At 62.4% G+C, this 115,343-nt stretch carries 98 protein-coding genes, 14 tRNA genes, 1 pseudogene and 1 riboswitch (1 of these 114 only partly in view); of the genes and pseudogenes, 38 read left to right on the top strand and 75 right to left on the bottom strand.

The window, feature by feature from the left end; translation table 11 throughout:
- The first annotated feature begins 245 nt into the window (after positions 1-245).
- On the top strand, positions 246-1,445 hold the full coding sequence (gene gltS, locus CK910_RS10220; protein WP_042866683.1) for a sodium/glutamate symporter: 1,200 nt from the start codon (positions 246-248) through the stop codon (positions 1,443-1,445).
- 239 nt (positions 1,446-1,684) lie between these two features.
- Here the strand turns inward: gltS and CK910_RS10215 are convergent, their stop codons facing one another.
- Positions 1,685-3,556, bottom strand: a complete 1,872-nt coding sequence (locus tag CK910_RS10215; protein ID WP_098982718.1) for a methyl-accepting chemotaxis protein — start codon at positions 3,554-3,556, stop codon at positions 1,685-1,687.
- 252 nt (positions 3,557-3,808) lie between these two features.
- Between CK910_RS10215 and prfB the strand changes: the two genes are divergently transcribed.
- Together prfB and lysS are read left to right on the top strand one after the other, a co-directional pair.
- A protein-coding gene (gene prfB, locus CK910_RS10210) for a peptide chain release factor 2 (RefSeq protein WP_098982715.1) occupies positions 3,809-4,907 on the top strand; the annotation gives its coding sequence in 2 pieces (ribosomal slippage) (positions 3,809-3,883 and positions 3,885-4,907; 1,098 coding nt in all).
- 23 nt (positions 4,908-4,930) lie between these two features.
- Entirely contained in the window at positions 4,931-6,469 is a 1,539-nt protein-coding gene (gene lysS / locus CK910_RS10205) for a lysine--tRNA ligase (protein WP_042866684.1), read from the top strand.
- Between the two features lie 120 nt (positions 6,470-6,589).
- Here the strand turns inward: lysS and CK910_RS10200 are convergent, their stop codons facing one another.
- On the bottom strand, positions 6,590-7,396 hold the full coding sequence (locus tag CK910_RS10200) for a PhzF family phenazine biosynthesis protein (protein WP_098982712.1): 807 nt from the start codon (positions 7,394-7,396) through the stop codon (positions 6,590-6,592).
- 198 nt (positions 7,397-7,594) lie between these two features.
- Here CK910_RS10200 and CK910_RS10195 point away from each other — a divergent pair, with 198 nt between their 5' ends.
- From CK910_RS10195 to CK910_RS10185, 3 genes are read left to right on the top strand one after another with little or no spacing between them, the layout of a single operon-like run.
- Positions 7,595-9,385, top strand: coding sequence for an assimilatory sulfite reductase (NADPH) flavoprotein subunit (locus tag CK910_RS10195; RefSeq protein WP_172955288.1), 1,791 nt, complete (start codon positions 7,595-7,597; stop codon positions 9,383-9,385).
- On the top strand, positions 9,385-11,097 hold the full coding sequence (gene cysI, locus CK910_RS10190) for an assimilatory sulfite reductase (NADPH) hemoprotein subunit (RefSeq protein WP_098982708.1): 1,713 nt from the start codon (positions 9,385-9,387) through the stop codon (positions 11,095-11,097). The genes CK910_RS10195 and cysI overlap by 1 nt, the downstream gene beginning before the upstream one ends.
- On the top strand, positions 11,087-11,905 hold the full coding sequence (locus CK910_RS10185) for a phosphoadenylyl-sulfate reductase (RefSeq protein WP_098982705.1): 819 nt from the start codon (positions 11,087-11,089) through the stop codon (positions 11,903-11,905). The genes cysI and CK910_RS10185 overlap by 11 nt, the downstream gene beginning before the upstream one ends.
- 125 nt (positions 11,906-12,030) lie before the next feature.
- Here CK910_RS10185 and proX read toward each other — a convergent pair whose 3' ends face one another.
- From proX to CK910_RS10150, 7 genes are all read right to left on the bottom strand, one after another.
- Positions 12,031-13,026, bottom strand: a complete 996-nt coding sequence (gene proX / locus CK910_RS10180; RefSeq protein WP_098982703.1) for a glycine betaine/L-proline ABC transporter substrate-binding protein ProX — start codon at positions 13,024-13,026, stop codon at positions 12,031-12,033.
- Positions 13,023-14,174, bottom strand: coding sequence for a glycine betaine/L-proline ABC transporter permease ProW (gene proW, locus CK910_RS10175; RefSeq protein ID WP_043140069.1), 1,152 nt, complete (start codon positions 14,172-14,174; stop codon positions 13,023-13,025). The genes proX and proW overlap by 4 nt, the downstream gene beginning before the upstream one ends.
- On the bottom strand, positions 14,171-15,367 hold the full coding sequence (gene proV, locus CK910_RS10170) for a glycine betaine/L-proline ABC transporter ATP-binding protein ProV (protein ID WP_043556197.1): 1,197 nt from the start codon (positions 15,365-15,367) through the stop codon (positions 14,171-14,173). The genes proW and proV overlap by 4 nt, the downstream gene beginning before the upstream one ends.
- A 489-nt stretch (positions 15,368-15,856) precedes the next feature.
- Positions 15,857-16,351, bottom strand: coding sequence for a type 3 dihydrofolate reductase (gene folA / locus CK910_RS10165; protein ID WP_043556198.1), 495 nt, complete (start codon positions 16,349-16,351; stop codon positions 15,857-15,859).
- Between the two features lie 24 nt (positions 16,352-16,375).
- On the bottom strand, positions 16,376-16,843 hold the full coding sequence (locus CK910_RS10160) for a threonine/serine exporter family protein (protein WP_098982700.1): 468 nt from the start codon (positions 16,841-16,843) through the stop codon (positions 16,376-16,378).
- A gap of 106 nt (positions 16,844-16,949) precedes the next feature.
- Positions 16,950-17,747: a threonine/serine exporter family protein gene (locus tag CK910_RS10155; protein WP_052159096.1), complete on the bottom strand. Its 798-nt coding sequence runs from the start codon at positions 17,745-17,747 to the stop codon at positions 16,950-16,952.
- Between the two features lie 234 nt (positions 17,748-17,981).
- Entirely contained in the window at positions 17,982-18,323 is a 342-nt protein-coding gene (locus CK910_RS10150; protein ID WP_043140058.1) for a DUF3135 domain-containing protein, read from the bottom strand.
- A 410-nt stretch (positions 18,324-18,733) separates the two neighbouring features.
- Between CK910_RS10150 and mog the strand changes: the two genes are divergently transcribed.
- On the top strand, positions 18,734-19,264 hold the full coding sequence (gene mog, locus CK910_RS10145; protein ID WP_098982697.1) for a molybdopterin adenylyltransferase: 531 nt from the start codon (positions 18,734-18,736) through the stop codon (positions 19,262-19,264).
- 47 nt (positions 19,265-19,311) lie between these two features.
- Here the strand turns inward: mog and CK910_RS10140 are convergent, their stop codons facing one another.
- The 18 genes from CK910_RS10140 to CK910_RS10055 all read right to left on the bottom strand — a co-directional run bounded on the left by CK910_RS10140 (position 19,312) and on the right by CK910_RS10055 (position 35,220).
- Positions 19,312-19,728 (bottom strand): DUF2541 family protein, encoded by a 417-nt coding sequence (locus CK910_RS10140; protein ID WP_098982695.1) that lies wholly within the window; start codon positions 19,726-19,728, stop codon positions 19,312-19,314.
- A gap of 90 nt (positions 19,729-19,818) precedes the next feature.
- Positions 19,819-21,045: a beta-ketoacyl-ACP synthase gene (locus CK910_RS10135; protein WP_098982692.1), complete on the bottom strand. Its 1,227-nt coding sequence runs from the start codon at positions 21,043-21,045 to the stop codon at positions 19,819-19,821.
- 91 nt (positions 21,046-21,136) lie between these two features.
- Complete coding sequence (locus CK910_RS10130) at positions 21,137-21,862, bottom strand: 3-ketoacyl-ACP reductase FabG2 (RefSeq protein ID WP_043140049.1); 726 nt, start codon at positions 21,860-21,862, stop codon at positions 21,137-21,139.
- Complete coding sequence (locus tag CK910_RS10125; protein ID WP_098982689.1) at positions 21,859-22,332, bottom strand: ApeP family dehydratase; 474 nt, start codon at positions 22,330-22,332, stop codon at positions 21,859-21,861. The genes CK910_RS10130 and CK910_RS10125 overlap by 4 nt, the downstream gene beginning before the upstream one ends.
- Complete coding sequence (locus CK910_RS10120; RefSeq protein WP_098982686.1) at positions 22,329-23,510, bottom strand: beta-ketoacyl-[acyl-carrier-protein] synthase family protein; 1,182 nt, start codon at positions 23,508-23,510, stop codon at positions 22,329-22,331. Before CK910_RS10120 ends, CK910_RS10125 begins: the two co-directional genes overlap by 4 nt.
- Positions 23,507-24,064 (bottom strand): DUF3261 domain-containing protein, encoded by a 558-nt coding sequence (locus CK910_RS10115; protein ID WP_098982683.1) that lies wholly within the window; start codon positions 24,062-24,064, stop codon positions 23,507-23,509. The genes CK910_RS10120 and CK910_RS10115 overlap by 4 nt, the downstream gene beginning before the upstream one ends.
- Positions 24,061-26,421 (bottom strand): MMPL family transporter, encoded by a 2,361-nt coding sequence (locus CK910_RS10110; protein WP_098982680.1) that lies wholly within the window; start codon positions 26,419-26,421, stop codon positions 24,061-24,063. Before CK910_RS10110 ends, CK910_RS10115 begins: the two co-directional genes overlap by 4 nt.
- A gap of 50 nt (positions 26,422-26,471) precedes the next feature.
- A complete protein-coding gene (locus tag CK910_RS10105; RefSeq protein ID WP_098982677.1) occupies positions 26,472-27,086 on the bottom strand; it encodes an outer membrane lipoprotein carrier protein LolA in 615 nt (204 codons plus the stop codon).
- Positions 27,083-27,508, bottom strand: coding sequence for an acyl-CoA thioesterase (locus CK910_RS10100; RefSeq protein ID WP_010633047.1), 426 nt, complete (start codon positions 27,506-27,508; stop codon positions 27,083-27,085). Before CK910_RS10100 ends, CK910_RS10105 begins: the two co-directional genes overlap by 4 nt.
- Positions 27,509-27,649: 141 nt before the next feature.
- Positions 27,650-29,212 (bottom strand): HAL/PAL/TAL family ammonia-lyase, encoded by a 1,563-nt coding sequence (locus CK910_RS10095; RefSeq protein WP_098982675.1) that lies wholly within the window; start codon positions 29,210-29,212, stop codon positions 27,650-27,652.
- On the bottom strand, positions 29,199-30,902 hold the full coding sequence (locus tag CK910_RS10090) for a glycosyltransferase family 2 protein (protein ID WP_098982672.1): 1,704 nt from the start codon (positions 30,900-30,902) through the stop codon (positions 29,199-29,201). The genes CK910_RS10095 and CK910_RS10090 overlap by 14 nt, the downstream gene beginning before the upstream one ends.
- Positions 30,899-31,270: an ApeI family dehydratase gene (locus CK910_RS10085; protein ID WP_098982670.1), complete on the bottom strand. Its 372-nt coding sequence runs from the start codon at positions 31,268-31,270 to the stop codon at positions 30,899-30,901. The genes CK910_RS10090 and CK910_RS10085 overlap by 4 nt, the downstream gene beginning before the upstream one ends.
- The gene (locus CK910_RS10080) at positions 31,254-32,624 is read right to left on the bottom strand and encodes an AMP-binding protein (protein ID WP_098982668.1); all 1,371 of its coding nucleotides are present in this window, start codon (positions 32,622-32,624) and stop codon (positions 31,254-31,256) included. Before CK910_RS10080 ends, CK910_RS10085 begins: the two co-directional genes overlap by 17 nt.
- Entirely contained in the window at positions 32,621-33,208 is a 588-nt protein-coding gene (locus CK910_RS10075) for a hypothetical protein (RefSeq protein WP_169047518.1), read from the bottom strand. Before CK910_RS10075 ends, CK910_RS10080 begins: the two co-directional genes overlap by 4 nt.
- 19 nt (positions 33,209-33,227) lie before the next feature.
- A complete protein-coding gene (locus CK910_RS10070) occupies positions 33,228-33,476 on the bottom strand; it encodes an acyl carrier protein (protein WP_043138192.1) in 249 nt (82 codons plus the stop codon).
- A gap of 3 nt (positions 33,477-33,479) precedes the next feature.
- Positions 33,480-33,746 carry a phosphopantetheine-binding protein gene (locus CK910_RS10065; protein ID WP_043138189.1) on the bottom strand — a complete coding sequence of 89 codons (267 nt, stop codon included), beginning with the start codon at positions 33,744-33,746 and terminating at the stop codon, positions 33,480-33,482.
- Between the two features lie 17 nt (positions 33,747-33,763).
- Entirely contained in the window at positions 33,764-34,522 is a 759-nt protein-coding gene (locus tag CK910_RS10060) for a lysophospholipid acyltransferase family protein (protein WP_098982661.1), read from the bottom strand.
- Positions 34,507-35,220: a beta-ketoacyl synthase chain length factor gene (locus CK910_RS10055; protein WP_098982658.1), complete on the bottom strand. Its 714-nt coding sequence runs from the start codon at positions 35,218-35,220 to the stop codon at positions 34,507-34,509. The genes CK910_RS10060 and CK910_RS10055 overlap by 16 nt, the downstream gene beginning before the upstream one ends.
- 250 nt (positions 35,221-35,470) lie before the next feature.
- On the opposite strand from CK910_RS10055, the gene CK910_RS10050 reads away from it, so the two are divergent.
- Genes CK910_RS10050 through CK910_RS10040 form a run of 3 tightly spaced genes read left to right on the top strand, consistent with a single transcriptional unit; the run spans position 35,471 to position 37,220 of the window.
- The gene (locus tag CK910_RS10050) at positions 35,471-35,863 is read left to right on the top strand and encodes a hypothetical protein (protein ID WP_043138183.1); all 393 of its coding nucleotides are present in this window, start codon (positions 35,471-35,473) and stop codon (positions 35,861-35,863) included.
- Positions 35,864-35,881: 18 nt separating this feature from the next.
- On the top strand, positions 35,882-36,958 hold the full coding sequence (locus CK910_RS10045) for a methyltransferase (RefSeq protein ID WP_098982656.1): 1,077 nt from the start codon (positions 35,882-35,884) through the stop codon (positions 36,956-36,958).
- A 46-nt stretch (positions 36,959-37,004) separates the two neighbouring features.
- Positions 37,005-37,220, top strand: coding sequence for a hypothetical protein (locus tag CK910_RS10040; RefSeq protein WP_043138177.1), 216 nt, complete (start codon positions 37,005-37,007; stop codon positions 37,218-37,220).
- Positions 37,221-37,257: 37 nt separating this feature from the next.
- Here CK910_RS10040 and CK910_RS10035 read toward each other — a convergent pair whose 3' ends face one another.
- Both CK910_RS10035 and CK910_RS10030 read right to left on the bottom strand, forming a co-directional pair.
- Positions 37,258-38,013, bottom strand: a complete 756-nt coding sequence (locus CK910_RS10035) for a DNA/RNA non-specific endonuclease (RefSeq protein WP_098982653.1) — start codon at positions 38,011-38,013, stop codon at positions 37,258-37,260.
- 249 nt (positions 38,014-38,262) lie between these two features.
- A complete protein-coding gene (locus tag CK910_RS10030; protein ID WP_098982650.1) occupies positions 38,263-39,240 on the bottom strand; it encodes a cytochrome-c peroxidase in 978 nt (325 codons plus the stop codon).
- A gap of 449 nt (positions 39,241-39,689) precedes the next feature.
- On the opposite strand from CK910_RS10030, the gene CK910_RS10025 reads away from it, so the two are divergent.
- A complete protein-coding gene (locus CK910_RS10025) occupies positions 39,690-40,415 on the top strand; it encodes a carbonic anhydrase (RefSeq protein WP_098982648.1) in 726 nt (241 codons plus the stop codon).
- A 259-nt stretch (positions 40,416-40,674) separates the two neighbouring features.
- Here the strand turns inward: CK910_RS10025 and CK910_RS10020 are convergent, their stop codons facing one another.
- The 10 genes from CK910_RS10020 to CK910_RS09975 form a co-directional block, all read right to left on the bottom strand.
- Entirely contained in the window at positions 40,675-41,583 is a 909-nt protein-coding gene (locus CK910_RS10020; protein WP_098982646.1) for a pseudouridine-5'-phosphate glycosidase, read from the bottom strand.
- Positions 41,577-42,668 (bottom strand): PfkB family carbohydrate kinase, encoded by a 1,092-nt coding sequence (locus tag CK910_RS10015; RefSeq protein WP_043161981.1) that lies wholly within the window; start codon positions 42,666-42,668, stop codon positions 41,577-41,579. The genes CK910_RS10020 and CK910_RS10015 overlap by 7 nt, the downstream gene beginning before the upstream one ends.
- Positions 42,669-42,813: 145 nt before the next feature.
- Positions 42,814-43,236: a nitrite reductase small subunit NirD gene (gene nirD, locus CK910_RS10010; RefSeq protein WP_098982643.1), complete on the bottom strand. Its 423-nt coding sequence runs from the start codon at positions 43,234-43,236 to the stop codon at positions 42,814-42,816.
- Positions 43,233-45,818 (bottom strand): nitrite reductase large subunit NirB, encoded by a 2,586-nt coding sequence (gene nirB / locus CK910_RS10005; protein WP_098982641.1) that lies wholly within the window; start codon positions 45,816-45,818, stop codon positions 43,233-43,235. The genes nirD and nirB overlap by 4 nt, the downstream gene beginning before the upstream one ends.
- A gap of 26 nt (positions 45,819-45,844) precedes the next feature.
- Complete coding sequence (locus CK910_RS10000) at positions 45,845-46,666, bottom strand: ABC transporter ATP-binding protein (protein ID WP_098982638.1); 822 nt, start codon at positions 46,664-46,666, stop codon at positions 45,845-45,847.
- A gap of 107 nt (positions 46,667-46,773) precedes the next feature.
- Positions 46,774-47,703 (bottom strand): ABC transporter permease, encoded by a 930-nt coding sequence (locus CK910_RS09995; protein WP_098982635.1) that lies wholly within the window; start codon positions 47,701-47,703, stop codon positions 46,774-46,776.
- Positions 47,704-47,717: 14 nt separating this feature from the next.
- Positions 47,718-49,076, bottom strand: coding sequence for a CmpA/NrtA family ABC transporter substrate-binding protein (locus tag CK910_RS09990; protein WP_172955287.1), 1,359 nt, complete (start codon positions 49,074-49,076; stop codon positions 47,718-47,720).
- A gap of 300 nt (positions 49,077-49,376) precedes the next feature.
- Positions 49,377-49,961, bottom strand: a complete 585-nt coding sequence (locus tag CK910_RS09985) for an ANTAR domain-containing response regulator (protein ID WP_098982632.1) — start codon at positions 49,959-49,961, stop codon at positions 49,377-49,379.
- A gap of 139 nt (positions 49,962-50,100) precedes the next feature.
- Positions 50,101-50,859, bottom strand: a complete 759-nt coding sequence (gene cobA / locus CK910_RS09980; protein WP_098982629.1) for a uroporphyrinogen-III C-methyltransferase — start codon at positions 50,857-50,859, stop codon at positions 50,101-50,103.
- A gap of 169 nt (positions 50,860-51,028) precedes the next feature.
- Complete coding sequence (locus tag CK910_RS09975) at positions 51,029-53,665, bottom strand: nitrate reductase (RefSeq protein WP_098982626.1); 2,637 nt, start codon at positions 53,663-53,665, stop codon at positions 51,029-51,031.
- 352 nt (positions 53,666-54,017) lie between these two features.
- Between CK910_RS09975 and CK910_RS09970 the strand changes: the two genes are divergently transcribed.
- On the top strand, positions 54,018-54,533 hold the full coding sequence (locus CK910_RS09970; protein WP_098982624.1) for an RNA methyltransferase: 516 nt from the start codon (positions 54,018-54,020) through the stop codon (positions 54,531-54,533).
- A 350-nt stretch (positions 54,534-54,883) separates the two neighbouring features.
- Here CK910_RS09970 and CK910_RS09960 read toward each other — a convergent pair whose 3' ends face one another.
- Positions 54,884-55,621: a hypothetical protein gene (locus tag CK910_RS09960; protein ID WP_098982618.1), complete on the bottom strand. Its 738-nt coding sequence runs from the start codon at positions 55,619-55,621 to the stop codon at positions 54,884-54,886.
- Between the two features lie 208 nt (positions 55,622-55,829).
- On the opposite strand from CK910_RS09960, the gene CK910_RS09955 reads away from it, so the two are divergent.
- On the top strand, positions 55,830-56,258 hold the full coding sequence (locus tag CK910_RS09955; RefSeq protein ID WP_043138135.1) for a universal stress protein: 429 nt from the start codon (positions 55,830-55,832) through the stop codon (positions 56,256-56,258).
- A 77-nt stretch (positions 56,259-56,335) separates the two neighbouring features.
- Here the strand turns inward: CK910_RS09955 and CK910_RS09950 are convergent, their stop codons facing one another.
- The 6 genes from CK910_RS09950 to gpt all read right to left on the bottom strand — a co-directional run bounded on the left by CK910_RS09950 (position 56,336) and on the right by gpt (position 62,091).
- Positions 56,336-56,971, bottom strand: a complete 636-nt coding sequence (locus CK910_RS09950) for a murein L,D-transpeptidase catalytic domain family protein (RefSeq protein WP_043138133.1) — start codon at positions 56,969-56,971, stop codon at positions 56,336-56,338.
- Between the two features lie 156 nt (positions 56,972-57,127).
- Complete coding sequence (locus CK910_RS09945) at positions 57,128-58,381, bottom strand: glutamate-5-semialdehyde dehydrogenase (protein WP_098982616.1); 1,254 nt, start codon at positions 58,379-58,381, stop codon at positions 57,128-57,130.
- Positions 58,382-58,468: 87 nt separating this feature from the next.
- Positions 58,469-59,572: a glutamate 5-kinase gene (gene proB, locus CK910_RS09940; RefSeq protein ID WP_098982613.1), complete on the bottom strand. Its 1,104-nt coding sequence runs from the start codon at positions 59,570-59,572 to the stop codon at positions 58,469-58,471.
- A 208-nt stretch (positions 59,573-59,780) separates the two neighbouring features.
- Entirely contained in the window at positions 59,781-60,173 is a 393-nt protein-coding gene (gene crl / locus CK910_RS09935) for a sigma factor-binding protein Crl (RefSeq protein ID WP_043138124.1), read from the bottom strand.
- A gap of 62 nt (positions 60,174-60,235) precedes the next feature.
- Entirely contained in the window at positions 60,236-61,504 is a 1,269-nt protein-coding gene (frsA, locus tag CK910_RS09930) for an esterase FrsA (protein ID WP_043138123.1), read from the bottom strand.
- Between the two features lie 119 nt (positions 61,505-61,623).
- Positions 61,624-62,091 carry a xanthine phosphoribosyltransferase gene (gene gpt / locus CK910_RS09925; protein ID WP_042866764.1) on the bottom strand — a complete coding sequence of 156 codons (468 nt, stop codon included), beginning with the start codon at positions 62,089-62,091 and terminating at the stop codon, positions 61,624-61,626.
- A 928-nt stretch (positions 62,092-63,019) separates the two neighbouring features.
- Here gpt and CK910_RS09910 point away from each other — a divergent pair.
- Positions 63,020-64,471, top strand: a complete 1,452-nt coding sequence (locus tag CK910_RS09910; RefSeq protein WP_098982608.1) for an aminoacyl-histidine dipeptidase — start codon at positions 63,020-63,022, stop codon at positions 64,469-64,471.
- A 674-nt stretch (positions 64,472-65,145) separates the two neighbouring features.
- On the opposite strand, the gene CK910_RS09900 is transcribed toward CK910_RS09910, so the two are convergent.
- The 5 genes from CK910_RS09900 to CK910_RS09880 form a co-directional block, all read right to left on the bottom strand.
- Complete coding sequence (locus CK910_RS09900; protein ID WP_098982605.1) at positions 65,146-66,147, bottom strand: ABC transporter ATP-binding protein; 1,002 nt, start codon at positions 66,145-66,147, stop codon at positions 65,146-65,148.
- Entirely contained in the window at positions 66,144-67,202 is a 1,059-nt protein-coding gene (locus CK910_RS09895) for an ABC transporter ATP-binding protein (protein ID WP_098982603.1), read from the bottom strand. Before CK910_RS09895 ends, CK910_RS09900 begins: the two co-directional genes overlap by 4 nt.
- Before the next feature lie 25 nt (positions 67,203-67,227).
- Positions 67,228-69,045, bottom strand: coding sequence for an extracellular solute-binding protein (locus tag CK910_RS09890; protein WP_098982600.1), 1,818 nt, complete (start codon positions 69,043-69,045; stop codon positions 67,228-67,230).
- A gap of 82 nt (positions 69,046-69,127) precedes the next feature.
- Positions 69,128-70,171, bottom strand: a complete 1,044-nt coding sequence (locus CK910_RS09885) for an ABC transporter permease (RefSeq protein ID WP_172955286.1) — start codon at positions 70,169-70,171, stop codon at positions 69,128-69,130.
- A 103-nt stretch (positions 70,172-70,274) separates the two neighbouring features.
- Complete coding sequence (locus CK910_RS09880) at positions 70,275-71,300, bottom strand: ABC transporter permease subunit (protein WP_098982595.1); 1,026 nt, start codon at positions 71,298-71,300, stop codon at positions 70,275-70,277.
- 733 nt (positions 71,301-72,033) lie between these two features.
- Here CK910_RS09880 and CK910_RS09875 point away from each other — a divergent pair.
- The 7 genes from CK910_RS09875 (at position 72,034) to CK910_RS09845 (ending at position 79,745) form a co-directional block, all read left to right on the top strand.
- A complete protein-coding gene (locus CK910_RS09875; protein WP_098982593.1) occupies positions 72,034-74,589 on the top strand; it encodes a TonB-dependent receptor in 2,556 nt (851 codons plus the stop codon).
- A 109-nt stretch (positions 74,590-74,698) separates the two neighbouring features.
- Positions 74,699-75,463 (top strand): DUF3450 domain-containing protein, encoded by a 765-nt coding sequence (locus CK910_RS09870; protein WP_098982590.1) that lies wholly within the window; start codon positions 74,699-74,701, stop codon positions 75,461-75,463.
- Positions 75,460-76,833, top strand: a complete 1,374-nt coding sequence (locus CK910_RS09865) for a MotA/TolQ/ExbB proton channel family protein (protein ID WP_043138097.1) — start codon at positions 75,460-75,462, stop codon at positions 76,831-76,833. Before CK910_RS09870 ends, CK910_RS09865 begins: the two co-directional genes overlap by 4 nt.
- Before the next feature lie 10 nt (positions 76,834-76,843).
- On the top strand, positions 76,844-77,371 hold the full coding sequence (locus CK910_RS09860) for a MotA/TolQ/ExbB proton channel family protein (protein WP_098982588.1): 528 nt from the start codon (positions 76,844-76,846) through the stop codon (positions 77,369-77,371).
- Between the two features lie 67 nt (positions 77,372-77,438).
- Positions 77,439-77,846, top strand: coding sequence for an ExbD/TolR family protein (locus CK910_RS09855; protein WP_010633018.1), 408 nt, complete (start codon positions 77,439-77,441; stop codon positions 77,844-77,846).
- Between the two features lie 16 nt (positions 77,847-77,862).
- Positions 77,863-78,498, top strand: a complete 636-nt coding sequence (locus tag CK910_RS09850; RefSeq protein ID WP_043138091.1) for an energy transducer TonB — start codon at positions 77,863-77,865, stop codon at positions 78,496-78,498.
- A gap of 11 nt (positions 78,499-78,509) precedes the next feature.
- Complete coding sequence (locus tag CK910_RS09845; protein WP_098982586.1) at positions 78,510-79,745, top strand: tetratricopeptide repeat protein; 1,236 nt, start codon at positions 78,510-78,512, stop codon at positions 79,743-79,745.
- 324 nt (positions 79,746-80,069) lie between these two features.
- Here CK910_RS09845 and CK910_RS09840 read toward each other — a convergent pair whose 3' ends face one another.
- Positions 80,070-83,105, bottom strand: a complete 3,036-nt coding sequence (locus CK910_RS09840) for a glycosyl hydrolase family 18 protein (RefSeq protein ID WP_441296863.1) — start codon at positions 83,103-83,105, stop codon at positions 80,070-80,072.
- A gap of 116 nt (positions 83,106-83,221) precedes the next feature.
- Positions 83,222-83,307, bottom strand: a riboswitch (cyclic di-GMP riboswitch).
- Positions 83,308-83,602: 295 nt separating this feature from the next.
- On the opposite strand from CK910_RS09840, the gene CK910_RS09835 reads away from it, so the two are divergent.
- Positions 83,603-85,762, top strand: a complete 2,160-nt coding sequence (locus CK910_RS09835; RefSeq protein ID WP_098982583.1) for an ExeM/NucH family extracellular endonuclease — start codon at positions 83,603-83,605, stop codon at positions 85,760-85,762.
- A 138-nt stretch (positions 85,763-85,900) separates the two neighbouring features.
- Here CK910_RS09835 and CK910_RS09830 read toward each other — a convergent pair.
- The 7 genes and pseudogenes from CK910_RS09830 to gltX form a co-directional block, all read right to left on the bottom strand.
- Positions 85,901-85,976 (bottom strand) — tRNA-Ala (locus CK910_RS09830).
- A gap of 48 nt (positions 85,977-86,024) precedes the next feature.
- Positions 86,025-86,100 (bottom strand) — tRNA-Ala (locus tag CK910_RS09825).
- A 72-nt stretch (positions 86,101-86,172) separates the two neighbouring features.
- Positions 86,173-86,248, bottom strand: a tRNA-Ala gene (locus CK910_RS09820).
- A 64-nt stretch (positions 86,249-86,312) separates the two neighbouring features.
- Positions 86,313-86,388 (bottom strand) — tRNA-Ala (locus tag CK910_RS09815).
- A gap of 28 nt (positions 86,389-86,416) precedes the next feature.
- A tRNA-Ala gene (locus CK910_RS09810) sits at positions 86,417-86,492 on the bottom strand.
- 237 nt (positions 86,493-86,729) lie between these two features.
- A pseudogene (locus CK910_RS24325) lies at positions 86,730-86,865 on the bottom strand (glutamyl-tRNA synthetase); the annotation flags it as partial.
- Between the two features lie 11 nt (positions 86,866-86,876).
- A complete protein-coding gene (gene gltX / locus CK910_RS09800) occupies positions 86,877-88,292 on the bottom strand; it encodes a glutamate--tRNA ligase (protein ID WP_098982580.1) in 1,416 nt (471 codons plus the stop codon).
- 274 nt (positions 88,293-88,566) lie between these two features.
- On the opposite strand from gltX, the gene CK910_RS09795 reads away from it, so the two are divergent.
- The 3 genes from CK910_RS09795 to CK910_RS09785 all read left to right on the top strand — a co-directional run bounded on the left by CK910_RS09795 (position 88,567) and on the right by CK910_RS09785 (position 91,906).
- Entirely contained in the window at positions 88,567-90,669 is a 2,103-nt protein-coding gene (locus CK910_RS09795; RefSeq protein ID WP_043556256.1) for a methyl-accepting chemotaxis protein, read from the top strand.
- Positions 90,670-90,768: 99 nt separating this feature from the next.
- The gene (locus CK910_RS09790; RefSeq protein WP_098982577.1) at positions 90,769-91,425 is read left to right on the top strand and encodes a LysM-like peptidoglycan-binding domain-containing protein; all 657 of its coding nucleotides are present in this window, start codon (positions 90,769-90,771) and stop codon (positions 91,423-91,425) included.
- 271 nt (positions 91,426-91,696) lie between these two features.
- Positions 91,697-91,906 (top strand): cold-shock protein, encoded by a 210-nt coding sequence (locus CK910_RS09785; protein WP_005327092.1) that lies wholly within the window; start codon positions 91,697-91,699, stop codon positions 91,904-91,906.
- 482 nt (positions 91,907-92,388) lie between these two features.
- Here the strand turns inward: CK910_RS09785 and CK910_RS09780 are convergent.
- The 8 genes from CK910_RS09780 to orn all read right to left on the bottom strand — a co-directional run bounded on the left by CK910_RS09780 (position 92,389) and on the right by orn (position 93,847).
- A tRNA-Gly gene (locus CK910_RS09780) sits at positions 92,389-92,464 on the bottom strand.
- Positions 92,465-92,489: 25 nt separating this feature from the next.
- Positions 92,490-92,565: transfer RNA gene (locus CK910_RS09775), tRNA-Gly, on the bottom strand.
- Positions 92,566-92,590: 25 nt separating this feature from the next.
- Positions 92,591-92,666 (bottom strand) — tRNA-Gly (locus tag CK910_RS09770).
- A 35-nt stretch (positions 92,667-92,701) separates the two neighbouring features.
- Positions 92,702-92,777 (bottom strand) — tRNA-Gly (locus CK910_RS09765).
- A 36-nt stretch (positions 92,778-92,813) separates the two neighbouring features.
- Positions 92,814-92,889 (bottom strand) — tRNA-Gly (locus CK910_RS09760).
- Positions 92,890-92,924: 35 nt separating this feature from the next.
- Positions 92,925-93,000, bottom strand: a tRNA-Gly gene (locus CK910_RS09755).
- A gap of 36 nt (positions 93,001-93,036) precedes the next feature.
- A tRNA-Gly gene (locus CK910_RS09750) sits at positions 93,037-93,112 on the bottom strand.
- A 189-nt stretch (positions 93,113-93,301) separates the two neighbouring features.
- Positions 93,302-93,847, bottom strand: coding sequence for an oligoribonuclease (orn, locus tag CK910_RS09745; protein WP_098982575.1), 546 nt, complete (start codon positions 93,845-93,847; stop codon positions 93,302-93,304).
- A 91-nt stretch (positions 93,848-93,938) separates the two neighbouring features.
- On the opposite strand from orn, the gene rsgA reads away from it, so the two are divergent.
- The 5 genes from rsgA to CK910_RS09720 are packed head-to-tail and all read left to right on the top strand — an operon-like array spanning position 93,939 to position 96,796.
- Positions 93,939-94,973, top strand: coding sequence for a small ribosomal subunit biogenesis GTPase RsgA (rsgA, locus tag CK910_RS09740; protein WP_216640192.1), 1,035 nt, complete (start codon positions 93,939-93,941; stop codon positions 94,971-94,973).
- Between the two features lie 30 nt (positions 94,974-95,003).
- The gene (gene asd, locus CK910_RS09735) at positions 95,004-95,876 is read left to right on the top strand and encodes an archaetidylserine decarboxylase (protein ID WP_098985053.1); all 873 of its coding nucleotides are present in this window, start codon (positions 95,004-95,006) and stop codon (positions 95,874-95,876) included.
- Positions 95,873-96,142, top strand: a complete 270-nt coding sequence (locus CK910_RS09730) for a VF530 family DNA-binding protein (RefSeq protein WP_043556262.1) — start codon at positions 95,873-95,875, stop codon at positions 96,140-96,142. The genes asd and CK910_RS09730 overlap by 4 nt, the downstream gene beginning before the upstream one ends.
- The gene (locus CK910_RS09725) at positions 96,132-96,395 is read left to right on the top strand and encodes a DUF2960 domain-containing protein (protein ID WP_043556263.1); all 264 of its coding nucleotides are present in this window, start codon (positions 96,132-96,134) and stop codon (positions 96,393-96,395) included. Before CK910_RS09730 ends, CK910_RS09725 begins: the two co-directional genes overlap by 11 nt.
- Before the next feature lie 2 nt (positions 96,396-96,397).
- On the top strand, positions 96,398-96,796 hold the full coding sequence (locus CK910_RS09720; RefSeq protein WP_098982569.1) for a hypothetical protein: 399 nt from the start codon (positions 96,398-96,400) through the stop codon (positions 96,794-96,796).
- A 214-nt stretch (positions 96,797-97,010) separates the two neighbouring features.
- Here the strand turns inward: CK910_RS09720 and CK910_RS09715 are convergent, their stop codons facing one another.
- Complete coding sequence (locus CK910_RS09715; RefSeq protein WP_017410927.1) at positions 97,011-97,505, bottom strand: hypothetical protein; 495 nt, start codon at positions 97,503-97,505, stop codon at positions 97,011-97,013.
- A 171-nt stretch (positions 97,506-97,676) separates the two neighbouring features.
- Between CK910_RS09715 and CK910_RS09710 the strand changes: the two genes are divergently transcribed.
- Positions 97,677-99,650 carry a sensor domain-containing protein gene (locus CK910_RS09710; protein ID WP_098982566.1) on the top strand — a complete coding sequence of 658 codons (1,974 nt, stop codon included), beginning with the start codon at positions 97,677-97,679 and terminating at the stop codon, positions 99,648-99,650.
- Between the two features lie 78 nt (positions 99,651-99,728).
- Here CK910_RS09710 and rraB read toward each other — a convergent pair whose 3' ends face one another.
- Entirely contained in the window at positions 99,729-100,076 is a 348-nt protein-coding gene (gene rraB / locus CK910_RS09705) for a ribonuclease E inhibitor RraB (protein WP_080741122.1), read from the bottom strand.
- Positions 100,077-100,528: 452 nt separating this feature from the next.
- On the opposite strand from rraB, the gene CK910_RS09695 reads away from it, so the two are divergent.
- From CK910_RS09695 to CK910_RS09665, 5 genes are all read left to right on the top strand, one after another.
- Positions 100,529-102,775, top strand: coding sequence for an immune inhibitor A domain-containing protein (locus tag CK910_RS09695; RefSeq protein WP_253852857.1), 2,247 nt, complete (start codon positions 100,529-100,531; stop codon positions 102,773-102,775).
- A 196-nt stretch (positions 102,776-102,971) separates the two neighbouring features.
- Positions 102,972-103,047, top strand: a tRNA-Phe gene (locus tag CK910_RS09690).
- A gap of 5 nt (positions 103,048-103,052) precedes the next feature.
- Positions 103,053-103,128, top strand: a tRNA-Asn gene (locus CK910_RS09685).
- A 409-nt stretch (positions 103,129-103,537) separates the two neighbouring features.
- Entirely contained in the window at positions 103,538-104,815 is a 1,278-nt protein-coding gene (locus CK910_RS09670) for an alpha/beta hydrolase (RefSeq protein ID WP_098982556.1), read from the top strand.
- Between the two features lie 101 nt (positions 104,816-104,916).
- A complete protein-coding gene (locus CK910_RS09665; protein WP_098982553.1) occupies positions 104,917-108,477 on the top strand; it encodes an ATP-binding cassette domain-containing protein in 3,561 nt (1,186 codons plus the stop codon).
- Between the two features lie 53 nt (positions 108,478-108,530).
- Here CK910_RS09665 and CK910_RS09660 read toward each other — a convergent pair whose 3' ends face one another.
- The 6 genes from CK910_RS09660 to trmB all read right to left on the bottom strand — a co-directional run bounded on the left by CK910_RS09660 (position 108,531) and on the right by trmB (position 113,587).
- Positions 108,531-108,740, bottom strand: coding sequence for a YgdI/YgdR family lipoprotein (locus CK910_RS09660; protein ID WP_042870938.1), 210 nt, complete (start codon positions 108,738-108,740; stop codon positions 108,531-108,533).
- A gap of 114 nt (positions 108,741-108,854) precedes the next feature.
- Entirely contained in the window at positions 108,855-110,030 is a 1,176-nt protein-coding gene (locus tag CK910_RS09655; RefSeq protein ID WP_098982550.1) for a S8 family peptidase, read from the bottom strand.
- A gap of 116 nt (positions 110,031-110,146) precedes the next feature.
- On the bottom strand, positions 110,147-111,442 hold the full coding sequence (locus CK910_RS09650) for a sulfurtransferase (protein ID WP_098982548.1): 1,296 nt from the start codon (positions 111,440-111,442) through the stop codon (positions 110,147-110,149).
- Between the two features lie 29 nt (positions 111,443-111,471).
- Complete coding sequence (gene glsB / locus CK910_RS09645; RefSeq protein ID WP_172955285.1) at positions 111,472-112,392, bottom strand: glutaminase B; 921 nt, start codon at positions 112,390-112,392, stop codon at positions 111,472-111,474.
- Between the two features lie 117 nt (positions 112,393-112,509).
- Complete coding sequence (locus CK910_RS09640; RefSeq protein WP_042037566.1) at positions 112,510-112,842, bottom strand: YggL family protein; 333 nt, start codon at positions 112,840-112,842, stop codon at positions 112,510-112,512.
- A 31-nt stretch (positions 112,843-112,873) separates the two neighbouring features.
- On the bottom strand, positions 112,874-113,587 hold the full coding sequence (gene trmB / locus CK910_RS09635; RefSeq protein ID WP_098982542.1) for a tRNA (guanosine(46)-N7)-methyltransferase TrmB: 714 nt from the start codon (positions 113,585-113,587) through the stop codon (positions 112,874-112,876).
- Between the two features lie 350 nt (positions 113,588-113,937).
- On the opposite strand from trmB, the gene CK910_RS09630 reads away from it, so the two are divergent.
- Together CK910_RS09630 and CK910_RS09625 are read left to right on the top strand one after the other, a co-directional pair.
- Positions 113,938-115,005, top strand: coding sequence for a M28 family metallopeptidase (locus CK910_RS09630; protein WP_098982540.1), 1,068 nt, complete (start codon positions 113,938-113,940; stop codon positions 115,003-115,005).
- Between the two features lie 216 nt (positions 115,006-115,221).
- Positions 115,222-115,343, top strand: partial view of an aminotransferase-like domain-containing protein gene (locus CK910_RS09625; RefSeq protein ID WP_043556280.1) — the start only. It continues 1,060 nt past the right edge of the window; the window shows 122 of its 1,182 coding nt (coding positions 1-122); it begins with the start codon at positions 115,222-115,224; the stop codon falls past the right edge of the window.

Here is a 115,343-nt window from a genome sequence, read left to right as displayed (position 1 = left end):
ACAAACCTGACCATTAATCTGACAAATCTGGATATAAGCGGTGCTTTTTGCTACTATCCGCCGGATTTTTCATAAATCTCATCTGGATGCCTGATCCGTTCAGGCCCACATCGATCCCATTTTTGCGTGGGACGGGGGCATGTCGCCCCTTCTTTGTTGGCACGTGAGCCACACTGTTTTTATCCCGGCTGAATCTGTGAGTCTTCATCAACGAAAGACACAGCCAATCAACATGGGAGTACTGAATGCTACAACTTGATTCCTACGCCACCCTGGTCGCAGCCACCCTGGTGCTGCTGCTCGGTCGTTTGCTGGTGACCCGAGTCGGGCTGCTGCGAACCTTCAACATCCCCAAACCGGTTGCCGGCGGCCTGGTGGTCGCCCTGGTGCTGCTGCTGCTGCGCTCGACCCTGCAGCTGGAGTTGCAATTCGACACCAGTTTGCAGACCCCGCTGATGCTGGCCTTCTTCGCCTCCATCGGTCTCTCCGCCGATCTCGCCAGCCTCAAGCGCGGCGGCAAGGCGGTGATCACCTTCCTGATGGTGGTGACCGGCCTGCTGCTGGTGCAAAACAGCCTGGGTGTGGGTCTGGCGACCCTGCTCGGTCTGGATCCCCACATGGGGCTGCTGGCCGGCTCCATCACCCTCTCCGGCGGCCACGGCACTGGTGCGGCCTGGAGCGCCACCTTCGCCGAGAAGTACGGGGTGCAATCCGCCGCCGAACTCGCCATCGCCTGTGCCACCTTCGGCCTGGTGCTGGGCGGCCTGATCGGCGGCCCGGTGGCCCGCTATCTGGTCAAGAAGGTGCAGGTGCCCGGTGAAGAGCACAACAAGGATGAGGCGCCCAAGGGCTTCGAGATGCCCGACATGGAACGCCCGCTCACTACCTTCAGCCTGATCGAGACGCTGGCGCTGATCGCCATCAGCCTCAAAGGGGGCGAGCTGCTCTCCGCCTCCCTCAAGGGCGGCGCGCTGGAGCTGCCGATCTTCGTCTGCGTGCTGTTTGTCGGTGTGCTGCTGCGCAACCTGCTGACCCTGTTCAACTGGCATGAGGTGAGCGACCGCGAGGTTTCCCTGCTCGGCAACGTCAGCCTGTCGCTGTTCCTGGCCATGGCGCTGATGAGCCTGAAGCTGTGGGATCTCGCCAGTCTGGCGCTGCCCATCTTCATCCTGCTGGCCGCCCAGACGGTGGCGATGGCGCTCTACGCCATCTTCGTCACCTTCCGGGTCATGGGCAGCAACTATGACGCGGCCGTGCTGGCGGCGGGCCACTGCGGCTTCGGCCTGGGGGCCACCCCGACGGCCATTGCCAACATGCAGGCCATCACCCAGCGCTTCGGCCCGTCCCATCTGGCGTTCCTGGTGGTGCCCATGGTGGGGGCCTTCTTCATCGACATCATCAACGCCATGGTGATCAAGCTGTTTATGGCGCTCCCCTTCCTGTAAACCGCTCGGCCAGACGTGATATGAACAAGAGCCCACCTCATGGTGGGCTCTTTGCTTGCTGGCATCCTGGCTGTGCGGCGCCATCGTCCGTGGGCAACACCACCCAGGCGGCAACAGCAAGCATGGCCAGCCAGCTTTCCCTGTCATGAGACAGCCAGACCGCAGATAACAAAAAGCCCCGCACCAGGGTGCGGGGCTTTGTTCAGGATGGGACGTAGGCGTCCCATCGGCATCATCCCTTACAGGATGAAGGTCGACACCTGCTGGTTCAGGTCGGTGGCACGACCCTTGAGGCTCTGGGCCTGATCCAGATCGCGCATGGCGGCGGCGGTGATCTCGTCACTCACATCCTTGATGGCGGTGGTGTTCTGGGTGATCTCGCCAGTCACCTGGGTCTGCTCCTCGGCGGCGGTGGCGATCTGACCCGCCATGTCGGAGATGAGCGACACGGCCCGGGTGATCTCTTCCAGCGCGGCGGCGGCGGCATCGGCGTCTTTCACGCTGTTGTCGGCCAGCCCCTGGCTGGTCTGCATCAGGCTCACCGCACGGGCCGTGGTCTGTTGCAGCGTCTCTATGGTGGACTGGATCTCCTGGGTGGAGTCCTGGGTACGGCGGGACAGCACCCGCACCTCGTCCGCCACCACGGCGAAACCACGACCCTGTTCACCGGCGCGGGCCGCTTCGATGGCCGCGTTCAGCGCCAGCAGGTTGGTCTGCTCGGCTATGCCCTGGATGGTGGAGAGGATGCCGGAGATGGCCTGGGCGTGACGGCTCAGCTCGCCGATCACCTCGGTCGCCTGCCCCACCTCTTCGGCCAGGCCGTTGATGGACTGGCGAGTCTGGTTCACCAGCATCTTGCCCTGCTCACTGCTCTGGGCGGATTGCTGGGCGGCGGCGGCGGTGTTCTCGGCGTTGCCGGCGATCTCCATGGTGGCGCTCGCCATCTCGGTGACGGCGGTGGCGACCATGGTCACTTCCTGCTGCTGACGCTGCAGCTCGTCCACTGCGGCCTGGTTGGTCACCAGACTGCGCTCGGCATCGGCATTCAGCTCGTTGGCCAGCTTGCGGATGTTGCCGATCAGCTGGTGCTGGCTGCCGACGAAGCGGTTGAAGCTGTTGGCCAGCTGGCCCACTTCGTCGTTGGCGTCGATCTTGATGCGCTGGGTCAAATCGCCGTTACCGTCGGCGATGCGGGCCAGGGCCTGGGAGACCTTGCTGAGCGGGCCGAGCAGCAGACTCACCAGCCAGGAGATGGCGATGATGCTGCCCACCAGCACCAGCAGGGCCAGGCCAAGCTGGGTCATCAGCAGGGAGGAGAGCGGAGCTTCCAGAGTTTCCTTGTCCAGCACCAGCACCAGCTCCCAGTCGGTATCCGGGATATCCACGGCCCACAGCAGCTTGTCACGGCCTTCGTTGTCGAAGTAGGCAGGGATCAGACTGTTGCTGGCCTTGCTCTGTTCGATCAGGGCATTGGTCAGATCGTTGTCGATCTCGGTGGCCGGCTTCATCGCCTTGGCCGCGTCCTTGTACGCGATGACTGTGCCATCCTTGTGCATCATGATGGCGATGCCGTCGGCAGGCAGCTTCATCCGGGTGACGTCTTCCACCAGGGAGGCGATGGAGAGATCACCACCGACCACGCCACCCTGCGCCGGCTGAGCCAGGGTCACCACCATGATGTTGTAGGCCACGTCCAGATAGGGCTTGGTCACGATCAGACCGCCCTTGCTCATGGCTTCCTGATACCAGCCACGGGAGCGCGGGTCATAGCCGTCGCGGTTGATGGAAGGGTCAGAGTCGTTCATCTTGCCGCTGCCCTCACCGAAGTAGGTGAGCTGGAAGCGACCCGAGACTTGCGCCTGTTGCAGGGCGTTGAGGGGGTCGGCACCGGCCTTGCTGCCGAGCGCCTGGATCACGTCGCGACGGGCGGAGAGCCAGTCACTGACACTGGCGGCCTGCTGGCTGCCGAGGCGTTGTACCTGTTCCTGACTGCCTTGCAGCAACAGGGACTTCTGGCTGGTATAGCTCTGCCAGGAGAGCAGCAGGATCACCAATGACAAGGCGATCACCACTGACAACAGTATCTTCTGCTTGAGTGATAGGTTTTTCATCATGATTTCTTCTTATGAGGTCAGGAACAGGATTTCCCAAAAGTGCACAGCACTGCATCGTTGTTAGCGACCCGCCAGGCCGAAACTGAACCTGAAAATGAGTCTGCGGGCGATATTTTCCACCGAGTTGGGGAAAACTGCACCAGAAATTGACTACAGGACGCGCACAAGGACAGGCGACCCTGTTTATTCCTTCCACAATTGGCTAGAATATCCCGTTTTTAAATCACATCGACCCCGAGAGTTTTCACGATGTTTGAAGTCAATCCTGTATTAAACAAGCTTAAGGAGCTGTCTGAGAGGACCGAGCTTCTTAGGGGGTACCTTTGACTATGACGCCAAGAAAGAGCGTCTAGAAGAGGTCAACGCCGAGCTGGAACAGCCGGACGTATGGAATGAGCCGGAGCGCGCACAGGCGCTGGGCAAGGAGCGCGTCACGCTGGAAAACGTGGTGGGCACCATAGACACCCTGACCCAGGGCGCCGAAGACGTCGAAATGCTGGTCAGCCTGGCGGTGGAAGGGGAAGACGAAGAGACCTTCAACGAAGCCGTGGCCGAAGCCGATGTGCTGGAAAGCAAGCTGGTGGATCTGGAATTCCGCCGCATGTTCTCCGGTCAGCACGACGCCTCCGACTGCTACATCGACATCCAGTCCGGCTCCGGTGGTACCGAAGCACAGGATTGGGCCAACATGGTGCTGCGCATGTACCTGCGCTGGGGCGATGCCCACGGTTACAAGCCGGAGCTGATCGAGCTCTCTGACGGCGACGTGGCCGGCATCAAGTCCGCCACCATCAAGTTCACCGGCGAATACGCCTTCGGCTGGCTGCGCACCGAGACCGGCGTCCACCGTCTGGTTCGCAAATCTCCGTTCGATTCCGGTGGCCGCCGCCACACCTCGTTCTGCTCCATCTTCGTTTATCCCGAGATCGATGACGACATCGACATCGAGATCAACCCGGCAGACCTGCGTATCGACGTCTACCGTGCCTCCGGCGCCGGTGGTCAGCACGTCAACCGGACCGAATCCGCGGTACGTATCACCCACATACCGACGGGTGTCGTGGTACAGTGCCAAAACGATCGTTCCCAGCACAAAAACAAAGATCAGTGTATGAAGCAGCTGAAAGCCAAGCTCTACGAGCTGGAAATTCAGAAGCAAAACGCTGAGAAACAAGCCCTCGAAGAGACCAAGTCCGATATCGGCTGGGGCAGCCAGATCCGTTCCTATGTGCTGGATGATGCGCGCATCAAGGATCTACGTACCGGCGTCGAAACCCGCAATACCCAGGCGGTGCTCGACGGCGACCTGGACAAGTTTATCGAAGCTAGCCTGAAGTCAGGCCTGTAAAAAACAGAACAGCAGGAATCACCATGTCTGAACAAACCACAACTCCGGAAGTCGACCACACTCTCGAACTGAACAACGAGATGACGGAGCGTCGTTCCAAGCTGGCCGCCTTGCGTGCCCAGGGCAACCCCTTCCCCAACGACTTCCGTCGTGACAGCCTCTCCGGCGATCTGCACGCCGAGTTTGGCGACAAGAGCGCCGAAGAACTGGTGGCCTTGGGTAAACAGGTGAAGATTGCCGGTCGCATCATGACCCGCCGGATCATGGGCAAGGCGTCCTTCGCCACCCTGCAGGACATGGCTGGCAAGATCCAGGTCTACGTGACCCGTGACGATCTGCCGGAAGGCTTCTACAACGAGCAGTTCAAGAAGTGGGATCTGGGTGACATAGTCGGCGTGGAAGGGACACTGTTCCGCACCAACACCGGCGAACTCTCGGTGCACGTCTCCACCATACGTCTGCTGACCAAGGCACTGCGTCCGCTGCCCGAGAAGCACAAGGGTCTGACCGACCAGGAAGCACGCTGCCGCCAGCGTTACCTGGATCTGATCGCCAACGAAGAGTCCCGCAAGACCTTCATGATCCGCACCAAGGTCGTTGCCGGCATCCGCAAGTTCTTCAACGACAAGCGCTTCATGGAAGTGGAAACCCCCATGATGCAGGTCATCCCGGGTGGCGCCTCCGCGCGTCCGTTCGTCACTCACCACAATGCGCTGGACATCGACATGTACCTGCGTATCGCACCCGAGCTCTACCTGAAGCGTCTGGTGGTCGGTGGTTTCGAGCGCGTGTACGAGATCAACCGCAACTTCCGTAACGAAGGCATCTCGGTGCGTCACAACCCCGAGTTCACCATGATCGAGTTCTACATGGCCTATGCCGACTACATCGATCTGATGGACCTGACCGAAGAGCTGCTGCGCACCCTGGCGCAGGACATTCTGGGCGACACCAAGATCCGTTACGCCAAAGAGGGCGAAGAGGGTCTGACCATCGACTTCGGTCAGCCGTTCCAGCGCCTCACCATGGTGGACTCCATCCTGAAGTACGCCGATGGCGTTACCCTGGAAGATCTCTCCACCCTGGAGAGCGCCAAGGCCGTTGCCAAGCGTCTGCACATCGAGCTGATGAAGGGCTGGGAGCTGGGTCACGTGATCACCGCCATCTTCGAAGAGACAGTGGAGCACATGCTGCTGCAACCGACCTTCATCACCGAGTACCCGGCCGCCGTCTCTCCGCTGGCGCGCCGCAACGACGTGAACCCGGACGTGACCGACCGCTTCGAATTCTTCATCGGTGGCCGCGAGCTGGCCAACGGCTTCTCCGAGCTGAACGATGCAGAAGATCAGGCCAAGCGCTTCCAGGATCAGGTCAACCAGAAAGAAGCCGGTGACGACGAAGCCATGTTCTACGACGCCGACTTCGTGACCGCGCTGGAACACGGTCTGCCGCCGACTGCCGGTCAGGGCATTGGTATCGACCGTCTGGTCATGCTGTTCACCAACAGCCACACCATCCGCGACGTCATCCTGTTCCCGGCCCTGCGCCCGCAACAGAAATAAGCCCGATGCGCAGGCCTGGCCTGCACCTCGATGGCAATGAAACGCCCCGCAACTGCGGGGCGTTTTTTATGGCGAAGTCAGCCCGGTGGAGGATCCCCGAGGGTAACGCACGCCGGCACCTCACGGGGTGGGCGGCAGCAGCCACTCCCCCTGCCACAGGGTCAGCGCCTGGCCCGACATCAGCACCCTGTCCCCCTCCAGCCGCAGTTGCAGCTCCCCGCCCCGCGCGGAGATCTGGCGGGCCCTCAGCTGGGTCTTGCCGAGCCGCTCGGCCCAGAAGGGCACCAGGGCACAGTGGTTGGAGCCGGTGACGGGATCCTCCTCCACCCCGACCCAGGGGGCGAAGTAGCGGGAGACGAAGTCATCATCCCCGCAGCTGGAAGGGGCCGTCACCATCAGGCCGCGACCGGGCAGGGCGCGCAGGGCGTGAAAATCGGGGGTGAGCGCGCGGACTTCCTCCTCGCTTGCCAGCTCCAGCAGAAACTTGGCGCCGGCGGCCAGAGTCTGCACGGGTGTGCAACCGACAGCCGCCCCATAGGCAGGATCCAGCGCCAGAGGCGTGAGCGGGATACGCGGGAAGTCGAGCCGGATCCACTCTCCCTCGCGCCTGGCCAGCAGTTCGCCGCTGCGGGTCTCGAAGCGGATGCCCTCCTGCGGTGCCACAGACCCCGTCTGCCACAGCACATGGGCGGCCGCCAGGGTGCCGTGGCCACAGAGATCCACCTCGACCCTGGGGGTAAACCAGCGCAGCCGATAGTGCCCAGCCCCCAGGGGACTGAGGAAGGCGGTCTCCGACAGGTTGAACTCGGCCGCCATGGCCTGCAGCTGCGCATCGGACTGGGCCGGCCCCAGTACCACCACGGCCGGGTTGCCACCAAAGGGGTGCCGGCTGAAGGCATTGACATGAAACAGTCTGATAATCGACATTCGCATTTCCTGTGGTGCCACGACCGGGCTCATTCATCGCCGTTATACCATGAAATCGGGCTCTGCCCGAACGGGCCCAGGAGCCCGCCAGGCACGTTTTTAATGCACTAATAGAATAAAAAAGACATTTTTATTCTTTGTTGTTATCCATCACACCCCTTAACCTGACCAAAAATCAGACCATGGAAGACGAGTGTGATGCAATTGAAGGATTCTCTGACCAACCTAGCCCCCCTCTCTGATGAACAACAACGTCAGCTGAACCAGGCGCTCTCGACCCTCAATACCCAGCAACTGGTCTGGGTGAGCGGCTATCTCTACGGTCTCTCCCAATCCGGCAGCCAGCCTGCTGCGGCCAGCGGTGCGCTGGCGGCACCCGGCGGCAGCCTGACCATTCTCTACGGATCCCAGACAGGCAACGCCAAGGGCGTGGCCAGTACCATCAAGGCACAGGCCGAGGCACGCGGCCTGCCGGTGACCCTCACCTCCATGGCGGACTACAAACCCAAGCAGCTCAAGAAAGAGACCCACCTGCTGGTGGTAGTGAGCACTTACGGGGAGGGTGAACCACCGGAGAGCGCGGTCGATCTGTTTGAGCAGCTCAAGAAGGGCAAGGTCGGCAAGCTGGAGGGGCTCAAGTTCGCCGTACTGGGGCTGGGTGACAGCTCCTACGAATTTTTCTGCCAGACCGGAAAGGATTTTGACGGCCTGCTGACCAAGGCGGGCGCCGATCGCGTGCATGAGCTTGCCAGCCTGGATGTGGACTATCAGGAGGCCGCAAAGGCCTGGGGCGAGCAGGCGGTCAATGCCATTGCCACCACCCTCTCCACAGGTTCAGCCAGCAGCAGCGTGACGAGTGCGGTACAACAGGCGGTCGGCCACAGCCAGTACGACAAGGCCAACCCCTTCCCGGCCCGCCTGTCGCTGAATCAGAAGATCACAGGCCGCGATTCGACCAAGGATATCCGCCATGTCGAGATCAGCCTGGAGGCGTCCGGCATCACCTATCAGCCGGGGGACGCCCTCGGCGTCTGGTTCGACAATGACGCCGATCTGGTGGGCGAAGTGTTGGCCCTGGCCGGGCGTAGTGGTGACGAGGCGACCGCCCACGGCAGCCTGCGCGAGGTGCTCACCCGCAATCTGGAACTGACCCGGTTGCACGGCGGCTTCATTACGGGTCTGGCCGAGCTCTCCGACAACGCGGCGCTCAAGGATCTGGCCGGTGACAAGGTCCAGGTCAACGCTCTGGTCGCCTCTGCCCAGGTGGTGGATGTGCTGAAACGCTTCCCGACCCCCTTGAGCGCAGAGCAGCTGATCTGCCTGCTGCGCCCGCTCACCCCGCGCCTCTACTCCATCGCCTCCGCCCAGAGCGAGGTGGAAGAGGAGGTGCACCTGACAGTCGCGGTGGTGCGCTACCCGCAGGAAGATGGCACAGTGCGCTCTGGCGCCGCCTCCTCCTATCTGGCGGACAGGCTGGCCGAAGATGCCGAGGTGCGGGTGTTCGTGGAGCACAACGACAACTTCCGCCTGCCGGCCAATCCCGATACCCCCGTCATCATGGTGGGACCGGGCACCGGCATAGCCCCCTTCCGCGCCTTCATGCAGGAGCGCGAGGCACAGGATGCCTCGGGCAAGAACTGGCTCTTCTTCGGCAACCCCCACTTCACCCAGGACTTCCTCTATCAGCTGGAGTGGCAGCGCTATGTGAAATCGGGTCTGCTGTCGAAGATCTCGCTGGCCTTCAGCCGGGAGCAGGCCAACAAGATTTATGTGCAGGACAGGCTGCGTGAAGCGGGCCTGGAGCTCTACCAGTGGCTGGAAGCAGGTGCTCACTTCTATGTGTGCGGTGATGCCAATCACATGGCGAAAGATGTGCAGGAGGCCCTGCTGGATGTGATTGCCGAACACGGCCAGAAGAGCCGTGAAGAAGCAGAAGAGTATTTGAGCGAATTGCGTCGTGCCAAACGTTATCAAAGGGATGTCTATTGATGAGCAAGCAAACAATTCCGGGACCAGTGGAAGGGCCGTTGGCCGACAACGAACGCCTCAAGCGCGAGAGCAACTTCCTGCGCGGCACCATAGCGCAGGATCTGCAGGATCCCCTCACCGGCGGCTTCAACGGTGACAACTTCCAGCTGATCCGTTTTCACGGCATGTATCAGCAGGATGACCGCGACATTCGCCCCGAGCGCACCGCCCAGAAGCTGGAGCCGCTGCACAACGTCATGCTGCGCGCCCGCCTGCCGGGCGGCATCATCACCCCGGCCCAGTGGCAGGTGATCGACAAGTTCGCCGAGGAGCACAGCCTGTACGGCAGCATTCGCCTTACTACCCGCCAGACCTTCCAGTTTCACGGGGTATTGAAGCGCGACATCAAGCTGATGCACCAGACCCTCAACAGCACGGGCATAGATTCCATCGCCACCGCCGGCGACGTGAACCGCAACGTGCTCTGCACCAGCAACCCGGTGGAGTCAGCGCTGCACCAGGAGGCCTACGAGTGGGCCAAGCAGATCTCCGAACACCTGCTGCCCAAGACCCGCGCCTACGTGGAGATCTGGCTGGATGGCGAGAAGCTGGGGGGTGACGAGGAGCCGATCCTCGGCTCCAACTACCTGCCGCGCAAATTCAAGACGACAGTGGTGATCCCGCCCCACAACGACATAGACGTGCATGCCAACGATCTCAACTTCGTGGCCATCGCTGAAAACGGCAAGCTGGTGGGCTTCAACGTGCTGGTGGGCGGTGGTCTGGCCATGACCCACGGCGATACCAGCACTTATCCGCGCAAGGCGAGCGACTTTGGCTTTATTCCCCTCTCCCACGTGCTGGAGGTGGCCGCCGCGGTGGTCAGCACCCAGCGTGACTGGGGCAACCGGGTCAACCGCAAGAACGCCAAGACCAAGTACACGCTCGAACGGGTCGGGGTGGAGGCCTTCAAGGCCGAGGTGGAGAGCCGCGCCGGCATACCATTCGGGCCTGTGCGTCCCTATGAGTTCACCAGCCGTGGCGATCGCTTCGGCTGGGTGGAGGGGATAGATGGCAAACACCACCTCACCCTCTTCATCGAGAACGGCCGTTTGCTGGACTTCCCGGGCAAGCCGCTCAAGACCGGCATGCTGGAGATAGCCCGCGTGCATCAGGGAGATTTTCGCCTGACCGCCAACCAGAACCTCATCATCGCCGGCGTCCCCACCAGCGAGAAGGCGCGCATCGAAGCGCTGGCACGCCAGTACGGCCTGCTGGATGACGGCGTCAGCGAGCAGCGCAAGCAGTCCATGGCCTGCGTGGCCCTGCCCACCTGCCCGCTGGCGATGGCCGAAGCCGAGCGCATGCTGCCGGCGTTTGTCACCGACATCGAGGGCTTGCTGGCCAAACACGCGCTGGCGGATGACGCCATCATATTCCGGGTCACCGGCTGCCCCAACGGCTGCGGCCGCGCCATGCTGGCGGAAGTGGGCCTGGTGGGCAAGGCGCCGGGCCGCTACAACCTGCATCTGGGTGGCAACCTGGAGGGGACCCGCATCCCGCGCCTCTATCAGGAGAACATCACGGAACCGCAGATCCTGGCGGAACTGGATACGCTTATCGGCCGCTGGGCCAGGGAGCGCGACGGTCACGAGTGCTTCGGCGACTTCGTGATCCGGGTTGGGGTGGTGGCGCCCGTCATCGACTCCGCGAGGGACTTCTATGCAGCCTGAACTGACTGATGGCGGGCGGCTGACACTGACCGCCGATGGCAGGCTCGACCTCAATGCCCTGCTCTCCCTGAGCCGGGACGAGCAGAGCGAGGCGCTGGCCCCTATCAATCAGGCTCTCGAGGCCATAAGCGCCCCCGAGCGGGTGCGCTGGGCGCTGGCGAACCTGCCGGGGGAACACGTACTGTCGTCGAGCTTCGGCATCCAGGCGGCGCTGATGCTGCATCTGGTGAGCCGCGAGCGCAGCGATGTACCCGTGGTGCTGACCGATACCGGTTATCTGTTCCCCGAGACCTACCGCTTTATCGATGAGCTGACCGGGCGCCTCGCGCTGAATCTGAAGATATACAGGGCCGAGCTGTCACCGGCCTGGCAAGAGGCGCGCTTCGGCCTGCTGTGGGAGCAGGGAGTGGAGGGGATCAGCCGCTACAACCAGCTCAACAAGGTGGAGCCCATGGATCGCGCCCTGAACGAGCTGGGCGCCCAGACCTGGTTCTCCGGCCTGCGCCGGGAGCAGTCAGGCAGCCGGGGCGCGCTGCCTGTGCTGGCCATCGCGCGCGGCCGCTTCAAGTTCCTGCCGGTGATCGACTGGAGCAACAAGGACGTCTTCTACTACTTCAAGGAGCATGACCTCCCTTACCACCCGCTGTGGGAGCAGGGTTACCTCTCGGTCGGCGACGTGCACACCACCACCAAGTGGGAGCCGGGCATGAGCGAGGAGCAGACCCGCTTCTTCGGCCTCAAGCGCGAGTGCGGCCTGCACGAGGAGAGTGTCCAGGAAAGTGGCGAGCAGAGCGGCTCCGGTATCTGAACCCGCTGACAAACCAGGATCCTGACAATAAACAACGCCCGGCAACTGCCGGGCGTTTTTATGGCTGAGGTGCAGTGGCCAAGGTGCGCAGGGAAGTACGCCCTGCACGCCGCCACGCCATCCGCTTATTGCACGGCGGCACGCGCCTGGGTTAGCCAGTCGTTGACCAGGGCCTCATGGCCCTTGAGCCAGGCTTCGGCGTGGCGCTCAATATCCGCCGGTTTGTTCTGACCCTTGTTCATCAGCCCGTTCTGGATGTTGATGTCGTTCAGCGGCAGCTTGACGATGCTGAACAACTTGGCCGCCGCCGGGTTGGCCTCGGTGAACGCCTTGTTGGCCACTATGTGCATGGTGTTGACCGGAAAGCCGTAATCCTTGCCGTTGGGCAGGCGGGTCTGGGCGGCATCCTTGGCACCGGCGGGCACTTCCAGCCACACCACGTCCCGTCCCGGCACCAGCTCACTGCTCAGCCAGTAGGGGGTCCAGGTGTAGTAGAGCACCGGCTTGCCACTCTGGTAACGGGCCCGGGTATCGGCGATCAGGGCCGCGTAGTTGCCCTGCTTGTGGGTGATGGTCGGGGTCAGGCCGAACTCGTCCAGATGATGGTTGATGGCCTCTTCACAGCCCCAGCCCGGGTTGCAGCCCACCAGATCGGCCTTGCCGTCGCCATCGCCGTCAAACAGCGCCGCCAGCTTGGGATCCTTGAGCTGACCCAGGTTGGTGATGCCGTACTGGGTGGCGGTCTTCTTGTCGATGAGGTAACCCTGGGCGGCGCCCGATACATAGGTGCCCTGGCGGAAGAACACCTTGTCGCCGCCGGCCTGTTCGTACTTGTTGTCCTGCAACGGGATCCAGTTGAAGGCCAGGAAGGTGCCATCGCCCTGCGCCACCGAGGCGTAGGCCACGTTGTAGTCCACCTCCTGCACCGCCTGGACGTCATAGCCCAGGCGATCCATCAGCTTGCTGACCAGCAGGGTCTGGAAGGTCTCTTCCGGCAGTGAGCTCTGCAAGGGTTGAACGCGGATCCCCTCCCCCGGCAGTTCGGCGCTGGCCATGGCGACCGAACTCAGCAACAGGGAGTTCAGCACCAGGGCGCTCAGGGTCTTAGTGATGAGTCTCATGCGTTTACTCCTTTGTAATCAATAACGTTACGGCGACCGCGCAGGCGCATCAGCAGGGCCACGGGACCATGTTGATACCAGCGGCCTGTGTGGCTGCGATCCCGCTGTCCCATGGCCTGGGTCAGACGGTCGAGCACTATGGCCAGCAGCACTATGCCGAGGCCACCGATGGAGGCGAGCCCCATGTCGAGGCGACCTATGCCGCGCAGCACCATCTGGCCCAGACCGCCGACCGCTATCATGGAGGCGATCACCACCATGGAGAGCGCCAGCATCAGGGTCTGGTTGACCCCGGCCATGATGGTGGGCATGGCGAGCGGCAGTTGTACCTTGAACAGCAACTGGGAGGGGCTGGCGCCAAACGAATGGGCCGCCTCCACCAGATCCGCAGGCACCTGGCGGATCCCCAGCATGGTCAGCCGGATCATGGGCGGCAGGGCGAAGATGACGGTCACCACCACTCCCGGTACGTTGCCGATGCCGAACAGCATGACGATGGGAATGAGATAGACGAAGGCCGGGGTGGTCTGCATGGCATCCAGCAGCGGCCGGGTCCAGGTGGAGAGCCGCTCGCTGCGGGCCAGCAGAATGCCGACCGGCAAGCCGATCAGGATGCAGAAGAAGAGTGAGGTCAGCACCAGCGACAGGGTCACCATGGCATCGGACCACGCACCTATGAGGCCAATCCCGACGAGAGAAAGCAGGGTTCCGATCGCCATGCGACCGTTGACCAGCTGCCAGGCGATCAGGGTCAGCATCCCTATCATCAGGGTGGATGGCATCGTCTGCAGCAGATGGGTCATGCCGTTGAGGGTGACCTCTACCGGTGCCCGGATCAGCTGGAACAGGGGACGCAGGTTCTCGACCAGCCAGCCGATGCCGCCCTCGACCCAGACATCCAGCGGTACCAGCGCCTGCTGGAAGGGATCCAGCCAGTCGACGGCCGCGGAAGTATCCGCCGCTTCAATCTGGCTCTGCCAGTCGGCAGCCTGGGTTTCGGTACTGCCCCAGGGATCCGTGGCCACAGTCGTGGCGGCCGTAGCGCCCCAGGGATCGGCCTGCGCCTCATCGGCCCGGGCGGGGGCGCTCGCCAATAACAACAGCGCCAGTAAGCCGGTCAGCAGACGATGAAAGGGTTTGATATTCATACCGGGGTACTCCTGTCCAGGGTGTTCAGCAAGTTAGCCTTGGAGATGAGCCCCAGGTAGGTGCCATCTTGCTCGACCACGGGCACCTGACAGGGCGCTGCGGCCACCTGACTGATGAGTTCGTTGAGAGAGGTGTCGGCCTGGATGGGCTGGATATCGGCCAGCAAGGCCTGCTCCAGGCTTCCCTTGTTTTGCACCGCCTGACCGAGCGACTCGACCGAGACGACGCCGAGGAAGCGACGGCTGCGATCCACCACGTAACCAAACTCCCGCTCCTGATCCTTGAGCTGACGCAGGGCGTTGCCCGGCCCGTCCGTGGTGTGCTTCTTGATGAGCGGCATCTGCTTGCGACTGACGATATCGCGGGCACTGAACACGTTGGCCAGATCCACACCGCGAAAGAAGGCACGTACATAGTCGTTGGCGGGCTGGCTCAGGATCTCGTCGGGGGTCCCGACCTGGATCACCTGACCATCCTGCATGATGGCGATGCGATCGCCGATGCGCATCGCCTCGTCCAGATCGTGAGAAATGAAGACTATGGTGCGCTGATGGCTGGCCTGCAGCTTGAGCAGCTCATCCTGCATCTCGGTGCGGATCAGCGGATCCAGCGCGGAGAAGGCCTCGTCCATCAGCAGGATATCGGGGTCATTGGCCAGCGCGCGGGCCAGGCCGACCCGCTGCTTCATGCCACCGGATAGGGCATCGGGGAAGGCGTCCATCCACTGGCCCAAGCCCACCTGATTGAGTGCCTGACGGGCACTTTCCTGGCGTTCGAGAAGCGGCACACCGGCCAGCTCCAGGCCGAAGGCGGTATTTTCCAGCACGGTCAGATGAGGCATGAGGGCGAAAGATTGGAACACCATGCTGATCTTCTTGCGCCGCACCTGGCGCAGTTCACTGTCCGAGATGGCGGCAATGTCCTCACCGTCGATCAGTACCTGACCACGGGTCGGTTCGATCAGTCGGTTGAAGAGGCGCACCAGGGTGGATTTGCCCGAACCGGACAAGCCCATCACCACGAAGATCTCTCCCTCGTGGATGGCCAGATCGACCCCATGCACACCCAGGGTCTGCCCGGTCTTCTGCAGAATGCTGGCGCGGTCGTGCCCTTTCGCCAGCAATTTGAACGCCTTTTCCGGCTGTTCTCCGAAGATTTTATAGAGTGATTTCACTTCGAGTTTGACTGTCATACTGTCCTTTTTTCATGGTCGACATCTTGGTAGTTAACCTGCCGAACGCGAACCAATTGCTTTCTACACTAAGCAATTTTCATGAAAAACAAAAGAACCATAAGAGTCCACACAAAACAATGAAAACATAATACATTGATTTATATCGTTTATTCTTGACAAGAAAAAGCCATAAATCGACAAGCATGGGCCATGCCAGCATGAATTATTTGATTAGATAACTAATCATAGTTCTGTTTTGACAGGCCAATAAGGGGGGAAAATCAGGCAGATCGGGGGGATGCCGCCAAGCAGGATCCCGAACAGGCTGCAGGGCAGGAGAAATCCTTACAGCCCGAATGATATGCAGGCAAAAAACGAGGGGACATAGGAGGGTGTTGAACGTAGCAATGTCAGAGGCCCTGCCTGCCGGACCTGCCCTTTGTTGCAAGAAAAAAGCCCCTGTGCAGCACGAGGGGCTTTTCGGCTTCAACGGTTATTCAATGCGGTTCAACGCCGCTGCCAGGTTTCGAAGCAGTAGGGATGGGGGTTCTTCTCGTCGGGCTCATGGGGTTCTCGCTCAACGCAATGCCACTCGTCCTCCTCGAAGGCGGGGAAGCGGGTATCCCCTGCCACCGCCAGATCGATTCGGGTCAGATAGAGGCTGTCGGCCCGGGGCAGCAGCTGACCATAGAGATGACCGCCACCTATCACCATCAGCTCGTCTACCGCCTGACCGTCGGCCAGCAGCGCCAACGCAGCCTCGACCGAATCGACCACTTCCACCCCGTCGGCCTGGTAATCTGGGTTGCGGCTGATCACCAGATTGCGCCGCCCTGGCAGCGGCCGACCTATGGATTCGAAGGTCTTGCGCCCCATCAACACCGGCTTGCCCAGGGTCACCCGCTTGAAGTGGGCCAGATCCGCCGGCAGGTGCCAGGGCATCTGGTTATCCAGGCCTATCACGCGATCGTGCGCCATGGCGGCAATCATGGAAATCTTCATGGGGTCAGCCTCTCACACCGTCTGTCAAATAATGGGCCGGTTACGGTACACGACCAGGGAGGGGATCGCCAAACCGAAACTGAGGGCCCCCACGATGAAGAGTGCCTTGAGCCCGTTCTCCACCGCACTCTGGATAAGATCCATGGTCACCCCGGAGATGTTGAGCTCCACCACGGCGATCATCGCCTTGAACGCATAGCTGCCCGGGATCATGGGGATGATGGAGGCGACGCTGAACACGGGGCGCGGCGCCAGCAATCGGCGCGACCAGTAGACGCAGACAAAGCCGACCGTGGTTGCCGCCGCCAGGGTAGCCCACTCGATGGGCATGCCGTAATGAATGAGCAAGGTACGCAGGCTGTGGGCCAGGGCACCGCCCATGGCGCAGTACTTCAACATGCGCGGCGGCACGTTGAACAGCATGGCAAACCCTACCGCCGGAATGGAGGACCAGAAGGCATCCTTGGCCAGCAACCAGACAAAATCCATCATACCTTCCACCCCCAGATCCCGGTGACCGACATGGCCAGAATAATGCCGGTATTGATCCGTGCGCTGATGGACAGATCCTCTTGAGTCAGCATCGAGTCAACAACCATCATACTTTCCACCCCCAGATACCGGTCACCGACATGGCGAGAATAATCCCTATCGCCGCGCTGATGGTGAGCAGAGTTGCGGTGCCCCAGCGCGCCAGCCCCATGTTGAAGTAACCCTTCACCATGTCGGAGACCGCATTGATGAGCGGGAAGCCCGGCACCAGCAAGAGCACGCTGGCGGCCATGGCGAGATAGGGCTGGGCGCCCCAGTTGAAGAAGGTGGCACTGGAGGAGAGCAGGGTGGCGATGAAGCCGGTCGCGGCAAAGTTGATGAGCGGGCTGTGGTGATGGCGGGCGATCAGCTGGCGCACTCGCATCGCCACGGCAGAAGAGAGGCAGGTCACCAGGAAGATGGGCCAGTCGCCGCCAAACAGCAGGCTGAAGGCGCCGCAGGAGAGCCCCACCATGGGCACCACCAGCCAGGGGTGGTAATGAAACGGCACTATGCCGTCGAGCCGCTGACGCACCTCGCGCGCACCGATCAGCTCCTTCTCCGCCATGATGCAGATACGCTGGATCTCGCACACCACCTGCATGTTGATGCCGTGCTCCCGCACCCGGCGGGTGGTGGTGACGCAACTACCCTGATAGAGGCTGGTGAGCACTATGGCGCTGGAGGAGATGGCCATCTCGACGCTCTCCAGCCCCAGCGCCATGCCGAGCCGGACCGTGGTCTGCTCTATGATGCGACTCTCGGCCCCGAACTGGGCCAGCATCTGGCCCACCTTGACGATGATACGGGTGATCTCTGTCTGCTGCTCCCGCGACAGCACCCGTCTTGGTGTGATACTTCTCATAATCCCTTCGAGTCGTAGCAAAAATTAAAGTATCGCCATATTAGCCTAACTGTCGGCGCCATACATCCACACCGATCACGGCAATAATCAATTTTTAATAAAACAGCGAACGCCACGAAAATACATCAAATAGATTACAAATCACCCCAGATAAATTAACGTCGGCAAGCGGACCTCACCCGATGAAAAATATATAATGCGGGATATTATTCAGCCATTCCATCAAGAGGATATTTATTTCTTCTTGCGATAATAATCGAAGAAAGAAACCACATTATTTTCTCTATAGACGGGAGCCTGGTCGGCATAGAGATTGGCATTAAGCTGGATCATCTCGCTGCGCATGGAATAAAAGGAGTCGTGCATCATGGCCGCAATACGAATACAGCTATCCATGTTGTTCTTGGCCAATTGACGCTGACAGTCGATACGAAACTGCAGGCCGCGCAATCGCTGCTGCTGCTCCGGACTGACCCGGTCGATCAACCCCTCTATCTGCTGGCGCAGCAACTCGTCGAGCCGCTCCGGCTCCGCCACCGCCAGTCGCCTCAAGGTATCAAAATCAGGCAACTCCATATGCCCTCCCGCGGCCAGCCGCTGCATGGTGATACTCAAACAACAACGATCAGTACAAGATTCAACCAACCGTATAATGAGTTATATAAGACGATTGCCCTCCAGGTTCAATCCATACCACGGCCTTTCGAGGCTGACTGCGCCAAAAAATGACCGCCGTTCGGGGAATCATTTTCTTATTCGTTATGGATCAACCAATTAATCATCAATATGGCGACTGTCTTCGTTTATACATTTTTAGGACGGCAATGCCGGAGCCTTATGTCTTATTGAAAGGGCATCGGCAAGATTGTTTGTCATTCGACACTCCATCTTGTGCCCCAGCCTCGCCAACCCCTGACCTCGTTTAACATATCTCACTGATTATGTTATTTTATTTGCCACTTATTCCAGGCAACCAAGAGCAGACCATGAGCAAGGCAAGAATAGGCATCGTCACCGTCAGCGATCGCGCCAGTGCAGGCATCTACGAAGACCTCTCCGGCAAGGCCATCATAGACACGCTGAACGCATATTTGACCTCAGAGTGGGAACCCGTCTATCAGGTGATCCCGGATGAACAGGATCAGATCGAGGCGACCCTGATCCGGCTGGCGGACCAGGAGCAGTGCAGCCTCATCGTCACCACGGGCGGCACAGGCCCGGCCAAGCGGGATGTGACCCCAGAGGCCACCGAGGCGGTGTGCGATCGCATGATGCCTGGCTTTGGCGAGCTGATGCGGGCCGAATCTCTCAAGTTCGTGCCGACCGCCATTTTGTCGCGCCAGACCGCAGGCCTGCGCGGCAGCTCCCTCATCGTCAACCTGCCGGGCAAGCCCAAGTCCATCCGCGAGTGCCTGGATGCCGTCTTCCCCGCCATCCCCTACTGCATCGACCTGATGGAAGGGCCCTATCTCGCATGCGACGAAGCCGTCATCAAGCCGTTTCGCCCCAAGAAATAAGACCTGAGTGGACGGGGTGCTCCCCGTCCATCTCTTATTTGCGGTATTTATTTGCGGCCGTATACCTTGACCCCTGCCTTGCTCCCCTCCGAATTGCCATAGACCTCGATCCGCTTGATGCAGAGCCGGCTGCCGAGGGATTTCCAGCCGGACTCCTGATCCTCTTTCAGATCCTTGTCGAAATTGAGGGTCTTGCTGCGATCATTGCCGTAAAACACCTTGACCCTGTCCAGGGTCAATTCCCGTCCCGCCTTGACCATGATGGACTTGGCCGGTCGGCAGACGATGATGGGAATAATGGCGGCATGATCGCCGACACCGAGCAGCATTGTGCTGCCCAGCCGAAATTCATCATCGGCCATGACAGGTGCGGGCAGCGCCAATAAAAGGGTGGACAGCAAGAGCGCATTGAAGCCGCAGCGCAGCTGTGGTTGCACTGCGAAAACAGCAGATGGAACGGACATTATGCCTCCCGAAAAATGGGAGGCATATTAATTCATCAAGGCTAAACCCAGGCTGTACCGGCGCCCTGCCCGCAGGCAAGGCGCACGGCCTCAGGACCAGCGTTTGAAGATGAGGGAGGTGTTGATGCCGCCGAAGGCGAAGTTGTTGGACATCAGATAGTCCACCGCCAGCGCGCGGCCATCACCCACCACATGATCCAGCGGGGCACAGGCCGGATCCGGCTCGGTCAGGTTGATGGTGGGGGCAAACCAGCCCTCCTGCATCATCTCCAGCGACAACCAGGCCTCGATGGCACCGCAGGCGCCCAGGGTATGGCCGAAGAAGCTCTTGAGCGACGATATGGGGGTCTTGTCGCCAAAGATGGCGGCGGTGGCGTGGCTCTCGGCTATGTCGCCGCGCTCGGTGGCCGTGCCGTGGGCACTGATGTAGCCGATGTCGGCGGCCTTGAGCCCGGCCTGGGCCAGCGCCATCTCCATGCACAGCTGCATGGTCTCCTGCTGGGGCTGGGTCACGTGGGCGGCGTCGCAGTTGGTGGCAAACCCCACCAGCTCGGCAATGATGGTGGCCCCGCGCGCCTGCGCATGTTCCAGCTCCTCCAGCACCAGGGTGCCCGCCCCCTCGCCTATCACCAGACCGTCCCGCTGCCGATCGAACGGCCGCGGCGCCAGCTCTGGGTTGTCGTTCATCTGGCTGGTGGCAAACAGGGTATCGAACACCACGGCCTCAGACGGACAGAGCTCCTCCGCCCCGCCGGCCACCATCAGGGTCTGATAGCCGTGCTTGATGGACTCGTAGGCGTAGCCAATCCCCTGGCTGCCGGAGGTGCAGGCGCTGGAGGTGGGGATCACCCGCCCGCGCAGGCCGAAGAAGAGGCCGGTGTTGACCGCCGCCGTGTGCGGCATCATCTGCACATAGGTGGTGGCCGTGATGCTGGCGGTACTCTTGTCGTTGAGCATGACCCCGAAGGCGCGGATAGGATCCGTGCTGCCGGTGGAGGAGCCATAGGCGATGCCGGTGCGACCGTCGGTCAGCACCGGGTGGTCGATAAGCCCAGCCCGCGCCAGCGCCAGCTCGCTGGCCACGGTCGCCAACTGGGAGACCCGCCCCATGGCCCGCGTCTTCTTGCGCGGATAGCTGGCAGGCAGCACAAAATCGGCAATGGGCGCCGCCAACCGGGTGTTGAGTCCCTCGTAGATGGCCCACTCTGGCATGGTCACCACCGCATTGCGCCCCGCCTGCAACTTTGCCCGCACGCTCGGCCAGTCCTGACCGAACGCCGTCACCCCGGCCATGCCGGTTACTACTACCCGCTTCATACCATACCGCCATTCACAGAGATAAGCTGGCGTGCCACAGAGACAGCGCCATGTTGAACCGACATCAGGCAAGTGCTTATAAGCATTCGCGTCATACCATGCCCCCGTTGATGGAGATGACCTGGCGCGTGACATAGCCGGCGATGTCCGACATCAGGTAGGAGACCAGGCCGGCCACCTCGTCGGCCTGTCCCATGCGCTTGAGCGGGATCAGCTTCATCGCCTCCGCCTGCACCTCTTCATCCACCATGCCGGTGTCGATGAGGCCGGGCGCTACGCAGTTCACCGTTATTTTGCGTTTGGCCAGCTCCAGCGCCAGCGCCTTGGTGGCCCCCATGATGCCCGCCTTAGCGGCGCTGTAGTTGACCTGGCCACGGTTGCCCATCAGGCCGGAAACCGAGGAGATGGTCACTATGCGGCCGCCCCGGCGCAGGCCTATCATCGGCATGATGCAGGGCTTGAGCAGGTTGTAGAAGCCGTCCAGATTGGTGTGCAGCACCCCGTCCCAATCCTCGTCGGTGAGGGCGGGGAAGGCGCCGTCACGTATGATGCCGGCGTTGCAGACCACACCGTAATAGGCGCCGTGTTCGGCCATGTCGGCTTCCAGCCGCTCGCGGCAGCCCTGGCGATCGGCGATGTCGAACTGGATCAGGCGCCCCTGTCCCCCGGCGGCTTGCAGGCTCGCCAGGGTAGCCTCGCCACCGGCGCGGTCGCCGTGGTAGTGCACCACGACGAGAAAACCATCGGCGGCCAGCTTGAGGGCGATGGCGCGGCCTATCCCCTTGCTGGCGCCCGTGACCAATACGCTAGAGATCATGAAACGTCCTTCGCTAACAAATCGGATAATTCGCCGGGTGCGGGCTGATAGGTCGAGAGGCGCGCGGTGGCGCACTCCTGCCCATCTTGCAGGATCCGGCAATCGAAACTGGCCATGCCGCCGTCTTGCAACAGACAGCTGGCCTCTATGGTGAGCAGGGCCCCCGCCGCAAAGCGGGTGGGCTGGCAGCGGTACTTGCGGGTGCCGAGCAGCATGCCGATGCGCACCGGCTCGCCGCGCAATCGCCCCTGCATGCCGGCCCAGGCGGCTATGGTCTGGGCCATCAGCTCTATGCCGACCCAGGCGGGCAACGAGCCCTCGCCATCGAGCAACAAGGCGTGCCGGGCGCCAACCCGGGTCTCGCAGCACACCCGGCTCGCATCCACGGCGCAGAGCCGGTCCAGCAGCAGCATGGGGGCCTGATGGGGCAAGAGAGCGTCGATGGCGGGCAGCGGTACGAGCTCATTCATGAGGGTGATAGTCCAAACAGCAGGCTGACATTGTTGCCACCGAAGGCAAAGGAGTTGGAGAGCACCCTGGGTGCCGCCAGCAGCGTCTCGTTGCTCACCAGCCGGATGGGAGCCAGCGCCGGATCCGCCGTCGTCACCCGCTGGGGCGGCAACGGCAGGGCCCGCTCCAGCAGCAGGCAGGCGAGCGCGGCCTCGATGGCACCGGCCGCCCCCAGGGTATGGCCGGTGAGCGGCTTGGTGGAACTGCAGGGCACCTTGTCGCCGAACAGGCGATGCACGGCCTGGCTCTCCATGGCGTCATTGAGGCGGGTGGCCGTGCCGTGCAGGTTGATGTACCCCACCTGCTCCGGCGTCACGCCCGCCCGGGCCAGCGCCATCTGCATGGCCGCCTCGGCACCCACGCCCTCTGGGTGCGGGGCCGAGATATGCCAGGCATCGGACGACTCGCCCGCCCCCAGCAGCGCCAGCGGCGCAGGCGTGCGGCTCAGCAGAAACAGCGCCGCCCCCTCGCCTATGTTGATCCCCTGCCGGCCGTTGTCGAAGGGCTGGCAGAGGGCGCCGCTCAGGGACTCCAGGCTGTCAAAGCCGTTGAGGGTCAACCCGCACAGGCTGTCGGCACCGCCCACCAGTACGGCGTCCACCAGTCCGGCCGCCAGCATCCGCTGACCGCTGATGAAGGCGCGGGCGCTGGAGGAGCAGGCGGTAGAGAGGGTGTAGGCGGGCCCTTCCAGGCTGAGATAACGGCTCAGAAACTCGGACGGGGAGCCCAGCTCCTGCTGGCGATAGTCAAAGGCCGGGGGAATCGCCTCCCCCCGCCGGGCGGCGGCGATCGCCAGCTCGGCCTCGCCGATCCCGGCTGTGCTGGTGCCGAGCACCAGGCCTACCCGCGCGGGGCCAAACTCCGTCAGCGCCTTGTCCAGTTCTGGGCGGATCTGGGCCAGCGCCGCCAGCAGCAGGCGGTTGTTGCGCGAAGCATAAGGGGCCAGCGCCGCCGGTATTTCCGGCAGCGCACCTTCTACCCGCCCCACCGGGGTCAACCGACCATCCAGCAAGGTCTGGTTGTGGCGGGTGAGCGGCGTCATCCCCTCTGCCTGCCAGGCCAGCAGAGCCTCTGCGCTGGCATCCCTGTCCTCCCCCAATGCCGAAATGAGGCCGTAGGCCGCGATATAACAACTCATTGGCTCAGAGTCTCCAGCTGCAGACGGTAGTGAAACACATGCTGTTGCAGACTGACCGGCTCCCGCACGCCGCCCTTGTCCTGGTACCCGATCTCGGTGACCAGGGCGCCATCGGGGGAACGCAGCCGGCGCGTCAGCCCTTCGTCCCGCAGCGTCCAGCCCGGCGGCAGCTGCGGTTGCCAGCTGGCCAGCGGCCAGTAGCAGAGCATGACGTCCGCCAGCACCTGGGTCACGGGCGGCATGCCGGTGGCGAGCAGCGGACTCAGCTGCTGAGTCGCTATGCCCTGCTGATCGTAACGCACCCGAAACAGCCGCACCCCGCTCGGGGTCAGGCCGACCAGGGTCAACTGGCTGCCATCGGCCTCCAGCACAGTCATCAGCTGATGGGCGCTCTCACCCACCGTGGCCGTCAGCAACTGCTGGCGATAGAAGGGGGTGGCAAGCACGGGGGCCGGCAGCGTCATGACGCTGCTCTTGTCGAGATAGGCGGTGGGGGCCGGCTGGCTGCTGCAGCCCCCCAGCAGGAGGATGAATAATGCGAACACTGATCTCATAGTGGCTCCGGCTCCCGGTCATCCCGCACTGGCGGGCTGAATACCGGCTTGTCCAATCCCTGTTTATCCAGCACCAGAGGTGACAACAGGAAGGCAGTAAAGATACCGCCACTCAGCACCAGACCGAAGCCCGCGATGGCAGAGGTGTGGCTCAGCGCCAATAAACCGAATGACAACTGGGTGGTCAGGTTGGCGAGCAGGATGGCGAACTGGGTCGAGCGTTGGCGCAGGAGATCCCGGCCGCAGTAGGCAAAGAAGAGGCTGTAGTCGATGCCGATGCCGAAGATGAGGCTCATGGCCAGCACTCCGAACAGGGTGAGCGGCTGCCCGCAGGCGGCCAGCAGGGCCAGGCCGGCCCCCAACGAAAAGCCGCTGACCAGCAGGATCCGCGCGCTCTTGCGCCAGCCGAACCGGACCCACAGCAGCACCCCCACCAGGGCGATCGCCAGCAGCAGCAGTTCGGTCAGCTTGATGCGGTAGTGGGCAAACAGCTGGCTCCACTGGTTGCGCGGATCCTGCCAGAAGACCCCCTCCTGCCCCTGTGCCAGCGCTGCCACGGCGGCAACATCCGTCACCCCGTTCACCGGCAGCCAGAGCGCGACCCGACCATCTGGCAGCTCATGCCAGAGCAGCCGGCTGCCCTCGCTGACCGGGCTGGCCAGCCACTGCGCCGGCAGCAATGGCTGCCAGGGTCTGGGCTCGGCCTTGACCGGCACGCCAGCCTGATTGAGCCGCGCCACCACTTCGGGCAGCAAGCGAGTGAGGGCGGCATGATCCGCCCGCTGCCGTGCCAGAGACGGCAGCCATTGCGTCAGTGGCACAAAGTCCGCCAACTGACCCTGCGCCTTGGCCTGCGCCAGCTTGTGGCCAAGGGCCTCGAGGCGCTGCAACGCCGTCTCGCCATCTGCCGCCGTCACCAGAAAGCCCGTCATGCCGCCCTGCTGGCCGGTGAGGCGCTGGATCTGCCGCTCCTGCGCCTGCAGCTCGGTGGGCAGGGGTTGCAGGTGGGCTATGTCGTCATCCACCTCCAGCCGGCTCAATCCCGCCACTATCAGCGCCAGGCAGAGCAGCGGCACGCCCCAGCGCAAGACACGCCGTTCCCGCCACCACGTGAGCCAGAGCGCCATCGGCACCAGGATGCGCGCCTCCCGCTGGGGCAAGGCACCGAGCCAGAGCGGGAACAGGCAGAGCACGGTAATAAACGAGGCCGTCAGACCCACCAGGGCGCACAGCGCCATCTGCTGCAAGCCGGGGAAGGGGGCAAGCCAGAGCAGGCCATAGCCGACTAGGGTGGCGAACAGCGCCATCGAGAGGCTTGGCAGCAAACGGGCGCGGGTCTGGTGAGGGCTCTCCTGCAACCCATGCAGGCGCCGCTCGGTCAGGAAGTGGATCCCGTAATCTATGATGCCGACCAGGCTGGAGCTGATCACCAGGGTGAACATGTGCACCTCGCCAAACCACAGCAGCACGGCCAGCACCCCCCAGACGAGGCCGATGGCGATGGGCAGCAGGGAGATCCAGAGCGCCCGAAACGAGCGAAACGCCAGCCACAGCAGCAGCAAGACCCCGACCGTGGAGCCCAGCCCTATGGTGGAGATGTCTTCCTGGGCCAGCTCACTGGCATGCTGGCTGTAGAAGAGGGTGCCACGGCGCAGCAGCTCCACTCCCGGAAACTCGGCCTTGAGGTTCTGCTCCGCCTCGTTGAGCCGGTTCAGCAGCTCGGTATTGCGAGCGAGATCGAAAGCCGAGAGATCCAGCTCGGCTCGCAGCAGAAACCACTGCCGCCCCGTCTCGTCCTGACTCATCAACCAGTCATGATCGAGGCGCAGTGTGCTCGTCATCTGACCCTGCACGCCGGCGCGGGTCAGCAGCAGGGGATCTGCCTGCCACTCGGCGCGGGAGACACCGCCGAAAGGGCTGTAGATCTGGCCGAGCACCCACTGGCTCCAGGCCTCGGTGCCGGCGGCCAACCTGGCCCGGCTGCCCTCGTCGAGGCGCTGCCAGGCGTAGTCATGGATGAAGCCTTGCCAGGCGGGGGCCAGCTCCGGCTGGGCACCGCGCACAGCGCCGAGTTCGGGCAGGGCCTTCAGGGTCTTTGCCCACGCCTGCGCCGCGGGGCGACCATCCTGTCCCGCCGGCAGGCTCAGCATCCAGACCAGCTGCTTGTCGATCTGGCGCAGCAGGCCACCCCGCAGGGCCGGATCCAGCGTGGATCGCTCCTCGTGGGGCAGCAGATCCATCAGGCTGGTGTTGATGCGGCTCTGGGAGAGCTGCCAGCCAAGCAGCGCCACCGCCAGCAGGCTGAGCAGCAGCCAGAGGTATGAGAAGCGGCGCCAGGCGGTTTCAGATTGCAGCAAAGTCGATTCTCCCGGCCAGACCACGGGCAGTGGCAGGGCGCGATACGGGTCTAGTGGGCAGCAAAGCGGGCCTGCTCCTCAGGGGTCAGTGGCAGGCTTCGCTCCTGCCAGGCGCTGAAACGGATGCGGGTGCTGTCACCCTGCTTGTCGGCGATGATGAGCTGATCCAGCTGCCCTTGCCCGCTCAGGGTGAGGCTGGCGAACACCTTGTCCAGCGGCGTCAGGGTTGGCACCAGCAGCAACTGCCAACCCGCCTCCGTGCTCTGAAAATCGATCTTGAAGTAGCGGCTCAGGGTCGCCTCGTCCGAGCCGAACAGCGCCAGCAGCATCTGGCTGAATTCGAGCAGTTGCGGACTGTCGATGACGGTGGCGGGCTGACCCGCCACCTGCTGCACCATGCGTTGCGGCGTCAGGGTCAGGGTCAGGTCAAAGGGCTTCTGCTGCTGCCACCAGAGACCCAGATCGCGCACCAGCAGCAGCTCGCCGGAGGCCTTGAGCGGCTGGCTCAACCCCGCCACCTGCTTCTCCTGCTCGAAATGGGCGTGTCTGACCGGACTCAGGGTCAGCAACTGCTGCACCTGGTCACGGCTCAGGGGGGCCGCCTGCAGCGGCCATGTCAGCAGCAGGAGCAGACCGGTCAGCAGCGGCCTTGTCAGCCGGCTCATTGGCTCACCCCCAGCTTGTCCAGCAGCACCTGGGGCGAGGCCAGGCACATCTCGCCGCTCGCCTTGCTCACCGCCACCTGGATGCTGTAGCCCTTGCTGGTGCGGGTGCCGCTCGCGGCATCGCTCAGCAGGTAGTCGATCTTCAAGCGGTTCTGGTATTCGGTCAGGGTGGCGCGCACCCGCACCCGCTGGCCGAAGCGCAGCGGTGCCAGGTACTTCATCCGGGTGTCTATGATGGGCCAGAGGTAACCGGAGGCCTCCATCTGCGGGTAGTTGTAATCGATGAGGTCGAGCAGGGCGCAGCGGGCCAGCTCTATGTAGCGAAAGTAGTGGCCGTGCCAGGCGACCGCCATCATGTCCACATCGTGGAAGGGGATGGTCACCTCGACTTCGGCGCTGATCTGCCAGGGTTCTTGCTGCATGGTTTTTCTCACAAGTAGTGCCCCCCCCAGAGCGACACAACCACCATGTCCACATCGTGGAAGGGGATGGTCACCTCGACTTCGGCGCTGACTTGCCAGGGTTCATTCTGCATGGGTTGTCTCATCAATAGTGACCTTGTTTCAGTCCTGGCTCGGCCCATAAAGCGGGTAGTGACGCTGACGGAGACGGGCGATCAGCGCCCTGAGCTCCTGCTCCAGCGCCCTGTCTTCCAGCAGAGGCGCAAACTCGGCCCGCACCTGCTGCACCATATGGGCCAGGGCCGAGCTGAGCGGCCGGGTGAAGGGCGTGGGCTGGGCCAGGCGCAGCTCGACCCCCTGTACCGCCGCCAGCAGGCAGGCGGCCCCGACCTGTTCGGTCAGGGTCAGCACCCGCAGGGCATCGCGCGCCGCTATGGTGCCCATGCTCACCTTGTCCTGGTTGTGGCACTCGGTGGAGCGGGAGAAGACGCTGGCGGGCATGGTCTGCTTGAGCGCCTCCGCGGTCCAGGCCGAGACGCCGATCTGCACCGCCTTGAAGCCGTGGTTGATCATCTGCCGCCCGGCCGGCGCCCCCGAGAGGTTGCTCGGCAGGCCGCCGTTGAACTTGGTGTCCACCAGCTGGGCCAGCTGGCGATCCAGCAGGTCGGCCAGATTGGCGATGGCCGTCTTCATGCTGTCCATCGCCATGGCGATGTGGCCGCCGTAGAAGTGGCCACCGTGCATCACGTGCTCCCCCTCCCCGTCGATCAGCGGATTGTCGTTGGCGCTGTTGAGCTCGTTTTCGATGAGCTGGCGCCACCAGGGCAGGCTGTCGGCCACCACGCCTATGACGTGGGGGGCGCAGCGCAATGAGTATCTGTCCTGCAGCCGGTCGCTGTGGCGCGGCAGCTCGCCGGCCACCAGATCTTCCCTCAGCCAGGCCGCTATGCCCTGCATGCCGGGGTGAGGCTTGGCGGCAAACAACCGCTCGTCGAAGTGGAAGGCGTTGCCCCCCATGGCGACGCTCACCAGCGCCGTGATCCGGGTCGCCAGTTGCATCAGGTAGTCGGCACGGGCGTAGGCGAGACAGGCCAGCGCCGTCATCACGGAAGTGCCGTTCATCAGCGCCAGCCCCTCCTTGGGTCTCAGGGTCAGGGGGGTCACTCCCAGCTCCCGATAGACCTCGGCGGCGGGGCGCAGCCGACCCTGTTGATGAAGCTCGCGCTCCCCCACCAGCACGGCGGCAACGTAGGAGAGCGGCGTCAGATCGCCGCTGGCGCCGACGGAACCCTCTTGTGGTATGCGCGGTATGAGATCCTGCTCCAGCAACCAGCAGAGCCGCTCAAGCAAACCCGGGCTGACGCCGGAGACCCCCTGCGCCAGGGAGCAGAGCCGGGTCGCCAGCACGGCGCGACCGGCATCCAGCTCGAGATCCGCCCCCAGCCCGCAGCCGTGGAAGCGGGTCAGGTGCAGCGGCAGCTCGGGCACCAGTTCGGCGGGCACCGGCCGGGTCACCGAATCCCCGTAGCCTGTGGTCACCCCGTAGATGACCCCCTCCTCGGCCAGCAGCCGGTCGAGGAAGTCGGCCCCCCGCTGGATACGGGCCATGAAGGCAGGATCCCGGTTCAATGCCGGGCGGGCACGACGCTCTGCCAGCGCCACCACATCTTCGATGGTCAACGGTTCGGCGCCGAAGGTGACGCACTTCATCTCACTCTTGTTCATCGGTCAGCTGCCAGAAATCAAAAAAGTTGAACCAGTCCAGCGGGGCGCGCAGGCAGTGATGCTGCAGGCGATCGGCATAAGCCTGCACCCGGGACGCGAGTATCTGTTGTCGCCCCTGGCGCGGCAGGCTTAGGCTGTCGGCAAAGGGCTCGAAATGCACCCGAAAGCGCCCCTGCTCCTTGAGGCCGAACATCAGGTAAACCGGGCAACCCAGCACGCTGGCCAGGGCAAAGGGACCGAGGGGAAAGGGGGCCGGCACGCCGAGGAAATCGGCCCAGACCACCCGCTTCTCCCGGGTCACAGAGGTGCGATCGCCGACGATCACCACCCACTCCCCCTGATCCAGCTTCTCCTTGAGCAAGATGGCGGTATCGGCCCCCATCTCCTGCACCTGGATGAGGTTGAGCCGCGAATCCGGGTTGATCTGCTTGAGCAGGGCGTTGAAGCGGGCCGCGTGGCGGGTGAAGACCAGTGCATTGATGCGCACCTCCCCCCGGCGACTGCCAAGGGCCCGGCACAGCTCGAGATCGCCGAGGTGAGAGCCCAGCAGCAGCAAGCCCTTGCCACTGTTGATGGCTGCCTCGTAGTGATCCCTTCCCACCAGCTCGACCTGATCCTCGGCTATGTCGCCGCGCCAGCCGGCCAGCTTGTCGAGCGCCGCCTCGCCAAAGCGCAGGAAGTGGCGAAAGCTCGATCTCGGCTCAGGGGGGAGCCGTATGCCCTGAGCGTGGGAAAAGGCCTCGATCCGGGCCAAATAGGCTTGGGATGCCTGACGCTGGGTGCGGCCGGTCAGCCAGAAGTAGCCGATGACGGGGTAGAGCAGCAGGGAGAAGCCCCGTCGCCCCAGCAGGCGGTAGCTGGCCAGCATGATCTGCATGCCGAGCAGGGAGCCGCGCTCAGGCGTGCGCGACCAGTGGGTACGGCGCTCGCGCCATAGCCGGGCCGCCCATGCGCCGAGGCGGCGGGGCCCGCTCGCCAGGCGCAACAGCAGATCCCACAACAGGCGGCACACCAACCGGGTGTGCATCCATGAAATATCGCGGTTGTCGCGCCAGAGCTGGAAATGGGAGCTGCCATCGGCGGGATAGATGACACGGGTCGGCACGAAACGCACCGCTACCCCGGCCCAGTGCAGGCGCACCATCACCTCGGTGTCAAAATCCATCCGCCTGCCGAGTGCCACCCGTTCGAGCAGCGCGCAGCTGGCCGCCAACGGATAGACCCGAAAGCCGCACATGCTGTCCTTGATGGCAAACGACAGCGTCTCGATCCAGACCCAGACATGGGTGATGTAGCGGCCATAGAGGCGCCCCTTGGGCACGGAATCGTCGTAGACAGGCCGCCCCGAGATAAGCGCCTCCGGGTGCTTGCCCGCCTCGGCCAGCAGGGCCGGAATGTCTGCCAGATCGTGCTGACCATCGGCATCCACCTGCAGGACGTGGCTGAAACCGAGGCCATGGGCGTGGCGCAGCCCCGTCATCACGGCGCCGCCCTTGCCCTGGTTGTGCGAATGGCGCAGCAGGGTGACCCAGGGGTGGCGGGCGGCCAGCGCATCCAGCGCCGCGGCGGCGACGGGTTCGCTGCCATCGTCGATCAGCAGGCAGGGCAGCTCATATTCGGCCAGCCGATCCAGCACGGCGGCCAGCGGACCTGCGTGGTTGTAACAGGGGATCAGGATGCAGGGCGTCATGGGATGAAGCGCACCCGTCCGCTGCTCGCCGGCTCATCCCCCAGCGTATAGCTGAAAACGAGCTGATCCTTTTGTGGCTGCCACTGCAGGCTCAGGCTGCACTCGGCCCCCGGCCGCAGCGGGCGCTGAAACTTGAGCTGATCCAGCCCGTGAAACGGCAACTCCAGGTTGAGTCGGCTGGCGGCATAGTGCATGACCCAGTGGATCTGGGTGACTCCTGGCAGCAGGGGCGCCCCGGGAAAGTGGCCCGCAAACCAGGGCAGCTCCGGATCGAGCCGCAGGTGCAGGCGCACGCCATCGGCCAGCGTCTCACAGCCCAGCACTGTCGGCAGCGAGTTCATCGGCGGCGTGTCAGCAGAGAGGCTCATCGAACAGCTCCTTGAGTTGTGGCCAGGGGCGCTTGCCCTGGGCGTTGACGGGCATGCTCTCGACCCGGCGCAGGCTGCGCGGCAGGGCGACCGGTTCGAGCCAGGGGCGCAGCTGCTGGCGCAGGGCCAGCAGGAAGCGGCCCTGACCCAGTTCGGCCCAGCGGACGACCCCAACCTCGCTCAGCACCAGCACGGCGCCGAGGATCTGACGCTGGCCCTGCTGCAGAGGCAGCACGGCGGCCTGCTCCACCTCAGGCAGGGCTTGCAGGCGCGCCTCCACCTCGTCGAGGGAGATGCGCTTCTCCTCCAGCTTGATCACCCTGTCCTGGCGCCCCAGCAGCTCAAACCCGGCCCCCATCATCAGGATGCGATCGGCGCAGGCCAGCCAGTCGTCCTCTGCCAGAAAGGGGGAGCGCAGCAGCAAGCCCTGATCCGGGCCGACCCGCACCTCGACCCCGGGCAAGGGGGTCCAGGGGGTCTGCGCCTGATGGCGCTGGCGCCAGCCGATACCGCCAGTCTCGCTGCTGCCGAAGATCTCCACCGGCAGCTGGCCGAGCAGGGCCCGGGCCTGATGGGCATCCTCGGGTTGCAGGGGCCCGCCGGAGGAGACGATAAGGCGGCAGCCCGCGGCGGGAATGGCCGGATCGAGCCGGCTGAGAAAAGCGGGGGAAGCGATCAGCGCCCAGGGAGCGGTTTGCACCGCCAGCTGCTCCGGATAATCGATGCTGCGGCGATCGAACGGACGACCCAGGGCCAGCGGCAGCAGGATGCGAAACAGCAGGCCGTAGATGTGCTGGTGACTGACGCTGGCCAGCACCCGGGTATCGGCCAGAGCCTGGCCCCAGAGCGCCATCTGCACCCGCAGCTCGGCTTCCAGCTGGGGCCAGGCTTTGGGGATCGCCTTGGGCTCGCCGGTGGAGCCCGAGCTGAACAGGGTGAGATCGAGATGTTCGGGAAGCCGGCTGGCGTGCTCTGCATCCAGCTCGCCATGAGCGTCGGCCAGCGGCAGCCGCAGCTGGGGCACATCAAGCCCATCGGCTGGCAGCTCGCCATCTGTGAGCAGGCCGTCAAACTGATCCCGCAGCGCCAGCAGCCCGGCCAGCCGTTGATGGCCCGGCAGGATGGCCCGGTACCCGCCGAGGGCGCAGGCCAGCAGGGCCTGGGCAAACAGCAGGCTGTCATCGAAACAGAGTGCCCAGCGCATGCCCGGCCGATCTGGGCCGGCCAGACGGGCCATGGCCCGTGCCAGCTGCAGGCTGCCAAGACGCAGCTCGGCCAGGGTCACCTCGCCACCTTGGCCAAACGCCACCAGCTGGTCGTCGTCCCGCTGCCAGAGAGTCTGCAGCAGGGTCATGGGGCCAGCCTCTTCATCAGTCGCCGGCGTACCAGATACTCCCCAGCCATCAAAGCACCCATCAACCCATAGCTGATGAGGCCGTTGTAGAGGCTCCAGAGCGCCAGATCGCCATACCAGATGGTGAAGGCCGCCAGGGCACCGTTGACCACGAAGAAGCCGCACCAGATCTGGGTCACCCGCCGGGTGTAGCCGATGGCGACATCCGGCAGGCGGGGATCCTGCAAGCGGGCCAGCCGCTCCACCAGACTCATGGGACGGGTCAGGCTCCAGCCAAACAGGCAGAGCAGCGCCAGACTCACCGCCAGCGGGTAGTAGAGCAGCCAGTGACGGGCGTTGAACAGGGCCGACAGCAGGGTCAGCCCCAGCCCGATGCAGGCCAGCAGGCGGCCCAGCCAGAGCCACTCGGGCAAGGGGCCGAGACGGGCCCTGCCCTTGAGCAGACCCGGCAGCAGCCGCAGCGAGAAGATGACCAGCAGGCCAAGCAGCAGCGGGGTCTGACCGGCACGGGTCAGCCCCCAGTAAACCGCCAGCGGGTAGAGCAGCAGGGCGCCACCGGCCAGCCAGGAGAGCCAGCGCGTCATGGGCGGGGGCGCACCGGCATCAGGCGCCGGCGAGCAGACGCTCGACCGCATCCACCACGTCATTGACGCTGCGCACCGACTTGAACTCCTCCGGCTTGATCTTCTTGCCGGTCAGTTTCTGCAGGTGCACCACCAGATCGATGGCGTCTATGCTGTCGAGCTCGAGATCCTGATAGAGACGAGCCTCGGGGGTAATGGCCTCTTCATCCACCTCGAACAACTCGACGAGGGCAGCCTTTATCTGGGCAAAGATGTCGTCACGGGTCATGGCTCAGGCCTCCCCTTTCGACTGGGCCTGCACCAGGGCGACCAGGGCCGCGACTGAGGCGAAGTGACGACGGGTATTTTCATCCTCGGCGGAGAGCACTATGCCGTAGCGGCCCTTGATGGCAAGGCCCAGCTCCAGCGCATCGATGGAGTCCAGTCCCAGGCCGTCACCGAACAGCGGCGCCTGGCTGTCTATATCCTCAGGGGTCAGCCCCTCGAGGTTGAGACTGTCGATGATGAGTTGTTTTATCTCTAGGTGCAGGTCGTGCATAACTGTTCCATACGCTGTCATTGGGGCCCCGTTTGCAGGGCCCGGGTGAGAAACCGGGTCAGCTGGCGCGCGGCCAGCGCACTGCTCTGGTCGGTGGCGACCACCTCGTCTGCCGCCACTTGCGGCAGGAATTCTATGGTGAAAGTCGGCTTATTTTCCGGGATCTTGAACCATTTGTCCTGTTTGGTGAGAAATCGGGTGCTGCAGTGGATCCGCACCGGCTGCAGGGGCACCCGGCTGCGCACCGCCAACTGGGCCGCGCCGCGCTGCAGCTTGATGGGTTCCCCCGGCGTGGTACGGGTTCCCTCCGGGAAGATCAGCAGCAGGCCGCCGGCCTGGATCCGCGCCATGCACAGGGGCAGGAGGCGCTCCGCCTCCACATTGGGCAGGTAATCGGCCGCCCGCACCACGCCGCCCACGAAGGGGTTGCGCCAGAGGGACTGCTTGACGATGCAGTCGCACACCGGCATCTCGGCCGCCAGCATGACGTAGTCGAGCAGGCTGGGGTGATTGGCCACCACCAGGGCGCCGCGCAAGTCGGCGGGCATGCCGCTCACCCGATAATCCAGCACGCCCCAGCCACGCAACACCCCGAGAAACAGCCGAAAGCTGTGACGTATGGTCAGCTGGGCCAGGGTCCGCCGCCGCTCCCCGCGCAGGCAGAGCGCCAGCAGCGGAAACCAGCACAGGGAGAGCAGCAGGCCGCCCACCCCGAACAGGGTGAAGCCAAGGGCCGTGCCGATCAGCCGCCAGCCCCGGTTCAGCGCCGCCGCCATGTCCACTCCTGGCGACCATCACAAAGGGTCAGGGTCGATTCATGCCGCAGCAGGGCCCGCCAGAAGGCCAGACTCTGCGGCAGCGGGCGGACGGCAGACTCGACTGTGCGACGTGCCCCCTCGCAGCGCCACTCGTCGCCGGCCTGCAGCACCAGCCCCAGCGCATGGGGCGGCGCCTCGTCCGGCAACCAGGGGCGATGAAACTCGGGCACAGGCCCCTCGAACGCCACCAGCAGCACCCGGCTGGCACCGGCGTGCAGCGCCGCCACCGCCTCGGTGAACCCCGCCATCAGCCCGCCCTCTCCCGCCGCCAGCGAGGTCATGGGAATGGCGGCCTTGCCCTGAATGGAGCTAAGGCCGGCGGCCGTGTTGTGCACCGACATGGAGAAATCGGTAGGGGACAGCGCCTGGCCGTCCGCCAGCGCCTGCAACAGGGTCACAGAACGGGCCAGCTCGCCGTGGCGGCTGACGAAGATGGCGTAATCGACGGGATGGCGAGCCAGCAGGCTCAGCCCCACCTGCACCGCCAGCCGGGAACCCTGGCTCAGGCGGCGCGCCATCATCATGGGCAGCAAGGGGGTCGCGGGGAACGGGGGGTCGGCGGGCCATTGTCCCTGCCGTGCCCACGCCTGCCAGTCGAGTTCGTCGACAAGACCGGGTGACAGAGCCTGACTATCCTGCAGCGAAAAAGAGAGCATATTTCAGGCAACCTGTCCTTGACCTTGGTGTGAGCGCTTGGACGATAAAAGGCACTCACCCGGCGGGCAGTGCCTGCTCCCTGGGGATTATCCACCGGAGTCATCACATTAATACCGCGCGAATAATACCATTATTCATCAAAAATAATAGCTGGCGCGGATTATCCGTTGGCATTGTGATTGAAAATAAATGATTTGTGTTGTCTCATTGCCGGGCTCCATTTATTGAATGTCCTCGCAAGGAAATATTATGAAACTCATTAATAAAATATCCCTGTTACTGGCCTGCGCCCTACTGGCCGCCTGCTCCACCAGCCAGCCCATTCGCAATATGGCCGCCAACCCGGTTGCCTTCAATCTGACCGAAGATCAGGTGGCCAGCGCCATTATCACGGCGGGGATCAGCAAGAGCTGGGTGATGAAAAAAGAGAAGCCGGGACTTATTCGTGGCCAGGTCAATGTACGCCAGCATCAGGCGGTGATCGATATTCCATATAGCAGTCACGACTATTCCATTAATTATGTGAGCAGCATCAACCTTGATGACAAGGGCAAGGGCAGCATACATCGCAGTTATAACCGCTGGGTACTGGGTCTAAATCAGGCCATCCAGACCGAACTCGCCCGCGCACAGAGCCGTTAATCCGGCAGGAGCCACCCCGTGAACCATTATCAGGCAGACCCCTACAACGCGCTGGAGGCCATAGGCGCGGCCCAGAAGATCGCCTTCGGGCCCATGCTGTTCCAGGCCAGCTGGTGTCTGCGTGAAACCGGGGTGCTCGCCTTTCTCGAGACCCGTGGCCAGCAGGGCGCGCCGCTGGCGGACATAGCCCAGGCGTGCGAGCTGAGTGAATATGCGGTCAGCGTGCTGCTGGACATGGGGCTCGGCGGCGGACTCTGCTACCTGGCCGACGAGCGCTATGTGCTGGGCCGGGTCGGCAAGTATCTGCAGCACGATGCCATGAGCCGGGTCAATCTCGACTTCACCCAGCACGTCTGCTATCAACCCCTCGCCCATCTGCTCGACGCCATCCGCGACGGCACGCCGGCCGGTCTGCAGGAGTTCGGCCCCTGGCAGACCCTCTACCCGCACCTGAGCGAGCTGCCCGAGCCTGCCCGCAGCAGCTGGTTTGCGTTTGATCACTTCTACTCCGACTGGGCCTTCCAGCAGGCACAGGCGAAGGTGCTTGGCTATGAGCCGCGCCACCTCTACGATCTGGGCGGCAACACCGGCAAGTGGGCCATTGCCTGCGCCAACCGGGATCCCGCCCTGCGGGTCACCATACTGGACTTGCCCGAGCAGCTGGCGCTGGCCAGGCTGAATATTGAAGAGGCGGGTCTCAGCGATCGAGTGCAGGGCCATCCGGTGGATCTGCTGCAAGCGGGTACCCTGCCCGGCGAGGCCGATCTCTGGTGGATGAGCCAGTTCCTCGACTGCTTCAGTCACGAACAGATAGTCGCCATCCTGAACCGAGTCCGGCTGGCCATGCAACCGGACGCCAGGGTCTGCATCCTGGAGCTGTTCTGGGACAGGCAGACCTTCGAAGCCGCCAGTTTCAGTCTCAACGCCACCTCCCTCTACTTCACCTGTCTGGCCAACGGCAACAGCCGCTTCTATCACTCCAAACAGATGTACCAGTGCCTGCGCGAGGCGCATTTCCACGTGGAGGAGGAGCACGAGATCCCGGGCCCGGGCCATACCCTGCTGGTTGCCCGCCCGCTGCACACGAGGCCATAATGCCGTCATCGGCATCAAGATGATGATGAAACGAGGAGGAGCACACATGACGCCTAACTACCTGGCACTGCTGGCACTCGGCCTGACCCTGGGCGCAGTGACCGGCGGCTGTGCCGACATCAAGGAGGCGGGCAGGACAGTGGGGCACACCACCCGCAACGTGACCCGCGAGATTGGCCACACCACCCGGGATGTGACCCGTGAAATCGGTCACGGCACCCGGGATACCGTCAAAAAAATTGGTGACGATCTGAACGACTGACAACAGGGGCCAAGGCCCCTGTTGTCATTACCGCGAGTCAGTTGCCCCACATGGCCATCAGCCGGGACTCCATGGCCTCTTCCTGTTCATCCGGCAGCTCGGTGAAGAAATCGAGCCCGGTCTGCTCCTCCACCGCATCCACAGTCACTATGTAATCCGCAAGCTTGCTGGCCGACACGTTCTGCTGCGGCAGGACGAAGGCGATCGCCTCCTGGTTGGCCACGTCCATCACCACCCGGTAGTAGGCGTGGGGCACTGTCACACCGTTGCCGATGGCACCATCGGAGTTGGTGAAGATGGGGCCCGTGATCACCTGCACATCCTGATAGGCGATGGCCCACTGGCGAGTCTTCTCCTCCAGAATGCGCCAGGCCCCCTGATTGAGCGCCGGCAACTGCGGGGTCATGTTGGTCAGCAGGAAGCTCTGCTTCATGGTGGTGGCGGTGGAGCGCATGTCCGCCGCGGGCGCCTGGTGGCCGCGGTCATAACCCGAGCCCTTGTAGTCCGCCAGGGTGGCGCGGAACTGCACCGGCACCTCTTTGTCTTCGGCGAAGGCATCCTTGCGCGGCACCTGGCCCTGGGCACTGGTCGCCGTCATCCGGTAAGAGACCCAGTCAGAGACCTTGGTGTCATAGTTGTAACCGGCGGCGTAACCGTCCCGGCACAATAGCTGACTGGATTGGCTGGGGACCCCGAGCTTGACGTGGTCCTTGCACTGGAAGCCCGCCGCCAGGGTCGGGAATGTGGTGAGAGTGAATCCGATAGCCAGAACTAATTTATTGATATTATTCATTATTATGCCACTCCTTGTATTAGGCGGAGTGATTTGACACCAGGTCGGATGAGTTAGGCAATCGAACAGATTGTGAGCGTGTTGAAATTGTGAAGAGGGCTGCAAATCGGTGAAATCCCCGTCGCCAGCTGGGGGATTGTCATCCCCTTGTCATTATGCTGAATACTGCACTTTGGCAGTGTTATCAGAGAGATAGGGCCATGAAAAAGCGGGGCATCAGCCCCGCTCGATTTCAGAATCACGACCCGGTCAACTCTTGACCTGAGGCCTGGGGGTGTCGGGTTGGGAGGGCGGCAGGATCGGCAGCACTATCTGCGGCTGCTCGCCGGTCAGACTCTTGAGGTAGGCAGTCATGTCGTCGGCCTCCTGCTCGCTCAGCGCCTGACCCAGCTGGATGTCCGCCATTATCTGCACCGCCTCCTTCAGATCCCAGACTGAACCGTCGTGGAAGTAGGGGTAGGTCAGCTCTATGTTGCGCAGGGTCGGCACCTTGAACCAGCCGATGAACTGCTTCTCGCCGGTCACACCGCCACGGCCCAGGGCCGGGTTGTCGGTCTTGAACGGCTTGACCAGCCCCATCTTCTGATAGGAGTTGCCGCCGATGGCCACCCCGTTGTGGCAGGCGGTGCAGCCCTTCTCCTTGAACAGCTGATAGCCCTTCAGCTGCTGCGCCGTCAGCGCCTTGTCGTCGCCCTTCAACCAGAGATCGAATGGCGCATTGGGGGTGACCAGGGTCTCCTCGAAGGCGGCGATGGCATCCGTGACCTCATCGATGCCGAAGTCCGCCTTGCCGTAGACGGCGCCGAAACGGGTGCGATATTCGGGCAGGGTGTGCAGCGTCTCCACCGCCAGCTTGTGGGTGAAGGCCATCTCCAGCGGATTCTCGATGGGGCCCGCCGCCTGCGCCTGCAGATCCTTGGCGCGACCGTCCCAGAACTGCACGAAGTTGAGGCTGGAGTTGAGCACAGTGGGGGAGTTGATCGGCCCCTCCTTCCACTTGTGACCGAGGGAGCTGACCTGATTGTCCACCCCGCCGGTGGCCAGGTTATGGCAGGAGTTGCAGGAGATGGCGTTGGATTTGGAGAGCCGCGGCTCGAAGAACAACATCTTGCCCAGCTCGACTTTTTCCGGCGATGCCACCTTGGGTACCTCTACCGGTTGGACCGGTTCAGCCGCCCACCCCATCCCGGGCAGACCCAGCGCCAGCAACAGATAATATTTATTCATTTTTTCTCTCCCTTGTGACTGTGCATAACAGCAGCATCAGCCTGACCGGGAAAGCCTGCTTATTATTTGTTCAAGATCAAATGAGACCAACAAAAACCACATTAAAAACAATGAATTAATATATTACAGGCGGATCGGTGGCGGGGACTTGCGAGCCAAAAAAAGAGCTGAATTCTGATGTATGAATTATGAGCAAATTCATCTGAGATGACAGCCAATTAATTAGATTGCTGTCATTGAATAAAGCGATTATTCAATATGCAGTCGCTGCCGACTGTTAATTAGATTCATATTAAATGCATCATAAATATGATCGGTAATGCGGCTGTTAATAATAAACAATCCGGTCTGACATTCTGTATCCCGCATTTCAGATAATGCCATCCCCTGTTCCTTCACTTATTAAGGAAGCGGATGGCTGTGCTTTTCAATCAAGATAAGGATGTATGATGAGAAAGTCCCTGTTGGCCTGTGCCCTGTTGCTCTGTCCCACCGCCTTCGCTGCCGCCCCGCATTGGGAATACAGCGGCGAGGCCGGCCCGGCGCAATGGGCCAAACTGACCCCCGAATTTGGCCAGTGCGCGGGCAGCAACCAGTCGCCGGTCAACCTCGATGGTCTGGTGGAGGCCAAGCTGGCCCCGCTGCAGTTTCACTACCTGGCGGGTGGCCAGAGCGTCACCAACAACGGCCACACGGTACAGGTCAGCTATGCCCCGGGCAGCTCGCTTGAGCTCGACGGCATGCGCTTTGAGCTCAAGCAGTTCCACTTCCACGCCCCCAGTGAAAACCTCATCAAGGGCAAATCCTACCCGCTGGAGGGGCACCTGGTGCACGCCAACGCCAAGGGGGAGCTGGCGGTGGTGGCCGTGATGTTCGAGCCGGGCCACGCCAACCCGACGCTGAGCCAGGCCTGGCAGCAACTGCCGGCCAAGGCGGGCGAAAGCCGGTCGCTGGCAACGCCACTGTCGGCGGAGCAACTGCTGCCCACCAACCGCGACTACTACCGTTTCAGCGGTTCGCTGACCACACCGCCCTGCTCGGAAGGGGTGCGCTGGCTGGTGATGAAACAACCGGTACAGGTGAGCCAGGCCCAGATCGACGCCTTCAAGGCGGTGATGCACCACCCCAACAACAGACCCGTGCAGCCGCTGCACGGTCGGCTGGTGTTGCAATAACCCACCCTGGCGATCACAGAGCAGAGATAGAAAAGAGGGCCAAGAGGCCCTCTTTTTCGTTTGCAGAAACTGATTACAGACTGGCGGCGATACGCGCCCCCAGGGCGGCGTTGTTCAGCACCAGCTGGACATTAACGGCCAGGGAGTTACCGCCCCGGACTACCCGTTACAGACTGGCGGCGATGCGGGCCCCCAGCGCGGCGTTGTTCAGCACCAGCTGGACATTAACGGCCAGGGAGTTGCCGCCCCGGACTACCCGTTACAGGCTGGCGGCGATGCGGGCCCCCAGCGCGGCGTTGTTCAGCACCAGCTGGATGTTGGCCGCCAGCGAGTTGCCGCCGGTCAGTTCGCATACCCGGGCCAGCAGGAAGGGGGTGGACGCCTTGCCCTTGACCCCCTGCTCGTCCGCTTCCTGCAACGCCTGCTTGATCGCGGCATCTATGTCTGCCTTGGGCATGGCAAACTGGGTCGGGATCGGGTTGGTGACCACGGCGCCGCCGGCCAGTCCCAGCTCCCACTTGAGGCGCAGCGCCTCGGCGATTGCCGCCGGGCTCTCCAGCCGGTAATCCACCTTGAAGCCGCTCTCGCGGGTGTAGAAGGCAGGCAGCTCATCGGTCTGATAGCCGATGACGGGCACGCCCTGGGTCTCCAGGTACTCCAGGGTCAGGCCGATGTCGAGGATCGACTTGGCGCCGGCGCAGACCACAGCCACCGGGGTCTGGGCAAACTCCTGCAGATCCGCCGAGATGTCGAAGGTCTCCTGGGCGCCGCGATGCACGCCGCCGATGCCGCCGGTGGCAAACACCCGGATCCCGGCCATGGCGGCGATGATCATGGTGGAGGCGACCGTGGTCGCGCCCAGCCCCTTGTTCGCCAGCACGAAGGGAATGTCGCGGCGACTGCACTTGGTGGCGGCATGACCGGCCCGACTCAGCGCCTCCAGCGCCCCCGCATCCAGACCCACCTTGAGGCGGCCATCCAGGATGGCGATGGTGGCCGGCACGGCGCCGTTGTCGCGCACGACTTGCTCTACCTGACGCGCCGTCTCCACGTTCTGCGGATAGGGCATGCCGTGGGAGATGATGGTGGACTCCAGGGCAACGACGGGTTTGCCGGCGGCCAGGGCCGCAGCGACTTCAGGTTGGATATCGAGGTAAGCGTTCAACATGGGTACTCCTCCAGCATGCGTTCAACGGCGGCCTTGGATAGGCCGGAAAAGACGGTATCGGAACAATTGACGGTGAGGGCGGCGCAGCCGAGAGCGAACCGGGTCGTCTCCATGATGCCCTGCTCCTGCAACCAGGCGTGGGCCAGCCCTGCCATGAAGGCATCGCCACCGCCGGTCACGTTGACGACCGGGCTGCCGAGCACGGGCAGATGGCCCTGGCACTCCCCGTCGCTATAGAAAATCCCCTGATCGCCGAGACTCAGGAACAGCCGCTGCACCCCGGCCCGGTGGAACCAGGCCGCCGCCATGGGCCAGGTATCGGGCCCGGCTATGGTGAAGCCGCACAACTGCTCGGCCTCGCTGCGATTGGGTTTGAGGGTGTGGATCCGGTGCAGCCAGGGGCGGATCTTCTCCACCTTGGCCACCGAGACGGTGTCGACGAAGATGATGTGCTCGCCCTGGCGCTCGAACAGCCAGTCCAGGGTGTGGGTGGCGAGGTTGGTGTCGAGCACCCAGAGCCGGGCCGCCCCGAGAAAACCGCTCAAGGGGGTGAGCCGGGCCGGTGTCAGTTGATCGATGATCGCCATGTCGTTGACGGCGCAGCTCATCTCGCCGCTGCCATCGTGCAGGCTGAGGTAACAGGAGGTCGCCTGGCCGTCCAGCATCAGCACCTGGCGCACGTCGACGCCGGCGCGCTGGGTCACGTCCAGCAGGTGATGACCGTATTGATCGTTGCCCACCGCGCTCAGCAGCCGGGTATCTGTACCGAGCCGCGCCAGGTTCTCGGCTATGTTGCGCCCCACCCCGCCGGCGGAGGTGCGAACCTTGCCGGGATTGGAGTCGCCGATGCGCAGGTTGTCGTGGCTGCAGCCGCAGATATCCATATTGGCGCCGCCGATCACCACGGCGTAGGGCCCTTCCCGCAGCACATAACCGCGCCCCTGCACATAGCCCTGGCGCATTAGGCTGGAGATGTGGCTCGCCAGCGCCGAGCGGCTGATGCCGAGCCTGTCCGCCAGCTCCTGCTGGGCAATCATGGGGTCCTGGCGCAGCAGGGCGAGGATCTCTTGCTCACGTTCCGTCATAGACAAACATCCAGTTACAAACGTTTGTCCATTATTTCCGAAAAACGTTTTCCCGCTATCACCCCGTGCAAAAATTGTCGGTTTGCGCACAAAAAATCACCGGGCAGAGCCCGGCGATGAAAAAACGGTTTTCAGATGATTCCACTCAGCCCAACAACACCCAGACTTCGCCGGCACTCTGCATCACGGGCCAGCAGGCCACCTTCAGCGCCGGGTCGTCCAGACAGCGGCCATCGGCCAGGGCATAACGCTGCTTGTAGAGCGGCGAGGCAACCACGGGCTCGCCACCGCAATCCCCCACCAAGCCCCGGCTCAGCACGGCCACCCCGGCCAGGGGATCCAGGTCATCCAGCGCATAGACCCGCTCGCCGAGCCGAAACAGCGCCAGCGCCCGCCCCCCCAGCCAGGCGCTGCGCCCCGCCTGCTCCGGCAGGGCCGCCAGCTCGCATGCCCGCAGCCATTCGCCATGCTCGCTCTGCAACACGTTCTCTCTGCTCGGCCCCATCTCTGCTCCTTGTCGCTGCTCATCCGGCGTCTCTTGCCATGCACTCTGGTTGGCTCCGTTCATATCACCTCCTTGATGCTGATATCCGGCACCCACTGGCCCCGCTCCTCCCGTCTGGGGGGCGTGCTCCCCTCCGGCTGGTTGACGAAGGCCTCGAACAGCTTCAGCTTGTCCGGATCCGCCAGCGTGCTCTTCCACTCGCACTGCCAACTGCCCACTATGCCGTCCATCATGGCCTCCAGCTCGGCCCCTATGCCGAGCCTGTCCTCTATGATCACCGACTTGAGGTAGTCGAGCCCCCCCTCCATGCTCTCCATCCAGACCGAGGTACGCTGCAACCGATCGCCGGTGCGCACGTAGAACATCAGCAGCCTGTCTATGTAACGGATCAGTGTTTGCTCATCGAGGTCGGTGGCAAAGAGGTCGGCGTGGCGCGGCCGCATGCCGCCATTGCCGCACACATAGAGGTTCCAGCCGCGCTCGGTGGCGATGACGCCTATGTCCTTGCTCTGGGCCTCGGCGCACTCCCGGGTACAGCCGGAGACCGCAAACTTCAGCTTGTGGGGCGCCCGCAGCCCCTTGTAGCGGTTCTCCAGAGTCTGGGTCAGGGTCATGGAGTCCTGCACCCCGTAGCGGCACCAGGTCGAGCCGACGCAGGACTTCACTGTGCGCACCGACTTGCCGTAGGCCTGACCTGTCTCGAAGCCCGCATCCACCAGCTCGCCCCAGATGGCGGGCAGCTGATCGCGCCGGGCGCCGAACAAGTCGATGCGCTGGCCGCCGGTGATCTTGGTGTAGAGGCCGTACTTGCGCGCCACCTCCCCTATGGTGATGAGACCATCCGGGGTGATCTCCCCGCCGGGGATGCGCGGTACCACCGAATAGGTGCCGTCCTTTTGCAGGTTGGCGAGGAAGGCGTCGTTGGTATCCTGCAGGCCGCGGTGGGGCTTCTCCAGCACATGCTCGTTCCACAGCGACGCCAGTATGGAGGCGACCGTCGGCTTGCAGATGTCGCAGCCAAGGCCATGGCCGTGCTTGTCGCGCAGCGCCTCGAAGCTCTTCAGCTCGCCGACCCTGGCCAGGTGATAGAGCTCCTGGCGGCTGTGGGCGAAGTGCTCGCACAGCCCCTTGTCCGCCTCGACCCCGAGATCCGCCAGCGTCTGCTCCATCACCTGCTTGAGCAGGTTGCTGCAGCCGCCGCAGCCGGTGCCCGCCCTGGTGCAGCTCTTGACCGCCGCCAGCTCGTGGTTGCCTGCCTTGACGGCGGCCACCACGGCCCCCTTGCTGACGTTGTGGCAGGAGCAGAGGATGGCGCTGTCCGGCAGCACCAGAGGCGCGGGGGCGCCGCCCGCTTCCCCCACCAGCAGGGAGAGCGGCGGCTGGGGCAGCGCCACCCCGTTCTGATAGTACTGCAGCAGTCTCTCATAATCGGCTCCGTCCCCCACTAGGATGGCGCCGAGCAGCCGGCTCCCCTCGCCGTCGGTCACCAGCTTCTTGTAGATGCCGTTGACCCTGTCCAGCAGCAGCAGCTCCTGAGCCCCGGCCGTGCTGGCGTGGGCATCTCCGATGGAGCCCACGTCCACCCCCATCAGCTTGAGCTTGGTGGACATGTCGGCCCCCGCGAAGCGGCTCTCGCCGCCGCACAGGCTGGCCACGGCGGCCCGGGCCATCTGGTAGCCGGGGGCCACCAGCCCGAAGATGCGCCCCTGCCAGAGCGCGCATTCACCGATGGCAAGGATGGCGGGGTCCGAGCTGTGGCAGCCCTCGTCGATGCAGATGCCGCCGCGCTCGCCGACGCTCAGCCCGGATTGACGGGCCAGGCCGTCGGCGGGTCGGATGCCGGCCGAGAACAGGATCACGTCGGTCTCAAGATGAGAGCCATCCTTGAACCTCAGCCGCTGACGGGCCTGCTCCCCATCCTCGATGCACTCGGTGGCCTTCTCCACCAGCACCTCGACCCCGAGCGCCCGGATCTTGTCCCGCAGCACGGCGCCGCCGTTGTCATCGAGCTGCACCGGCATCAGCCGCGGGGCAAACTCCACTACCTGGGTCTTGAGCCCGAGCAGGCGCAAGGCGTTTGCGGCCTCCAGCCCCAGCAGGCCGCCGCCGATCACCACGCCGCTGCGCGCCTGGGCGCAGGCATCGCGGATGGCGGCGAGATCCCCCAGGGTACGGTAGACGAAGCAGCCCGCCCGCTGATGGCCGGGGATGGGCGGCACGAAGGGGACCGAGCCGGTCGCCAGCACCAGCCGGTCGTAACCGAACCGCTCGCCATCGGCCAGGGTCAGGGTGCGGGTATCTCTGTCCAGCACCTCCACCTCGGCTCCCAGCCGCAGCCTGATGCCCTGCGCCTCATACCAGGCGGGATCCGCCAGTTGCAGCGCCTCGGGCGCCTTGCCGCCGAATACCTCGGACAGATGCACCCTGTCATAGGCGGAGTCCGGCTCGGCACCAAATACCGTCACCTCGAACCGGTTCAGGCCACCAGCCGACACCAGCTGCTCGACAAAGTGGTGACCCACCATGCCATTGCCGATCACCAGCAGACGTTGTTTCTCACCCCTCTCAGGCGAGTCGACCAAGTGATGGTCCATCTCATCATCCATGCCCTTGCCCACCACCAGCAATCTTTGTTTATTGTCCATGTTTCTCTTCCTTGAATTCTGGGGGCTCAGGCGCGCAGCTTGCTGCGCACCGGGTCGGCCGCCTTGAGCGGGGTCACCTTGCGCTGCTTCTCGTAGAGGAAGCGCAGCACCTGCTGGCGCAGCTTGTGATAGTGACCATCGTCCGCCAGGGCGACCCTGTCTCTGGGCCTTGGCAAGTCCACGGTCAGGATCTCCCCGACCGTGGCGGCGGGACCATTGGTCATCATGACGATACGATCGGAGAGCAGCACAGCCTCGTCCACGTCGTGAGTGATCATGATGACGGTATTGCCAAGCTCGGCCTGAATGGCCATCAGCGCGTCCTGCAGGTGGGCCCGGGTCAGGGCATCCAGGGCGCCGAACGGCTCGTCCATCAGCAGCACCTTGGGGGAAAGCGACAGGGCGCGGGCAATGCCGACCCGCTGCTTCATCCCCCCCGACAGCTCGTGGGGCATCTTCTGGCTGGCATGATCCATCTGCACCAGAGAGAGGTAGTAGTCGACCCGCTCCGAAGCCGCCCGCCGGTTCGGCTCAACCTGCCCCACCGCCAGCGCCACGTTCTGCCGGACGCTGAGCCAGGGCAGCAGCGCATGGTTCTGGAACACCATGGCCCGCTCCGGGCCAGGCCCAACCACCTCGCGCCCGTCCAGAATGATGCCCCCCGTGGTGGGCTCCAGCAGCCCGGCCACCAGGTTGAGCACAGTGCTCTTGCCGCAACCTGAGTGGCCAATGAGGGAGACGAACTCCCCCCGCTCGATGCGCAGGTTGACCCGGCTGAGGGCCTCGAAGCGCCCCTGCTCCGTCTCGAACGAGATGCCGACGTCGCTTATCTCCAGATAACTCTTCATTGGCTCTTCTCCTGCCTGAATATGTGTTTCGTCACTGAATCCTGTCCCTAGCGCAATACCTGGCGCGTGTCCTGAAGCAAAACCACTGCTGCAGGGCCTGGGCGGCCCTAGCGCAGCACCTGACGCTTGTCCCAGGAGAGCCACTGCTGCAGGGCCAGCATGCCCCTGTCCAGGCCGCAGCCGATGAGGCCAATGGTGACCACGGCCACCATGATGCGGGCCAGGGAGGCCGAGCCGCCGCTCTGGAACTCGTCCCACACGAACTTGCCGAGCCCGGGGTTCTGGGCCAGCATCTCGGCCGCGATCAGCACCATCCAGGCCACCCCGAGGGACAACCGCAGCCCGGTGAAGATCATGGGCAGGGCGCCGGGCAGCACTATGCGGCGCACATGGGTCAGGAAAGAGAGCCGCAGCACCCGGCTGACGTTGTGCAGGTCGCTGTCCAGCCCCGCCACCCCGACCGCCGTGTTGATCAGGGTCGGCCAGAGGGAGCAGAGGGTCACCGTCAGCGCCGAGGTGACGAAGGACTTGGCAAGCCAGGGGGCAGAGCTGGTGTAGAGCGCGCTCACCACCAGCGTGATAAGTGGCAGCCAGGCCAGGGGCGACACCGGCTTGAGCAGCTGGATCACCGGGTTGGCTGCGCGGTAGAGCCCCTGATTCATGCCGAGCAGCACGCCGCACGGGATGGCGATCAGGCTGGCCAGAGCGAAGCCGCACAGCACAGTGAGCAGGCTGGTGGCGATCTGATCGAAGAAGGTGGGGCGCCCTGTGTAGGGGCGCAGCCTCACCTCGGCCGCAGGATCCCGCGCCAGCCGCTCGGCATTGCGCACCTGCTGACGCTCGAGGAAGGCGCTCGCCTTCTCCCGCTCGGCCAGATGCTCCTGCCCCAGCGACCAGAGCTGGCTGGCGGTCGCCAGCGGCCCCGGCAAGGTGCCCAGGCTGGTCTGCACCTGACTCGCCCCCCACTGCCAGAGGCCGAGGAACAGCAGCACGCCGAGCAGGGGCTGCACCATGACTTTCCACTTGTGTCGTTTCATTGCGCTCTCCTCGCTCATTGCACCCGCTCATCGCCCTTGAGGCCGATGGCGAACTGTTGCAGATAGGCGTTGGGGTGGCGGCCGTCGTAGATGAGGCCATCGATGAAACCATCCTGCGGGCCGCGATAGCCCTGCTCACTGGCAAAATCGGGGAAATCCTGCGCCTTGAACTTGCCCTCGGCGATCAGCGCCTCGGCCGCCTGGCGGTAGACCTCGGGTTGATAGACGGCCCTGGCGACTTGCTCGAACCAGGCGTCCGGTTTGGCCGTCGGGATCTGGCCCCAGCGCCGCATCTGGGTCAGATACCAGATGGCATCCGAGTAGTAGGGATAGGTGGCCTGATGGCGGAAGAAGACGTTGAAGTCCGGCAGGTTGCGCCTGTCCCCCTTGGCGTACTCGAAGGTGCCCACCATGGAGTTGGCGATCACCCCCTCGTCGGCCCCCACGTACTCCGGCCGCGCCAGCAGCTTGGCCGCCTCGCGCCGGTTGCCGTTCTGCTCGGCATCCAGCCACCAGGCCGCCCGCAGCAGCGCCTTCACCAGCCGTATGTGGGTATTGGGATGACGCTCTGCCCACTGGCGGGTGACGCCGAACACCTTCTCCGGGTTGTTGCGCCAGATCTCGTAATCGGTGATGACGGGCACCCCTATGCCCCTGGCGACCGCCTGCTGGTTCCAGGGTTCTCCCACGCTGTAGCCGGCTATGGTGCCCGCCTCCAGGGTGGCGGGCATCTGCGGCGGCGGCGTGACCGACAGCAGCACGTCCGCCTGACGCTGACCCGAGCTGTCGCCGAGGGCGGGGGCATAGAAGCCGGGGTTCAGGCCGCCAGCCGCCAGCCAGTATCTGAGCTCGTAGTTGTGGGGGGAGACGGGGAACACCATCCCCATGTTGAACGGCTTGCCCGCCTGCCGGTATTGAGCCACCACGGGTTTGAGCGCAGCGGCGCTCACCGGGGCCGGCACCTGACCCGCCACCGCCTTGGGCAGATGGGGCTGCATGGCGGCCCACACAGGGTTGGCGACAGTGATGGCGTTGCCGTTGAGATCCATGGCGAACGCCGTCACCAGCTCGGCCTGGGTGCCTATGCCGACATGGGCGGCCAGCGGCTGACCCGCCAGCATCTGGGCACCGTCCAGCTCGCCGTCGATCACCCGATCCAGCAGCACCTTCCAGTTCGCCTGCGCCTCCAGGGTGACGTAGAGCCCCTCATCCTCGAAATAACCGCGCTCATAGGCCACCGCCAGCGGTGCCATGTCGGTCAGCTTGATGAAGCCCAGCTTGAGCTCCTCCTGCTCCGGGGCCCCCACAGCCGCCAGCGTCGGCAGTGACAGCAGCGCCAGCAGCAGACCCGCACATCCTTGTCTCTTGTTCATTCGCCTTCCTCGCTCAGATCACAGTCATGGGCGGCCATTCCCCTGCGCCGTTGCAGGGTCGCGGCCAAAAAAAAACCTCACCGATCCGGGATCGGTGAGGCCTCTTTGCCCTGTTGCGAGTGACGGGCCCGTGGGCGCCATCACTCCTTGTCTTCTGGGTAATCCACTTTCCGTGCCAAATTGGCCAAGCCGCCGAAACGGGCCCTATTCCGCCCTATTCCGCCTTTTTCCTCCCGCTTTGCCTTCTCGTTTGCCTCAATTAGGCGCAGTTGCACCAAAACGGTTTGCCAGCCCAGGTTCTCACGCTGGCAGTGCCAGCAGCAGCTGCCGTGCCAGCTCCCCCAGACTCAGGTGCCGACTCATGGCGGTGCTGCGCATCAGGCGGTAGGCCTGCTCCTCGTCCAGCCCCTGATGACGCATCAGCCGCCCCTTGGCCTGCTCGACCAGGCGCCGATCCACCAGTTGCTGGCGCAGTTCACTCTCTGTCTGCGCCAGCGCCTGCACCATGGCCAGCTGGCTGCGGGCCAGCCGCAGCCACTGCTCGACCGGCTCCCGCTCGCCACACGGATGCGGCACCAGCAGCACCCCCTGCTGCAACAGGGCGATCTGGGGCTCGGTGCCGATCCGCTCGCAAAACAGCAGGCGCGGCACCCCGGGCCAGAGAGAGAGGCCGAGCCGCACCTCGGCGCCGAACTGGCGACTGCTGATGAGCAGGGCATCCCCCTGTCCGTGCGGGGTCAGCAATTGGCGACTGTCCAGGATCTGCGGCTGATGGCCGTAGTGGCTGACCAGCAGGGCCAGGCGGTTGGCCTGACCCGGCTCGTCGGCGTGGATCAGCAGGCGGGAAGGGGGGCTGGCACGGCCCCCGGGGGGAAGAGTTGTCATGGCGCTCCTTGCCAACGGCTAGTGCAGCTTGTCTGTCGCTGCTTGTTCACCGCAGATGACGCAACATGAAGGCCAACTATTTGAATCTACCCCCTTTTTATCTATCTGGAGGTAGTGGAGGTAGAGGCTGTGGAGGGGCTCAGGCCACCCGATCCAGCGCCTGGGTCAGCAGGGCGTTCAGCTCGCTGCGCAGGCCCACCACCTCCCCCATGATCATCAGCACGGGACTCTGCCCGAGCAGGGCCACGGCGGCCTCTGCCAGCATGGCCAGCCGGGTCTCATGCACCTGCTGCTGCGGGCTGCAACCGGCCACCACCAGCGCCACCGGCAGATCCGGCGAGGCACCGGCCGCCAGCAGTCCCTGCCGGATCTGCGCCGCCCGCTCCAGCCCCATGTAGAACACCAGGGTGTGGCCGGCCCGGGCCAGCCCCTGCCAACCCTGATAGTCGCCCTCCTCCATCAGATGGCCCGTCACCAGGGTCAGGGAGCGGGCCAGCCCCCTGTGGGTCAGGGGGATCAGGCTGCTGGCGGCGCAGCCCAGCGCCGCCGTGATGCCGGGCACCAGCTCGGCGGCTATGCCGTGACGGGCCAGGTGCAGCGCCTCCTCCCCACCACGGCCAAATACCAGGGGATCGCCCCCCTTGAGCCGCACCACCCGCTTGCCGGTGCGGGCCAGCGCCAGCAGCAGGGCGTTGATCTGATCCTGGCTCGGGCTCGGCTCGCCGCAGCGCTTGCCCACATCGAAACGGGCCGCGCCATGGGGAATGCGGGCCAGGATTTCGCTTCCCACCAGGCGGTCATAGATCACCACCTCCGCCGCCTCCAGCCGTTGCAGGGCGCGCAGGGTCAACAATTCGAGCGGGCCGGGACCGGCCCCTACCAGACTGACATGGCTCATCTCACACTCCTTGTATTTCTGCCCCCTAGAACCTGTTCACGACCTGTCACGAGAGGCTGTCAGCAAGGTGAAGCGCAGCGCAGGAACCGGAGCGTATAGATATACGTGAGGATTCCGAGCAGCACATGAGCCTTGATCACGGCCTCACAGTAAGATCGTGTACAGGTTCTTAAGCTGAGGCGATAAAAACATGCTTAATCAATAGCTTGTCTATCTCTGGCAGGCAGGTGCCGCAGTTGCTGCCACAGCCGAGCAGGGCCTGCAGCCCCGCCAGCTCGCTCACCCCCTGCCGGGTGATGGCGTCGACGATGCGCAGCTCCGACACCCGCAGGCAGGAGCAGACCAGTCTGCTATCCCCGGCCAGGGCCGCGCCCAGGGTCTGGCTCAGGGCTCCCGCCTGCAAGGGCGTGCCGAGCAGGCTGGCCAGCAGGTCGACCTTGATGTCAGGCCACCGCTCCCCCACCAGCAGCAGGCCCTCGATGCGATCCTGCGCCAGCGCCACCGCAAGCCAGCCCTGCTTGAGCGGCAGCCGCAACCAGCGGCCCGCCACCCCCAGCCGCTGCCACAGCGTCTGCGGTCCCTCCGACCAGGAGGCCAGCAGGGTGCAGTTGCCTTCGGGCAGGGGGCGCCTGGCCCACCAGTCCACCGGATCCCCCCAGGGTTGCTGACCGAGCCAGAGCCCCTGCCAGCGGGTTTGCTGCGGCTCGGCCATCACCCGTCCCTGCTTGAACATGGGCTGGCCCGAGAGGGGATCCACCACGGCGGCGATGAGGCGGTTGACCGCCCCCTGGCTGCACTGGCTGTCAGTCCAGTGCATGGGCAGGAAGGCCTCCCCCTCCCTCAGCCCCTCGTCCACCCCGATCAGCAGCCGAGCCTCACCGAGCCCGTTGCTCAACCGCACCAAATCCCCCTCGGCCAGCCCGAGCGCCAGCAGGCTGGCGGCGCCCACCCGCAGCTTGGGCCAGGGTTCGGCCTCCTGCAGGCGGGGCACGTGGCCGGTGCGGGTCATGGTGTGCCACTGATCCCGCAGCCGGCCCGAATTGAGCAGCAAGGAGAGGCCCGCCGGCTGCAGCACAGCTTTTGGCTCGGTGACAGGTTCGGGGGGAAAGTGCTGGGCCAGCGGCAACAGCCGGGCCCGCCCATCCGGCGTGGAGAAGACCCCATCCTCGAACAGGCGGGCGCGGCCGCTGGGCCAGGCTGCGTTGACCGGCCAGCTCAGGGGTGCCAGCGCCTCGAATTCGGCCCGACTGAGGCGGGCCAGCCCCGAGATGTCGAACTGGCGTTGCCCCTCGTTCTCGAATCCCGACAGGGCCGCGTGTTCGCTGAAGATGTCGTGCTCGTGCTCATAGGCAAAGCCTTCGCCGAAGCCGAGCCGGCGGGCCAGCTGGGTCAGCGCCCACCAGTCGGGCCTGGCCTCCCCCGGCAGGGGCAAAAAGGCACGCTGGCGGCTGATGGTGCGCTCCGAGTTGGTGACCGTGCCGCTCTTCTCGCCCCAGGCGGCGGCGGGCAGCAGCAGGTGGGCGAGGCGCGCCGTGTCCGTGTCCGCCGTCACCTCGGAGACCACCAGCAGCTCGCAGCGGGCCAGCGCGTCGCGCACCCGGTTGCCGTCTGGCAGGGAGACGGCCGGGTTGGTGCCGAGCACCCAGAGCGCGCGTATCTCCCCGCGCGCCACCGCCTCGAACAGCGCCACCGCCTTGTGGCCCGGCCCGCGCACCATGGTCGGGCTCTGCCAGAAGCGCTGCACCCGGTCGCACTCGACCTCGCCAAAGCCCATGTGAGCCGCCAGCTGAGTCGCCAGCCCGCCCACCTCGCGCCCGCCCATGGCGTTCGGTTGCCCCGTCATGGAGAAGGGGGCCGCCCCCGGCTTGCCGATGCGCCCGCACAGCAGGTGGGCGTTGATGATGGCGTTGGCCTTGTCCACCCCCTGATTGGACTGGTTGATCCCCTGGCAGAACAGGGTGACGGTTTTGGGGGTGCGAGCAAACAGCCGATAGAAGCCGAGCAGATCCCCTGGCGCCAGGTCGCAACTGTGGGCCACCGCCTCCAGCTGCCAGGCCGGATCGTCCAGCGCCGCCGCGAGCGCCTCGAAGCCGCTCACATGGCGCGCCACGTAATCCTTGTCCCAGCCATCGTGATCGAGCAGATAACGGCAGAGACCGTTCCACAGCGCCACGTCGCTGCCAGGCTTGAGGGCCAGGTGCAGATCCCCCTGCTCCGCCGTCATGGTGCGACGGGGGTCCAGCACCACCAGCTTGAGCTCGGGGCGCCGTGCCCGCGCCTGCTGCAGGCGACGAAACAGCACAGGGTGGGTCCAGGCCGTGTTGGCCCCCGTGATCACCACCAGATCCGCCAGCTCCAGATCCTCGTAGCAGGCGGGCACCAGATCCTCGCCGAAGGCGCGCTGATGGGCCACCACCGCCGACGACATGCAGAGCCGGGAGTTGGTATCCACGTTGGCACTGCCCAGATACCCCTTCATCAGCTTGTTGGCGACGTAGTAATCCTCGGTAGTGAGCTGACCCGACAGGTAGATGCCGATGGCCGATGGCCCGGATTCGGCCAATATGGTGGCAAACCGGCTGGCCAGGGTATCGAGCGCCTGATCCCAGCCGATGCGCTGCCCCTGCCAGCGCGGATAGAGCAGACGGTCGGGAAAGTCCAGACTCTCCAGCAGGCTGGCCCCCTTGACGCAGAGGGCACCCGCGTTGGCCGGATGCTGTTCATCCCCTTTCAGCTGCCAGCTTGCGCCCTCCCGGCTCAGCCGGATGCCGCACCCTACTCCACAATAGGCACAGGTGGTGTTCATTCCCTCGCTCCTTGTCGTCCGGCGACCCGGTTACGGGTTGCCTGATTGCCGCGGCCCATAAAAAAGGCGTCCGCCCCTGATGGGGACGGACGCCTTTGTCCAGATAAGCCGCATTCACTCTGTCCAGGGATGACTGCAAACCCTGCGCCAAGATGTCAGCCCCTGCGCCACAGCGGTCACTCAGGCCGAGTTGCGCCGGGACGGTGCAATTGCCCCCTTCCGGGGCCCCGTCGAGCCAAAAAAGCCACTACCTGGCCAAGAAGCGGCGGCGCCCCCAGGCAAGCCTCGACATGCATGTCATGGGCAAAGCGCGAACCGGGAGTATAATGCGGCCGCCACAGAGGAGAACAAGATGAAAGAGTCAGGTTATGGCTGCCCAGAGCAGGCCGATCCACAGTCGCCAACGCAGGAGTCGCCGGGCTATTGCTGCATCGGACTGGTCAATCCCAAGTCACCGGAGAACGTGGGGGCCGTGATGCGCGCCGCCGGTTGCTATGGGGCGGACGAGGTCTACTACACGGGCAACCGCTTCGAGCTGGCACGCCGTTTTGCCACGGATACCAAGCAGATGGTGGACAAGATCCCCCTGCTCGGGGTCGATAACCTCATGGAGATAGTCCCGGCCGGGTGCGTCCCCGTGGTGGTGGATCTGATCGAGGGCGCCACATCGCTGCCGGATTATGTCCACCCGGAGCGGGCCTTCTATATCTTCGGCCCCGAGGATGGCACCCTGGATCCCGCCCGTTATGGCGCCGTGAAGGACGTAGTCTATGTACCGACACAAGGCTGCATGAACCTGGCCGCCTCGGTCAACGTGATCCTGTATGACCGCTTGGCCAAGCGCCTGCGGGCCGGGCTAACAGAGTAAAGTTGTAGTCTATGTAACCACACGGCAAGGCTGCATAAGCCTAGCCGCCTCGGTCAAGGTGATCCTGTATGACCGCTTGGAGAAACGCCTCCGTGCCGGGCTAACAGAGTAAAGCTGTGGTCTATGTGGCGACACGGCAAGGCTGCATAAGCCTGGCCGCCTCGGTCAACGTGATCCTCTACGACCGGCTGGCGAAACACCGGCGGGCCAGGCTAACAGAGTAAAGCTGTGGTCTATGTGGCCACACGGCAAGGCTGCATAAGCCTGGCCGCCTCGGTCAAGATGATCCTCTATGACCGCTTGGCCAAGCGCCTGCGGGCCGGCTTGTTATAACGGCGTCACTGCTCCCCTTACTTCTGCACCCTTTGTTCCAGCTCCTTGATAAAACCACGGTAGTAATCATGGAGTTGGTAACGCCGATAGATCTCGGCCAGGGTACCGCCCCGGATCAGCCGCACCATGCCCTGATCCCAGAGCTGTTGCAGACGCCCCCCTCGCTCGGTATCGGCAAAGATGGGGTAGGTCGGGATCCAGCGCAGGAAGGTGCGCTTCATGTTGGCGGGGATGGTGTCGGCCGAGTAGAGCACACCTGCGGTCAGGTAATAGCGGTAGCGCTCCTTGGCCAGCAGCTGCAGCGCCATGTCGTGGCTGTCGATCTCGTGCCAGCGCATGGTGACCGGGATGTACTTGTCAAAGGCCCAGCCCCGCAGCCACAGCACCCCCTCTCCCTTCAAACTGGTTTCGCCGAGCCATTGGGGCTGCCACTTCTTGAGCATCAGCACGGTCAGATCGTCGGCGGAGGCGGGATAATCCGGCTGGCGCACACCGATGACTTCATCCCGATAGACCCCCATCGCCATGTCTCCCCCTCTCTGCGCCACCACAGCCAGCGCCCGTTTGTAGGGCACTAGGTGCGGGATCACCTCATAACCATGGGGCTGGTAGATGGCGCGAACTATATCCAGATAGACGCCCCGCCCATCCGGCTGGCAGAAGCCGGGCCAGTCATCGCAATAGACATGCAGGGGATCGGCCCGACCGGGCAGGGACAACAGAAGAAGCAGCAACGACAGCAGCAGACGAACCATGTTTCACAATTTCCTCGGTGGCGATGTTTTCATCCGACGGATCAGCCAGCGCGATGAATGCACCCAAGCCATACCACATCATAAGAAGATATGGCGCCGAATCACCTCTTTTTCCCAGTTTTGAGAGCGAGTCGAGGGTTATTACCCTCTGAATGGGTATTATTGACAATAAGATTCATTAGTAGCCCAACCATAGGGGAGCCTTCATATGTCATCCATCAAAACCCTGCTCTGCCCCGTCGATTTTTCCCAGATGTCCCAGTCTGTGCTCGACTATGCAGTGTTCATGGCCCGGAGCCATCAGGCCGAACTCAAGCTGGTCCATGTGGTGGATCAACTGCACGGTTTCGACAGCTACAAGATCCTGCACATGACCGCCATCGAGATCACCCACGAGATGGAACGCCAGGCCAAGACCCAGCTGAAAGAGCTGGTCGCCAGCCTGCCCATTCCCGCCACCTTCGAGGTACGCTTCGGCCGCGCCGCCGACGAGATCGTCATTCAGGCGAAAGAGGAGAAGGTCGACCTGGTGGTCATGGGCAGCCACGGCCGCTCCGGCCTCAGCCACCTGCTGGTGGGCAGCGTCGCCGAATCCGTGGTGCGTCACGCCCCCTGCCCCGTGCTGGTCGTGCGTTAACGCCCGGCTCGTTCACCGCGTAACAGATAACAATAAGGCCAGCACTCGTGCTGGCCTTATGCATGGATGCGTGCACCTCAGCCGTGGGCATAGATGACGCTTCCCCCCTTGATGATGTCTATGATGGCCCTGGACTGCTCCTTGGGTAGCGCGGGGCAACCCCAGCTGCGGCCCAGCTTGTCATATTTGCGCAGGTGCCGCGGGCTGGCATAGTCGGCGCCGTGCACCACTATGGCACGCCTGCGGGCATTGCTGTTCTTGCCCGGGCTCAAGCCATCGAGGCGCAGCGAGTAGCCATGCTTGCCCTGATAGGTCTCGGCGGTACGATAGACGCCGAGGGAACTCTGCATGGAGTTGAGCTGATTGGAAAACTGGCGGGCCGCCAGCTCGCCCGAGTTGCGGCCGTGGCTGACCCAGGTGTGGTAGAGCAGCTTGTGGCGTTTCACGTCGATCACGAACAGCCGGCGCTGGGTCGAGGGTTTGCTGTAGTCGATGATGGTGAGTATGGGTTTGCGCTTGTGGCGCACGCTCTGATAACTGTTGATGGCCTGGCGAAACACCTGTTTGTCGAGCTTGCCTGCCAACCCCAGCTGGCGATAGAGATCCTGATCCCAACTGGCGTGGCTGCTGGTGCTGAAACAGAGCGCCCCCAGTAGCAGCGGCAAGCTCAACCAGAGCCATCCTGGCCGCGCAATCCAATCTGTTTGCTTCATCCTTGAATCTGCTCCCGTTTTTGTTGGTAGTGCAGTGTGCAAAATATCGCCACACCCTGCTGGATAGTTATATGCAAGCCCCTGATGGGGCGCAAGAAAAGAGCATAAAAATGCCGACCTGAGTCGGCATGGTTCCAGCAGGCGTTGGCAACGTCCTCAGGCACGGATCAGATAATCCGCCAATCCCACCCACTTGTAGCTGGTGAGCTCGGTCAGTCCCATGGGGCCGCGGGCGTGCAGCATCTGGGTCGAGACCGCCACCTCGGCACCCAGCCCGAACTGGCCACCGTCGGTGAAGCGGGTGGAGGCGTTGACGTAGACGGCGGCCGAACCGGCGCCATTGACGAACCGCTCGGCATTGCTCAGATCGTTGGTGAGGATGGCATCCGAGTGGCCGGCGTTATGCTCGCGCATGTGGGCCAGCGCCTCGTTCACGTCCGCCACCAGCCGGACTCCCAGAGTCAGCGAGAGCCACTCGGTATCGAAGTCTTCCGGGCCCGCCTCGCGCAGCGTGTCGGCGCCAGCTAGCAACGCCATGGCGTTGGGGGCGGCCACCAGGGCCACCTTGCGCTCGTTCATCAGGCTGACCAGCTGCGGCAGCAGGGCGGCGGCCACCTTTTCATGCACCAGCAGGGTATCGAGGGCGTTGCAGGCGGAGGGGCGCTGCACCTTGGCATTGTCGATGACCGCCAGCGAGCGCGCCAGATCTGCGCTCTCGTCCACGAAGACATGGCTGATGCCAAAGCCGCCAATGATGACGGGGATGGAGCTGTTCTCCTTGCACATCTTGTGCAGCCCGGCACCACCGCGGGGGATGATCATGTCCACGTAGCGATCGAGACGCAGCAGCTCGCCCACCAGCGCCCGATCCGGATTGTCTATGTACTGTACCGCATCGCGTGGCAGGCCGGAGGCGGCCAGCGCGCTCTGGATCACCCGCACCAGCTCCAGGTTGGAGTGGAAGGTCTCGCGTCCGCCGCGCAAGATGCTGGCGTTGCCCGTCTTGAGGCAGAGGCTGGCGATGTCGATGGTGACATTGGGACGCGCCTCGTAGATGACGCCTATGACACCGATGGGCACCCGGCGGCGAGAGAGGCGCAGGCCGTTCTCCAGCACCCGGCTGTCGATTTCGGCACCGACCGGATCATCCAGGGTGATCACCTTGCGCACGTCCGCCACTATCCCCGCCAGCCGGGCCGGGTTGAGCAGCAAGCGATCCAGCATGGCGTCCGACAGTCCGGCCTCGCGGCCGGCCGCTATGTCCTTGTCGTTGGCGGCCAGGATCTGGCTGCTGCGCGCCTCCAGCTCATCGGCGATGGCGGCCAGCGCCCGGTTTTTCTGCGCCGTGCTGATGGTCGCCAGCTGATAGGCGGCTTCGCGGGCCGCCTGCCCCATTTTCTCCAGACTCATGATTTTGTCCCTTTCTGGGTGCCACCTTACAGCAGCACCATGTTATCTCGGTAAATGGCCCATGATCGCCGTAGCGAACCGGCGGCCTTACAGCAGCACCATATCATCTCTGTGAATGGCCACGGCGCCATAGCCATAGCCCAATATCTGTTCTATCTGATCCGAGTGAACACCCCGCAGCTTCTCCAGCTCCAGATGGTCGTAACGGCAGATGCCGCGGGCCAGCTCGACGCCCTTGGGATCGAGAATGCGCACCACGTCGCCGCGCACGAAATCCCCCTTCACTGAGACTATGCCCTTGGGCAGCAGGCTGGAGCCCTTATCCTGCATGGCGGCCACGGCGCCCTGATCCACCTGGACTTCACCGTGCGGGGGCGGGCCGGCCAGGATCCAGCTCTTGCGCCCTTCCAGCGGCGAGGCCAGCGCCGGGAACAGGGTGCCGATGCGCTCGCCCTTGGCGAGACGGCCTATCACCTCCGGCATCTGGCCGGTGGCAATCACCACCTTGACCCCGGCCCGCCGCGCCACGTCGGCCGCCTGCAGCTTGGTCGCCATGCCACCGGTACCGAGGCCACCGACGCTGCCACCCGCCAACTTGCGCAGTGTATCGTCTATGGTCTGCACCTCTTCGATCAGCTGGGCATCCGGGTTGCTGCGCGGATCGGCGGTGAACAGGCCGGTCTGATCGGTCAGCAGGATCAAGAGGTCGGCATCGGCCAGAATGGCGGCGCGGGCGGAGAGGTTGTCGTTGTCACCCACCTTGATCTCGGCGGTCGCCACTGCGTCGTTCTCGTTGATGACCGGAATGATACGGTGATCGAGCAGGGTGCGCAGGGTATCGCGGGCATTGAGGTAACGCTCCCTGTCTTCCAGATCGGCGCGGGTCAGCAACATCTGGCCGATGTGCAGCCCATAGAGGTTGAACAGATCCTGCCATACCCGAATGAGCTGGGTCTGGCCAACCGCCGCCAGCATCTGCTTGTTGGGCAGGGTAGGCACCAGCGGGGGGTGACCCAGATGTTCACGCCCGGCGGCGATGGCCCCCGAGGTGACCACCACGACCCTGTGGCCGTGACGGTGCAGGGCCGCACACTGTCTGACCAGCTCCACCATGTGGGCACGGTTAAGCTGGGAAGATCCCCCGGTGAGCACGCTGGTGCCCAGTTTGACGACTATGGTTCTGTTTTCCATGGGAGCAAGAAGGCTGAAAAGTAAGGAATCCCTTTATACCCACGGCCCTGTTGCCCTGCAAGGCAATTAAGCCCGCAAGCGCTGCGTGGACCAGGGAAGCTTGCCCTGTGGCAAGAGGCGGCAGGCTTAAAGAGAGGAATGGATAACGGCGGGCAGCGAGACAAGATGGCCCTGCGAGTGAGTGGACGGCTCGCAGGGCATCAGTACATCAGGCGGCGGTGACGGTCAGCTCGTTGGTCACCTGCTCGGCAGGGGAGAGCCGACACTCAAGCGAGGTGAGCTTGTCACTGATGAGCTTGTAGAAGCGGTTGAGGGTGCGATCGACTTCCACCTGATGCTTCTTCGGGATTGGCTTGTTGATCCAGGCCCCTTCCGCATTGTAGAAACCGACCTGATAGTGATAGCTGAAGCTGTGATCCTGCTGCTCCAGCACCAGCCACCAGCCCCAGAACTCCCGCTTGTCCGGCGCCGGTTTGGCGCTGACGCAGACGGAGAGACAGTCGAAACGGTAACGCCCCTCTTCACACAGATCTTCACGTAAATAGGGGCCAATCGCGGCAAACTGCCTCAGCAGTCGCTTGTAGGTCACTCTTTCTGACATGTTAACCTCCCTGTTGAACAAGCCACATCATCCTGGGATGACGTTATTTTTTTAGCGCTATATCATGTACATAGGTGTTTTTTAAGCCAGTCGACCATCTCTTTCAACGCCTCGTCATACACCTCCAGCAAGGGTTGCTTGTCGAACACCACCGCCTTGCCATTGCGGCTGGCGGACGCCAATGCCCGTACATCCTGCTCGGGACAAATAAAATCTTTCTTGTGTCCGATACTTAGTATCGGCACGGGAGTGCGAGTCCCCAGCAATCCTTGCGTCTTGAGGGAAAATACCTGGCACTTGGTACGCAGCGACTCCCACTGGGCCGCGTCGGCCCCCAGACGATTCGCCAGCCCGTCGCGCATCATGCGCGGGCAGCGGGCGAACATCTCCTGATTGGTGAACACCTGATTGACGCCCGCCCCTATGCAGACCACTGTCCTGAGCTTGAACGGCTCGATGAAGGCGAGACGCGCCGCCACATTGCCCGCCAGACGAAAACCCACCATGGCGATGCGCTGATGATCGACCCAGGCCACCTCTGACAGGTGGTTCAGCACGGCCTGATGCAGCCGGCTGGTGTCTTGCACCAGTGGCCAGTGCTCGGCATAGCCGATGCCCGGCATATCCAGCGACAACATGCCGATGCCGTTGGGTTCCAGGCATTTGAGATAGAGGTTGAGGAAATCGACCTGCAACGAGTCGATGCCGCCGCTGACGATGACCAGGGGCACTGGTTTGTCCGTGGTCGGCAGATGCAGGTAGCCCTGAATGCTCTTGCCACGAAATGGCACCTGTATCTCTTTGAGGGGCACCTTGAACAGGCGGCCCGCCTCGCGGTAGGCCATGTTGCCGAGCAACTGGGCCTGATCCGCCAACTCGTCATTCTTCAGATGGGGATAACTGGCGATGGAGTAGTAACGCACCGCCCTGAGCAGATCCTTCAGGGCTGCCGCCGAGTCACCCTGCTCCACCAGGGCGCGGCCCTGATTGAAGTAACGGCCGGCCAGCTGGCTCCACTCATAGACCCAGTTGCCGGACACATAGCCCTTGATGGTATCCAGGTAACGCTCGTGGGTGCGTTCCCCTTTTCCCATGGCGATGCAGGCCAGCGTCTGTTCCACCTCGACCGGATCCGCCCCCTGCCAGGCCCAGGTTGGCCGGCGCAGCAGACGATACCAGCGCGACGACATGGAGCCATCGATAAAGGTCTCGTCCAGATTGGCATCTTGCTCTTCCACCGGGCTGCTGTTGGAGATCTCGGAGGTCTCCAGCACCTTCTTGACCCGGGTAAACAGCTTCTCGGTCAGGTTAAGGTCGTCGTTCAAGTCCAAAGTAATTACTCATACGGTCAGGCAATGGCTCCATCTTAACCACTTTTCCCGCCCGGCAGCCAGTTGCACCACAAAAAAACAGGGCTCCATATAGGAGCCCTGTGAAGCTGATTCAGTGCTTACTCTTCGTCGCAGATAGGCTGGGCAAACTCCAGCGCCATGTCCCAGGGCTGTTCGATCCAGGTGTCCTGCGGGATGGCGACTTCGAAGTCATCCAGCAGCTGCTCACCCATGGGCTTGGCGAAGATGGCGATGAACTTGGCCTTGGGGTAGAGCTCGCGGATCGCCTTGGCGGTAGTACCTGTGTCCACCAGATCTTCCACCACCAGCCAACCTTCGCCATCACCGGCCGTGGTCGCCGCTTTGACAACCACCAGCTCGCGCTGGCTGTTGTGGTCGTAGCTGGAGATGCACAGGGTTTCGACATTACGGATGCCAAGTTCGCGGGCCATCAGCGCGGCCGGTACCAGACCACCACGGCTGACCGCTATGATCCCTTTCCACTGGCTGACAGGCAGTTGACGACGGGCCAGACGGCGCGCTTCACGTTGCAGGTTATCCCACGACACGTAGAATTTTTTTGGCATGTTATCGATCTCGAAGAGTTATATAAAACAAGTACTTAAAAAATAATCACCTCGCGTTTTCACGCGCGGCTGAGTCAATGCTGGCGCCCCTGCTTCCCGAATTCGGCTTGCACGTTGGCGGCCTCAGGGCTGGTACCTCGGCAGCAAAAACAGATGCAATGAAAGCAGGATGGGCATAGCTGGCGGCCATGTCGTTTGGAGGAAAGACCGCAGACAGGCTGTTGGGCCGGCATGATAGCATCGTTTGCGGATAAATTGACTGGCAAACGTATGCGAAATGCAGGAAAAAGCATCCCGCCCCCCTGCCATCCCGCCCGGCGTCAGGCATACGCCCACGCATCCCCACACCGCTCCCGCCCGTTGCAGATAAAAAAATAGCAGGGGGAGGATGGCATCCTCACTCACCTGCTGCTTCACATCTTGCTGCTTGTCCCCGGCGGGGCGCCCCTGCTTAGCGGTAAGCGAAGGGATTCGGGTAGCTATAACCCTGGGTGTAGAGCGATTGGGCAAACCAATAGGTTGAATTGCTGCCTGACATAGTAAAACTCCTGATTGCTTAACAAGTTACGTACCTTTATGCGGGCTCAGATCCTTGAACAGACACTCGGTTCCATGGAGGCGCACTTGCTTTGCTTCGGTTCCCTGGAGGCATTCATCGTCATCCTGACGGGTGGCGAACCACGGCCACCAATTTACCAGCCGGCGCCATAAACACAATATTTTTGTGACGTACATCACACAATTTCTTTTGTGCTGGGCATTGTCACCTCAACCTCGGCTGTACGCTGCGAACAACCCGATTACCAGCACAAGCCGCGCGCAATTTGCGCTGATCGCTCACATTTTTGTGTGATTGACTGTATTATCGTTATCCTCTTCCTCGGCCCTCTGGGCCCGGTCAATTTCCGTGCTGGTAAGGAGTCCCGACGTGGCACAGCTTAGTTCTCTCTCTCCCCAACTGATTTGGCATTTCTTCGAACAGATCTGCTCCATCCCCCACCCTTCCAAGCACGAAGCCCGTTTAAGCGCCTGGATAGTCGAGTGGGCCCAGGGGGAAGGCCTGGCGGTCAAGCAAGACGCCGTCGGCAACATCATCATCAAGAAACCGGCCACGCCGGGGATGGAAAACCGCAAGGGTGTGGTACTGCAGGCCCATATCGACATGGTGCCCCAGGCCAACGCCGACACCCAGCATGACTTCACCCAGGATCCCATCGATGCCTATATAGACGGTGACTGGGTGACTGCCCGCGGCACCACCCTGGGCGCCGACAACGGCATGGGCATGGCCGGCTGCCTGGCCGTGCTGGCCGACAAAAACCTCAAGCACGGTCCGCTGGAAGTGCTGCTGACCACGGACGAAGAGACCGGCATGACGGGCGCGTTCGGGCTGGAAGCGGGTTGGCTGGAAGGCGAGATCCTGCTCAACACCGACTCCGAAGAAGATGGCGAGGTCTACATGGGCTGCGCCGGCGGTGTGGATGCCAATATCCGCTTCCCGCTGGAGCTGGTTGCCGCCACCGAGGGCGAAGGGTTCGAGCTGCAGGTGAAGGGGCTGCGTGGCGGTCACTCCGGCGTCGATATCCATCGCGGTCGTGGCAACGCCAACAAGCTGCTGGTGCGTCTGCTGAAAGCCGCCGAGCCGTTGGGCCTGCGTCTGGCCGAGATCCACGGCGGCACCCTGCGCAACGCCATCCCGCGCGAAGCCCGTGCCAAGCTGCTGGTGCCCGCTGCCCACGTCAATGAATTCAAGGCCCTGGTCGACCGCTATGCCGGCATCTACCAGAGCGAGCTGGCAGCCACCGAAGCCAACCTGACTGTGCTGCTCACCGCTCAGGAGAAACCGGCCAAGCTGATGAGCGAAACCCTGCAGACACGCCTGCTGGACTCCCTGATGGCCTGCCCGAACGGTGTGATGCGCATGAGCGATGCCATTCCGGGCGTCACCGAGACCTCCACCAACCTGGGCGTCATCAAGACGCTCGACGGCGAGGTGTATGTGCAGTGCCTGATCCGCTCCCTCATCGACTCCGGTCGCGAGAGCGTCGAGCAGATGACCCGCTCCCTGTTCAATCTGGCCGGTGCCAGCTGCGAATTTACCGGGGCCTATCCTGGCTGGGCGCCGGATGTGGACTCCCCCGTGATGGCGCTGGTACGCAACAGCTACCAGACCCTGTTCGGCGAGATGCCCAACGTCATGGTGATCCACGCAGGCCTGGAGTGCGGCCTGTTCAAGAGCGCCTATCCGGACTGGGACATGGTCTCCTTCGGCCCGACCATACGCGGTGCCCACTCGCCAGACGAGAAGGTACACATCCCGGCGGTCGAGCGCTTCTGGCAACTGCTGGTGCACGTGCTGGAGCAGATCCCGGCCAAATAAGGCGCCGGTTCCTCTGTACCCGCAGTCGACCTGATGCATACCCCGCCAAGTGCGGGGTATTTTTTTGCACGCATGTGGCCGCCACCGCCAGGCACACCTGGCTCCTGAGGGTCGCCTTCCTTTCAATACCCTGGCCCTTCATCTGCCCATCAGGGATCACTCCCGACCCGCCATGGTGCCCTGAGTGGCTCTGAAACCGTCTCCATAAACAGAACTGGGTTTGAAAACCCTTTCCATGATTTATGTAAATTTACCACACAAAAAGTTGATCCAGCTCACATAAGGCCATAGGATCAAATTGTGACCCAGGTCACACACTACAACTAGATAACAGAGCGATGAGGTGAATATATGTTTGAGAACCTGGCAGTACTGTTCCACCTTAAGGGTGCAACCAGCAAGAAAGGCGCCGTAGAGAAAGACACCTACGCCCCGTCAACCCGTGAGTATTACTTCCGTTACGGTGCCTGATGCATCGGAGAAAGAGATCTAACGTAGTAAAATTACACACATCATAATCATTGCAACAGCCATCCCCTCTCGGGGCCGCTGTCCTGCCCTGGCCAGATGTTCCACGGCCAAACCTGAACTCCAACCATGAAGATGGGGCCCACAGGCCCCATTTTTTTATTGCTTGTCTCCCGTGCCACTCTGTTGCGATGCGGGCACCGGCATCATATCGCCTTTCCCAGAGGCACAGCCTCCGCCTCCGCCAGGGGGAAGTGGCAGGCCACCTGATGAGCCGCCCCGTCACAGATATGCAGGCTCGGCGCAGTATGACGGCACAGATCCGTGGCATAGGGGCAACGCTGGTGAAAGTGGCAGCCGCTCGGCGGCGAGATGGGGGACGGCACATCGCCCGTCAGCAGTATGCGCTGGTTGCGACGGCGCGGATCCGGCACAGGAATGGCCGAGATGAGTGCCTGGGTATAGGGGTGGCGTGGCGCCAGATAGAGCGATTGAGCCTCCGCCAGCTCGACGATCCGTCCCAGATACATCACAGCAATGCGATCCGAGATGTGTTTCACCACCGACAGGTCGTGGGCGATGAAGATGATGGCCAGGTTCATCTCCCGCTGCAGGCTGAGCAGCAGGTTGATAATCTGGGACTGCACCGAGACATCGAGGGCCGACACAGCTTCGTCGCACACCAGCAGCTTGGGCTTGAGGGCGATGGCCCGGGCGATACCGATACGCTGACGCTGACCGCCGGAAAATTCATGGGGGTAGCGATCCACCGCACTCTTCGGCAGGCCCACCTTGTCCAGCAGCTCCAGCACCCAGGCTCGCCGCTGCTCAGTGTTGCCCTTGCCGTGGATGATGAAGGGCTCCTCCAGGATCTGGCCGACCGTGTGGCGGCTGTTGAGGGATTCTGCAGGATCCTGAAACACTATCTGCATCTCCTGGCGCAGAGAGCGCATCTCCCGGGGCGAGAGATGGGTGATGTCCCGCCCCTCGAAGCTTATCTGGCCTGCGGTCGGCTCGAACAGCTTGAGCAGGGTACGGCCCAGGGTGGACTTGCCACAACCTGACTCCCCCACCAGCCCCAGCGTCTCCCCCTGTTTGAGGTCGAAAGTGATGCCATCCACCGCATAGACACGATACTTCTTGCGCAGGAAACCACCGCCAAGCTGGAAGTGCTGTTTCAAATCCCGCACGGACAACAACGCCGTCATATCGTCAACTCCTTCCAGTGATGGCAGGCCACCCCATGCCGGGCACCGAGCTGCTCGGTCGCCGGAATGACTCTTATGCAGAGGTCGGTGGCGTGGGGGCAGCGATTGGAGAAGCGGCAACCCGCTGGCATCTCATGCAGAGCGGGCACCTGACCCTTGATGGTCTTGAGCAGGCTCTTGGGGACATCTTCCAGTCGCGGGATCGAGCTCATCAAGCCATGAGTATAGGGATGGCGCGGGTGGTCAAACAGCTCATAGACATCCGCCTGCTCCACCGCGCGACCGGCATACATCACCACCACCTCGTCGCACAGCTCGGCCACCACACCGAGATCGTGGGTGATGAAGATGATGGCCATGCCGGTCTGGGCCTGCAGCTCCTTCATCAGCTCCAGGATCTGAGCCTGAATGGTGACATCCAGCGCCGTGGTCGGCTCGTCGCAGATGAGCAAATCCGGCTCGCAGGAGAGCGCCATGGCGATCATCACCCGCTGGCGCATGCCGCCGGAGAGGTTGTGAGGATAGACGGCAAAGCGCTGGGCCGGCTCCGGGATCCCCACCTTCTGCAGCATGGCGATGGCCGCGGCTTTGCGCTGGGCCCGGTTGTAATCGGGTCTGTGCAGGCCGAACACCTCCATCAGCTGATCGCCCACCGTCTGCACCGGGTTGAGCGCCGTCATCGGCTCCTGAAAGATCATGGAGATGCGGTTGCCGCGCACCTTGTACATCTGATCCGGCGCCAGGGTGAGCAGATCCTCTCCCTGAAAGCGGATGGAGCCAGCCACCACCTGACCGTGGGGCTTGGGCAGCAGCCCCATGATGGCGAGCGAGGTGACGCTCTTGCCACAGCCGGACTCACCGACGATACCTAAGGTCTGGCCCGGGGCCACCTTGAAGCTGACCCCGTCGAGCACCTTGATCTTGCCGTCGTCGACGGAAAACTCCACCTCGAGATCGCTTACCTCAAGAATGGGGGCCTGGTTCTGGCCATTATCAGCGGTGAACTTCACCCCGTTATCCGGTACGTCGAGGATGGGGGCCTGTGTGTTGGACATGACTGCTGCTCCCTGCTCAATGGCATCAATGATGTGCATAGGTCTTGTCGAGCAGGGTGATGGGCGCCAGCGCCTCGTCCGCGTCCTTGGCTTTCAAGGTCGCTTCCTTCACCTTGGGATCGAGCCAGAGCAGACCGCCGCTACTGTGGGGATAGCCATCCATGGGCCAGTAGAGCAGATCCGGCGTGTTCTTGGTGGCGGGCACCTCGGGCAGCATCACATGGCGCCAGCTGCTGGCCCGCACATAGTTGAGCTGCACCCCGGGCACGAAGATGGCGAGATCATAGATCCGCTGCTGGATCTGTTGTGAGAGTTTGGCCCGCGTGTCCATGTCGAATTCGACGTTGTAGGCGTCGATCAGCGCGTCCAGCTCCTTGTCCGCCACGTTGAACAGGTTGTTGGTCTGCGGCTTGTTGGCGTTGGCGGAGTGGAACGACTCCCAATACTGTGGGTAGAGACCACCGCCAGCCCAGCCCATCCAGGCCGCCTCGTGTTTCTTCTCCAGCATCACCTTGAAGCCGGTGGCGCCATCCACCAGATTGAGCTCCAGATCCAGACCCGCTTTCTTGGCCTCTTCTTTTAGCACTGTCAGTCGCTTGGAGTGCTCCTGACTGGTATAGGTGAGCGCCAGCGTCAGTCGCTCGCCCTTGTCATTTTGCAAAATGCCGTCCGGCCCCGGCTTGGCGTAGCCGCCCTTGGCAAAGTACTCCCGCGCCTTGCCGATGTCATAGGCCCGCTCCGGCAGCTGGATGTCGGTGAACTCGCCAAAACCCGAGCCGAAGGTGGTGGCTCTGTCATAGTCGCCACGCAGCACGGTTTCGATCATCTTGTCGATGTTGAAGGCTTGCTGGATGCCGAGCCGCACGTTGAGGTCAGCCAGCTTGGGATTGGCCACATTGAGGTGCAGCCCCTGACCGCCCTGCTTGGTGTCTGTCATGGCCATCACCTTCTGCACGTACCCCTTCTTGTACTCCGGGGTGACCGCTTTTTCATGCCACCAGTTGGGCAGTATCATCTCGAAGGTATCCAGCTCCCCTTTCAGGAAGTGACGGAAGGCGATGTTGTGGTCGCGGATCACCTGCACCTTGATGGTGTCGAGGTTGAATCTGTGCTGGTTGTAGCGATCGTCCTTTGCCCACCAACCCTGCTGCTTGCTGAAGGTGACCGACTTGCCCTTCTTGACGTCGCTGATCACATAGGGGCCAGTGGTGGGTGCTATAGCCCAGTTGTACTGCTTCACCCAGTTGGGGGTCAGCTTGTAGTAGTGCCTGGGCTGAGGGTACAGCTCTGTGGTGTTGAGCAGATCCAGCTTGGCCTTGCGGTTGCCCGTTTTGACCAGAATGGTGTGGTCATCGATCTTCTCTACCGCCACCACTTCGGTGGTGTAGTAGTTGTTGTACCAAGGGGCGCGGATTTCTTTTGAGCGCATCATCTCGTAGCCGAAGGTGTAGTCGTCGGCATTGACCGGCTTGCCGTCGGACCATTTGGCCCGCGGATCCAGCTTGAAGTAGACGGTCTGATTGTCTGGCGCTATGGCCCAGTGGGTGGCCAGCGAGGGTATGGGGTTGCCGGTATTGGGGTGGAAGCTGATGAGCCGCAACTGGTTGTCCTGAATAAAGGAGCGGAATGCACCGTTGGAGTCGGGCCCCACGGTGCGGAACGTCAGCGGAAAGCTGTCGACAAACATGTTGAGGCTGCCGCCCGGCAGCGCCTTGGGGGAGGCGAACACAGGATCCGTGTCGTTGGTCTCCCATTTGAGATCCGCAGGCAGGCTGGCCGCCCACACCCAGGATCCGTTCACCAGCACAAAGAGAGCACCTATCCATTTGATTTTATTTTTCATGTTTGACTTCCAGGTCTGGCCCCTGCACTGGGGGCTTCTCAATTAAGGGTTGGATACACACGGCGATGAAGCATGCCGCGTGTCACTGATAACGGGTAAATTTGCGCGGGTCGAACGCCTCGCGGATCGCCTCGCCGATGAAGGAGACCATGATCAGCACCAGACTCACCGCCGCGACGACCGAGCTGACGATCCAGATGGCATCCAGGTTGTTGATGCCCTGGGAGAGCAGCTCGCCCCAGCTCGGAGTCGGTGGTGCCAGCCCGAAGCCCAGATAGTCCAGCGCCGTCAGGGTCGAGATATTGCCCACCACGGCAAACGGCGCCAGGGTGACTATCATCATCAGGGTATTGGGCAGTATGTGGTTGAAGATGATCCGTTTGGTGCTCGCCCCTTGCGCCCGCGCCGCCATCACATAGTCCCGCGCCCGCTCCTTGTAGGTGAGGGTGCGCATGTACCAGGTGATCCCCATCCAGCCGAACAGCACGTTGATGCCAACAAACAGGCCGAAGTTCGGCTTGGCCAGCGACACCAGGATCATGATGACGTAGAGAAACGGCACCTGGGACCAGATCTCGATAAAGCGTTGCAGGATGAGGTCAAACCGCCCGCCGAGAAAACCCATCATGCAGCCTATGCTGACCCCGATGGCATAGCTGGCCGCCAACGCGATAAAGGCAAAGCCGATGGCAATGCGAAAGCCATACACCAGCCGCGCCAGCACGTCACGGCCGCTGGTGTCGGTGCCGAGGAAGTGGCGCTCCTCGGCGCTGGGGGCGTAGGGCGGATAGGCATCCTGCTTGAAATCCTGCTCATAGGGGTTCCAGGGCACAGGGGGCAGCAGCACCCAGTCGCCCTTGCCTTCCTCTGCGAATTTGGCCTTCAGCTGGCGGTAGTTGGTCTCGTACTCGTAATCGAGCCCGAAGTGCTGGCCCGGGATCACGTCACCATAGGTGGGGAAGTGGAGCTGGCCCTGATAGCTCACCATCAGCGCCCGGCTGTTGACCAGCAGCTCCGCCAGCAGGGAGAGCAGCACCAGGGTGGTAAAGATGACAAAGGAGTAGTAGCCGCGTTTTATCGACTTGAAACGCTTGAGTTTTTTTAAGGTGACCGGGTTCATGTTCACTCTCCAAACCGCACGCGGGGGTCAACAGAAGGTGCAACGCAGATATCGGAGACGATATGGCGTGATATCAGCATCGGCATGACAAGAGAGATAGGGTTCATGCTCACTCTCCAAACCGTACGCGGGGATCGACCAGGGCAACGCAGATATCGGAGACGATATTGCCCACCAGCATCAACATGGAGGTGATGGCCAGTATGCCCATGACGGTGGGGTAATCCCGCTCGACGATCGCCTCATAGCCGAGCAGGCCTATGCCGTCGATGTTGAAGATGGTCTCGATGAGGAAGGAGCCGCCGAAGAAGACGGTGAGCACGGACCCCAGGTGACTGGCGATGGGGATCAGGCTGTTGCGCATGGCGTGATCGGTCACCGCCTTGCTAAACGGCAGCCCCTTGGCCACGGCGGTACGCACGTAATCCGCCGACAGGTTCTCCATCAGGCTGTTCTTCATGGTCATGGTGAGGATGGCAAAATCCCCGATGGCGTAGGCGATAAGCGGCAGCAGGGCATGGGCGAAGACGGTACGGATCTGGTCCCAACTGCTCTCCATGGAATCGAAGTCGTCCCCGGGAAAACCGCCCATGGGCAGCCACTCCAGATGGAAGGCGAAGACTGTGATGAGGAAGATCCCCACCACGTAGGCGGGCAGCGCATAGGCCATGTAGATGAGCATGGAGCTGAGCGAATCGAAGCGGCTGTTGTGCCTGAGGGCCTTGGCCACCCCGAGCGGAATGGAAACGGCATAACTGAGCAGAAAGGTCGCCAACCCGAAGAAGGCGGTGACCGGCAACCTCTCCTTGATGAGGCCCCACACCGGCTCGTAATAGCGGGTCGATTCGCCGAGATCCAGCACGGCCAGCTTCTGCAGCCACTCCCAATAGGCGATCAGCATGGGCTTGTCCAGCCCGTAAAATGCTTTCAACTCCTCGATCTGCTCATCGGAGAGCGCCTGGGCGCCCTTGCTGCCACTGGAGCGTCCGGTCTCGTTTTGTGACACCTGCGCCTGCAGCAACATGCGTTCGACCGGGCCGCCCGGCACGAAACGGGTGATGGTGAAGACGAGCAGGGTGATACCGAGAAACGTCGGGATGATCAAAAGCATCCGACGTAAGAAATACGACAGCATGGTGAAACCTCGTCCTTGTTGTTCTTTTATGGCCAGTCACATCCGGTGACGGGCCTCTCCTTCCTGGCATTACTCACTGGATAGGCTGTTATTGGCAGACAATCCGCTGGGTCACTGTAAAAGCTCTGCAACAAAAATCAAGTAGAACGAAGAGGGCAGCATCTGCCTTTGGCAAATAGCAGAATTTACTGTGAGTTTTTTATGAAAACCCCAACTTCAAGATAAAAAACTACTCACAGAGCAATTCAACCATCGTTTAAATTTTAAATTAAAATAATAAAAAACAACCACAAAAACAAAAATGCTTTATTAAACATGGCATTAAATGAAAACTCGTTAATTTACCCTATCTATATACACAAGTTTTAATTTCGCCAAACACCAAGTCTGAACAGAAACACAACACACCACAAAAACAGCTAATAATTCTATATAAGCAGCCTTTCACAAGATAAATATCAAGGGGACAGATCCCTTATCGATAAGTTCAAAATTAATCAATAAAATGGAAACACATCGATTTAACACCGATTTCACATCGTAAATGAATGCCAAGTCAGAATTAAAAACTGGCAATGGCGAACTAATAAAACATAGTCATCTTATTGCCCACCCCTACCCCATCCATACCGCCTCAATTGACGTCCACATCGAAAGCTTGATAAGCCTTACGCATCGCTCCAACGAGGGCGGTATGGAAGCAAACAAAAAAACAACCAGGAAGGATATAGCGATGCTTAGGAAAAGCAGACTCTCTGCTGCCGTTGCGTTTGCCTTGGCGAGCGCGGCAGTGGTAGTTACCCCCGCCATGGCCGAAGAAAGCCAAAACGTCGAAAAACTGCAGAAAATCAAGGTTACCGGCTCCCGCATCTCCCGTGTCGAGGTGGAAGGTGCCACCCCGGTCGTCGCCATCACCAAGGCCAAGATCGAACAATCCGGTCAGCAGACAGTGGCCGATTACCTGAAACAGGCCTCCTACAACTCCTTCGGCAGCATCTCCCCCTCCTCCGGCAGCTCTGCTCAATCCCAGGCCACCGTTAGCTTGCGTGGTCTCGGCTCCGAGCGCACCCTGGTGCTGCTCAATGGCAAGCGGGTCGCCGGCTCCCCTTCCATGGGGGGCAGCTCCATCAACCTGAACTCCATTCCCATGGCAGCCGTTGAACGGGTGGAAGTGAACCTGGATGGCGGCTCGGCACTGTATGGTTCCGACGCCATCGGTGGTGTCATCAACGTCATCCTGAAACAGGATTATGAAGGGCTGGAATTCCAGGGTCGCATCGGCTCTCCCACCGAAGAGGGCGGCGACGAGAAGAGTGGCTCCATCGTCAGCGGCATCACAGGGGAGAAAGGCGCCCTGATGATGGTGTACGAGCACGACGTCAAGGACGAGATCTACTACAAGGATCGCGACTATCTGGCCCGTGAAGGTGCCTCTGCACCCAGCCTGTATGGCCGCAACATCAAGGGCATCGATACCGCCACCGGCAAGACGGTTACCCGTACCCTGGATGGCATCGACTGTGCCAATACCGGCCCCGGCTTCGTGCCGGTCGGTACCGCCTGTCGCTTCGACTTTGCCCAGGTCGCCGCCAAGACAGCCTCCCGCACCCGGGATACTGTCTATGTAAATGGCCGCTATCACATCAATGACAGCGTCGACTTCGTCCCCCAGCTGATCGGCTCGCGGGTCACCAGCTTTGGCCGCTTCGCTCCGGCAGCCGGTCCCTTCTCCATCGACGGCACCACTCCGGGCGGCGCCGAGCTGCTGGCCGACAACGGCTTCATCGGCGAGAAGGCCACCGTTTACTACCGCTTCAGCAACGTCGGTCCCCGTGACAATGACGTCACCGACCTGACCGGCAGCATGAACCTGGGCTTCGAAGGCACGCTGCCGACCGAAGCGGTGGGTGATGTGGAGTGGAATGCGGGTTACATGTATTCCAAGACCGACAACAAGAGCCGCGGCACCGGCTATGTGCTGAACCCGGCGGTCCAGCAGGAGGTCGACAGCGGTAACTTCAAGAACGGCGAGTTCTCCAGTGCCGCCACCGACAGCCTCTCCTACGACACCAGCCGCACCTCCAAGATGGACTTCTTCCAGTGGTACGGCGGTCTGGGCTGGAGCATGGGTGAACTGCCGGCCGGCCCAATCGGCTGGTACCTGGGGGCTGAGTACAACGACTGGGTCTACTCCGACACCTATGACAGCCAGTCAGCGGCAGGCAACGTCATCGGTTCCTCCGGTAACTCGGGTGGTGGCGTACGCGACGTCTTCGCCGCCTACATCGAGAGCCTGATCCCCATCACCGAGCAGGTTGAACTGAACCTGGCCGGGCGTTTCGACAAGTACAGCGATTTTGGCAGTGCCTTCTCACCCAAGGCGAGCCTGCGCTATCAGCCGCTGGACAACCTGCTGTTCCGTACCTCCTGGTCACAATCCTTCCGTGCTCCGGGTCTGGAAGACCTGTACGCGGCCGACGCAGACTCCGCCGACTTTGCCAAGGACTATGTCTCCTGCCAGGCAAACGGCGTGGCCAATTGCCCGGAAGAGCAGTACACCACGGTTCGTCAGTCCAACAAGAACCTGAAGGAAGAGACGGCTGACACCTTCGGCATAGGTACGGCGTATAGCCCGATCGACGATCTCAACCTCTCGCTGGATTACTACTACATCAAGATCGATGACGTGATCCAGCTGGCAACCACCCAGACCCAGTTCTATCAGGAGCTTAATACCGGCAGCAACCCGAACGTCATTCGCGATGCCAACGGCGATGTCGAGCAGGTCTATGCCGGCATGGTCAACCTGGGGCAACTCAAGACCAGCGGTCTGGATTTCAAGGCGGACTACAAGTACGACTTCGACGTCGTGACAGTGCGCTACGACTTCGGCAGCACCTACATTCTGAAATATGAAGAGGGTCTGTTCGCCGGTGGTCCCATGGTCGACAAGAAGGGCTGGAACGCCAAGCCTGACCTGCGCTTCAATTCAGGTATCGGTGCCAATGTACCCCAGTGGTGGAACATGGACGCCTACCTGAGTGCCAGCTACATCGACTCCCAGAGCCAGGACTACGTGGATGGTCAGCAAGAGGGCCATATCGCCTCCCAGACCACCTGGAACCTGAACGTCGGTGTGGACACCCCCTGGAACGGCAAGCTGCAAGCCGGTGTGAAGAACATGTTCAACGTAGGCCCCTCGCTCTCCAGTGACGGCTTCACCTACGAAGAAGAGCTCTACAGCATCGATGGGCGCATCGTCTACCTCGACTACACCCAGAAGTTCTAATCAACCTCGTTGATATACAACCCAAGCCGGCCCGGTCGGGCCGGCTTTGCCCAAGGTTCCAAGGAAGTTACGGAGATAGGGTAATCCTATGAAGACAAGGACAATTACAATGAAGAAAGCGCTCCTCGGCAGCCTGGTTTCGGCCGCCTTGCTGACCAGCTTCAATCTGAGTGCCGCCTCTGCCGGTCAGGCAGTGGACGCTCAAGCCGCCACCGACAATGCATCCAAAGTTTCCCAGCAGAAGATCGACAACTACGCCGAGTCTGCCGAGTCTGCCCTGGCGCAGTACAAGGCCGCCTTGCGTCAGGTCGACAGTCTGCGCACCTACAACGAGCAAGTGGGCAAGATGGTCGACTCCCAGACCACAGAGCTGGCCTCGATGCAGCGCCAGATCGCCCAGATCGACCAGACCAGCACCGAAGTGGTGCCCCTGATGCTCAAGATGATCGACTCCCTCGATCAGTTCGTCTCTCTGGATCTGCCGTTCCAGAAGGTCGAGCGGGAGGACCGCGTGGCGGCCCTGACCGATCTGATGAACCGGGCCGATGTCACCATCTCCGAGAAGTACCGCAAGATCCTGGAGGCCTACCAGATCGAGGAGGGCTTCAGCCGAACCATAGAATCCTACAAGGCCAGTCTGGACAAGGCCGGCACCGAGAAGACCTATGAGTTCCTGCGGGTCGGCCGCATCGCCTTGCTCTACCAGTCCCCGGATGGCAATGAGACCGGCATGTGGAACAAGAAGACCCGTCAATGGGAAGAGTTGCCCCAGGAGTATCGCAGTGCAGTAGAACAGGGCTTGCGTATCGCCAAGAAGCAGGCGCCCCCCGCGCTCATCAAGCTGCCGGTTCAAACTGCGGAGAAAACATCATGAAAGGAATCAAACTTGCCATTGCCTCCCTGATCGCGGGAGCCACCCTGATCACCCTGCCGGTGACCGCCGCCGAGAAACCTGTGGACTTGAACGCCCTGCTCAATCAGGTCAAGGCCGCCAGTACCAGCGAATCCCAGCTCAACAAGGAGCGGGAAGCCCGCTTCCTGGCAGACAAGAACGAGCAAGGCGCCCTGCTGGCCAAAGCCAAGGCAGAGCTTGCCGCCGAAACCGCCAAGGGGGAGAAACTCAAGGCCACCTTCGATGCCAATGACAAACAGCTGACCGAGCTGACCGACACCCTGCGCCAGCGTTCCGGCAACATGGGCGAGATGTTCGGCGTGCTGCGCCAGTTTGCCGGCGAGTTCAAGGGGATCTTCAACGCCTCAGCCCGCCGGGTCGAACACCCGGAACAGGCGGCGCTGCTGACCCGCCTGGCAGAGAGCAAGGAGCTGCCCTCCAGCGATGATCTGAGCGCCTTCTGGACCACCACCCTCAGCCGCATGGTCGATGGCGGCAAGGTGAGCCAGATACCGGCGACCGTGGTGTACGGCGAGGGCAACCAGGCCGAGAAGACAGTCACCCAGATCGGTGAGTTCAATACCGTCTCCGAGGGCAAGTACCTGACCTTCGTCCCGGAAACCGGCAAGTTCGAGCAGTTGCCCCGTCAGCCCGACAAGGGGGTGCTGGAGCCCATCGCCGAGTTTGAGCAAGGTGGCGGCGGCGTCAAGCCCATCTTCGTCGACCCGTCCCGCGGCGTGATCCTCTCCCTGCTGGTTCAATCCCCCACCTTCAAGGAGCGGGTCGATCAGGGTGGTGAAGTGGGTTACGTCATCATGGTGCTCGGCGTGCTCGGTACCCTGCTGGCCCTGTTCTGCGGCGCCCGCCTCTCCCTCATCGGCGGATCCATGCGCAAGCAGCTGAAATCCAATCAGATCATCAAGGGCAACCCCATAGGCGACATGCTGGGGGCTTACCAGAACCATAGTGGCGACAACATAGAGGATCTGGAATCCAAGCTCGACGAGATCATACTGCGCAACGTGCCCAAGTTCGAGAAGGGCATCAGCATCATCAAGCTGATCGCCTCGGTCGCACCGCTGCTGGGTCTGCTCGGTACCGTGGTCGGGATGATAGCCACCTTCCAGGCCATCACATTGTTTGGTACCGGCGATCCCAAGCTGATGGCGGGCGGTATCTCCGAGGCCCTGGTCACCACCATGCAAGGTCTGGTCGTGGCGGTGCCCATGCTGTTCCTCTACACCATAGTGCAGACCCAGAGCCGCCGTCTCATCCAGATCCTGGAAGAGCAGAGCGCCGGTTTCGTCGCCCGCTATCAGGAAAATCTGCACGCCGCCAAGGCCGCAGCCTAAGGAGTCACCCATGTGGTTCTGGTTGATTGAAGAAGTCGAGTCGGTCCGCCGGTTTCTGGGATTGGGGGGCGACGTGCTGGTCGCCCTGTTCTTCCTGACCCTGCTGATGTGGGCCCTGCTGCTGGAACGCTGGTTCTACTTCATGACCGTCTATCCCAAGCAGGTGAAGCAGACCAAGGCCACCTGGCTGGCCCGCAGCGATCACCTCTCCTGGTCCGCCAGGCAGATCCGGCGCGAGCTGGTCTCCCGGGTCGCCATGGCGGTGGACAAGGGAATGCCGGTCATCAAGGTGCTGATCGCGCTCTGCCCGCTGATGGGGCTGCTGGGAACCGTGGTCGGCATGGTGCAGGTGTTTGACACCCTGGCCATCACGGGCACCGGCTCCCCCAGGGCGATGGCATCGGGCATCTCAAAAGCGACGGTACCGACCATGGCGGGCATGATTGCCGCCCTTTCCGGCCTGTTTTTTGTCAACCAGCTCGATCACAAGGCCAAGCTGGCGGTCGAGAAGCTGGAAGACAACCTGAAACACGGTTGATGCAGGATGCACTCCCCCGCCGGGCGCGAGTCTGGCGGGGGCACAGAACAAGCAAGGAGTTTTTGCCATGAGAAAACGTCACAGCGACAGCAGTGCTGATGAGGCGGCCATCGATTTGACCCCCATGCTGGACATAGTGTTCATCATGCTGATCTTCTTCATCGTCACCACCTCGTTCGTCAAGGAGTCCGGCGTGGAGATCAACCGCCCGAGCGCCAGCACGGCCGAGACGGTGAAGAAGGGGAACATCATGGTTGCGGTCCGTGAAAACGGCCAGGTCTGGGTCGACAAGCGCATCGTCGAAGTGGGCGCAGTGCGCGCCAACATAGAGCGGCTGCGAGCCGAGAACCCGGAGAGCGCCGTGGTGATCCAGGCCGATACCGAATCCCGTTCAGGTCTGGTGGTCCAGGTCATGGATCAGATCCGCATGGCCGGTGTCCAGAACATCTCCATCGCGGCGAGCAAGAGCAGCTGATGCCGGAGCGAGCACCATGAGATACCTGATATCGTTGGCTGTCTCCTGTGTGGTGGTGTTCTTCCTGTTTCTGGGAATGAACAAGCTCATCACACCGGATCACCGGGAGTTGGTGGAATCCGAAGACGTCAGCATGACCGACTTCATTCGGGTTCGCCCTCAGGAGACACTGCAAGAGAGACAACGCGAGCTGCCCAAACCGCCGCCCCCGAACCGGCCGCCTCCCCCTCCCGAGATGGAAGTGGCCAGCACGGATCGGCCGCAGATGGAGAGCTCGCCGATGGACATGCCCAAACTCGACATCCCGGTCAACATAGGCGGCGGCAACGCCCTCGGTGCCTACAGTACCGGTGGCGGTGGTGGCGGCATGGGTGGCAACAACGGCGCCATCCCGATGGCGACCTTCGAGCCCATGATGCCCCGCAAGGCGGCGCTGGCAGGACTCGCTTCCGGCAAGGTGCTGGTGGAGTTCACCGTCACCGAGCGCGGCACCGTCAGCAACGTGCGGATCGTGAAAGAAGAGCCCCGCAGCTATGACCTCGGCAAGGAGGCGCGCAAGACCATCGCCAAATGGACGTTCAAACCGGCCATGGTCGATGGCAAGGCGCAGGCCACCCGCATGCAGCAAGAAATCGAGTTTGCGGTCAACTAAGGAAGGTGGCGATGAAAAAGTTACATACCCTGATCCTCGCCCCGGTCGCCATGGCGGTGCTGCTTTGCACCGCCAGCTGGGCCGCCGAGCAGCCTGCCCTCTCTGACCGCGCCTACCGCGCGGTCAACAAGGCACAGGCACTGATCACCGAGAAGAAATACGGCGAGGCCAATGCCAAGCTGCAGGAGGCGCTGTCCGGCGCCGGCGAGCGGGTCTACGACAAGGGGGTGATACTGCAGACCCTGGGCTTCGTGGCGGCGCAGCAGGAGAAGTACGGTCAGGCGACCAAGTACTTCGCCGATGCCATCGCCACCGGCGGCCTGCCGCAACCCGTGGCCCAGCAGGTGCGCTACAACCTGGCCCAGCTCTACATGGCGGAGGGCAACTTCAAGGCCTCCATCAGCACCATGAACCAGTGGTTTGCGAGTCTGGGCAAGGACGAGAAGCCGACCCCGCACGCCTACATCACCCTGGCCAACGCCCATGTGCAGCTCAAGCAGTACCGGGAAGCCATACCGGCGGTGGACAGTGCGATCAAGCTCTCCGCCGGCAAGGCACCGGAATCCTGGTATCTGCTCAAGATGGCGGCCCACTACGAGCTGAAACAGTACAAGCCGGCCACCGAGGTGCTGACCGCTCTGGTCGACCGTTATCCGGAGAAGAAGAAGTATTGGACCCAGCTCTCGGCCATGCACATGCAGGCGGGCAACGATGGCAAGGCGCTGGCGGCGCTGGAAGCCGCCTACAACCTCGGCATGCTGACCGAGGCGGCCGAATTGCAGCGCCTGGCCAACTACCTGGCCTTCGCCGGCATTCCCCACCGCGCCGCCCGCGTGATGGAGAAGGCGATGAAGGAGGGGTCCATAGAGAGCAACGCGGCCAACTACAAGGCGCTGGCCAACTACTGGCATCAGGCCAAGGAGCTGGATCCCGCCATCGATACCCTGGCGAGATCCTACAAGCTGGCTCCGGATGCCGAGCTGCAACTGAAGATGGCGCGCATGATGATCCAGAGCAAACGCTATCAGGATCTGGTGGCCCTGGCCGCCAAGCCTGCGGCCAATGCCAATGGTGAACAGCGCGCCGATCTCAAGTTCCTGACCGGGGTCGCCTATTTTGAGCAACAGAAGCCGAAGGAGGCGCTCAGCGCCTTCACCCAGGCAGCCCAGAATGGCAACGTCAGTGGCCGCGCCTCCCCCTGGATCAACTTCCTCAAGGAGCAAGGGGGCGGCGCCGTCACTCAATAAACAAGGCCCCGGCCTAGCGCAGCAGGGTGGCGCAGTCCCCCTAGAGGCGCGAACCGCATGACGGCCCGGCCACCCGGCCTCGGCCATCGCGTCATGGCACCCGGCAGAGCAGGCGCCCTCCCCGCCCGTCGCAGATAACAAGGGGTTCGCCCCGCAGGTTGCCTTGGTGGCAATTGGCCGCTCTTCGGAGCGGTCTTTTTTATTCCCCTCTTTATATATTCCGCCATAAAAAAATCCGGAGCCTGGGCTCCGGATTGTCATGCCGCTTGCTGGTGCTGCCTTGCCACGAATGGCGTCGGCAGCCCAGACTCCATGCAGGGGTTATCAGTAACTACATACCAGCTTCCAGCTGCCATCGGTGGCCTTGGGTTCGCTGCTGGTCCACCAGTTCGCCTGCCATACCACCTTGTTGTTGGTCATGCGATCGCCGCCATTGGCGTGATCCCCTTGCGGCCAGCTCGGATAGGCCTTGTAGGCCGCCGGGTTGACGTTCTGGCTGCTGCAGGTGGCGCCGCCCGGATTCTCGCCGCCACCCGAGCTCAGTACGGCCTCCGGCAGGGTCGGGAACTCGGCCTTGAGCCCTATGGTCTGGCTGCCGCTGATGATGCGCATGCCGCTCGGCACGCCGGCGGCCGGCAGATAGTAGGTCATGGCGACTTCGACCTCGGCACCCGGTGCCAGGGTCTGCCAGCTCGGCAGCGTCATGGCGACCTTGTGGAAGTCCTTCTCGTTGGCGATGCCTTCGGAGTTGTCGTTGCCACCGCTCTCCACCACCTTGAGCCCCATGCCGCTCTGATCCGTGATGCTGTCAGAGGTGGAAGTGGGGACCAGGAACTCGATCCTGGCGCCGCCCGGGATGGTCTGGGTCGACTTGTTGACCAGCTTGAGTTTCGGGTTGATCGGGTAGTTGGAGTCCCCTTCCTTGAAGCCGGAGAGGCTCACGGCGATGTCGAGCTGGGCGGTTGGCGCCGCCAGATCGTTCTGCCTGGTGTTGTACTTGGCTGCCTTGGCGAACTTCTCGTAAGCAAGGGTAGTCAGAGTGCTGCCCATGCCGTACTCGTTCTTGGCCGGATCGAAGGCGTAGTCGCCTGCCATCTCCCAGAACATGACGCCGCCCAGACCCCGCTTGATGATGTAGTCCAGCTTGTGACCCATGGACTCCTCATCTTCGGTGGAGAGGAACACCTTCTTCTCTGCGTTCCACAGCCAGGGCGCCTGCGCCTTGTCATCGTAGTAACGCACGTACTTGCCCTGCATCACGTGGGCCGGATTGTTGGGATCCAGCCCCCAGGCCGTGCCGTAGCTCGGCAGAGTCGTGATGCCGAGGCTGGCCGCGTTCTCCAGGTTCTTGGCATGCCACATGGGCACGGCGCCACCGCCTATCTCCTTGCCGTTCTTGTCCAGATCGTGCCAGATGTTGTCGATGCCGACCGCCCCGTTGCCGCACGGAATCGTGCTGCCACCCGTGCCGGGCTGACACTCGTTCTGGCTCGGCAGGGCCGCCTTACCGCCCAGCCCGTTGCTGCCGCCGCTCACCCCTTGCCAGCCGCGGGTGTAGTAGGGCACACCCACGTTGATCTTGCCGGCCGCCAGGGCGCCACGGAAGTAGTGGGCCGACCAGGCCGCGTTCAGATAACCGATGCCGCCGAACTGGGCCTGGCTATAGACGCCCCAGTGGGAGAGCTCGGGATCGGCATTGTTGTCGAACAGGGCCGCGTTGTGACCGACGAAGTGGTTCCAGGCACCGTGGAAGTCATAGGTCATCAGGTTGACGTAGTCGAGGTACTGGGTGACCTGGAAGTTCTCCATGCCGCGCAGCAGGTAGGCCGACGCCGGCGAGGCTATGGTCAGCATGTACTTGCGACCGTCCTCGGTGCCGGCATTGTCGAGCCGCGCCCGCAGTGTCTTCATCAGCACCTCGTAGTTGGCGAACAGCTTGGCCCGGCACTGGTTGGAGAGCGGGAAGTCGTTGGGGTTGCCCGCATCCTTCATGGAGGTGGGGTACTCGTAGTCCACGTCCACCCCATCGAAGCCGTACTGGCGAATGAAGCTCACCGCCGAGTCGGCAAAGGCGCTGATGCCGGCGGTATTGACCGAGCAGTCACCCTTGGTAGTGGCGGTGTAGAAGCCACGGGTATCGGCCCAGCCTCCCACCGAGATCAGGGTCTTCACGTCCGGATACTGCTTCTTGTACTTCGACAGCAGGTTGAAGTGGCCCTGATAGGCGAATTCCGGGTCCATTTCGGCGCCCGGCACCCCGTTCCAGGTCATCTTGGTGGCGGCGTCGTCCACCTTGATCAGGTGGCTCTGCTCATCCACAGCCGCGAAGGCGTAGTTGATGTGGGTGATCTTGTCCCAGGGGATGTCGCTCACCAGGTAGGAGGGCAGACCGTTCTTGCCGGTACGCCAGGAGGTGAAGTAGCCGATGACCCGGCGGGCATGGTCATCCCCCATGCACTCGTAACCGTCCGGGCGATAGATCTGGCGGATGTCGCAGGAGAGGTTGCCACCTGTGGGCGGCAGGGCCGCCTCTTCCACCTGCACGTCGACCTGGGCCGACTCGCCGCTGAGGTTCTCCTTGTCGGTCGCTACCAGCTTGAGGCCGGCAGCGCCCTTGCTCTGGGGCGTCCAGTTCACCTGCCAGGGGGCGCTGGTGTCTTCACCCACCTTCTTGCCATCCACGTAGAGCTCGACCCTGGCCACGTCGTTGTTGGCATCGGTGACATTGCCACTGACCGCCACGCTGTGACCCAGGGTCACCTTGGCGCCGCTGGCCGGGCTGCTGATGCTCACCCTGGGCGCCTCAGGCGCCACCACGGCATTGACGCTGAAGCTGGCATCCGCCTCGCTCAGCAGCTTGCCATCCTTGTCCAGCCCACGAGATCTGAGTTGATGGGGGCCGACACCGGTAGCAACCCAGCTGGCCGACCAGGGGGATGCACTGCTCAAGGCGACCTGCTTGCCATCGACCAGATACTCCACCTTGACCAGGGCGCTGCTGTTGCCGCTCAGGGTCACAGCGAGCGCCACCGATGCGCCCTCGTTGAAAGCGCTACCAACGGCGGGCGAACTGATTGCCAGTCCGAGCGCCGGTGGTGGCACCTCGCCGCCATAGAGCTTCCAGGCATCGGCCCAGACCACTCCCACCCCGGGGGCGTAGTGATAGGGCGAGGCCCCGCACCAGCCGGAGTAGGGAAATTCTTTGCATTCGTAGAGGGAGCCTGCGTTGCTGACGACATCGCCAGCCTTGTAGGCGGTGCCGGCCTGATAGGCGGGATAAGACGCGGCTTGTGCCCAGGCGGGCATGGCAGCCAGGGCCACCAGCATGGCAAGCCTGCTGGGCCTAAAGGTCTGTTGCATATTGTTATCTTCCTTGTTTTGTCTTGGCATTGGTCACCAGGACAAAGAACAATCGCAACCTGCGTGATGGGGGGCAGACAACTGGCAATGGACCTGCCACAGACACCACCCTCACCCCGGGAAGCCCCGCTATCTGGATCGACTGATCTTGAGACCGGAGGCATTGCGTCCCGGCCTCTCGGCCGGTTTGCCCTTTACCTGGGTTCCGTGAGGAACAAGCCGAGTATAGGAATCAAGCAGCCGAGTCTCAATCTTCATTCTCGAAGAAAAATATGTGGATGCCAGCCAGATCACAGTTTCCCGCTTTGGTTGAATTAATGATTTTGTCATTAATTTCATACTGTTAGCCAAGTCAAAAAAACCGAGATTGCCCTCATTTGCATCCCCGTAATGTGCGTTGGCTCACTGGTATGACATGCCGGAAATGTGACAATGCGCGCCCTTGGCCGATGAGCCAAGGCTATGGAAACACTGGCAAAAATAAAAAAGGAACCGTTATGAAAGGAACACGTACCCTGCTGTCGCTGGCCGTGGGGCTTGCGCTCGCGTCCCCGTCCGTCCATGCCGCCGGCTTCAGCTGCCCGGCCGACAGTGCCCTCACCCCCATCCCCGTCATTCAGGGCAGTGGCGACAAGAGTCCGCTCATTCCCAGCGACAAGTTCGAGAGCCCCCAGAGCGTCATGGTCAAGGCGGTGGTCTCTGGCCTCGGCGATGCACTCAACAAGGGCAATGATCGGATTGGATTCTACCTGCAGGACGTGCAGGGCGATGGCAACCCCCAGACCTCGGACGGCATCTTCGTCTACCTCAACGACAAGAACTTCGCCAGCAAGTACCCGGACATCAAGCCGGGTGCCGAAGTCTGCCTGGAGGCCAAGGTCGAGGAGTACTACAACCACACCCAGCTCAAGCCGGTCGCTGACAGCGGCACCCCGCGTCTGCAAGTCCTCGCCCAGGGAACGGCCCCTGCCGCCGTGCCGCTGCGGGTACTGGAAAACGAGACCCTGGCCCGGGCGCTGGAGCGTCACGAAGGGATGCGGGTACGGCTCGATGCCGACAGCGCGCTCAAGATAAGCCGCAACTTCAGCTATGACTACGCCGCCCGGCGCAACAACCTGGTGCTCTCCCACCAGGCGCCGCTGATGAAGCCGACCCAGCTGCACGATGCAGACAGCAAGGCCGCCAAGGCACTGGCCAAGGCCAACGCCAACAACCGGGTGTTCCTCGAATCCGACGTCAAGGCCGCCGATGGCAAGCTGCCCTGGCTGCCGGGCTGGGAGCCGGAGCAGGGTTACCTGCGTATCGGCGACGCCCCGGTCAATCTGGATGCGCTGGTGGGTTACAGCTACAACGAATACCGGCTGATAGTGCCGCAGGATCAGGTGATCACCGCCGGCGATCTGCTGCGCACCAGCGACAACGATCGCCAGAGCGCCCCGGCCCGTGCCGATGGCACCGATCTGCGCATCGGCAGCTTCAACGTGCTCAACTACTTCACCAGCCACTCCAGCGTGGGCGGAGCACTCAACGTGCTGTGCAAGGATCAGGCCGATGCGGACAGCGCCAAGGGCTGCAACCGCGGTGCCAAGAACCTGGAGGACTTCCAGCTGCAGCGCACCAAGATAGTCAACGCCATCACCGAGATGGATGCCGACCTGCTCGGCCTGATGGAGATGGAGAACAACGGCTTCGACAGCCACTCCGCCATCAGTGATCTGGTGCAAAGCCTCAACGCCCAGCAGAAGGATGCCAGCAAGCAGTACGCCTTCGTGGCCCTGCCCAAGACGCTGCTTGGCAATGAGCGCTTCTTCGGCGGCGACGCCATCATGGTGGCCATGATCTACCGACCCGCCAAGTTGGCACCACAGGGGGACGCCGGCGTCATCACGCTGCCGGTGCAGAAATACCTGGATGCGAAAGGGGTCGAGAAACAGGCCTCCCAGCGTGACTCCCTGGTGCAGAGCTTCACCGTCGAGGGCAGCAAGGAGCCGCTGACCCTGGTGGTCAACCACCTGAAATCCAAGGGATCCGGCTGCCTGGAGAACCTGGACGGCAAGGAGCCGGCCGATCTGCAGGGCAAGTGCACCGAGTTCCGGGTCAGCGCCGCCAAGGTGCTGGGCGAGGCGGTGAACAAACTGCCGGGCCAGGTACTGCTGGTGGGCGACTTCAACTCCTACGCCCGGGAAGATGCGATCCGGGTGCTGACCGACTATGTGCCGACCGAGGGTCAGCGCAAGATAGTCTCCGCCTCCCAGACCTTCCTCGGCGCTCAGGTCTTTGAGCAGACCGGCAGCGAGGTGAGCAAGAGCTACGGCCTGGTGGACATGAACGTCAAGTTCAACAAGGAGAAGGCCATCTCCTACAGCTACGAGGCCGAGCTCGGCACCCTGGACTATGCCCTCGCCAACCCGGCGCTGGCCAGCAAGGTAGTGGCGGTCGCCGACTGGCACATCAACTCGTTCGAGAGCAACCTGTTCGAGTACGGCCGTGACTTCAGCGGCGACATGATCAAGTCCGGCAACCCGTTCAGCGCCTCCGACCATGATCCCATCATCGTCGACCTCAAGCTGAAGGAAGAGAGCAACGGCGGTGGTGGTGCCATGGGCGCCCTGCTGCTGGCCCTGCTGCCGCTGGCCTGGCGTCGTCGCCGCAGCTGATGCGGCCTTGCCATAACGCCAAAAGCCCGCTGCGATGCGGGCTTTTTTACGGGCAAGAGACGGGCTGAATGAAAAATGAGCCAAAACAAAAAGGCCACCGCGATAACGGTGGCCTTTCGGCTTCTTGTAACAAGAATTTGGTGGAGCTACGCGGGATCGAACCGCGGACCTCTTGCATGCCATGCAAGCGCTCTCCCAGCTGAGCTATAACCCCAAATTTCGTACTCGACAAATGGTTCTGGCGGCCATCTGTCGTAAATAGTGGTGGAGCTACGCGGGATCGAACCGCGGACCTCTTGCATGCCATGCAAGCGCTCTCCCAGCTGAGCTATAACCCCAAATTCTTTCTTCATTAGACAACCGGTTCTGGCGGCCGGTTGCCCTAACTCTGGTATTCAAATATCAAATAGTGGTGGAGCTACGCGGGATCGAACCGCGGACCTCTTGCATGCCATGCAAGCGCTCTCCCAGCTGAGCTATAACCCCACAAAGGTCGGCCTGGGTGATACACACCGCACTGCCCTGGGTACTTCATTTTCAATCAGGAACCTGGTGGAGCTACGCGGGATCGAACCGCGGACCTCTTGCATGCCATGCAAGCGCTCTCCCAGCTGAGCTATAACCCCTTGGATTCCAGATTGTTCGAGGAGAATTTGGTGGAGCTACGCGGGATCGAACCGCGGACCTCTTGCATGCCATGCAAGCGCTCTCCCAGCTGAGCTATAACCCCAACTCACCTCGGCGCTACCAAAGTTATCTCCGGCAACGGAGGCGCATGATAGGCATCACCCGCTTTGCTGTCAACCCAAAAATAACGCCGATTGGCGCGTTTAGTCAAAATTCAATCAGTTAGCTGTTTTTACCAGCAACCTTGCCGCTATCTCGCTGTTTTATGTCACAAATCTGGTTAGCCAACAAAAACAAAGGGCCCCCTCAGGGGAGCCCTTTTGCATGCCATCACAGGCACTTATTCAGCAGCCATACGCGCTTCGATATACGCCAGGGCACGATCGATGCGGGCGAGTACCCGCTCCTTGCCCACCAGCGCCATCACGGCGTCGATGCCGGGGGAGAGATTACCCCAGACCGGTGACGGCAATGTGCGAAGGCAAGCTTACTCGGCGGCCATGCGTGCTTCGATATACGCTAGGGCACGATCGATGCGGGCGAGAACCCGCTCCTTGCCCACCAGCGCCATCACGGCGTCGATGCCGGGGGACTGGCCCAGCCCGGTCACGGCTACGCGCAGCGGCATGCCGACCTTGCCCATGCCCTGACCCAGCTCGGCGGCGGTCGCTTCGATCAGCTCGTGCAGCGCCTCTGTGGTCCAGGTTTCCAGCGCCGCCAGCTTGGCTTTGGCCAGGGTCAGCGGCTCGGCAGCCACACCGCGCAGGTGCTTCTTGGCGGCCGCTTCATCGATGGCTTCGTACTCTTCGAACAGATAGCGGCTCTGGGCGGCCATCTCCACCAGGGTATTGCAGCGCTCGGCCAGCAGAGTGACGACCTCGGCCAGGGCCGGGCCCTTGCTGGTATCGATCTGCTGGTTCGCCATGTGCCAGGCCAGGTGCTTGGCCACATAGGCCGGATCCAGGCTGCGCATGTAGTGGTTGTTCAGCCACAACAGCTTGTCGGTGTTGAAGGCAGAGGCGGACTTGGAGATGGCATCCAGGCTGAACAGCTTGATCATCTCGTCCAGGGTGAAGATCTCCTGATCGCCGTGGGACCAGCCCAGACGCACCAGATAGTTCAGCAGGGCTTCCGGCAGGTAGCCGTCATCGCGGTACTGCATCACTGAGACGGCGCCGTGGCGCTTGGACAGCTTGGCACCGTCGTCGCCCAGGATCATGGAGACGTGGGCAAACTCCGGCACAGGCGCGTTCAGGGCCTTGTAGATGTTGATCTGGCGCGGGGTGTTGTTGATGTGGTCTTCGCCACGCACCACGTGGGTGATCTCCATGTCCCAGTCATCGACCACCACGCAGAAGTTGTAGGTGGGGGCGCCATCGGTACGGCGGATGATGAGATCGTCCAACTCTGTGTTGGCAAACTCGATGCGGCCACGGACGTGGTCATCGAATACGACGGAACCTTCGGTCGGGTTGCGGAAGCGAATGACGTGCGGCGCATCGGCCGGATGATCGTGGGCCGCATCACGGCACTTGCCGTCATAGCGGGGCTTCTCGCCGCTGGCCATCTGGCCTTCGCGCAGCGCGTCCAGGCGCTCACGGGAGCAATAGCACTTGTAGGCGCGGCCATCGGCCAGCATCTCGTCGATGATGCCGTTGTAGCGATCGAAACGCTTGGTCTGGTAGTAGGGGCCCTCATCCCAGTTCAGCTCCAGCCATTCCATGCCCTCAATGATGGCGTCGATCGCCTCCTGAGTGGAACGTTCCAGGTCGGTATCCTCAATACGCAGCACGAACTCACCGCCCTGGCTCTTTGCAAACAACCAGGAATAGAGTGCGGTACGGGCACCGCCGACATGCAAAAAGCCGGTCGGGCTGGGAGCAAAACGGGTTTTGACTTTCATCTTTAAGCCTTGTGTAGAGGGCCTTGGGCCAATTCGTTAGAAAAAACCGTCGCATTTTAGCACTCAGAATCCCGGATGGGAAAACCATGAGGCGGCGGCGCGCTAAAGTAGGGGGTTAAATTGGCCGGACGACCGCTTGGCACCTGATATTTGAGGGGGATCGCAAAACAGAAGCGCCATTTCCGATTTGCTATGGGAAGTGTTGGAGAGCTGCCTCCTCCGGCCGATATTCAAATAACTCTCACACTACTTCTCACGAAACAAGGAAGAGACGATGCAGTTCCGTTCTATCCAGAATCGCATTCTGGTGATGGCCGGGATCGCCATGACCACAGCCCTGGTCATATTGATCCTGCTCAACCAGTATTCCGGTCAACAGACCCAACAGCTGACCATCAGTTCCAGCCGTGCCGCCCTGCAGCAGGAAGCCTGGCAGAAGGTCAGTGCCAATGCGCGCGCCGAGGCCGCCACCATCACCCAGTTGCTGCAAAAGGGGCTCTCCTATACCCAGCAGATGGCCAGTGCCCTCGCCCTGCAACAGGAGGGCAAGCTGCCGCTGGATCGCCAGCAGGCCACGGATCTGCTCAAGGCACAGCTCAACCTGGAACCGCAACTGTATGGCGCCTTCGCCGGCTTCGAGCCGAACGGCTTCGACGGCCAGGACGCCGCCTTCGCCGGTCAGACGGCACTGGGCAGCGACAGTCAGGGCCGCTTCGTCCCCTACTTCTACCGTGACAAGGATCAGATAGGCACGGACCTGCTGCTCTCCATCGAGAAGAGCGATGCCGACGAGTTTGGCAATCCGGCCAACGACTACTATGCCTGCCCGAAACGGGAGGGTCGCTCCTGCCTCATCGATCCCTTCAAGGTGGACATCAACGGCCAGCAGGTGCTGGTGAGCACCATCACCACCCCCATCATGGTGGCGGGTCAGTTCAAGGGGGTCGCCGCGCTGGATCTGGCGGTGGACTCCATCAGCCGGCAGGCCCAGTCCCTCAACAGCAACATCTATGACGGCAAGGGCGAGACCCTGATCGTCAGCGCCGCCGGCGTCATCACCGGCACCAGCGGCGACGCCAGCCTGCTGGGCAGCCGGGCCGACAAGCTGCTCGGCAACCAGTGGCAGCAGTATCTGAAACCGGAAGTGCAGCGCCAGGAGCTGGACGAGTCGTTTCGTATCTCAGTGCCCATCGCTGTGCCGGGCATGAGCCGCAACTGGGCCATCATAGTCACCCTGCCCTACAAGGTGGTGCTGGCAGGCGCCGACCAGCTGGAGAGCCAGCTGAGCGACATGAACCGGGCCGCCATGACCCAGCAACTGGTGGGCGCCCTCATAGTGCTGGTGCTGGCGCTGGCCACCATGCTGGTGATAGCCCGCAGCATCACGGGCCCCATCCGCCAGATGGTCAGCCTGGTGGATGACATCGCCGATGGCGAGGGGGATCTCACCAAGCGCCTCACCACCCGCTCAGTCGACGAGCTGGGGGATCTCGCCAAAGGCATCAACCGCTTCATCGACAAGCTGCAGGTGCTGCTGGGGGATGTGCTGAAAACCGCCAGCGAGGTGAACCGCCACGCCGGCGATACCGACCGCATCGCCGGCCAGACCGACACCAACCTGCAGCATCACCAGGCGGAGATGGAGCAGATGCTGACCGCGGTGCAGGAGATGTCCTATGTCAGCCAGGAGGTGGCCACCCACGCCAACAACACAGCCGACTCGGCCAAACAGGCCCAGGGCGCGGCGGATCAGGGCAAGGTACGCTTCCAGCAGGTGATCCAGTCGATGCACAAGGTGGCGGCCGAGGCCGGCAAGGGGGCCGAAGTGGTCGAAGGGCTGGCCCACGACAGCGAGCAGATCACCAGCATACTGACGGTGATCCAGGGCATAGCCGATCAGACCAACCTGCTGGCGCTCAACGCCGCCATCGAGGCGGCCCGGGCCGGTGAGCAGGGCCGCGGCTTTGCGGTGGTGGCCGACGAGGTGCGCAAGCTGGCGGGCAACACCCAACAGGCGGTGCAGAACACCCAGGAGCTGATCGAGAAGATCCGTCACAGCTCGACCAATGCGGTCAACGCCATCCAGCAGAGCCAGCAGCTGACCCACCAGGCGGTGGGCGAGGCAGATCTGGCGGAAGAGGCGCTGGGCAGCATCTACAAGGCCATCTCCACCATCAACGACATGACCTACCAGATAGCCTCCGCCGCCGAGGAGCAGAGCTCGGTTTCCGAGACGGTGTCCGGCAATCTGTCAAAAACCAACGCACTGGCCAACGACATCGCTCAGGATGCGACCGAAACGGCCAAAGCCAGCCAGGCATTGCGTCAGGCGGCCGAGCGTTTACAGCAATTACTGGGACAATTTCGTCTCAGCTGATAATTTTCCTCTCGCGGACTCTCCCCCTCGGGGGCGAGTCCGTTTACCATAGGCAAGGAATTTGCCTGATGGCAGGCAATGTAGTGAGAGGTAAATGCCGTGCCCACCCCGGACCGTCGCCCACGTGGCCATAACAGACGAGCCCAGCAGCGTCGCCAAGACGAATCACAAGGATCCCTGCTCCATCGTATCAATGCCGCTACCCTGCCCCTGCGCCAGCGCATAGGCCAGGGGATGCGTGGCCTTGGCCAGCGCGGCCAGGAGGCCAAAGCAGGCAAATTCAAGCTGACCAGCCCGCTGCCCCGCAAACACACCATAGGCCTGCTGATCCTGGTGCCCATCTGGCTGCTGTTGCTGGCCTGGGAGCCCGCGCCTGCTGCCCCAAAAGTCGCCCCGTCCGGCTCGCTCGAGGTCCCCCTCGCCGTGCCCGCCCAGGCCCTGACGGCCGGCAATGGCAGCTCGACCGCAGCCAAGCCGGTCGAAGAGAAAGTGGACGGCACCTGGCTGCAGCACGACGTGCAGGCCGGCGAGACCCTCTACTCCATCTGGCGCAAGTTCGAGCTGCCGGGGGCCGAGCTCAGCCGGCTGATCGCCATCGAAGGGCCTGATCGCCCGCTGACCCGGCTGCAATCGGGCAAGTCGGTGTTCATCCTGATCGATGACAACCGCCGCATCCAGCGGGTCGAGATCCGCTCCTACGGTCAGGCCATCTATCGCTATGACCGACAGGGCGAAGGGTTCGCCCTCAAGGAGTGATGAAACGGGAGGCCATGGCCTCCCGTTTTTTTGACCTGACGCCATGAAATAAGCCGCTGACTTCACAATATTTTTAGCTTGCTCAAAAAATGAAAAGCGCCAAATTGACAAGGGATCGCGCTCACGTACAATCGTTTGTGCTTTAGACAGGGATTGTTCTACATGCTACTGGGACAAATTGACGTGGTCAGTCATGCTGCAACCCCTGATTTCTAGGCAAATGCTGCCCAACAAGGCTTAGTTTCATTTTGTTATAGATAGGACTTACCACATGTCTGACATTCGCACCGGCCAAGTAAAATGGTTCAATGAGACCAAGGGTTTTGGCTTTATCGAGCAATCCCAGGGACCGGACGTTTTCGTTCACTTCTCCTCCATCCAGAGCACAGGCTTCAAAACCCTGGCTGAAGGTCAAAAAGTCCAGTTCACTGTGACCCAGGGCAAAAAAGGCCCTCAGGCTGAGAACGTTACCCTGCTCTAAGCCACGCCAGTGAGCCTGTAGGAGGAGACTTGCTCCTCCTATTTTTTTGTCTGTCATTCCCCGCCCCACAGCGCCACCGGTTATCGAGTCTCGCCCGCCTTGCCTGGCCGCCTTGTTTCGCCTCTCCTTTACTGCTGCTCATCCACCACGGCTGACGCCTCGGTATCGCCAGCGCATGACTGCAGATGCTGCCCACAGGCAAGGTGGTGAGGCATGTGAGCATGATGATATGTGATCAGGCCCGAGATGCTGGACGCCGTGCAGACCAAGAGAAACACGCCAAATAGCGGATATGCGAATGCATCGCAGCGCGATACGGGGAGGGATCAAAAGGAAAGAATGCAACTACGAAGAGAAATTGGAGCGGGAAACGAGACTCGAACTCGCGACCCCAGCCTTGGCAAGGCGCGGATCATGCTCTACCAACTGGATGTGGCAATAAGTGTATTGAAATATTGGATTCGTGAACTTCGAAGAGAAATTGGAGCGGGAAACGAGACTCGAACTCGCGACCCCGACCTTGGCAAGGTCGTGCTCTACCAACTGAGCTATTCCCGCAACAGGATGTCACTTGCAAATGTGTTGGAGCGGGAAACGAGACTCGAACTCGCGACCCCGACCTTGGCAAGGTCGTGCTCTACCAACTGAGCTATTCCCGCAACAGGATGTCACATTGCAAATGTTTGGAGCGGGAAACGAGACTCGAACTCGCGACCCCGACCTTGGCAAGGTCGTGCTCTACCAACTGAGCTATTCCCGCAACATAAATGGTCGTTTTGCGCTGGTGAAGATGATTGGAGCGGGAAACGAGACTCGAACTCGCGACCCCGACCTTGGCAAGGTCGTGCTCTACCAACTGAGCTATTCCCGCATCGGGCTGGATTGAACCAGTTTCATCATCACATTTTGGAGCGGGAAACGAGACTCGAACTCGCGACCCCGACCTTGGCAAGGTCGTGCTCTACCAACTGAGCTATTCCCGCAACAGCGTTGTCATTTTGTGGTCTGTGAGGATGATTGGAGCGGGAAACGAGACTCGAACTCGCGACCCCGACCTTGGCAAGGTCGTGCTCTACCAACTGAGCTATTCCCGCATCGGGCTGGATTGAACCAGTTTCATCATCACAATTTGGAGCGGGAAACGAGACTCGAACTCGCGACCCCGACCTTGGCAAGGTCGTGCTCTACCAACTGAGCTATTCCCGCACACACCATAAAATGGCATCAAAACAAATCGTGCAGCATTTGGTTGCTTGCGCTACTGCACGGGAGCCGAATTATAAGAGCAGTCTTTCCAATTGCAAGGGCTTTTTCGTCTGGTTGCGCGCGTTCGCTCAAAAGCTGGCCGAACTGTCGATTTTAGCAACCGATCGATGGCAACTCCTTGCCTGGCACTCAGATCTTGAAGACATGGCTGCGATAGAAGCGCAGCTCGGCGATGGATTCGCGGATGTCGTCCAGCGCCTGATGGGAGCCACTCTTGCTGAACTGATCCAGCAGTTCGGGCTGCCAGCGACGTACCAGCTCCTTGATGGTGCTGACGTCGACGTTGCGGTAATGGAAGAAGGCTTCCAGCTCGCCCATGTGCTTGACCATGAAGCGGCGATCCTGGCCTATGCTGTTGCCGCACAGCGGGCTGGTACGCTCCGGCACCCACTGGCGGATGAACGCGAGCGTCTCGGCCACGGCGCGGGCGTCGTCGTACTGACTCGCCTTGACCCGGGCCACCAGCCCGCTCTTGGTATGGGTGTTGACGTTCCAGTCATCCATCTTGGCCAGCTCTTCATCGCTCTGGTGGATGGCGATGACAGGCCCTTCGGCCAGCACGTTCAGATCCTTGTCGGTGACTATGGTGGCGATCTCCAGTACCACGTTCTCTTCGGGGTCCAGACCCGTCATCTCCATGTCGATCCATACCAGGTTCTGCGCGCTGACTGTCATGATTGCTCTCTCTATTGGGAGGAATGGCGGAATTTTGCCAATTTGCATGTATCATACTGGCTTTGGATCTGTTCATAAACTGGCGAATCGAGTGGCAAAGAAAGCAAAACTCAATCTGGGTCAACAAAGGCGCGTCCAGGCCAACCGCGATCGGCGGCTGCAAAAAGATCACACTACTGTCGTGGATGACACCCTGTTTGGCCCGGCTATCGAAGGGGTGGTGATAAGCCGCTTTGGTCAGCATGCGGACGTGGAAGCCGTCGATGGCACCATACACCGCAGCAACCTGCGTCGCAGCAGCATCAGCAGCCTGGTGTGCGGCGACAAGGTGGTCTGGCGTCCCGGCCTCAATGCCGCGACCGCCGGCGTCATAGAGGCGGTGCATCCGCGCCACTCCGTGTTGACCCGGCCGGACTTCTACGACGGGGTCAAACCCATCGCCGCCAACATAGACCAGATCATCATCGTCTCGGCGGTGATGCCCGAGTTCTCCACCAACATCGTCGACCGCTATCTGGTGGCCGCCGAGGATGTGGAGATACAGCCGCTCATAGTGCTGAACAAGGTCGACATGCTCGATGCCGCGGCCCGTGCCCGCATCGATAGCCAGCTCGACCCCTATCGCAAGCTGGGCTACCAGGTGATCCTGGTCAGCTGCGAGAGCGGCGAAGGGCTGGATGAACTCAAGGCCCAGTTCGAAGGCAAGATCAGCATCTTCGTCGGCCAGTCCGGGGTGGGCAAGTCGTCGCTCACCAACGCCCTGATGCCGGGGCTGGATGTGCTCACCGGCGAGATCTCCGAAAACTCGGGACTCGGTACGCACACCACCACCACGGCGCGGCTCTATCACTTCCCGAGCGGCGGCGATCTGATCGATTCCCCCGGGATCCGCGAGTTCGCCCTCTGGCATCTGGAAGCCGATCGCATCACCTGGTGCTTCATCGAGTTTCGCGACTACCTGGGTGGTTGCCGATTCCGCGACTGCACCCACAAGGACGATCCCGGCTGTGCCCTGCGCGCGGCGGTCGACCGTGGCGACATCAGCGCCGATCGCTTCCACAACTATCACCGCATCCTGGAAACCATGCAGGAAGCCCGCCACGGTCGGCAACAGGCCCGGCTGTGACCCATTCAACTTATTATTTCGATGAAGATCATGAGCATCACTGACAACCTGAAAATTGCCGGTCAATACTGCCTGCCCAAACACGCTCTCTCCCGTCTGGTGGGCAAGCTGGCGGCTGCCGAAGCCGGCAACCTCACCACCAAGGTGATAGAGGCGTTTATCAAGCAGTACGGAGTCGACATGAGCGAGGCACTGCACGAGAGTCCGGCCCATTACAAGAGCTTCAACCAGTTCTTCACCCGTGAGCTCAAGCCGGGGATACGTCCGCTGGTAGAGGATGCCATGACTCTGGCCCTGCCGGTGGACGGCACCGTCAGCCAGCTCGGCCCCATCCATCAGGGTCGCATCATCCAGGCCAAGGGCCACGACTACAGCGCCCGTGAACTGCTGGGTGGCTATGAGGATCTGGTGGCGCCGTTCAAGGATGGCGACTTTGCCACCATCTATCTGGCGCCCAAGGATTACCACCGCATCCACATGCCGCTGGACGGCGTGCTGGAGAGCATGGTGTTCGTGCCGGGGGATCTCTTCTCCGTCAACCCGCTCACCGCCGAGAAGGTACCGAACCTGTTCGCCCGCAACGAACGGGTGGTCGCCACCTTCCGCACCCCCCATGGCCCCATGGCGCTGGTGCTGGTTGGTGCCACTATAGTCGCGAGTATCGAGACCATCTGGGCCGGCAATATAGCGCCGACCAAGCAGAAGGAAGTGGTGCGCTGGGATTACAGCGGCGATGAGGCCATCACACTGCAAAAAGGGGCCGAGATGGGCCTGTTCAAGCTAGGCAGTACAGTCGTATGCCTGTTTGGACCCGGCATGCTGGCGGGCTTCGAGCCGCATCTGGCCAATGGCATCACCACCCGCATGGGTCAACCCTTTGCCACCTTGGCGGCCAAGGCATGAGTGAGCAGCCAGGCGCCTCGCAACCAAAGAACCCGCTGCACGGGCTGACCCTGGAGGCGATCGTCACCGCCCTGGTCGAGCACTATGGCTGGGAAGAGCTGGGACAGCAGATCAACATCCGCTGCTTCACCGACGATCCCAGCATCAAGTCCAGTCTGAAGTTCTTGCGCAAGACTCCCTGGGCCCGGGAGAAGGTCGAAAGCCTCTATCTCTATGTCCAGCGCAAGCAAGCCAAATCGAAGAAGGAAGGGCCAGATGGCGTTTAAGATTACCTACACCTACAAAAAACAGACCAAAGAGCTCGGCTATGCGAACGACAAGTTCCGCAGCATCTACGACGCCATTGCCGCCGCCGAAGGGCTGGATCTCGCCAGCTTCCACGCCATGGAGGCCCAGCTGGCACAGGTCTGCCGCCGCGACAAGAAGAGCGTGAAGGATTATCAGGAGAACTACTTCAAGGAGCTGGGTTTCTCCAACATCGTCATCGAACGGGACAATCTCGAAGACAAGCAGGAGTAAGCATGCGCACTCTGACTCTGATGGCCGCCTCCCTGCTGCTGGCGGCCTGCAGTACCCCGACCCAGCATATGGTCGGCAACGATCAGGATATCCACGGCTGTCGTGCCAGCGCCGGTTATCAATGGTCAGCGCTGACCAACCAGTGCGTGCGTCTGTTCGAGCAGGCGGTGCGGCTGCAATCCCTCGAGGCGAATGAAACCGGCAGCGCCTTCGTGCTGTTCAACGCCGACCAGAGCCAGGCCGAACTGACCCTGCCAAGCGGTGAGCAGACTCGCCTGACCCGGCAAGGGGACGAAGGCAACTGGTCCTGGCAGGGCGGCGCCTATCAGCTCTTCCCCTGGAAGGGTTATCTGCTCAAATCTGGCGAGCAGGCACTGTTTCACGGCGACAGCGCTCTCTGATTGCCAGCCCATGTCATCACAACGCCCCGGTTCCTGCCGGGGCGTTTTTTTATGGCTGGCCGCACCATGCTGGCATACGGGAGTGGCAGCCAGGATAAGCGGATGGCGGCATTCCCCGCCTTGCGGCACACGGCCCCAAAAACAAATACCCCGTTGCAGGCAACGGGGTATTTGGTGCGAGCCGCCAGGCAAGCGGGCGGCTGACGGAGGCGGATCAGTTGCCCAGAGTAGAGAACAGGCTCTGTTCCAGGCTGCCGCGAGAGACGCAGACCGGGGTGATGGAGGGTGCCAGCACGCGTTCGCCGGAGGATTCGACGAAGTAGAGCTGGGTGTTGCCCTTGACGTTGACGGTCGCCACGCTGTTGTTGCCGCTCTGGGTGATGATCAGGTTGATCTGCAGATTGGGATTGCCCAGCGCCACTTTGGACCCCATGGTGCCGCAATCCAGCCACTCCAGGCCATCGGCCGAGTTCTCGACGTTGGCGGTCATCAGACCTGAGCCACGCTGGCTGTTCTCGATGTTGAGGCCGTGATCGCCAAACCACTTCTCGGCGCGGGCCCACACCAGATCCACCGGGATCTGCATCTCCTGGGTGTTGTTGGTCGCCTTGGCAACCGGCGGGGTATAGCGGTACTGCTCGCCGCCATTGTTGTCGCTGGCACAACCGGCCATCAACAGGGCCAGTGCTACTCCCACAATCTTTTTCATGCTGCTTCTCTCATCCATATAATCCGGCCATAGGCCAACCGGCGGCTATTATGGCGTCAGCGACACAGACTGTCAGCAGAGATCGACAGAAATGCATCAGCCTTAACCCAAGCTTTACAAAACCAGCCTGCTATCATAGATTTGCTCGAAATTTCCCCCGTGAGTGTCTGCGTGAATTCCTTGCTCACCCTGACTCTGCTGCAGCAGATCATCGATCAGTTACCCATGAATATCTTCTGCCGGGATACGGCCGGACGCTACCTGTTTGCCAACCGGGTCTTTACGGAGCAGGCGGGCCTGTTGCAACCGGCGGATCTCATCGGCAAGACGGACGCGGACATGCCGTGGGGCGACATCTTTCGGGAAGAAGATCAGCAGCTGCTGACGGATGGCAAGCCCCTGCTCTATCAGCAGTTGCACTGCCACAGCGGCGATGCCACCAGCTGGATGGAGATCCACAAGATCCCGCTCTATGACGAGCAGGGCAAGCCGGTCGCCCTGTTCGGCATGGTCAACGAGATTGGTCAGCGCAAGGAGCTGGAGCAGACCTTCCGTCAGCAACAGCTGCTGCAGCGCCGCCTGTTGGACGCCATCCCGGATCCCATCCGGCTGGAGGATCATCAGGGCCTGCTCATCGACTGCAATCAGGCCTTTCTCGACTTCATGGGCATGGTGGCGAGCGAGGCGCTCGGCCAGCGGGTGGCTCACCGCCTCTCCACCGAGCTGCCGATGGGGCGCGGTGAATACTGTCTGGTGGATGCCAGCGGCCAGGGCCGCTACCTGGAGGTCACCCGGGTCGATGTGCCGGACGACGAGGGCAACTCCCTCGGCATCCTGACGTTGAGCCGAGACATCACAGGGCTGCGCACCACCCAGGCCCAGCTGCAGCAGGAGCAGCACTACGACAGCCTGACCGGCCTGCTCAAACTCTCCCACTTTCTGCAGACCAGCCGCCATCTCGGCGCCCGCAAGGCCAGCCTGCTGCTGGTCGACCTGCAACACTTTCGCGAGATCAACGACCGCTTCGGCATCCGGGTGGCCGATCGTCTGCTGAGTCAGGTGGCTCGTCGCCTGCAACAGCTGGCTCCGCCCCAGTCGCTGGTGTGCCGGGTCGCCGCCGACGACTTCGCCATGCTGCTGCCCGAGCTGACCGAACCGCTGGCCGACTGGAGCCGCCGCCTGCAAGGGGAGTTGATGGTGCCCTATCAGGTCGAGGAGCACAGGATCCAGATCCCGGTGTTCCTCGGCATAGCCCACGGCAAGGCCAACGATGCGGAGCGGCTGCTGAGCCATGCCGAGGCCGCGCTGGCCCAGGGCAAGCGTCAGCAGCAGCACTGCACCCTGTTCGATCCCGAACTCGACGCCAAACTCAAGCGCCGTCAGCTGATCGCGGCCCAGTTGCCGCTGGCCATCAAGTCGGGTCAGCTCACCGCCGTCTATCAGCCCATCATCAGCACCCGCAACAATCAGCTGCACGGGGCCGAGCTGCTCTGCCGCTGGCCTCACCCCGAGCTCGGCATGATCTCGCCGGATGAGTTCATCCCGCTGGCGGAGGAGCTGGGGCTCATCGGCCAGCTTGGCCAGCGCATGCTGGAGCAGGGCTGCGCCCAGCTGGCGCGCTGGCAGGCGGCGGCGCCGGATCTGGTGCTCTCCATCAACCTGTCGCCGCTGCAATTTCGCGACCCCGAGCTCTGCCCGCAGATCTTCGCCTGCATCGAGCGCCACGGCCTGGCCCCCTGGCAACTGGAGCTGGAGATCACCGAAGGCGTGCTGATGGAGAACGCTGACGAGATCGAGAGCAACCTGGCCAACCTGATCGAGGCGGGGTTCCAGCTCGCCATCGACGACTTCGGCACGGGTTACTGCTCGCTCGCCTACCTGCCGAGGCTGCAGGTAGCCACACTCAAGCTGGACCGCAGCTTCACCCAGGGGCTGGCCACCAACCAGGCCACCACCGCCATAGTCCGCTCCGTCATAGGTCTGGGTCACGAGCTGGGGATCAGGATCACGGCCGAAGGGGTCGAAACCCCAGAGCAGCAGGCCTGGCTGGTGCAGGCCGGTTGCGATCGGCTGCAGGGCTACCTGTTCAGCCGCCCCCTGCCCCCCGACGAGTTTGCCCGCAGCTACCGGCTGCCCGGCGCCTGACCGCCAGCCAGCGAAAAGGCCACCCAGAGGGTGGCCTTTTGCTTGTCAGGCAGATAGTCAGCTGGGCTTCAAGCGCGCTTACTCCTGGAAGTAGGTGCCCCAGCCGTCGTAGTCCACGCCGTATTTCTGAAGGATAGGCAGCATTTTTTCGATGTCGGCGACTATGGTCTCGATCTCCAGCTTGCACTCGACGGTGGCGTCGAAGCAGAAGATGGGGGCGCCGTCATCCAGCTCCATCTCTTCGGCATCTGTCACTTCAAAACCGGCCTTGAACAGGTCGACGGCGGCCTTCTCCAGCTGATCGAAATCCTGGCAGGCGAAGTGGTGCTCAATCTCGTATTCCAGATCCGGGTTGCTGCCATCGGCCAGCAACTCGTTGACGATGGCGGTGGTCTCTGCGCGCCACTCTTGCATATCAAGACTCATATTAACCCCAGATGGTACTTGGTTGGTGTCAAATGCCGTCGGCCACAGGGTGCCTGTTCGGACTCGCTGCACCCCGGGCGGCATAGTTGCGGCAAAGCATACCCGCAGAGCGCATCCGGCTCAATGCGGCAAACCAAGATAGCGGGTCCGCCACGGCCACCCCAAATGGGGTGCCATCACAAAAGGTTAATAAAGTGTAATCTGCCACCGCCCACAACATGCCCCATACGGAACTTCATAAGAGAGGTCACCAGCGGCATAACGCAATCGAAAAGCACTTTAATATCAGTACTATCAACCAGCCTGAACACGGTGACAAGGCCAGGCCCGGGGTGTATCAAGGGACGCGGGCGGAGCACTGCCCGTACGGAAAGAGGAGCCAGCAGGGCTCCCTTTTTATCATGTGAAGGAGCACATAGATAATGCCTAAAAAAACAATAATGAGCCTGCTCATGGGCTCAACCCTTATGATTGGAAATCACGCCATGGCCGCCCCGGTGCATGGCCCGTTCGATGCCCCTCTGGCGGACGAGGTAAAGGTGCTGGAGATGCTCAAAAAGAGCGGCCGTATCCCGACCCTGGCCTCTCCCGAGATGGAACAGGCTGCCCTGGCCAGCTTCTACCGCGAAAAGTCACGAGCCTACAACGGCAGCAGTGGCACCCTGGCGGTGAAAGAGGGCAAGGTGCGGGAGACCATCCTCAAGAAGATCCGCTTCAACGGCACCGCCCGTCCCAGCGATCGGGTACCGACCCTGCTGCTCAAGGCCATCGAGAAGGAGCACTACCAGGGCAAGATGCGCAAGGACAAGATCCTCGCCATCCTGGTGGACTTCCCCGACTACCCGAAGAACAGCGTCAGCCCCGAACTCACCAAGATGTACTACCCGGATTACACCCAGGCGCACTACAACGACCTGCTGTTCTCCGACAAGGGCTATGCCGGCCCGAACGGCGAGAAGTTCATCTCCATGCGCCAGTTCTACGAGCAGCAATCCGGCAAGAGCTACAGCGTGCGCGGTCAGGTGGCGGGCTGGTATACCGCCAGCAAGAATGCCGCCTACTACGGTGCCAATGCCACCCCGAACACCATACGGGACCTGGTGAAGGAGGCGCTGATCCAGGTAGCCAACGACCCCGCCATCGATCTGGCCCAGTTTGACCAGGAGGATCGCTACGATCTGAACGGCAACGGCAACCGGGACGAGCCGGACGGCCTCATCGACCACCTGATGATCTTCCACTCCAGCGTCGGTGAAGAGGCTGGCGGCGGCGATCTCGGCGAGGATGCCATCTGGGCACACCGCTGGAACCTGGGTGCCCCCTTCCCCATCCCCGGCACCAGCAGCCCGCACGGCAGCTTCGGCGGCCAGTTTGCGGCCTACGACTACACCATTCAGCCCATCGATGCGGCGGCCGGGGTCTGTGCCCACGAATATGGTCACGATCTGGGGCTGCCGGACGAGTACGACACCAAGTACACCGGCAAGGGGGAGCCGGTGGCCACCTGGTCCATCATGTCCTCCGGCTCCTGGGCCGGGGTCATAGGCGGCACGGAGCCGACCGGGTTCTCCGCCTGGGCCAAGGAGTTCCTGCAGGCCTCCCTCGGCGGCAACTGGCTGCATGGCAGCAATGTGCAGCTCGCCGACCTCAGCCCCCGCGGCAATGTCTACATGCTGGATCAGGCCAACGACAAGGGTCGCAACGACGACGTGGTGCGCATCAACCTGCCCGCCAAGCAGATACCGCTCAACCCGCCCTACGCCGGCCAGTACCAGTACCACGGCGGCAAGGCCAACAACCTGGACAACCGCATGAGCCTCAAGCTGGATCTGGGCGGCAGGCAGAGCGCCAGCCTGGCGTTCAAGGCCTGGTATCAGATTGAAGAGGGATATGACTACGCCAGGGTGCTGGTCAACGGCCAACCCATCGCGGGCAACCTGACCACCAGCGACGATCCGAACGGCGTCGGCTTCGGCGTCGGCATCACGGGCAACTCCAACGGCTGGACCGATGCCGAGTTCGACCTGACCCCCTGGGCCGGCCAGCAGATCACCCTGACCCTGCAATACCAGAGCGATGGCGGCGTGGCCGAAAACGGCCTGTTCGTGGATGAGCTCCAGGTGGCTGCCGATGGTGAGGTGCTGCTGAGCGACGGGGCCGAGGGCAGTTCTGCCTTTACCCTGGCCGGCTTCGTGAAGAGCAACGGCAACGAGGCCAAGGATCACTATTATCTGGCCGAGTGGCGCAACCACGCCGGGGTCGACAAGGGGCTGGCCCACATCAATGTGGCCGATCAGCAGATGCGCTACGAGCCGGGCATGCTGCTCTGGTACGTGGACAACAGCCAGGCCAACAACTGGGTGGGAACCCATCCGGGTGAGGGCTTCCTCGGGGTGGTGGATGCGGATCAGCGCCCCCTTATGTGGAGCGATGGGGCCGTGGCCGGTACTCGCTATCAGATCCATGATGCCACCTTCAGCCTGGGCTTCCAGCAACCGCTCAACCTCAAGCACCCGAGCGGCTCCTTGCTGCGCGACTTCTGGATCACCCCGAACCGGGTGTTCAAGGATTCCCGCAGCTACCAGAGCAAGGAGATCCCGGATGCAGGTCGTCTGCTGCCCGAGTATGGCCTCAAGATCAGCGTCACAGGCCAGGCCCGTGACATGAGCACAGGCAGGATCATCGTCAGCCGTCATTGAGTCATGGCACTTGCGTTCAGGGGGACTCAGGCCCCCTTTTTCATGGCAGCAAACAGGCAAGACAGCACAACAGGGCACGAATGAGGGCAAAAACGGATGACAAGCGGGCAAATTGTTCGGTTATCGAGCGAACGGTGCAGCAATCTGCGCCCTGCGGTTGACACCCGAACGCAGAAAGGGTTTAATGCGCGCCGTTGCCCAGATAGCTCAGTCGGTAGAGCAGGGGATTGAAAATCCCCGTGTCGGCGGTTCGATTCCGTCTCTGGGCACCAATAATTCCTCCTTAGTTCAGTCGGTAGAACGGCGGACTGTTAATCCGTATGTCGCTGGTTCAAGTCCAGCAGGAGGAGCCAAATTTGAAAAGCCCGCTCATCGAGCGGGCTTTTTTCATTCCGGTCAGCTGCCGTTGCAGGCCGCCAATAGCAGCGTTGCCCCACAGGTGGCGCTAAACAGCCACAGGCCCGTTTGCAACACCCCCTCCGGATCCACCTCTTTCTCTCTTTTCCTGAATCGTATCCACTTAGGCTTCATCGAGCCCACCTCAACCTGTTGCGGCGCGTATCCCCTGCCCAGCTCGGCAGGCGAGCCATCTTTGTGTAACCACCAGCCAGCGTCAACTCCCTTCTCGACAATAAATTCATCAGCCAGACGCCCGCGTCCCGACTCATGACAATGTTAACAATTTGGAAAACCGGCGTGACCCATACCCACGCCAGGGCTATGATGAGGCCGACGATTTTCCTACCCTCAGGGAGACCCAAGATGAGCAGCCCCTTGCGTTACGTGCTGGACGGCATCCATTGCGAACCACACTTCTTCACCGTGCCCCTCGACCACCAGCAGCCGGACGACGAGGAGACGCTCACCCTGTTTGGTCGCACCCTCTGTCGCCAGGACAGACTGGACGACGAGCTGCCCTGGTTGCTGTTCCTGCAGGGAGGCCCCGGCTTTGGCGCCCCGCGCCCGACCGCCGACAGCGGCTGGCTCAAGCGGGCCCTGCAGGAATTTCGGGTATTGCTGCTCGATCAGCGCGGCACGGGTCACTCGGCCCCCATCAGTGCCGATGCGCTGGCCCAGCTCACGGCCCGGCAGCAGGCGGACTATCTCTGCCACTTTCGCGCCGACAGCATAGTGCGCGACGCGGAATGCATTCGCGAGATCTTGAGCCCGGAGCGCCCCTGGAGCCTGCTCGGCCAGAGCTTCGGCGGTTTTTGCAGCCTCACCTATCTCTCCCTGTTCCCGGACAGCCTGCACGAGGTCTACCTCACTGGCGGCGTGGCCCCCATAGGCCGCAGTGCAGATGAGGTCTACCGCGCCACCTATCAACGGGTGGCGGACAAGAACCGCGCCTTCTTCACCCGCTTCCCCCATGCCCAGGCCATCGCCAACCGGCTGGCCAATCACCTGCACCGCCACGAGGTACGCCTGCCCAACGGCCAGCGTCTGACGGTGGAGCAGTTGCAGCAGCAGGGGCTGGATCTCGGCGCCAGCGGCGCTTTCGAGGAGCTCTACTACCTGCTGGAAGACGCCTTCATCGGCGAGCGGCTCAACCCCGCCTTCCTCTATCAGGTACAAGCCATGCAGCCGTTCAACACCAATCCGGTGTTCGCCATACTGCATGAGTCCATCTACGCCGAAGGGGCCGCCAGCAACTGGGCGGCCGAGCGGGTCAGAGGCGAGTACCCGGCCCTGGCCTGGGCGCCCGGCAAAGACTTCGCCTTCACCGGCGAGATGATCTTCCCCTGGATGTTCGAGCAGTTCCGCGAGCTTATCCCCTTGAAGGAAGCCGCCCACCTGCTGGCCAAGAAGGCCGATTGGGGGCCGCTCTACGACCCGGCGCAACTGGCCCGCAACACTGTGCCTGTGGCCTGCGCCGTCTATGCCGAAGACATGTATGTGGAGTTCGACTACAGCCGCGAGACCCTCAAGGGGCTTGGCAACAGCCGCGCCTGGATCACCAACGAATACGAGCACAACGGCCTGCGGGTCGATGGCGAGCAGATCCTGGACCGACTCATCCGCTTGAACCGGGATCGCTGATCCCGACCGGGCGACGAGCCCGCAGCCATAACACCATAATATCGAGGGCGACCCATGAGTCGCCCCGCCCCCTGGAAGCAGCACAATAATAAGGACACCCATTGGATCACCCGGAAATCTCGGCCGGCTGGCTGAGCCGCCTCTTCTATCACTGGACGGGCCCGCTGCAACGCAAGGGGCTGAAAGAGCCCCAGGTCGGCCTCGACGACCTCTATCCCCTGCTGCCGGAAGACAGACGCGATGGCAGGGCCGATGCCTTCCTTCGACTCACAGCCCGCGCGCCTGTGCGTCCCTGGCCCATCACCGCCTTCATCTGGCGCCATTACAAGGGACGGATTGGCCTGCTCACCCTGTTGCAACTGCTCGGCATGCTGGCGACCCTGGCCAGCCCCTGGCTGCTCAACCACAGCATGACCCAGCTCGGCGCGGGCGCCCCCACCGAGCAGAAATTGTTGCTGGCCTTCGCCCTGTTTGCCTCGGTGCTGGCCGCCGGCATGCTGGCGGAGCACTCGCTGCAGCTGGCGCTCAAGATGCACGTCCCCATTCGCCGTCTGCTGGCCGAAGCCCTGCTCGCCAAGGTGATGAAACTCGGCGGCAAGAGCTTCGACGACAGGGCCGGTGGCCGGGTGCAGAATCTCATCAACCGGGATGTGTGGGACATTACTTGGATTCTTGCGGACCCCGCCATGCCGCTCACCATGGCACTGCAGCTGCTCGGCACCATAGCCCTGCTGGTGTGGCAGGTGGGCAGCGCCGGTCTGGTCGGCTTTGCGGTGCTCACCCTGCTGCTGCTCATCTCCACCCGTGTGGTGCGACGGATGAACCAGCAGGAGCAGCAACTCAAGCGCCAGCAGGACGAGCGCAACGGCATACTGGCGGAATACATCAAGAAGCTGCGGCTGGTGCGCCAGAACGGGCTCGGCGCCTTCTTCACCCGGGCGGCCAACAACAAGCGCCAGCAGGAGCTGGGGGTGCTGGGTCGGGTGCTCAAGCTCGACGCCATCAACGAGAGCCTGATGCTGAGCACGCCGCTGCTGGTGACGCTCGCCACCTTCACCACCTATCTGATGTCGGGACAGAGCCTGACCCTGCCCCAGGTGTTCACCACCATAGCCCTGTTCGCCGTGCTGCGGATCCCCATGATGCGGCTGCCCTATCTCATCCGCACCCTGATCAACTTCAACACCGGCTTCAACCGGCTGTGCGAGTTCCTCAACAGCCCGGAGCAGCACAGGGATCTGACCGATGCCAGCCTGCCCGTCGGCAGCCTGCGGATCCAGGACGTCACCGCCCTGCACCAGCAAAAAACTGTGCTGCAGGGGGTCAGCCTCATCATACAGCCGGGGGAGCTGGTGGGGATCACGGGCACGACCGGGGCCGGCAAGAGCTGCCTGCTGCACCTCATCGCCGGCTTTGACGACAGTTTCGAGGGGGAGATCCGCCGTCACGGCCGGGTCGCCCACCTGGGTCACAAGCCCTGGCTGATGAACGACACCATCCGCAACAACATCTTGTTCGGCCAGCCCTGGCACGGCGAGCGCTATCGCTGGGTGCTGGGGGCCTGCGCCCTCGGCGCCGACCTCAGCCTGCTCAGCCACGGCGATCAGACCCTGGTGGGGGAGCTGGGCACCCGCCTCTCCGGCGGCCAGCAGCAGCGGGTCGCCCTGGCCCGCGCCCTCTATGCCCAGGCCGATATCCTGCTGCTGGACAACCCCCTCTCGGCGCTGGACCCCATCGTCTCGGCCCAGGTGCTGGAGCAGGGGCTCGCCTTCAAGCCGGGGCCGACCCGGCTGCTGGTGAGCCACGATCCTGACGTGCTGGCCCACTGCGATCGGGTGATCCGCATCGAGCAGGGCCAGTTGGTGGAGCTCGATGCCCACCAGCTGGCGGATCTCATCCAGCATCCGCTCCCCGCCCCCATGGTAGCCCCCCAAGAGGCGGAACAGTTCAACGAAGAGAAGGTGGTGGAAGGCAAGGTGGACTGGGGCCTGTTCGGCTTCATGTGGCAGCGCTTGGCCGCCCCCGGCGCCATCCTGATCGCCCTGCTGCTTACCCTGGGTCAGGAGGGGCTGCGCATCGCCTCGGATCTCTGGCTCGGTGGCAAGGCCGGCCTCACCGAGGTGAGCGAGCTGCTCGGCATCTATATGCTGCTGGGGGCCGGCTCCCTCACCTGCATCATGGTGGTGCGGATCATCAACTACAAGCTGGGGCTCAAGCTGGCCTGGACCCTGTTCGACGGCATGCTGAGCCGCATCAGCCGCGCCCCCATGGCCTTCTTCGACAAGGTGCCCCAGGGGCGCATCCTCAACCGCTTCGATCGGGATCTCGGGGAGGCGCAGGAGATACTGCTGTCCATGCTGATGGGGCTGTTCGGCATGCTCATCTCCGTGCTGCTGCAGGTGGTGGTGATCGGCGTCAACATGCCGCTGCTGCTGCTCATCGCCCCCCTGGTGGGCTGGGCGCTCTACGTGCTGCAGCGACGCTACCGGGCGGTGCAGCTCAAGCTGCGGCGGCAGGCATCCGTGCTGCGCTCGCCGCTCTACATCAGCATCAGCGAGACCATCCGCGGCGCCCCCGCCCTGCGTCTGGCCGGAGCCGAGCGCTTCGCGCTGAATCAGGTGCTGCTGCACTATGACAACAACCTGCGCAGCTGGTACACCACCACCTCCATCAACCGCTGGCTCGGCATGCACCAGACCCTGCTCTCCGCCGCCCTGGTGGGCGCGGTGGCGCTGATGGTGGCCTTTGGCAACAGCTCGCTGCTGGGGGCCGTGGCCATCACCTACGCCTTTACCGCCTCGGCCATGCTCAACTCCCTCATTCGCACCTTCGCCGAGGTGGAGCAGGTGATGAATGCGGTGGAGCGGGTGCGCGAGTACAGCGAAATCGAGAGCGAACGCCAGCATGGGGAAGCGCTGGCGACGCCCCATCCCAGGGTACGCTTCGACAACCTGGGACTGCGCTATCCACAAGCCAGCCAATGGGCCCTGCACAAGGTGAACTTCGAACTGGCCCCCGGCGAGAAGGTCGGCGTGTGCGGGCGCACCGGCGCGGGCAAGAGCTCGCTGCTCGGGGTGCTGCAGGCCATGTACCCGGCCTCCCAGGGAGAGATCCATTACGGCGATCAGCCGCTGTCCCGGCTTGCACCGGAGGCGGTGCGCGATCTCTACGACACAGTCTCCCAGACGCCTCTCACCTTCTTCGGCACCCTGCGCGCCAACCTGGCGCCGCTGACCGAGCAGGATGACGAGGCGCTGGAGCAGGCGCTGGCCCGGGTCGGTCTGGCCGAGCGCTGCGCCGGCCGGCTGGACGAGGACCTCGACAAGCTGCAGCTCTCGGCCGGCGAGACCCAGCTGCTGGTGATCGCCCGCATCCTGCTGTCACGCCGTCCGCTCATAGTACTGGACGAGGCGACGTCGGATCTCGATCACGGCGGCATGCGCAAGATGGCGGAGCTGCTCTATCGCTACCGGCCCGAGGCCAGCTATCTGGTGATAGCCCACCATCTGGAGCCGCTGCTGTCGGTGGACAAGGTGGTGGTGATGGAGGCGGGAACCGTGGTGGAACAGGGCTCGCCGGTCAGCCTGCTGGCCAACTCCCACTCCCGCTTCCATCAGCTGTTCGTGGGCCAGGTCAATCGGCAGGTGGCCCAGATAAGCTGAGGCCGAAAATAACAAGGGCTGCTCGCGGGCAGCCCTTGTTCTTTGGTGGAGCCTCAACGCTCCATGATCTGGGTGACGTCGTCCTTCTTGATCATCACCTCCCGCCCTTCGGTATCGTAATAGCGGTACATGCCGGTGCTCTCATCCAGCTTGGGCTTGCTGTCGGTGGTGATCATCTTCCCGTCCTTGGTACTCATGATGTATTGAGAGCTACACGCCACGAGTCCCAGTGCACACACCAGGATCATCATCAGTTGCTTCATCGCCTGTCTCGTCTCCCTCTTCACCCTCACCACGAGGATGGTGACTGAAGCCTAGCTCAACCCCATTGCCCCGGAAAAACAGATTGCCGGAACGGGATCCATGTCAAAAATCAGCTACTTACGACCACCCGGCTTGCCACTGCCCCCGGTGCCCGGGCCGCAGCCGAGCGCCAGCCGATCCGCCGCGGCCCTGGCCTGTACCAGGCCATAGCCATAGCTGTTGTCGCGCCCAGGCGCCCCCAGATCCTGAGCACTGCTGCGCAGGGTCTGGCGCAGCTGATCGTTGCTGCACTCCAGCCGCTGTGACCAGGCCAAAGCGGCGACCCCGACCACGTGCGGCGTCGCCATCGAGGTGCCGCTGTAGTTGGCATAGCCGGTCGGCACGGTGGAGAGCACGGCGACGCCGGGGGCTGCCAGCTCCACCTGATCGTTGCGTTGAGAGAAGTACGCCAGCTGCTTGTTGGCATCGATGGCGGCCACGCTCACCACGCTGCCATAGGAGGCCGGGTAGGATTTGCTGGTATTGCCCGCGTTGCCTGCCGCCGCCACGCTCAGCACGTTCTGGCCATAGGCCTGATTGAAGGCCTGCTCCTCCGTCTTGCTGGGCACATTGCCCCCCAGACTCATGTTGATGACCATGCGGGTAAAGCCGCGACTGGTCATCCCCTGCTTGCAGGCGTTGAGGGCCCCCACCAGGTTCGAGGTATAGGCCCAGCCGTTGGCGCCGAACACCTTGATGATGTGCAGCGGCACGCTCTGGTTTGGCAGTACCCCGACCACGCCTATGTCGTTGCCCCCCACGGCGGCTATGGTGCCCGCCACATGGGTGCCGTGCCCGTTCTCGTCGCTGCTCCAGCTGCCGGTGCCTGCGTTGTCACTGCCCTGCACCTGAGCCCCGTGGGGCAGATCCGGGTGGGCGCCGCTGTAGCCTGAATCTATGATGCACACCAGCACCTCTCCCGCCGCCGCGTCACTGAGCAGTGGAGCCTGCACCATGGGAATGCCGTAGGGCAGGGTCTCGGCGCTGGTGTAGCGTTTGGCATCCGGCTCGACCCACAACACCTTGGGGTTGCGGGCCAGGGCCGCGGCCGCCACCTGGGGCAACCAGAGCGCCAGCGCATGCTGCTCAGGCAGCTGCAATGCCAGCTCGCCGCCCATTCCCTTGCTCTGGGCCAGCACAGCCGCCTCGGCACCCGCTGCCATCTGCACCAGATAGCGGGCCCGCTCGGCGGCCATGGCGCCCTGCCCCAGCACGCCTGCCACCAGCAGGCCTATCCATATCCGTCTCATAGGTCACTCCTTGCATCGACCTGATTGTCACTCGCAAAGTGTAGTGCCCGGCTGGCGCAGGCCCGAGCGGATACAAAAAGGCCGGACATCTGTCCGGCCTCGTTATCACTATTGGCTCATTGCTTGGCGGGTTGACGCTCGCCGGTCACGATGGGGTTCTTGGGATCCGAGCTCCACTCATACCAGCCGCCGTCGTAGACGCTGATCCGCTTCCAGTCCATCAGCCAGGCGTAGAAGAAGGCCTCGGAGGCGCGCCAGCCGGTACCGCAGTAGAAAGCGGCCTGCTGGGCAGGCTCGATATTCCACTCGTCCCACATGGTGAGGATCTCCCCGGCCGGCTTCATGGTGCCATCCGGGTTGTGGAAATCGCTCATGCTGTTGGCATCCACACCGCCGCGACCCCACTTGGCCCCCGGGATGTCGCCCTTCGGCTTGATGTAGCTGTAGCCGGAGGTGTTGCCGACGAACTCGTCCCAGGTACGCACGCTGACCAGGGCGCCATCGGGCTGCTTGAGCAGCGCCTTGGCCTGGCTCAGGGTGGTGTAGTACTCGGGATGGGCCGGAATGGCGACCCCAAACTCCTTCACCGGCTCATATTTGTTGGGCAGGCCGGTCTCGGTGCGCAGATGCTGCACGAACCAGGCATCCAGACCACCGTCCAGCAGACGCACGTCCTGCACGCCGGCATACATCATCAGATGCGCCGCGCGGGCTGCCGCCATGGTGTTGCGACCATAGAGGATGACGGTGGTGTCGTGACGGATGCCGTTCTCCAGCAGCAGCGTCTTGAGCGCCTCGTCAGAAACCTTGTTCCACAGCGGCTCCTCTTCCAGACGGTTGGTATCTATGTAGCCGGCCCCCGGGATGTGGCTCAGCAGGTAGGCCTTGGGTGAACCCCAATCCACCTCGAACAGCTTCCAGTCCCCTTTCGGCGCCGCCGCGACCGGCTTGCCTTCCTGCAGATCTGCCAGCCAGCGCGGATAGACCAGCTGCTGCCATCGCACCAGATGCTCGCGCGGTGCGGCTTGCCAGCCTTGCAGCTCGAACAGCTGCTTGATGCCCTGCTTGCGCAGCATGCGGGCCACTTCGGCCACTTCCCGCGGCGCGCCATAGAGGGCGACCGGACGATCGGCTTTCAGGCCCTTGATCTCGAGCGCCTTGGGCCACTCGTCATCGCTGTATTTCCAGTCGGCGGAGAGGTTCTCGGCGCCAGCCACATGGCCGCCCTGTTTCTCGCCTTCCATCGGCCAGCCCTGATAGAAGTGGCTGGCACGGGTGTCCAGCATGACCGCCTGCTTGCTCTTGGCGTCGGCCAGCGAGAGCGGCGGCAATTCGGCGGCAAAGGCGGGCAGTGCGCACCAGAGCAGTAAGGTCGCCAGCGCGGCCTGCAGGAAGCGAAGATGTCGTTTCATGGTGATGTCTCGATTCATAGTGAACAGGGTTAAAAAATGGAGCGGCCCAGCCGCTCGGCCAGCAGCTCCAGCGCCGCCGTTCCCGCCAGCGAGTTGCCCGCCTTGTTGAGCTCGGGCGACCAGACACAGATGCAGAGCTCACCGGGGATGAGCGCCATGATACCCCCTCCGACCCCGGATTTGCCCGGCATACCGACCCGATAGGCAAAATCACCGGCCTCGTCATAGAGGCCGCAGGTGGCGAGCAGCGCATTGACCTGCTTGGTGGTGCGAGCCGGCAACAGCGGCGTGCTCTCGCCAAGCGGCAGCCCGCGATTGGCCAGATAGAGGAAAGTACGCGCCAGATCGACGCAGCTCATGCGAATGGCACAGGCATTGAAGTAGCTCTGCAACACCTTGTCCACTTCATTCTCGAAGTTGCCATAGGCCTTCATCAGATAGGCGATGGCCGCATTGCGGGCAGAGTGCTGGTATTCGGAGCGCGCCACCACCTGATCCGCCATGATGGCCGGATTGCCACAGAGGCGACGCACCAGCTCCAGGGTGCGTTGGCGCGGGGCCGTGAGCCGGGTCTCCAGCAGATCGCTCACCACCAGGGCACCGGCATTGATGAAGGGATTGCGGGGAATGCCGTGCTCGAACTCCAGCTGCACCAGGGAGTTGAACGGCTGGCCGGAGGGCTCCTTGCCGACCCGGGCCCAGATCTCCTCTTCCTGATAGAGGGTGAGGGCCAGGGTCAGGCTCAGGGCCTTGGAGATACTCTGGATGGAGAAGGGCTCGAAGGCGTCACCTGCGGTGAACAGCTCCCCCTCCACGGTACAGACGGCAATGCCGAGCCGGTCGGCCGGCACCCGGGCCAGGGCGGGAATGTAGTCGGCCACCTTGCCCTGTCCGAGCAGCGGGCGCACCTCTGCCAGAATGCTGGCCAGTAATTCGGATGACAACACCATAAAGGATTCCATGACTAAAACGGGTGTGGAGATCCCATCCCCACCGACAAAAATCCCGCCAGCGGCGGGACTTGTCTATCTACCCACAACAAGGCGCCTGCAACAGGCGACCGAGTCTCAGGCCGGTTCACCGTACCAGAGGTCGAACAGCTCGGTGACCACCACGGCTTCCATCCCCTTGCTTTCCAGCCAGGATTTGACGACGGCGCGGTCTTCTTCGGTACATTTGCCCAGTTGCTGAGTGCAGATCATCCCTTCCCAGGCCAAGTGGCCTGAACCGGCGAAAGCCAGTCTACGGGGTTCAACAACCTCATCGATCATCGCATCGACTACTGTATCGATGGTCGCTTCGGCAGTGCCGACCGGGAAGTTGAAACTGATGTCGAATCCCATTTCCTGGAATTCGTCGACTCGCAGTTTCTTACGCAGACGGCGGCTACGATTGGCCATGATAGCTCCTTAGGTTAGTTGACTCGTTAAATTAGTTAACGCGTTTGAAAATCAGATCCCAAACCCCGTGGCCCAGACGATGGCCCCGTTGTTCGAATTTGGTCAGCGGACGCCAGTCGGGACGAGCCACCCAGTTGCCGGTGGCGGAGGTGTTCTCGTAACCCTCGGCGATGCTCATCACTTCCAGCATGTGTTCGGCATAGTTTTCCCAGTCGGTGGCCATGTGGAACACGCCACCTATGGCCAGCTTCTGGCGGATATCCTGGGCAAAGGCCGGCTGCACTATGCGGCGCTTGTGGTGACGGCTCTTGTGCCAGGGATCCGGGAAGAACAGCTGCAGGCAGGCAAGCGAGCCGTTCGGGATCATGTGCTCCAGCACTTCCACCGCGTCGTGGCAGATGACCTTGAGATTGGTGACGCCAGCTTCCTGGGCTGTGCCGAGGCAGGCACCCACGCCCGGCGAGTGTACCTCGATGCCGATGAAGTTTTTCTCGGGGGCATTCTTGGCCATCTCCACCAGGGAGGCGCCCATGCCGAAGCCTATTTCCAGCACCACAGGGGCCTCACGGCCAAACAGGGCGACCAGATCGAGGGGCGCTGGCGCGAAATCGATACCCATGACCGGCCAGAGCTCTTCCAGAGCCTTCTCCTGCCCTTTGGTCAGGCGGCCTTCGCGACGGACAAAGCTGCGGATCTTGCGCATGAACTTGCCGTCTTCGTTAAATACATCTTGGGTCACAGGCATAATCAAATTGCTCGTTATTGCATCGGTCTGGGTCACAGACGACAGGAATGAATTGTTCGTTATTTCATCACCCAGAGTCACTGACGACATGAATGAATTGCTCGTTGCTTCATCACCCTGAGTCACGGATCTCGTGGATGAATGGCGCGTTATTTCATCAATGCGCGAAACTGGGTAGCGAATTATCCCAAGATAGGCCCAAGGCGCAAGTGTTTCGCGAAACAAATCCCCCGTCCCTGACCAATTCCGCCACAAGGATTGACAAATGCCACCCCGTTCACAGAATCTGCCGGGCGCCGGGCGCATGCTGGCCTGCGCAAATAAAACCATACACAACAAAGGATTGCAGTATGAAACACACAGCATTGGCGTTTGCCATCACAGCCCTGCTGGCAGGGTGCAACACCTCCACCAATGATTCGCAGGCCCCCACCGCCGCCGAGCAGGCCTATGAGTATCTGGTGCAGTTGAGCTCGACCGCCGAAGGGATCGGGGCCAGACCCACTGGCTCAGAGGCCGAGACCCGCGCCGCCGCCTGGATCCAGGATCACCTGGCGGGCTGGGGCTACGAGGTGCAAAACCAGCCGTTCACCTACACCAAGAGCGGGGCCAGCAAGACCTCCCAGAACCTCATCGCCGAGCTCAAGGGCCAGAGCGACAAGGTGATCCTGATCGGCGCCCACTACGACAGCACGGGCGACAAGAAGGGTTCTGAAGGGGCAACCGACAACGGTGCCGGCGTCGCTGCCCTGCTGGCAGTGGCCGAGGCGCTCAAGGGGCAGACCCTGCCCTACACGGTGCGCTTCGCCTTCTTCGGCGCGGAGGAGAACGGCCTCAACGGCTCCAAGGCCTATGCCGCCAGCCTGGACAGCACCGCCATTGCCCGCCTGCTGGCCATGGTGAACTACGACACCATAGCCGGGGGCGACATCGTCTACGTCCACTCGGCCCACTCCGACGTGGCCGAGTACAACTGCGCCGATCCGAGCCGCTACAGCTTCGACCCCAAGGTGCGGGATCGCCTGCTGGCCGTCTCCAAGCTGACCGCCACCCCGTTTGCCATCCACCCCAGCTACGCCGGCTATCCGGAAGGGGAGACAGGCAGCTGGTCGGATCATGCGCCCTTTGCCTGCCTGGGGGTGCCCATCGCCTACGTGGAGGCCACCAACTTCACCATCAACGGGGCGGATGGCTATGACGGCTACTCCCAGACCACCAATCCGGCGCTGTGGGACTGCTACGACGACGCCACCAAGAGCGCCTGCGACCGGGACAGCGAGACCCAGTGGGGCAAGATCTGGCATACCCAGTACGACCGCCTCGACAAGATGGCCGAACTGTTCCCGGGCCGGGTGGAGCAACAGCTCAGCGCCAACACGGATCTGATGATCCGCTTCCTCAAGGAGCCGGGCCTGTAACGCCGGCGACTCGTCAATGGCGCGCGCTGGCCCGGGACCAATTCAGGGCTTTTTGCGCTCCACGGCCGCCCCCGGCCGATAAAATTCGGGCAGGTGCCAAACCTGCCCTTTTTTATCGATTTTTGTTACAGCCATTGCCTCATTTTTTAAATCTGATACAAACGGATAACCTGGCGGTCGAATGGAGCGACCGCTCACCATGCCAGAGAGAGTCCTATGCAGCCGTTTTTTGCCCAGCGCTTCGAGAAGGTAGAGCCTTCCTTTATCCGCGAGATCCTCAAGGTCGCCGCCAATCCGGAGATCATCTCCTTTGCCGGTGGTCTGCCCAATCCGCACCT

Origin of the sequence: Aeromonas sp. CA23, from assembly GCF_002587065.1 — a bacterium.
Taxonomy (GTDB): Bacteria; Pseudomonadota; Gammaproteobacteria; order Enterobacterales; family Aeromonadaceae; genus Aeromonas; species Aeromonas bestiarum.
This window is presented reverse-complemented; position numbering and strand designations above follow the sequence as displayed.

Coding starts and splice junctions, on each gene's coding strand:
- gltS (WP_042866683.1), top strand. CDS start 246: ATGCTACAACTTGATTCCTACGCCACCCTGGTCGCAGCCACCCTGGTG.
- CK910_RS10215 (WP_098982718.1), bottom strand. CDS start 3,556: ATGAAAAACCTATCACTCAAGCAGAAGATACTGTTGTCAGTGGTGATC.
- lysS (WP_042866684.1), top strand. CDS start 4,931: ATGTCTGAACAAACCACAACTCCGGAAGTCGACCACACTCTCGAACTG.
- CK910_RS10200 (WP_098982712.1), bottom strand. CDS start 7,396: ATGTCGATTATCAGACTGTTTCATGTCAATGCCTTCAGCCGGCACCCC.
- CK910_RS10195 (WP_172955288.1), top strand. CDS start 7,595: ATGCAATTGAAGGATTCTCTGACCAACCTAGCCCCCCTCTCTGATGAA.
- cysI (WP_098982708.1), top strand. CDS start 9,385: ATGAGCAAGCAAACAATTCCGGGACCAGTGGAAGGGCCGTTGGCCGAC.
- CK910_RS10185 (WP_098982705.1), top strand. CDS start 11,087: ATGCAGCCTGAACTGACTGATGGCGGGCGGCTGACACTGACCGCCGAT.
- proX (WP_098982703.1), bottom strand. CDS start 13,026: ATGAGACTCATCACTAAGACCCTGAGCGCCCTGGTGCTGAACTCCCTG.
- proW (WP_043140069.1), bottom strand. CDS start 14,174: ATGAATATCAAACCCTTTCATCGTCTGCTGACCGGCTTACTGGCGCTG.
- proV (WP_043556197.1), bottom strand. CDS start 15,367: ATGACAGTCAAACTCGAAGTGAAATCACTCTATAAAATCTTCGGAGAA.
- folA (WP_043556198.1), bottom strand. CDS start 16,351: ATGAAGATTTCCATGATTGCCGCCATGGCGCACGATCGCGTGATAGGC.
- CK910_RS10160 (WP_098982700.1), bottom strand. CDS start 16,843: ATGATGGATTTTGTCTGGTTGCTGGCCAAGGATGCCTTCTGGTCCTCC.
- CK910_RS10155 (WP_052159096.1), bottom strand. CDS start 17,747: ATGAGAAGTATCACACCAAGACGGGTGCTGTCGCGGGAGCAGCAGACA.
- CK910_RS10150 (WP_043140058.1), bottom strand. CDS start 18,323: ATGGAGTTGCCTGATTTTGATACCTTGAGGCGACTGGCGGTGGCGGAG.
- mog (WP_098982697.1), top strand. CDS start 18,734: ATGAGCAAGGCAAGAATAGGCATCGTCACCGTCAGCGATCGCGCCAGT.
- CK910_RS10140 (WP_098982695.1), bottom strand. CDS start 19,728: ATGTCCGTTCCATCTGCTGTTTTCGCAGTGCAACCACAGCTGCGCTGC.
- CK910_RS10135 (WP_098982692.1), bottom strand. CDS start 21,045: ATGAAGCGGGTAGTAGTAACCGGCATGGCCGGGGTGACGGCGTTCGGT.
- CK910_RS10130 (WP_043140049.1), bottom strand. CDS start 21,862: ATGATCTCTAGCGTATTGGTCACGGGCGCCAGCAAGGGGATAGGCCGC.
- CK910_RS10125 (WP_098982689.1), bottom strand. CDS start 22,332: ATGAATGAGCTCGTACCGCTGCCCGCCATCGACGCTCTCTTGCCCCAT.
- CK910_RS10120 (WP_098982686.1), bottom strand. CDS start 23,510: ATGAGTTGTTATATCGCGGCCTACGGCCTCATTTCGGCATTGGGGGAG.
- CK910_RS10115 (WP_098982683.1), bottom strand. CDS start 24,064: ATGAGATCAGTGTTCGCATTATTCATCCTCCTGCTGGGGGGCTGCAGC.
- CK910_RS10105 (WP_098982677.1), bottom strand. CDS start 27,086: ATGAGCCGGCTGACAAGGCCGCTGCTGACCGGTCTGCTCCTGCTGCTG.
- CK910_RS10100 (WP_010633047.1), bottom strand. CDS start 27,508: ATGCAGCAAGAACCCTGGCAGATCAGCGCCGAAGTCGAGGTGACCATC.
- CK910_RS10095 (WP_098982675.1), bottom strand. CDS start 29,212: ATGAACAAGAGTGAGATGAAGTGCGTCACCTTCGGCGCCGAACCGTTG.
- CK910_RS10090 (WP_098982672.1), bottom strand. CDS start 30,902: ATGACGCCCTGCATCCTGATCCCCTGTTACAACCACGCAGGTCCGCTG.
- CK910_RS10085 (WP_098982670.1), bottom strand. CDS start 31,270: ATGAGCCTCTCTGCTGACACGCCGCCGATGAACTCGCTGCCGACAGTG.
- CK910_RS10080 (WP_098982668.1), bottom strand. CDS start 32,624: ATGACCCTGCTGCAGACTCTCTGGCAGCGGGACGACGACCAGCTGGTG.
- CK910_RS10075 (WP_169047518.1), bottom strand. CDS start 33,208: ATGACGCGCTGGCTCTCCTGGCTGGCCGGTGGCGCCCTGCTGCTCTAC.
- CK910_RS10070 (WP_043138192.1), bottom strand. CDS start 33,476: ATGACCCGTGACGACATCTTTGCCCAGATAAAGGCTGCCCTCGTCGAG.
- CK910_RS10065 (WP_043138189.1), bottom strand. CDS start 33,746: ATGCACGACCTGCACCTAGAGATAAAACAACTCATCATCGACAGTCTC.
- CK910_RS10060 (WP_098982661.1), bottom strand. CDS start 34,522: ATGGCGGCGGCGCTGAACCGGGGCTGGCGGCTGATCGGCACGGCCCTT.
- CK910_RS10055 (WP_098982658.1), bottom strand. CDS start 35,220: ATGCTCTCTTTTTCGCTGCAGGATAGTCAGGCTCTGTCACCCGGTCTT.
- CK910_RS10050 (WP_043138183.1), top strand. CDS start 35,471: ATGAAACTCATTAATAAAATATCCCTGTTACTGGCCTGCGCCCTACTG.
- CK910_RS10040 (WP_043138177.1), top strand. CDS start 37,005: ATGACGCCTAACTACCTGGCACTGCTGGCACTCGGCCTGACCCTGGGC.
- CK910_RS10035 (WP_098982653.1), bottom strand. CDS start 38,013: ATGAATAATATCAATAAATTAGTTCTGGCTATCGGATTCACTCTCACC.
- CK910_RS10030 (WP_098982650.1), bottom strand. CDS start 39,240: ATGAATAAATATTATCTGTTGCTGGCGCTGGGTCTGCCCGGGATGGGG.
- CK910_RS10025 (WP_098982648.1), top strand. CDS start 39,690: ATGAGAAAGTCCCTGTTGGCCTGTGCCCTGTTGCTCTGTCCCACCGCC.
- CK910_RS10020 (WP_098982646.1), bottom strand. CDS start 41,583: ATGTTGAACGCTTACCTCGATATCCAACCTGAAGTCGCTGCGGCCCTG.
- CK910_RS10015 (WP_043161981.1), bottom strand. CDS start 42,668: ATGACGGAACGTGAGCAAGAGATCCTCGCCCTGCTGCGCCAGGACCCC.
- nirD (WP_098982643.1), bottom strand. CDS start 43,236: ATGAACGGAGCCAACCAGAGTGCATGGCAAGAGACGCCGGATGAGCAG.
- nirB (WP_098982641.1), bottom strand. CDS start 45,818: ATGGACAATAAACAAAGATTGCTGGTGGTGGGCAAGGGCATGGATGAT.
- CK910_RS10000 (WP_098982638.1), bottom strand. CDS start 46,666: ATGAAGAGTTATCTGGAGATAAGCGACGTCGGCATCTCGTTCGAGACG.
- CK910_RS09995 (WP_098982635.1), bottom strand. CDS start 47,703: ATGAAACGACACAAGTGGAAAGTCATGGTGCAGCCCCTGCTCGGCGTG.
- CK910_RS09990 (WP_172955287.1), bottom strand. CDS start 49,076: ATGAACAAGAGACAAGGATGTGCGGGTCTGCTGCTGGCGCTGCTGTCA.
- CK910_RS09985 (WP_098982632.1), bottom strand. CDS start 49,961: ATGACAACTCTTCCCCCCGGGGGCCGTGCCAGCCCCCCTTCCCGCCTG.
- cobA (WP_098982629.1), bottom strand. CDS start 50,859: ATGAGCCATGTCAGTCTGGTAGGGGCCGGTCCCGGCCCGCTCGAATTG.
- CK910_RS09975 (WP_098982626.1), bottom strand. CDS start 53,665: ATGAACACCACCTGTGCCTATTGTGGAGTAGGGTGCGGCATCCGGCTG.
- CK910_RS09970 (WP_098982624.1), top strand. CDS start 54,018: ATGAAAGAGTCAGGTTATGGCTGCCCAGAGCAGGCCGATCCACAGTCG.
- CK910_RS09960 (WP_098982618.1), bottom strand. CDS start 55,621: ATGGTTCGTCTGCTGCTGTCGTTGCTGCTTCTTCTGTTGTCCCTGCCC.
- CK910_RS09955 (WP_043138135.1), top strand. CDS start 55,830: ATGTCATCCATCAAAACCCTGCTCTGCCCCGTCGATTTTTCCCAGATG.
- CK910_RS09950 (WP_043138133.1), bottom strand. CDS start 56,971: ATGAAGCAAACAGATTGGATTGCGCGGCCAGGATGGCTCTGGTTGAGC.
- CK910_RS09945 (WP_098982616.1), bottom strand. CDS start 58,381: ATGAGTCTGGAGAAAATGGGGCAGGCGGCCCGCGAAGCCGCCTATCAG.
- proB (WP_098982613.1), bottom strand. CDS start 59,572: ATGGAAAACAGAACCATAGTCGTCAAACTGGGCACCAGCGTGCTCACC.
- crl (WP_043138124.1), bottom strand. CDS start 60,173: ATGTCAGAAAGAGTGACCTACAAGCGACTGCTGAGGCAGTTTGCCGCG.
- gpt (WP_042866764.1), bottom strand. CDS start 62,091: ATGCCAAAAAAATTCTACGTGTCGTGGGATAACCTGCAACGTGAAGCG.
- CK910_RS09900 (WP_098982605.1), bottom strand. CDS start 66,147: ATGACGGCGTTGTTGTCCGTGCGGGATTTGAAACAGCACTTCCAGCTT.
- CK910_RS09895 (WP_098982603.1), bottom strand. CDS start 67,202: ATGTCCAACACACAGGCCCCCATCCTCGACGTACCGGATAACGGGGTG.
- CK910_RS09890 (WP_098982600.1), bottom strand. CDS start 69,045: ATGAAAAATAAAATCAAATGGATAGGTGCTCTCTTTGTGCTGGTGAAC.
- CK910_RS09880 (WP_098982595.1), bottom strand. CDS start 71,300: ATGCTGTCGTATTTCTTACGTCGGATGCTTTTGATCATCCCGACGTTT.
- CK910_RS09875 (WP_098982593.1), top strand. CDS start 72,034: ATGCTTAGGAAAAGCAGACTCTCTGCTGCCGTTGCGTTTGCCTTGGCG.
- CK910_RS09870 (WP_098982590.1), top strand. CDS start 74,699: ATGAAGAAAGCGCTCCTCGGCAGCCTGGTTTCGGCCGCCTTGCTGACC.
- CK910_RS09865 (WP_043138097.1), top strand. CDS start 75,460: ATGAAAGGAATCAAACTTGCCATTGCCTCCCTGATCGCGGGAGCCACC.
- CK910_RS09860 (WP_098982588.1), top strand. CDS start 76,844: ATGTGGTTCTGGTTGATTGAAGAAGTCGAGTCGGTCCGCCGGTTTCTG.
- CK910_RS09855 (WP_010633018.1), top strand. CDS start 77,439: ATGAGAAAACGTCACAGCGACAGCAGTGCTGATGAGGCGGCCATCGAT.
- CK910_RS09850 (WP_043138091.1), top strand. CDS start 77,863: ATGAGATACCTGATATCGTTGGCTGTCTCCTGTGTGGTGGTGTTCTTC.
- CK910_RS09845 (WP_098982586.1), top strand. CDS start 78,510: ATGAAAAAGTTACATACCCTGATCCTCGCCCCGGTCGCCATGGCGGTG.
- CK910_RS09840 (WP_441296863.1), bottom strand. CDS start 83,105: ATGCAACAGACCTTTAGGCCCAGCAGGCTTGCCATGCTGGTGGCCCTG.
- CK910_RS09835 (WP_098982583.1), top strand. CDS start 83,603: ATGAAAGGAACACGTACCCTGCTGTCGCTGGCCGTGGGGCTTGCGCTC.
- gltX (WP_098982580.1), bottom strand. CDS start 88,292: ATGAAAGTCAAAACCCGTTTTGCTCCCAGCCCGACCGGCTTTTTGCAT.
- CK910_RS09795 (WP_043556256.1), top strand. CDS start 88,567: ATGCAGTTCCGTTCTATCCAGAATCGCATTCTGGTGATGGCCGGGATC.
- CK910_RS09785 (WP_005327092.1), top strand. CDS start 91,697: ATGTCTGACATTCGCACCGGCCAAGTAAAATGGTTCAATGAGACCAAG.
- orn (WP_098982575.1), bottom strand. CDS start 93,847: ATGACAGTCAGCGCGCAGAACCTGGTATGGATCGACATGGAGATGACG.
- asd (WP_098985053.1), top strand. CDS start 95,004: ATGAGCATCACTGACAACCTGAAAATTGCCGGTCAATACTGCCTGCCC.
- CK910_RS09730 (WP_043556262.1), top strand. CDS start 95,873: ATGAGTGAGCAGCCAGGCGCCTCGCAACCAAAGAACCCGCTGCACGGG.
- CK910_RS09725 (WP_043556263.1), top strand. CDS start 96,132: ATGGCGTTTAAGATTACCTACACCTACAAAAAACAGACCAAAGAGCTC.
- CK910_RS09720 (WP_098982569.1), top strand. CDS start 96,398: ATGCGCACTCTGACTCTGATGGCCGCCTCCCTGCTGCTGGCGGCCTGC.
- CK910_RS09715 (WP_017410927.1), bottom strand. CDS start 97,505: ATGAAAAAGATTGTGGGAGTAGCACTGGCCCTGTTGATGGCCGGTTGT.
- rraB (WP_080741122.1), bottom strand. CDS start 100,076: ATGAGTCTTGATATGCAAGAGTGGCGCGCAGAGACCACCGCCATCGTC.
- CK910_RS09695 (WP_253852857.1), top strand. CDS start 100,529: ATGGGCTCAACCCTTATGATTGGAAATCACGCCATGGCCGCCCCGGTG.
- CK910_RS09670 (WP_098982556.1), top strand. CDS start 103,538: ATGAGCAGCCCCTTGCGTTACGTGCTGGACGGCATCCATTGCGAACCA.
- CK910_RS09660 (WP_042870938.1), bottom strand. CDS start 108,740: ATGAAGCAACTGATGATGATCCTGGTGTGTGCACTGGGACTCGTGGCG.
- CK910_RS09655 (WP_098982550.1), bottom strand. CDS start 110,030: ATGAGACGGATATGGATAGGCCTGCTGGTGGCAGGCGTGCTGGGGCAG.
- CK910_RS09650 (WP_098982548.1), bottom strand. CDS start 111,442: ATGAAACGACATCTTCGCTTCCTGCAGGCCGCGCTGGCGACCTTACTG.
- glsB (WP_172955285.1), bottom strand. CDS start 112,392: ATGGTGTTGTCATCCGAATTACTGGCCAGCATTCTGGCAGAGGTGCGC.
- CK910_RS09640 (WP_042037566.1), bottom strand. CDS start 112,842: ATGGCCAATCGTAGCCGCCGTCTGCGTAAGAAACTGCGAGTCGACGAA.
- trmB (WP_098982542.1), bottom strand. CDS start 113,587: ATGCCTGTGACCCAAGATGTATTTAACGAAGACGGCAAGTTCATGCGC.
- CK910_RS09630 (WP_098982540.1), top strand. CDS start 113,938: ATGAAACACACAGCATTGGCGTTTGCCATCACAGCCCTGCTGGCAGGG.